Raw genomic sequence first — 115,343 nt, forward strand, 5'->3', positions numbered from 1 at the left:
CAGCCGTCGGCCACAACTTCCGCCGCATCCTAGCCTGGCTCAGAGAACTCTTGTGCCTGTTCCTGGTCCGACTATGCCGCGTGCTGGCCGGTCCAGCCCCGCTCAATTCGCCTTCTTAACGGACGACTATCCAGGCCTCTGTGGTCGATCGGAGGCGGGACGATATGCTATCCGAGCGTGAGAAGCACAATACGGAAGCCCTGCTAACGTCGGCGCACCACAAAATTTAAACTCCGGTGAGTCGGGCGAATCGATGGGCCAGTGGCATGTTGCTTCGTCTAGCTCTGTCAACGCCTTGTGATGCTCGTCGGAGGGAGCCACATTCGATGAGAGGATAACCTCGCGGATGCTTTCCAAATCACCTGACGGACCTTTTGTCCGACCGCGCAAACCGAGCCGGTGAACTTTTCCGATTACAGCGTTCCGAGTGATCCCACCCAAGTCAAGCGCGATTTGGCTGGCGCTCAATCCAGCCTCCCACAGTTCCTTAAGCCGCTCGACCCTTTCAGGAGAAAAATAGGTTTGAGGCGCGCTGCGCACTTCCGTAACACCCATTTGTTCCGCGTCCAAAGCTTCTAAAAACGGCGGGAGCGCCAGTTCGCCATTGTCAATCGCCGCTCGAATGTCCTTTGTTTTACTTATGCGGACAATGAGTTCAGCATTCTCAAGGAAGCCCGCGATCGCAAATGAGAGAAAAGGAAATCGGCTATAGCGATCGAATTCGTCATGAAGCTTTAGTTGAAGGACGAACTTCTCGTCGACAGTAAGTCGTTCATCAGCGTCTCTAAATCCGTACAGAAATGGTGTTCCAACAACAAAAGACCGATTTGACCGTAGTTCCCTGAAATTTTTCCTCCAGTTCTGACGCAACGGAAGCCTGACAAACTCGTCGATATAGCGCTCGTCAGAGGATGATTGAATAAAACAAGCGTTCTGATCCTCGCTCGTGAACACCGGCGTGCCGAACGACGGTCCTTCCACGGACATGAGAATTATCCCCGACAGCATGAACATCGCGTTCGGCACTGCACCCTCCGATTACTTAAAATATCCATTGGAAAGGGTGAAGCGCTTCGCCGCGGCGGAAACCTGGCCGAACGACAGCGCTGGATTCCAAACCTCAATATCGTAGCACTGCGCTTGAATTCCGTTCGTATCAATGAATTCACTGTAGAGCTTCGATCCTCGCAGTTGTGTCGGCAGAATGATGGCTTGCAAGGATGCTTTCGTTAAAGAGACGACGGAATCCGCATGAAGTTCGATTGTGACGCGGCGTTCGTCTGCTTCTGTCCTCACGTGTGACTCGATCATTTTGGAGTATGAGACACTTTCAAAGTCCTCCACCGCGTATTCTCTGTCGGCCCGCGTTGGATTGATATAATTCTTGGTATCTCCAAAAAAATGGAAGATCACATCCTTGATGCGGGACGTATCGGGGGCGAGTTCAAAATCGAGCACGGTATTCTTTCGATGAAAGTATCTCTTTAGCCGGTTGTGGAATAGCGCGCCGGTATCAAATGGGAATATCCGCTTAAGCGCCCCCAGCTTCTCAAGGTTCATCACGAAACACACTGGATACAGCGCTAAGTCGGTAGTGGCATCATTATCAACCGCGTATTTGAACGCTGGGCGGCCATAAAAGAAGTAGGTGATGGTCTCTCCGAACACCTCACAAACGTCGGTTGTTTGTATTTCTCGCCGCTCAACGTGCGAGCGGGCATCAAAACCGTCGCAGGTATGGTACACAGGCAGCAGATCTATCGCCTGGTTCGAGAGCGGAACCTGTTTGGAGAACCGGCTTGGCATTTTGGAGTTACTCACTTGCGCGGGCGACTCGATTGCAGGAGGAACCCTATTAGCACTTCCGGTTGATTCTCCGACTTTCAACGCTAGAGTCAATGGCTCAGCACTTTGGCGAGCGACATCGGCTTCTCGAAGCCATCATGACGGAGACTGGCGACGAGGGGTCCGCCCGTCGAGACCCCAAGACCATCCCCGATGACCTGCATAGCCAATCGTCTGGGGCTCGCTCGGATTTCATGAGCGGTAGCAACGCTCCGCGAGGACGGCGCGTCCGCCATTCAAGACAAACCCCGGACGCGCGGTGTACATCCGACCGCGCGTCCGGGATTGCATGAACCGGCAGGAAAGCGACTAACTGCCGGGGCATTCGATCAACTTTTGTCGAGAGACGCGACTGCGAGCAGGGATCGCATGTGGTCGGCGTGCAGATCATTTTTTGGTTTCGTCGCCATGCTTCGATAGCAATTCGCGCATATATTCGAGATGCGAGTTGCCAGCTTCGCGGTGATCGTTGTGGCTGAGCAGTTTCGTTGCCATGGGAACACAAGCCAGCGCATTGCGTTGCGTTCAACCCATTCTAGTCCGTGCTTTTCGTTGATCTCGCGAAGTCGGGGTTGACCATCGTCTTCAGTTTCTCGGACAGCGCCCATGTGTTCGGGCCGCGCATTCCTGCTTTGGCTTCATCAACGACATCAATAGCTTGCGCGACATTCGACCGTTGACTTTTCCGTCCAGTACAACGTCCAAGATTGCATTGTTCAGCACGTAGCCGCGCACCACTCGCGAGAGAACGCCGCCAACCCAGTTGCGACCGATGCCGGTCATATTGGCGACGAAGCACCACGCTGTTTCGACTTTCTCGCCGGGGTGTTGCAAAATATGCGCAAGCCAGCGTTCAAATAGATCGCGCTCGCTTTCGATCGGCACAAGATAGGGGAGGTGTTCGCGCCATCTGGTCAGCCGTCGTTCGCGCAGTTGATCGTCGTTAATGAAATGATCGTGCCATGTTGGCTTGATCAATCCGCGCCACGTATTGAACCCGCTTAGACCAACCTTTTCCGGAACGTCGCAAATCGATCCGCCTTCCGGCTTCCATGTAACGCTATCGACGCGCTTTCGCCTTTCGTGCGGTAGCCATTGTTCAAACGCCGGAACGAGCTTCGTCTTTGTTTCACCTGTTCGCTTAAGCCCGCTTGGCTTTGTTCTTTGATGGTGTGCGCGAGTGCCATATCTGTGATTACGTCCGGATGCATAGTTGTATCTTCCGCCCAATCTTGGAACGATGATCTAGAACCGTGTACTGTGAAGCCTTCGCGCATTCCGCGTAGCATCTCCAACATGCTCATGTCGCTAAGCGGCTTGCCACGCTTCATACCGGGAAACACGTAGGGGTTTTCATCGATCGTTGGTAAGGCCCGCAATAGCTGAACAGCGGCATCCGACAAGGGGACGCGGTGTTCAACACCCGCTTTCATGCGTTCTGCTGGGATTGTCCATGTTGCATTATCCAGATCGAATTCGGTCCGTCGCGCGTTTAGCGTTTCGTTCGTGCGCGTTGCGCAGAGAATTGTCAGCATCAATGCCTTTGCGCTGCAGTTGGGTTTCTCCCGCAGTTCGATTATAAGTGCGGGAACGTCCTTCCAATCCATTGCGTGGAAATGGCCCCTCGATTGCTTGCCATTCAGCCAATGTTCAAGGTGATCCTTCCATTGGGCGGGATTGTGATGGTTGATCCAAATCTCGCGCGTTTCAGGATTGGTTATCCCTTTCACCTTTGCAGCGCCGATCACGATTTCAATTCTCATACGCACTCGCGATGCTGTTTGCGCGCGCCTGTCCAAAGCGTGCCGTTCTTTCCGGCGCGCTCGTGATCCTGTCGCAAGAACTTCAACACGTCATCGGTCGTGATCTCGTGCGGGAGTAACTTGCCGATGATCTGATATGCATAGGTTTCCAGCGTCTTTTCCCACTGCTGAAGGTGTTTGGCGCTTTTCACCCATCCTTGTGTTGAGCGATGTAGTCGCGCGCTACTTCCTCGAACGTATCAATGGCTATTCGACTGACCGTCGTAGCGGCCGTATCGGTCGCTGCGCTGTCCGCGTCTCGTTCGGTCAAGGGTCGCGTCCTGCCTTGATCAGCTTGCGGAGTTCCGCAACCTGCCATTCGAGGGCCTTCAGTCCGGCTGCATCGATCGGTTCGTATTGCTGTAAGGTCATGGGCCGCCGCCGACCGGCTGCCGTGGAATAGCGGAGCGCCCAGAACGCTGAACCGCTTTTGGCGACCGCAAGGCACAACCCGCGTTCGTGCGCCCACAAGCCCGGCTGAGCGGCTTGGACGAGGGCTTGAATGGTTTTAAGGGTGAGACCCTTTCTAGGGCTGGTTGGCTGGGATGATCTATGGGAATTTGGTGCGTGCACTGCTGGCGACCTCGCTCGTTAATCGCCACGCTAGCCATTCACCTTTCCGAGTTCACCACTGCTCTATGCGCCTGTTAACTGCTCATGATCATCTAAACTTGGGGATACTGAAACATGCTCAATGATATAAAGTGCGTTCGTGATCGCTAGTGACCTCGCGCGACGCCACAACGCTACGGTCACCCCTTCCGCCTGCCGCCGATACACCGCAAGCAAATGAAGTCGACCAACATGCTGGAGCGGCTCACGAGGAGATCAGGCGACGCACCTATGTGGTGCGTATCTTCCCCAATGGCGAGAGCTGTCTAGGGCTCGTCCGTGCGTTGACCGTCGAGTCGCCATGAGCCTTGGCTCGACGACCGTCGCTAGCTGAACATGGATCCATTGAAGGACCACAAGAAGGAGGCGTTACGCCAGGCGGCCTGACGATGCTCGGGCCCCAACGGATGGACGCCACCCCTCTCCGCCGCCGTCGCTCGCCTGCTGCGCTTCTGGGTGAGGCGAGCGACGGCGGCTCGGAGGGGATGGCTCGGCCGGATCCAATGATCGATTTTACTGAACTTGACGCACAGAACTCTCTTCAGTCGCGGGGTTCGGCTGGAGATGTCTGCTGCGAATTTGGGTACGCCTGACCTCCTTCCTTACGGCCTTGGCTTACTGAGGGGCCTTAGTGGCAAACCCAGGCCCGCAGTTCGTGGTCTTCGTCGCCGGTCTCATTGCGTCCGACCAGCGCGCCTTGTTGCGATAGCTCCTCTTCAAATTCACCAAGTGGGTGGGACCACCACGCACGTCCCTTGCCTATGGCAACGGCAGCGCAAGCGTTGTTTTCGTAAGCTTCGATTTGGCAATCCGAGCCGCCCTTGCGGCGACAGTCGAGCAGGGCCGACCATTTAGCGTCCCTTTGTGATCTACACCCGTGCGAGACACCGACCACGTCATCTGGTTTGGAGTATGCGATGGCCCCGGAGCCGGCGAACGCAGTAGTGTTTGAAATGAACAGCGCGAGGACGCCGATTGTTAGTTTACGCATTCACTTTTCTCCATTTGGATTTGAGCATCGCACCGATTGGCGCCTATTGCCCTACGGCGAGATACAGCAAGGGCCGTGCCAGCGCTCCTCGCGCGCACTAAGGGCCTGATTGTGCTTTGAAACAGTTCGCGATACGCGAAACGGCGCACGGCGTTTTGAATCTCACAGCTTTGTGCACCGCCGTCAGAAAGCGGACAAGGATCGAGGGGCTAACGCATCCGGACCTTGCCCCACGGACTTGATCCGGGTTGAAGGCAATTCCCTTTTGGCAATGCGCGCGGCGCCCTGGGAGACTTGCGATGGGTTACCGCCAACTGCTGCAAGAGGATTTCACGGTCCACGCCGCGCTTTACACAGCAAACTAGGGTACAGACTCAATTGAGCCAATATGCGACGAGAGCGGCGAGCTGAACAGCGGCCAAGAAATTCGGGCGAGCTTGTCGTATCATGTGGCGATGCGGCGGAAGTCCTTGAGCCGGCAAAAGCAGCGTTCGATGACATTTCGGCCTCCGTAGGCGCGTTTGTTGAAACGATGAATGACGACACGGTTGGATTTATTGGGAATGACGCGCTTGGCACCGCGACCAGCGATTTCGGCGCGAAGGTTGTCCCCGTCGTACCCTTTGTCTGCGAGAAGCGCGAGCGCCAGAACATCGGGCGCGGCAGCGATGTCGGCATCCTGACTGGGGTCAAATGCAGGACGACCGGTCGGCAGAGCGGATCGCTCAGCGCATGGATTTTTGTCGTACGGCCTCCCCGCGAGCGGCCGATTGCCTGGTTATGCTCCCCTTTTTCCGCCGGAGGCACACCGATGAGCTTTAATCGAAGTCGAGTCGAACGACCGCACGACGGCATCCTTGCCAGGTTTGGCCAGTGCTTGAAAGATTGCGCACCATCGTTCGCGTTTGGCCCAGCGCTTGAAGCGATTGTAGATCATCGTGTAAGGACCGTATTCGCGCGGACAATCACGCCATCGCGCGCTTGATTGCAGCATGTGAACAATACCGCTGATGATGCGCCGATCGTCGCCCCTGATCCGGCCCCGTCAATCCCGTCCGCAGATGAGGTTCGATAAGAGCCCATTGCCTGTCATTCAACTAAAACAAACCCGCGCATTCCCTCGCCCCCGAACCAAGAACACGGAGGCAAGAGAATCACGTGGCGCTATTTAGGTACAGACCCTAGCGGCGAGAGACAGCTCAGCGCCGAATGACGTCTGCCGGCCGAGCTGATGATCCGCCGGCACGCTCGCGGACCGCATTTCCGGGTGGGAACTCTATATTCTCAAATTGCTTTATCAGTCGCTGATAAAAACCATGACAATCGATGAGGTCTAGGCCAAGTGAGCCGGTCTATCGGCAGACCGGTCAGCTCGCTCATCGCGCGAGCTGACCCTCGGACGCATGGACCTGAAACGATCAGCTGGCCCGGCGGTCGTAAGCCGCCTGGCCGGCACCATCACGCCGGTCAATTTCCGAAAATTGAACCATATCTCAGCGCTGGTGACCCAAGCCAGTCCCCAAGGTACGTGCTTTCTGTCGTAGAGACCCCTCGGATCGCTTCATCAGCTTTGAACCCTAGCTACCGGGCTGGTCACTACCGCATGGTAATCAACCCGCGGGCCCAGCCGTCCTGGGTGAGCTTGGCACCGGCAGGCGATTACGTGAGCATGAGTTGCCAGAGCGCTTGGCCAGCACAATGCCGGTGGCTCGCTGCGGATCATCTGTAATCTGTGCACACTGACCGCCACTGTCGAGCAGATGCAGGTCGAACTCTCCAACGCGGCGGAACGGACTCTGCGTCATGTCCGAGGCAGCGCAACAAATCCAGGCGAGATGTGGAAATTTCTGCCGGAGCGTGAGGCAGGGCTCAGACGCTGTATCAATAGCGGCGAGCGTCTGCTCGATGTTCGTCAATTCGCCTGCAGCGAGCACCATCTCCATAATCCCTATTGCCAGAACAAACGTTCAGGGTCGGCGTTCAGAACCGCTGTCGCCAAGCCAAGCCGTTGATGGGTAGAATGCCACTCCCAGACGCCCTTGCCGTGATCTTTGCGGAACAGCCGCCATGCCGCCGCAGTCTTATCGTGGTGTAACAGCGCGACATCGACGAGGCCTCCCTCCGGATCGATATTGCCAGAGCAGCACAGGCTCTCGACAAGATAGCCGCCAGCAACCGGTGTCACCTTTGGCGAGACATATCGGTAGTGCTCGCGCCCGGTCAGCGCGCGCACGATCCGCCACCGGTCGAGCTCGTTGGGATGCGCAGGCAATCCCGAATGATGTTGTCTGATGATGGCGGCGTTCATTGCGCGATGTCCTGGACTGCGGAGATCTCTGCCTCGAGGCAGCCAACCACCAACTGCTTGCCGAAATCGACCATATAGATGGGTAGGTTCGCTTCCGTATGGAGACCGACCTGGACGATCTCACCAATGCGTCCGACGCTGACCAGACACTCTTCCGCCGAGGCGTCGGGAAAGGAGCCGTCGTTGAGCAGATCGATTGCCGCCTCGACACGTTGGCCTGAGCGGTATTTTGGCAACCTTGGTTCGATCATCAGGGTGCTCCTCCTGACAAGCAAGGCTCCTCGCCTCCGTGGCTTCGCGTGACTAGATCAAGCTCTTTGCATTTCATGCCGACGCGATAGCCTGAAGCGAGGAATTCGACCCCATAGATATAAAATTGTTGCAGGAACGTACCGATCGAGACGACATAGCCAAGCTCGCCTTTCTTGACGAGAACCTCACCGATCTCCTTGCCCACATAGGTGCCGTCGTTTCGGATGGTGCGGTTGGCCCGCACCTTGTCGCCATAATCAAAGAAGGGCACGTCCGTCAACTCGACGATGTCACTATCACGGGCGATATTGCTCATGCTGCCGTCTCTTTCCATGCTTCAACTGTGCGGCGCTTCGCGAGCGCCCGGCGTTACGGACCGCCCTATCATGATTCTCGATCAACTCCGTCGATTCCAGCACCGCCGCGCGGCTTGCGACCACGTATTGGATGAGCCGACGGGGATGACGATGCGTCAACATCAACGCCCGGCACCCCAAAACGGATGCTTGAGATGGCGATCCGCGAGCCCATGATTGATGTTGAGGAAGCCGCCGATGCTGCACACGAGTCCGTCGTTGACGCAACGAACCTGAGCCGGCAGCAAGAAGTGCGGTTCAGCGCGACACGCGCAGCCGCAGAATCGATCTGATTGCCCCGGCAACTGAGGGCATCGTGGATGACATCGCTCATGGTCAGCCCATCCGCTCTAGCGTGCCTCACAAACCTTGGCGCCAATCTTGTGCGCGCGACTGCGGCCCAGCAGTCTCTCGGCAACCGCCGTCCCTCCCTCGAGTTGCCCGAGACGCCTCTCCAAGTGGGCAACAAGCCTTGAGCGATAATAGCAAGACCCACGCGAGGTACTCTCATAGCAGCCGAATTCGAGCTTGGTGGCACGACCGCGCCGGTCGGCAGCAAAATCATCTCCGCATCACGAACGCCTTGGCTTGGCGCAGGTTGATTTGCTGCATCTTCATCGAGGTGATAGATAACCCTGCCGCCCTGCGATGAAGCTCGGCCGGCTCGACACCGTGCGACCAACACAGGACTCGATGAGGACGCCCTCGTTTCGCTCGGATGACCGACTGAAGAAGGCCTCTGGCATGAATGTCGCCTGTTCAAAGATGGCCGCAGGTGACTGGATTGATATCGCGGAAGACGAGTCCGCTCTTGTGGACCCATCGGCGAAATCGATCCTCGACGTTCAAGACCGCAGCCTTCGGGCCGGCAGGAATAGCTTAACGCGTTACCCTCGACGTTCGCGTCGCCAGAACATGGCTTAGCAATTGGCGAAAACGTCGGCCACCAGGGCGAGCCGTCGTCTGAGAGGGCGACAGCCGCAGTCGCCACCTCGTCAAGGCGAAGCGTCATCCTCTCAAGTTTCTGAACCGTTCGTGTCGTGGTGACATCCATGTCGTGGTCCTCAGGCGGGCGCCCGATAGCGTGGCAGTGCTGGGTCGAGCACGCATGTGTTGTCAACTGGGCAAACCGCCACGCATTGCGGTTCTTCAAAGTACCCGGCGCACTCGGTGCATATCTCCGAATCAATCAGGAAAACGCCGGCTACTTCGGAAATAGCAAGATTTGGGCATTGCGTTTCGCACGCTGAACAGCCCGTGCATTGCGAGGCGATGATCTTGAACGGCATTGTCTGAACCCATTCTTCAGGCGGCGGAAATCAGCGCATTGTGGCGGGCCGGTTCGACCCGCTCAAGGTGCTTGATCTTCCGCTCATTGACTTTATCGAGATAGAGTTTGAACCAGGCGATCGCCGACGCATCGATGAACTCGCAGGCGTGCTGATCGACCGGCTCGATGCCGGCCTTGATCAATTCCGCCTTCGGGCAGCCGCCGATCTTCGACACGAATACGGCGTGGCAATCCTTGATAGCGCCGATGGCGATTTCGAGCTTGCTGTCCTCGCCATGGCCGCCCTGGCAATAGGGATGGATAGGACGATGACCAACGAATTTCGCGCCTGAAGTCGAGAGCTCGTAGATCTGGAACTCCTTGGCGTGACCGAAGTGCTGGTTGATCAATCCCGAGCCCTTGGTTGCAACCGCCACCAGTACTTTGATTTCGCTGGAAGCGCTGTCGAGCCCCGTGAGCTCCTCCTGCTTGGCCGCAAGCTTTGCGATGTGCGTTTTTTCGACTTCGGCCTGATATGCCTTTCGAGGCTGCTCGTCGTATTTGATGTCCATCGCCATGATCTTTTCCACGGTGAACTCCGAGCCCCGGTCCTCTCCGAGCAGTCCGACGGCGTCGGCCCGGCACTGACGACAATGACGCATCATGTTCATCTTGCCTTCGCAGCTATCCTGCAACGCTGTCACTTCCTGTGCGGTCGGACCGCGTTGCCCCCTGAGACCGAACACGGTGCCGTGCTCGGGCGACGATATCAGCGGCATCACGTTATGCAGGAAGGCCCCGCGCGACTTCACAGCCTTGTTCACCTCGACCAGATGTTGATCGTTAATCCCGGGAATCATCACCGAGTTGACTTTGCACAGGATGCCGCGCGCGGTGAGCATCTCCACGCCCTGGAGCTGCCGATTGCTAAGGATGCTTGCCGCTTCAACGCCGGTGTAGCGCTTGTGGCGGTAAAAGATCCAGGGATAGATCTTCGCACCAATTTCGGGATCGATCATGTTGATCGTGATCGTCACGTGATCGATCTTGAGTCTTGCGATCGTATCGACATGATCGGCTAGCGCAAGACCGTTCGTCGAGAGGCACAGCTTGATACCTGGCGCGAGCTTGTTCACAAGCTCGAACGTCTTGAATGTCTTGTCCGGATTCGCTAGCGGATCGCCAGGGCCGGCAACGCCGACCACGCTCATCTGAGGGATCGCGGAAGCGACCGCCAGCACCCTCTTGGCGGCCTGCTCCGGCGTCAACTTCTCGCTGACAATGCCGGGGCGCGATTCGTTGGCGCAATCGTATTTACGATTGCAGTAATTGCACTGGATATTGCAGGCGGGTGCGACCGCGACATGCATGCGGGCATAATGGTGGTGCGCCTCCTCGCTGTAGCAGGGATGGTTCTTCACCTTTTCCCAGATCTCATCGGGCAGATTGCTGATGCCGGTCTGAGATCCGCAGCTCGCCTTCCCGCTGGCGCCGATGGTACCGCAGCCCTTGTGCTTAGTGACCGCTTGCATGGTTTCGCTGATCTCGCCGCCGCCGCAGGATACCTGGTGTTGCGCTGAAGTACTCATTTTTCCAATTCTATTCGCAAGCCGAACCCTTCCGGCAAGCATCCACAGAGTCGTTTTCCGAAAAGCTAAGAGCAACTGGCGTGCCATGCCTGCAACAAATGACTTTTGCGGTTTGCCTCAAGTAGTTAGGTAACGCTCGCTCGAATGTCGGTTTATCAACTCATGTTGGAAAGCTGACAGAGATTGCGATCACAAGAGCGCTGGCAGCGTTGTTTTGAGACGGGTTGGCTGCTTCACCTATGCCCTTGGCAAAACGAAAGGGCGGGTGGCCGGTCACGCCAGGCCCAAGCCAGGGGAATGGTGTCGCGTTCCTCCCAGGTGCCTGAAGGCCCAGCCACGAATAGCTTCCGCATCCGCCGGTTGGCGAGGTTCTGTGGAACCGCGGCATTCATCATTCGGTTGCTTCGCCGCCGCGCTTCTTGGCGTTGACAGTGATTGGTAGGGTGGTGTCACTCGCCATCGCGGGTAGGTCGAGCACCCAGCCGTTCGCGATTCTGATCCAACCGCCCCACAGCGTCTCGTGCTCCCATTCGACGATCGGCTCCTCAAGATCCTTCTTGGGCACATAAATCGAAAGGCCCGTCTCGGGCGAACGGCGAATCATAACCTTCATGGGAGCTCCGCACGTTGTGAGCTCTCGCCCGCGCGCTCCTGATACGCACGCCACAAGGCTCTCTGTTTGGCAGTGATGTCCGGCATGACTTGCAGGACACGGTCGATCTCATCTGGCGCCGTCTCGCGCGACAGCGAGAAGCGAACCGCGCCGCGCAAAAAGGCCGGTGGTACTCTCATCGCGCGCAGGACATGGGATGGCTCCATCGAGCCGGACGCGCAGGCTGCACCGAGTGAGACGGCAATTCCGTTGTGGTTCAGGTGGTGGACGATGGCCTCGGCCTCGAGATGCTCGAAAGCAATGTTAGACGTATTTGGCAAGCGGTTCTTGACATGGCCAAGCACGATGCAACAGCCGTGAGCGAGGATGCCCTGCTCCAGCCGGTCGCGAAGGGCGCCAATCTGCATCTGGTCTTGTATGAGGTTTGCCGCAGCAAGTTCCGCCGCCTTGCCGAGTCCAACAATACCCGGAACGTTTTGGGTACCAGCGCGGCGACGCCGCTCTTGTACGCCGCCGAAAAGCAGCGGCCGGAACTTGACGTCCCTGCGCACGTACAGCGCGCCGATCCCCTTCGGACCATGGAGCTTGTGCCCGGAGAGCGACAGCATGTCGATGTCCGTAGCCTTCAGGTCAATCGGAATTCGGCCGACCGCCTGGACTGCGTCGGTGTGAAAGAGCGCGCCGACTGATCGCGCCATCTTGGCGAGGGACTTCACCGGAAAGATCGTACCGGTCTCATTATTGGCCCACATGACCGAGGCGACTGACGTGCGCCTCGACAATGCGTTGCGATAAGTCTCGATGTCAAGTCGGCCGCTGGCATCTACCGGAATGACATGGGTCTTGATTCCTCGTCGACCCAACTCCTGGGTAAGGGACAGCACGGCCGGATGCTCAACGGCCGTTGTGACGATCTCGTCGCGCCCCTCCTGCACGGCGAGCGCAGACAGAATCGCTGTGTTAATGGCTTCAGTCCCGCCCGAGGTGAAGACGATCTCATGATCGAATGCAGCGCCAATGAGGGACTGCAGGTTCCGGCGCGCCTGTTTCAATGCGGGCGCAACCTCGCTGCCGAATGCATGCGCGGAGGACGCATTGCCGAATTGTGTAGAGAAGAATGGCAGCATCGCCGCAACGACCAACGGATGTGCGCGGGTCGTCGCGTTGTTATCCAGGTAGATCGGCCGCACGGACTGTCCGCTCTGCACTTAATGTCGCCCTTTGGCAGCTCCGCGGAGCGGGATCAGGCGGACGAACTCGCCGAGCCGCTCGATCAGACGCGCCTGAATGGCCGCGAGCGTCGTGCCCGCAAGCTTGCATGACATGCAGGCGCCGGTCAGCCTGACGATGAGCTCACGATCTCCACGATCCCGCCTGAGGCTCGCCCGATTCTCATCGAGCACGGCTCCGACAATTTGCTCGCAATCGGAAGGCTCAGAAATCCGAGGCTGCTTCGTTGGTGCAATCTTGATGCCCATGTTTCGAAGCCCTTCTATTGCGGATGGTCGAGGACGGGCTCACCTGCACGGTTTGTCGCAGGAGCAGCTCGACTTGGCATTTGGATTGTCGAATCGGAACCCCGATCCTTCGGGCGACAGCACGAAATCGATCGTGGTACCGTTGAGATGCTCTTGGGTCGCGCTGTCGACGAAGAGTTTGATGCCGTCTAGCTCGACCACGGCATCATCGGAGCTCGGCCCGTGCGCGAGATCCATCTTGTACGTGAACCCTTCGCAGCCGCCGCCATCGACCATGATCCGCAGGCCGCTCGCCGGCTGCCCTGTCGTGGAGATTGCGGCCCTCAATGCGTTGATGGCGTTATCCGTTAGGTTGATCATTTTTGACTCGCTTTCAGGTCTTGTCGCAAGGCACGTTTCGCAAATCCCATGCCAGTCGAGATGCAGCTGAAATGAAGGATTTGCGTGCGGCCACTGTTCGATTCACGACTTGTGTGTCGGGTTTTCGACACGAGGCTTCCCGGCCGCCGCGTCATCCGGCCAAGACCTCGCGACGGTGCCAGCACGTATTCATGCACATAGCGCCAAGCTGCCGCCTACGCCGCGGAGATAGCGTGACGGCAAACAACTTGCATAAGCGTAGCGGACACGTCGCTTTGCGCGACGCGTGCACACCACGCATTGATGAGGAGCCTTTCCATGACGTCGATTGACAACACTGCTCTTGGCCCGTTGGACAAGGAGGGGCGGCTATTGAATGCGGTGCTTAAGAGTGAAACAACGAAGTTGGGGCGATTTGGATTCCGGGGCGACATCGCGCTGAAGTTCCAAGCTCAGCTGGCTGACGAAAAACGACCACCGGACTATTCCATCGAACAAGTTCTTGCGATCGCGCAGGAAGGCGAGCCGACCATCCCAGTCCTTGCCGGATATCTGCATTCCTTCGCGTATCTACCCGAGGCCGCAAAGGTGCTGGATAGCAGGCTGAGCCCCAAAGGCAGCTATTTCATCTTCTGCAACAACATCGATCTGCTCGCGAAGTACCGCGTCAAGATAGGCGACATCACCTTCCGCATTCTGCCTTGCGACGAATCGACAGTGTGGAAGGAGATGATGGACCTAGCCGGCGTCGACAAGAATGACATCAAGAAGTTCGGTGCGGCCGGTAGGCTCGACTACTTGCTCGACGCGGCCAAGGACATCGGTGGATCATACAGCGAGATCTCATACGAGGACGGTTTGGCCAAAATGGAGCCGGTGAAGAACAGAGGCGAAAACCGCCCGGTCTGAGGCATCGCTTCAGACCCCCTCGCCAGCTCGACGAGTCTGCCGCAGAGAGAGTCACTGCCCCCAGAGCGAGTCACTGTACCGCCTCGCCTGGGACTGGCTCTGACACCCTCGTGATGGACTTCTCGGCCTACGTTTGGGAGATCACACGACCGCTCTGCTAAGCGCGTGTTGGTCATGAGTGCTGTCGTCAATTACACCGAGGGTCGGCTGGCCGCGAGGGTCCAGCTGACTGCGTCCATCGGGATCGGAACATTCCAATGATGATCGGCTCATGATCGCGGTCATATTTCAGAGGGCTGATCGACGGTGTATGGATCAGCTTTGGCGTTGTGCTCCAGGCCTTTGCTGGCCTGAGCGGAGCTGGGATGTCGCGCGAGGAGCGATCACTGTGCTGATGTTCAAGGAAGACCGCAGGTGATCGGCACGCTCAGCGGCTGGGCGATCACCGTGCTGCGGAAAGCCGGCGCATCCGCGAGTGCGAGGAGCACGGCTGGACACAGGACCGCGCCGACCCGCATGCGCGCCAACGAGCCTGCGAACTCGCTCGGCAAGATCCGCCGCAAGGAGTGTCGGGGGACGAAGCTGTCGCTGAACTGGTCGAGGTGCTGGACTCGATCGGAGATACCTGCCCGAGTGCCCGCCGCTGTAATCCACAGCACGCGCGAGAGGTCGAGCAGGCGGGTGGATTTCTCCTTCAGCCTCGGCTTCGGCCATCCGCGGCGTCCTTAAGGATTGCTCACGAAGGTTGCTGTTTCGATGCGGAGCAGATCGAGCGCGGCAAACGGGATCAAGGCTAGCAAGCACCAGAAGAAATAGAAGGATGCGACCGCTTCGTATGGCGCTATCGAGCCGACCGTGTCGGATGACAGCTTGGCCGCAGCGCGCTTCATCTTGTAAGCAGTGAAGTCGATGATTGTTGCCGAGGTCTTTGTCATCTGCTTCGTCCACTCACTCTTGAAAGCGTCACGCCTGAGTCCATGGTTGCAGCAGAACTATTCTGCCGGCGTCCATCTTGCGAGAGCACGGGGCGGCGGCAGCGAGTCGGGTGCCACGCGTCAAGCAGTTCGCAAGAAGCGAAATCATTTGTGGTCGGCCTCGCGCCGCGCGTAGAAGCGGTTGACGCACTTCCTAGAACAAAGCGCTGTTTGCCGGCAGTGGTAGCGGATAAGCCCGAATCTTCCCACCGCATACCGAACCTCGCTGACCCGTGGGTGGAAGCAGGATAGTCATTGCGCATTCTCGCCTTCATGTCGGCGTCACCTGGGATCTCCCCCATGTATCTTCCATTTCGCGACACAGCTCGCAGTTCAACTGCGGGGTCGCCAATTGCGATGCTTGTGGCATGTACGGACCACCGGCGCAGAGTGTGACACTGGTGTGCGCCTCCGTGGCAAAAGCGGCGCGCGCTATTCCAAGCGCCGGGATTGCCTACAGTAAGGGACAATTGATCTTGATTGATGCAATCAGCAGGGCAGTGACGATGAAATCATGCGACTTTTTGCCGATCTTCGATGGACTTCAACTGACCAGGCGACGGCGAGCGTATAGCAGCCCTCACCTGCTGTCCTGCAACCCTCACTGTCATTGCGCTCCAGGCGCCCCGATCCCGTACCTTCCTCAGAACGACGCGTAGCGGACGTCAAAACGATCTCGCGTGATCACGAGGCAGGAACGTCTCAGCCGGCCCTCTCGTGAGGATCTGCTTCGGGGTGCGCTGGCCGGACGCGTGTGGGAGCGGTGTTAGCGCTTTATCATCATCGGGCGCGTGCGGTGTTCGGTACGTCGGTGGTACTGTCTCAGCTTCCGGAGCTCAATCGCGATTCGGCTCGGCGTCCGCGTTGGCGGCCATTTCGCGCAGTGCGCGCCGGTACTCGACCGGCATCACCTTGCGGAATTTGGGCAGCCAGTCCTTCCAGTTGGCCAGGATGTCGGCGGCACGCCTGGAGCCGGTCGCCTTGGCATGGCGCGTGATCAGGACGTGGAGCCGCTCGACGTCGGAGGCGAGCAGATCCTTGAACACGTCGACCCGGCCGTGCGCCTCGAGGTCACCGGAGTGGTGATAGGTGCCGGCGTTGATCAGCTCTTCCGACAGGACCGGCTCGAGCTCGACCATCGCCATGTTGCACAGCCTGTCGAAGTCGCCGGTCTCGTCCAGCACATAGGCGATGCCGCCCGACATGCCGGCCGCGAAGTTGCGCCCGGTCTTGCCGAGCACGACCACGATGCCGCCGGTCATGTATTCGCAGCAATGATCGCCCGCGCCCTCGACCACCGCCACGGCGCCGGAATTTCGCACGGCAAAACGCTCGCCGGCGATGCCGCGGAAGTAGCACTCGCCTTGAATGGCGCCGTACATCACGGTGTTTCCGACGATGATGCTCTCTTCCGGCACGATGCCGCTGTTGGCCGGCGGCTTGACGATGATCTTGCCGCCCGAGAGGCCCTTGCCGACATAGTCGTTGGCCTCGCCTTCGAGCTCGAAGGTGACGCCTTGCGCCAGCCAGGCGCCGAAGGCCTGGCCGGCGGTGCCCTTGAGGCTGACATGGATGGTTTCATGCGGCAGGCCGGCATGGCCGTAGATCTTGGCGACCGCACCCGACAGCATCGCGCCCGCGGAGCGGTTGGTGCTGTTGATCTTGGCCTCGATCTTCACCGGCGCACCGCGGTCGAGCGCAGGCGTCGCCTGCTCGATCAGCGTGCGGTCGAGCACCGCTTCCAGATGATGGTTCTGGCGCTCGGAGTGATAGATCTTCTGGCCCTTCTCTTCCTTCTGCTTGACGAAGAGCTTGGAGAAATCGAGCCCCTTGGCCTTCCAGTGCGCGACCAGCTTGGTCTGGTCGAGCAGCTGCACCTGGCCGATCATCTCGTTGAAGCTGCGGAAGCCGAGCGAGGCCATGATCTCGCGGACCTCCTCGGCAACGAAGAAGAAGTAGTTGATCACATGCTCGGGCTGGCCGGTGAAGCGCTTGCGCAGGACCGGGTCCTGGGTCGCGACGCCGACCGGGCAGGTGTTGAGATGGCACTTGCGCATCATGACGCAGCCGGCCGCGATCAAGGGCGCGGTGGCGAAGCCGAACTCGTCGGCGCCGAGCAGCGCGCCGATCACGACGTCACGGCCGGTGCGGAAGCCGCCGTCGACCTGGACCACGATGCGGCTGCGCAGCCGCTCGCGCACCAGCGTCTGGTGGGTCTCGGCGAGGCCGATCTCCCACGGTGACCCCGCGTGCTTGATCGAGGTCAGCGGCGAAGCGCCGGTGCCGCCCTCGAAGCCCGCGATGGTGACATGATCAGCGCGCGCCTTGGCGACGCCGGCGGCCACCGTGCCGACGCCGATCTCCGAGACGAGCTTGACCGAGACCGCGCCGTCCGGGTTGACGTTCTTGAGGTCGTAGATCAGCTGCGCCAGATCCTCGATCGAGTAGATGTCGTGGTGCGGCGGCGGCGAGATCAGACCGACACCCGGCGTGGAGTGACGCACCTTTGCGATGGTCGCGTCGACCTTGTGGCCGGGCAGCTGGCCGCCTTCGCCGGGCTTGGCACCCTGCGCCATCTTGATCTGCATCATGTCGGAGTTGACGAGATACTCCGTGGTGACGCCGAAGCGGCCCGAGGCGACCTGCTTGATTGCCGAGCGCATGCTGTCGCCGTTCGGCATCGGCTTGAAGCGATCGGCTTCCTCGCCGCCTTCGCCGGTGTTCGACTTGCCGCCGATCCGGTTCATGGCAATCGCGAGCGTGGTGTGCGCCTCGCGCGAGATCGAGCCGAAGCTCATCGCGCCGGTGGCGAAACGCTTGACGATGTCCTTGGCCGGCTCGACCTGGTCGAGCGGCACCGGCTTGCGCTTCTCTTCGTCCGCGCTCTTGATCCGGAACAGGCCGCGCAGCGTCAGCAGGCGCTCCGACTGCTCGTTGAGGATCTTGGCGAAGTCGCGATAGTCTTTCAGCGAATTGCCGCCCACGGCGTTCTGAAGCAGCCTCACCGACTTGGCGGTCCAGGCATGGTTTTCGCCGCGGCTGCGATAGGCATATTCGCCGCCGACATCGAGCGAGGTCTTGTAAACGAGCGCATCGCCGAACGCGTCGGCATGGCGGCGCACCGCCTCTTCGGCGATCTCGCCAAGACCGACGCCCTCGACCCGGGTATGCGTGCCGGCAAAGAATTTTCCGACGAATTCCGCCTTCAGGCCGATGGCGTCGAAGATCTGCGCGCCGCAATAGGACTGGTAGGTCGAGATGCCCATCTTGGACATCACCTTGAGCAGGCCCTTGCCGATCGACTTGATGTAGCGCTTGACGATCTCGTAGTCGTCGAGCGAGCCGGGCAGGCGGTCCTTCATCGCGATGATGGTCTCGAACGCCAGATACGGATTGATCGCTTCCGCGCCGTAGCCGGCGAGACAGGCGAAGTGATGCACTTCGCGCGGCTCGCCGGATTCGACGACGAGGCCGACCGAGGTGCGCAGGCCGGTGCGGATCAGATGGTGATGCACGGACGCACAAGCCAGCAGCGACGGGATCGGCACCCGGTCGGTGCCGACCATGCGGTCGGACAAGATGATGATGTTGACGCCTTCGCGCACCGCGCTCTCGGCGCGCGCGCAGAGCTCGTCCAGCACCTGGTCCATGCCGGCCGCGCCGAGACCGGCGTGGAAGGTTGTGTCGAGCGCGCGCGACTTGAAGTGGGTTTCGGCCACGTCCGAGATCGAGCGGATCTTTTCGAAGTCCGCGTCGGTCAGAATCGGCTGGCGTGCTTCGAGGCGCTTGGTGGTGGCAAGGCCTTGCAGGTCGAACAGGTTCGGCCGCGGTCCGATAATGGAGACGAGGCTCATCACCAGCTCCTCGCGGATCGGGTCGATCGGCGGATTGGTGACCTGCGCAAAGTTCTGCTTGAAATAGGTGAACAGCGGCTTGGCCTTGGCCGACAGCGCCGAGATCGGCGTGTCGTTGCCCATCGAGCCGACCGCTTCCTCGCCAATCGAGGCCATCGGCGTCATCAGAATGGTGATGTCTTCCTGGCTGTAGCCGAACGCCTGCTGGCGATCGAGCAACGACAGGTTGGAGCGCACGCCGGTGGTCGGCACCTTCGGCAGCTCTTCCAGCACGATCTGGGTCCGCTCCAGCCACTCGGTGTAGGGATGGCTCCTGGCGAGCTCGGCCTTGATCTCATCGTCGGGGATGAGGCGGCCCTGCTCGAGGTCGACCAGCAGCATCTTGCCCGGCTGCAAGCGCCACTTGGTGATGATCTGGTCCTCGGGAATTGTCAGCACGCCCATCTCGGACGCCATCACGATGCGGTCGTCTTTGGTGACGAGATAGCGCGCGGGCCGCAATCCGTTGCGGTCAAGCGTGGCGCCGATCTGGCGGCCGTCGGTGAACGCGATCGCGGCGGGGCCGTCCCACGGCTCCATCAGGGCTGCATGATACTCGTAGAAGGCGCGGCGCTTCTCATCCATCAAGGGATTGCCGGCCCACGCCTCCGGAATCATCATCATGACGGCGTGCGGCAGCGAGTAGCCGCCCTGCACCAGGAATTCGAGCGCGTTGTCGAAGCAGGCGGTGTCCGACTGGCCTTCGTAGGAAATGGGCCAGAGCCGGTTGATGTCCTTGCCGTAGAGTTCGGAGCTTACCGAGGCCTGACGCGCCGCCATCCAGTTGGTGTTGCCGCGCAGCGTGTTGATCTCGCCGTTATGCGCGATCATGCGGTAGGGATGCGCCAGCGACCAGGTCGGCAACGTGTTGGTCGAGAAGCGCTGGTGCACGAGTGCCAGCGCGCTCTCGAAGTCCGCCTCATGCAAATCGGGATAGTACTTGCCGAGCTGGTCGGCGAGGAACATGCCCTTGTAGATCACGGTGCGGCACGACATCGAGCAGGGGTAGTAACCGGCACGTCCGCGGTCGCGGCGCTGATAGATCGCTTGCGAAATCGACTTGCGCAGGATGTAGAGCCGGCGCTCGAAATCGTCCTCGGTCTTGGCGGTGCCGTTGCGGCCGATGAACACCTGCATGCAGGCGGGCTCGGTCGGCTTCACGGTGACGCCGAGCGAGGAATTGTCAGTCGGCACGTCGCGCCAGCCGAGCAGCGTCAGGCCCTCTTCCTTGATCTGGTCGGCGATGATGCTCTTGATGAGGTTGCGCCAGGCGGTGTCGCGCGGCATGAACAGCGCGCCGATGGCGTATTCGCCCGGATTGGGCAGCGCGAAGCCGAGCTCCTTCGCCTTGCGGCTGAAGAAAGCATGCGGAATCTGCACCAGAATGCCGGCTCCGTCACCGGCGCGCGGGTCGGCGCCGACAGCGCCGCGGTGCTCGAGGTTGCAGAGGATGCTGAGCGCGTCCGCGACGATCTCGTGCGACTTCTTGCCCCTGATGTCGGCGATGAAGCCGACGCCGCAGGAATCCTTTTCCAGGCTCGGATCGTAGAGGCCTACCGCTGGCGGCCGTGAGTTGTGCTCCTGAATCGGATCGATCGTTTTCGAGGCGACCGTCGCCGACAGTTGTTCTGCCACGATGTTTCCGCGCTCGACCTGCGACCCGTTCATGTCCTCGTCCTCTCCATGCGGCAAGCTGCCTCACCGCCATCTTCGGCGCACCTTGGGCGTTCCGCGGCACCCGCTTCCGGGTCACCGCTCGTCCGCTCGCGAGCCGCATTTTCTTAAAGTCAGGCCAAGAATTCAGACCAAGGCGTTCTTCGTCCCCGAGAACGGCTTTGCCTCCTCATCCTCGTACTTGGCCAAGGCCGCAAGCAACAGCCGCAGGTAATGCGCCTTCTGTTCAGCCGGCATTGGCTTCGGATCGTCCAGCGACTTCACCGCCGACTCAGCTAACTCGACCGCACGATCGTTGTCGCCGCATTCGAAACAATACTGGGCGACCGCCACATAGGACAGAAACTTGCGGCCGGCCCAGCCTTCTGGAGAGTCCAGCGCGAGGATGTGTTCGGCCAAGTCCTTGCCAATCGCAAAGCGATCAGAATGCGGGACATCAGAGTTCTTCTCCGCTGGATTAGAGAGTTGGCGGATCGCTTGCACCCTCCACAACTCGGATTGTTTTTCGATCGCATCGCGAGCCAATTGACGCATAACGGGTAATCCCGTCTGCATGTCATGGATTTTGTGCAGGGCTAGATCCTCATGAACTAGGTGAACGTTGATTTCGTCCGGCATGATTGCGACGCCCTCTTTAGCGGCCGAAAGCGCCGTCGACGAATCCTTCGCCTTCAGCGCCAGTCCAATTTTGCCCCAGAATGCTTGCGTCCGGGCTTTCTCGCGCATTTCAGATTCTGCTTCAGCGATTCGCTTAGCATCCGCTGCTTTGGCTTCATCGCTGGTGCGCCAGGTGCCATTTACGATTGTTGGAAACACGTCATACAGTTGCATCGGGTGACCGATAAAGGCGACGCGACCGTCACGGTCGATGACGAATGAGGTGGGGATAGTGCTGGAAAGGCTGGGCGCCATCCAAGACTTCTTCATGTTTCCGGCGTAATCGAACGCGATCCGAAAGTTCAGTTCCGAGCCGTTCTTGGTCAACCACGCGTCCAAGTGTGTTCGCGCCTCCTCGGCCGTCGAGCCTCGCTTGGAAGCTGCAACTGCAATGACCTCAATTGCGCTATCGTCGTATTTCTCTTGCAGCTGCGCGAGGTGGGAAATCTCCGCCACACATCCTCCGCACCAAGTCGCCCAAAACGCGACAATATACAGCGTGCCCAGCTTAAAGTTGGTGAGGGGCTCGCCACGTACCCAGCTTTCCACGCTGATCGGAGGAGCTGGCGACTCCATACGAAGAATCATGTTGTTCTCCAAAGATATTGCCAAACCTTCACGCGAATGTTTGCGCAAGCTCGTCTGTCTCTAAGATACGCGGCCCGAGTACGAGAGAGCGCGTCTGCATGCACTCCGCCTGACACCGTGCTCGATCTCAGCAGCAATGGCCGTGCCAACGCCAGCAACGAACATCACGCGCCTGATCCGGTCTGAGATTGCCTCGGCAGCTCAACATGACGGTACGTTTGTAGCTAAACGGTCTCGTTCGATGTCAGACATCGGACGCGGGTCGGGCGCTTCGGGCCGCGGGGTTTGTGCCTCGCCCATCATGACGATCGCTGCTGGCATTTTGAGGATCGCTGCCGTAACCGCCGGCGCGCGGCGCCGGCAAATAACAGTTAGTATGAGCCTCGCTCGCTCTGTCTGTCTGACCTGCTTCTTAAAGAAAGCGCGGCCGCGGCTGCTGGAAGATAATCCTGTCGCCGAATTGAGCGCCTGCGGAACGTACAAAAGGCAATTCGAACTTTAAATCGCGAGCTTTTGTGCGGATACATTCTAAAGGGCAAGACAAGACGCAGTCCAGTCACGGTCCTGGAAGATCACGTGCAGCACCGGGCTGAGATACAGCACGTAAGTGAGGTCATAGAGCTGGTGAAGAGCAACGGTCGTTATCAAAGTCCCGGCGAGACACTAACTCCACCATGCGTTGGTTCAAACACGCGGGATCTCGAATCGTTCGTGCGGAAGTTCTGGACGTCGGTCAGATTGCCCTCGCTCTGGTCGATATCGTACGAATGTCATCTGGCAATTGCGTTAGCTCGCTGACGCCTCCCCCTCCTGCCAGCCAATCTTGCTCTTCAGAAATTCAAAGCCCAGCGCATCGAGGCCGGCGCGCTCCTTGTTGTCCTTGCCGCGGCCGTGCCCGCCCGCCGCCTCGTAGAAGTAAGCCTCATAGCCCATCGCCTGGAGCTTTGCGGCCATTTTGCGAGCATGTCCGGGATGGACGCGGTCGTCCCGCCGCCTCGTGGCGATCAGGATTGGCGGATAGGGCTGGCCAGGTTTTGCGTTGTGATAGGCGGAATAGGTCTTCAACCATTCCCAGTCCTCACGCTTGTCGGGGTCGCCATACTCCGCGATCCAGCTCGCGCCGGCAAGCAGCTTGGTGTAGCGGCGCATGTCGGTCAGCGGGACGGTGCAGAACAGCGCGCCGAAACGTTCCGGGTATCGCGTCAGCATGTTGGTAATAAGGATGCCGCCGTTCGATCCGCCCTTGGCTGCGATCCGTTTCGCTTTCGTGACACCGCGGCGGATGAGATCGGCGGCAACAGCTGCGAAATCGTCATGCGACAGCTTCTTGCCGGCGAGCCGGCCAGCCTCGTGCCAACGCGTGCCGAACTCGCCGCCGCCGCGCAAATTCGCCTGCACAACGGTGCCGCCACGCTCCAGCCACAGCTTGCCGAGCGACGAACTGTAATATGGTTTCACCGAGCGACCGAGGCCGCCATAGGCGGTCATATAGACCGGCGCATCGCCGGTTTCGCCTGCGGGGCCGGTCTGCACATAGGGGATATGCTCGCCATCGATCGAGATCGCCTGATGTTGCGTCACCACCAGGCCATCGGCGGCGAAGGTCTTCGATGCCTGCTTCAACACGACAGGACTTTCGACGCCACGCTCGATCAACAGCAGCGAGGGCGGCGTGAGTGGGTCCTGCACTTCGGCGAGCAGGTCGCCGTTGCTCTCAGACGGATGACAATCGAGCGGCCAGACGTCGACCACGCCGATTTCGGGAAGCCCGCCGAGTATCGCGCGGCTCCAGCCCGTGGCGAATGGCGTGCAGATCTGGAATTGTGGCTTAAGTTCGTCGAGGATCGAGAGCACCAGTCTGCCGGCAGTCCAGAACAAGTCCTGCAATGCGCGCCGCGGTCCGGGCTCGAACAGGAGCGAAAAGTCGCGGCTGCCCGCAAGGAAAGCCGAAAGCGAGATGCCGAGGACGGCATCGGTGGCATAGGTTCGACCTCCCGTCGACCAGGGCTGGCGCAGCTTCATCGCAAACCAGTCGCCATGAGCCTGCATCCAGATGCCGGTCGGAAGCGCGAGTTTCGTGGTGGTGCCGGCGTGATCGCGCAGCCAGATCCGGTGGTTGAAGAAGTCGATCCGATCGATGATCCAGGTACGCGGGACCACGCTGGTATGGTCCGCGCGGCCAAAGACGCGCATGTGATCAGCCGCGGTCTCGAAGATCACTTCTGCCCGATCCACAGATTCGCCACGACACCACAGGCGAACGGTCCTCGAATATCCGGAGCTCGTGACCATGCCCTCCCCATGGGCGCTGGACAGCAGCAGCGTGTCCGTGTCGAGCCAGTCGACGTCGCCCTTGGCTTCCGGCATCGCAAAGCCGTCCGCGACGAAGCTCCTCGTGTCGGCGTCGAATTCCCGCAAGGTGACGGCATCGCTGCCGCCGCGTGACAGGCTTAAGATGTTCCGCGGGCTTCCCGGCAGTGAGCTTGTCGAGCTCAGTAGCCAATCTTCGCGCTCGCTTGCTGCAAGCTGGTCGATATCCAGCACGATCTCCCACGCCGGATCGGGTCTTCGAAACTCCGCCGTTGTTGTCCGCCGCCACAGCCCGCGCGGGTTGGTGGCATCCTTCCAGAGATTGTGAAGATGGCTGCCGCGGCGCCTGACATAGGGGATCCTGTCAGCCCGATCGTAAATCGCGGTCAACGCATCGCGATCTCGTCCCGCGGCCGCTCCGCCGAACACCCGCAGCGTTCTGCTATTCTGCCGCTCGACGAAGTTCAACGCCCGTCCGCCTTCGATCTTTTCCAACCATAGATAGGGATCATCATCTGGAGTCGAGGCCGTTGGCCTTTCAATCCGCGACTTCAACGGCACACCTTTTTTGACCATGATTCACTCCAAGCTTAGCATTGACGCGCACTCTCGACAGGGTTCAAGGCTTCGCGCCGTACATGTCGTCGGCGCGATGCCGGATCTCCCGAGCTACCTTTGTCTCTGACAGACACTTTGTCTTTGACAAACCACCCCTGTTCATAGCGAAAGAAGAGTGGGTTCAAGCAGCTGGCGCGTGGGTCTGACAGTTTGTCGGGCAGACCCGTGCGCAGGCGCCGCAGCCGATGCAAGCCCCCTCGTCCTTCATCACCATGATCTTCTTTTCGACCTCTTCGTCGTCCTCATCGAGATCGACCATCTCGCCGTCCTCGCTCAGGCCCTTCAGCGTCATGACATCGCGGCCGCAGACCTTGTAGCAGCGGCCGCAGCCGATGCACTTGTTTGGATCGATCCAAACCAGGTAGTCCGGCCTCCAATCGCGGCCGTCGCGGGTGCTGAATGACATGGCTTGAGGTCCGTTATGCTTTGTGAAGCGCCTGGAGATCTTGGCGCTTGCTTTCGAGCTCGCTGAAGGCGTCGTGGGCCTTCTGCGCCACGCTCAGGATCGCGGTCCAGTTGACGGGCAGTTCCTCGGAGAGGTCGTGGAGGTCCATCTTGGCCTGGGTCGCTTTGGCCGACAGCTTCTTTATTTCCGCTTTCAGGCTTTCAACATCGCTCATACTTGCCTCAATAGTTCGCCACTTCCGGGAACTCGCGGATCATCTCAACACCACTATTGATGATTTCGTCGCCTTGGTCGGCAAGATGACACAGACTGTTGAAACCAAAGCGATGCACGTCCCGTAGCTGCTTGCTCACGACAACGAGCCGGCCCCCGATCAGCACGATCCGACCGAACCCTTCATGATGCATCTTCAGCATTGGCGAGATCATCACGCCCGTCGCCTTCTCGATCGAGAGCGCAATGGCGTCAAAGAACAACTGCAGTCGCCATATCGTGTCGGGGTCGGGATTGCCAACGATCGGCAGCGCACGGCGCTTGCGCTTGTCCAGAATGTAGGGGTCTAGCAGGTCGAGGTCCTTCTTGCCCTCCCAGGCGCCGTGGGTGTCCTGGGCGCGCCAGATCTTGATGAGCTCTTTGAGAAATGGCCGCTCTGCCGCGGGGACGGCTGGAGTGATTTCAGACCGATCGGGCATCCTCTTTCCTTCAGGCTTCGAAATCCACCGTACGTTCCGAGCTTTTGGTGAGCAGCTTCCGCAGCCAGGGCGGCGGCGACCCCTTCAGCACGGTCACGAGTTTGACGCAAAGGTCGTCGATGGGCTCTGGTTGCAGCACCTTCATCGGATGGATGTTGCTCGCGACGACTCGCGCAGCACCCGAGCCGCCAATCGCCGCAACATAGAGGATTGCGCAGTCTCTGATCGCCTGGATCTTCGGCGCCAGCTTATCCTCATCGCCGTCTTCCGTGAGGTCACCGCCGAACTGGATCGCCTCAATAAACCGATGCCCGTCCGGGTCGACCTCGTAGATCACGATGTTCTTGGCCCAGCCGAAGTGCGCATCGACGTGCTTCAAGTCCTGAGTGGCGAATGCAACTTTCATCCGTGTTTTTTCTCTTCCTGCTCAATGCGACTGGGGCATGGACCTGCAGGTCACCGCAGGTGATGGCCAGGTGTCGGGCGTCGGCCCATGGTTGGTTTCGCGGTCGGTGATGATCAGATTGGCGATATCAAAGATCAGATCACGCGTGCCGCGATAGCCAACGGTCGTGAGGTGCGCAGCGCCAAGGCGGTCGAACATCGGAAAGCCCACCCGGCGGAACGGAACATTGAGTCGCGAAGCGGCCTGGCGACCGTGTGAATGCGACATCAAGAGGTCGCAGTCACGGGAGCTGGCAAGCTCTTCAAGATCCTCCAGATCGCCGATCAGGACGTCCTCGGTCCTGACCCGCTGGAGCACCGGTGAGTTCGTCGTCGTCACCGCAGCCGTTACCTCCGCCCCCATCTCGTGAAGGAAGCTGGAGAGATCGAATAACAAGTCCGGCTCGGCGCCGATCGCGAGCTTGCGGCCGCCGATATGGAAATGGGCATCCAGCATGGCGTCTGCCAGCTGTCCACGCTGCCGGCGATATTTCGAGGGCACCGACCGGCCGCTGATCTCGCTCAGAAACGCGATGAATTCGTCACTTGGAATAAGGCCGCAGAGCCGCTCGAACAGACGGAATGGCGTGCCTGTTCGTGCCTGCATGATCTCGGCAGCACGGCGCATTTGCGCGCCGATCGCGATCGTCCAGGCCGCCTGCCCCATCGTCGCGATCTCGTCCATCCCAATGCCGCCGATCGTGGTCGGCGTGAATTCGTCGGGGATGTGGCCATCCAGCGAACCGGCAACGTCCGGCAGGAAGGAGGGCTTGAGCCCAAAATCCTCAAAGATCGTGCGAAGCTCGTCGAGATCGCCGGGCGTGAGATGGCAGCCAGGTAGCACGTTGACGCGGGAGCCATCGCGCGATCTCGCTGCGTCGACGGGAGCCACGAGCACCTCGATCATCCGCGCCACTGTTTTGCCCCAGCCATCCTGAAAGGCATCCTTGAAATCGGGCGTCGAGACGTAGACAAGGGGAAGCGTTTCGAGCTGTGGATGCTTCTGCCGGATCAACCGGATGAAGGCCTCGACGTCATCGCCGTTGGTCTCGGTGACGCCAGTCGAATTGATACCAATGATCTCCGGCTCGACGCGATTGTAGATGTTGAGGATCGCCTGTTCGAGATTCTCGAGACCGCCGAGCACGGTGGCAACCTCGTTCATGGCGGTCGTCTGCATCGGCACGGCTTCGTTGAAATGGCGCACGAACAGCGTCAGCCCGAAGGAGGCGCAACCTTGAGGGCCGTGCAAAAGCGGCATCGCGCCGCGCAGTCCCATGAAGGCAAATGAGCCGCCGATCGGTTGGCTCATCTTGAGCGGATTGACCGAACAGGCTTTCTTCGAGGCAGTGACGATCGCCATGTCGTTCTCCTACTCCGCCGCCTGCAGCGCCGAGGGCTGGAGATCGGAAAACGTGTCCTTACAAGCAGGGCCTCTTGCGGTGGAATTGGTGCCCGGCTTGGCGGGCTCGACGAGGTTCCGGCCATGCGCCGCAATCGCGCTCTCACAATCGCCGATCTCACTTTTGTTGGAGAAACTTATCGTCTTGACGCCGTTCGTGTTCGCGCCCCGAACTGGATCAACGGCTTGCGCATCCATCTGCGCAACCGTCTTTGCCTGACGCTTCCAATCGAACTCATCCCAGGGCGCACCTTCGCGGAGCTGATCCCATATCGGATTGTAGAGCGCTTTCTCGATCTCCTCCATGAGCTTGACAATCCCGACATAGCCCATATAGGCGTGGCAGCGCTCCTGGTTGATATCGAGCCATGGCGTCGCCGCCTTTAGTGCGACGAATTGCGACTTGCCGCCCGAAAGCATGATGTCAGCTTTTGCGTCCTTGAGCATCTTGTAGATCTCGTGAGGTGACATGTCCTCGATCATGTGGGCGTGCTGGCCCATTAATTCCTTGATACGTTCCTTGTCCTCCTCGGTCGATTTCTTCACGGACGTGCCGACGATTTCGAGCCCAGCCTCCTGCAAAGCGGCCACCATCGACCAGGATTTCACGCCACCGGTGATGAGCACGACCCGCTTGCCGGCAAAGCGCGGTTTGAAACGTTCGATCGCAGTCCAGGCTTTGGTCTCTTCGCGTACGATCAGGGCTTGCGTTCGTTCCATCAGCTCAGCTGGCGCGCCACGTTCGATTAGCATGCGCGCGATCTGGCGCAGTGAATCGCTGGAATCCTCAATACCGTAGAACGAGCCTTCAAAAAACGGGATGCCGTAGCGCTGCCTCATCTTGCGTGCGACGTTGATCATTGCCTTTGAGCAGACCATCATCGCGGCTTTGGCTCGGTGTGAATAAGCGACCTCGCGGTACTTGCCGTCCCCCGAGATGCACGACAGAATCCGAATTCCGAGCTCATCGAGCAGCGGCTTGACCTGCCAGAGCTCGCCGGACAGGTTGTATTCGCCGATGATGTTGATGTCATACGGAGTGGTGTAATCGGGCTCTCCGGTACCGATGACGTGCTCCAGCAGCGCTTCGCCTGCGAGCTTGTTACCAAGGTTCTTCGACCCCACAAATCCCGGTGCATTGATGGGAATGACCGGTTTGCCGAATTTGGCGGAGGCCGCCTTGCAGACCATATCGATGTCGTCACCAATCATCGCGGGCACGCACGTCTGGTAGACGAAGATGGCCTGTGGGTCGTATTTCTCTGTGATCTCCTTGACTGCCCTGTACAGCCGTTTCTCGCCGCCGAACACAACGTCGGTCTCGCTCATGTCAGTGGTGAAGCTTCTGCGCCACAGATCGGAGCCGGAGGAGGCGGAACCGCGATTGTCCCAGGAATTGCCCTCACAGGCGATTGGACCATGCACAAGATGGGCGACATCGGTGAAGGGCTGCAGTGCGATTTTGGCGCCATCGAAGGCACACCCGCCGGGGGCGCCGCCCGGCTTCAGCTGCTTGGTGCATCCATTCTTGCGCTCGATGTTCGACTTGCTCGCGTTCCTGGCGCAGCCCGGTTCGTTAGAGACGTCCAGTATGGTCGTGCGAAGCGAAGTCATGGTGTCTCTTTCGGGGATGTCAAGACGCCGCACAGACCAAGAGGATGGCCGGCGGATAACCTGTGATCCCCGCCACACCGCCGCTGTTCCTGCGGACGATGAGGCGGGGGCGCTCGCCTAGCGTATGATGTCGAAGCTGTAGTCTGTCTTGCCAACCGAGCTGGTTTTCCTATCGATCTCATCAAAGATCTTGTCGAGAATCTTGACCAGCACATTCATGCTACCCTGATAGCCCCACACTGGATAACGATGGTGATGATGGCGATCGAAGATCGGAAATCCGATGCGGATTAGCGGTGTTCCAGTGTCACGCTCGAGATATTTGCCGTAGGTGTTACCGATCAAGAAATCGACCGGTTCTGTGAACAGGAGCGAACGCATGTGCCAGAGATCCTTGCCCGGGAAGGCGCGGCAGTTTTTACCGAACGGCGAGCTCGCGAACAGCGCCTGCATTTTCTTCTCCCAGCCCTTACCCCCGTTCGTCGAGAGCACGTGGGTGGGCTCAGCGCCGAGCTCCAACAAGAATGCGGCCAGGCCATAGCAGAGGTCGGGATCGCCGTAGATCGCGAACTTCTTGCCGTGAACATGCGCGCTAGAGTCAGCCATTGCATCTACCAGACGCCCGCGCTCCCGCTCCAGCGCGTTTGGAATTGCCTTGTTGGTGATACGCGACAGCGTCATCAGGAAATCGTCCGTGGCGCCGACGCCCAGGGGGTGATTGAAGGCGACGACCTCTTGGTCGTGCCCCTTGACGAAGGCCAACGTCTTCTCCGTACAATATTGCTGCATAGAGATGGTTGCCTTCGCGTGGACTGCGTCCGCGGCATCCTTCAGCGTGGTGCCGCCATCATACATGCGGAACTCGCCGTCAGTGGGGGTATCGAATACGTCACTGTTATCCGCGAGGATGGTGTAGCCGATCCCCATCAGCTCGAATATGCGCTTTATCTCACGCATGTTGCCGACAGTGTAGCCGTCGAAGCCGCCGATGAAGTTGATCGTGTTGTTCGCCTTGCGCTGGAGTTTTGGCGCCGTGCCGGCTTTGCCGTCCCAGAAATGCTCGAGGATGCCCTTGAGCGTGTTGTCGTAGCCGGTAACGTGGCTGCCGACGAATGCAGGAGTGTGAGCGAATGGTACGTCGTAGTCCGCGGGGACTGAACCTTTTTCCTTGGATGTTTTGATGAAGGCGTTAAGGTCGTCGCCGATGACTTCCGCCATGCAGGTCGTCGCGACCGCGATCATTTTCGGCTTGTACATGTTGTAGCTGTTGGCAAGCCCGTCGGTAAGATTGTTGAGCCCGCCGAACACGGCCGCGTCTTCCGTCATGGACGAGGAGACGCACGAGGTCGGCTCCTTGAAGTGCCGTGACAGATGGCTGCGATAGTACGCGACGCAGCCCTGTGAGCCGTGGACGAACGGCAGTGTGCGCTCGAACCCGAGCGCGGCGAACACCGCACCTAGCGGCTGGCAAGCCTTCGCCGGATTAACCGTTAGCGCCTCGCGGGCAAAGTTCTTCTCGCGGTATTCGGGCGTCTTGGACCATTCTCTGATACGGTCGACTTCGGCGGGATCATGCGGATTCTCAAACAGCGCCTTCTTATTGGCCAGCATCTGCTGGTATTCGTCTCCCCGGAAAAGCTCAGAGTGGTCGAGTATGTGTTCGGCGTTCTGCGTCATCATGGCAACCTTTAGGTTCTTGTGTTCGTTCTCCTGCCCTTCCCCTCCTCCGCGGAAGAAAGGGCAGAACGTCAGCGTTCCTATTCCGCCGCCATGAGGCTCGGCCGCGGCGCGTCCTTCCAAGGTGCCGTGGTCTTCCCCCAGATCGGGGAATTGATCGCCATGTCCATGTCGCGGGCGAAGATCGCGAAGCCGTCGTAGCCGTGGTAAGGACCCGAGTAGTCCCAGGAATGCATTTGACGGAACGGCACGCCCATTTTCTGGAAGACGTATTTTTCCTTGATACCGGAGCCTACGAGGTCTGGCCGGATGTTTTCGACGAAGCGCTCGAATTCGTATCCGGTGACATCGTCGTAGATCAGTGTGCCATCTTTGACGTAGTGCTGAGCGGTGCGCTGGTAGTCATCGTTGTGCCCGAACTCATAGCCTGTGCCGACAACATCCATGCCGAGGTCCTCGTAGGCGCCAATGACATGGCGAGGACGTAAGCCGCCGACGAACAGCATTACGGTCTTGCCTTCGAGCCGCGGCAGGTACTTCGCGGTCACCGCGTCGACAAGCGGCTGATATTTCTCGATGACGCGCTCGGCGCCTTCTTTGATCCTATCGTCGAAGAAGCTTGCAATTTTGCGCAACGACTCCGCGATTTTGGAAGGGCCGAAGAAGTTGTACTCGCACCAGGGAATTCCGAATTTTTCTTCCATGTGCCGCGAGATGTAATTCATCGAGCGATAGCAATGCAATATGTTGAGCTTCGCCTTCGGCGTCGCCTCCAATTCAGCGAGCGATCCATCCCCGGACCACTGGGCGATGACGCGCAGGCCCATTTCTTCGAGCAGGATCCGTGACGACCAGGCATCGCCGCCGATGTTGTAGTCGCCGATAATCGCAACGTCATATGGCGTCGGCTCAAATTTAGAGCTGGCCTCTGGGGCGCTCTTGTCAAAGATCCAATCTCGAACTGCATCGTTCGCGATGTGATGGCCGAGCGATTGTGACACGCCACGAAAGCCCTCGCACCGCACAGGCACGATGGTCTTGCCGCCATATTCCTTTGACTTTTCTCTGGAGACCGCCTCGATATCGTCGCCGATCAAGCCGATCGGACATTCGGACTGAATGGTAATGCCCCTGTTGAGAGGAAATAGCTCCTGGAGCTCATCGATGAGTTTCGTGACCTTTTTATCGCCGCCGAACACGATATCCTTTTCCTGGAAATCGGAGGTGAACTGCAGTGTCACGAAGGTGTCGATGCCGGTCGTGCCGACGTAGTAGTTGCGCCGTGAGCCCCATGAGTACTGACCACAGCCGACCGGACCGTGGCTAATGTGGATCATGTCCTTGATCGGGCCCCAGACCACGCCCTTGGAGCCTGCGTAGGCGCAGCCACGGATGGTCATCACGCCCGGAATGGACTTGATATTCGACTTGACGCCACAATCCGACTTCCCCGCCTCGTGAACACTGAGATGCTTGGCGCGCCTTTTGGCGGTCTTCTCTGGGTACGCCTTCAACACCTCATCGATTAGCTGCTTGTTGCGCGCCTTGATCTCAGCGACGCTCTGGGTAGTTGCTCGGCTCATAGAACTTTCCTTTGATTGTCGCCTCAGATCATGAAGCGACGCGTTTCTGGTAGACCGAGGGATTTCCGGTCCGGCATTCAGGTGTAAGGCGTGCAATCCCCGTGACCGGTCCGACTGATCGCAACTTCGCGGCCTTCTGGATCATGCGGCAGCGGTCGTTCACGATGTTGTAGTTCATCTCGGCTGAGCGCTTGCGAGCGCGGTGTGTGTGACGCTGTTGATTTATCGACGGGATCGCTGACCAAGATGCGTCTCGGTGAAGTCATGCCTACTCTCCAGCGGGTGGTCATATCGGCTTTCTTTACTCACTGCCTGCCATCAGGGGCGTGTCTCTCTGCATGTTGTTGCAAAGGGCTAACAGCCGCCTCCTGCGCAGGGGTTTGCAATGAGTGTGCCAGCGCTGGTTGAATACAAAAACCCACATCTGTAGAGCTAGATAGTTGGCAGGATGCGGATTGTTAGAAACCTGACCCTTTCAGACACCGACAGGCGTCCCCGCCAACGGCCTGTCCGAAACAAAACAATCAGTTGCGCTCTCCGGGAATCGACGCCGCCGAAGATCGGCTAACCTGCTCCAACTTGTCGACGAAGTGTTCGATCGAACGCTGCCTCCAATGCGAACCATCCGATACTTTCGCAAAGGCACCGATCGAGCAGAACGCAGAACGTGCAGTGGGCCGCGCAGCCGCGTGACGAAAGCACGGGCACAGCGCTCCGCCGTTCAAGTGAAGCGCGGATCGTGTCGCGGCTAAAGGTATGGCGTCAAGGTCCGCGACCGCTGGCCTGCGCCCGCTACGAACGATCTTGCCGCCGTGTTCGTAGCTGATCCCTGAATGTCGGAGAGGTCCAGTTTACCGAATGCGAGTGCTCGCTCAACTCGCAGACAGTTTCTTCGGCCCGCCGAGGACCACGACGTCGAACCCAGCGTTCAGTAACTCATCCAGGTGAAAGGTCGGCCCGTAGCCGCAGGCGATCGTCGGGGTTTGTAGACCACGCTGACGAAGCAGCTGCATGACTTCGATTGCCCGAGCCATATTGGATTGCTAGCAGGAAATTCCAATTCACAGCGAAACCGGCACCCGGGCTATCGAATCTACGATCTCGTCACTCGTCAGACCGCCCAGCCAACCGTCGATGACTTGGACATTCCCCCTTGACCGGGGCAGATAGGAACACTCAAGAAGCCGTTTTCCAGCACCGCGCAGAGTCGGGAAGGCAAACCTCACCCGAGTCGGCAACAATGATGCGGCACAAGTGAAAAGAAGTCGGTTCCCCTAATCCATAACCAAAACCGGGGGAACCATGAACTTACATCTCGAAGCCGGCGCCATGAGCAGCTTCATCTGTAACTATGCTCGTGCGAACACGAGCATGCTTGGGACCTAGTTCGCGGTGCGGGTTACTTCATAATCGCTTCGGCCTCTGCACGAAACGCGTAGCGCGAGCCATCTCGTGAATAGAACATGTGGCCGCCTGGAAAGACTACGAGTTTGACGCGCGGTGCTGAGGCAAATGGCGGCAATTGGTCGAGCACGATCTGTGATCCGAGATAAGGCGTGGCGAGGTCAAACAGGCCGTGCCCGACTAGCAATTTCATCTTCGGGTCCGTTGCGAGAATCTGGCGCAGCTCCGAGAGCGACTCCGGAGGCTCGCGGCCGAAATCCCAAGCCCGCCTGACCGCGCTGTTGACTAGCTCATAGGAGCCGTCTGGCCGCCAGTTTAGCTTGCGCGTAAGCAGATCGACAGTGGCGCTGGTCAGAGGTGCGAGCAGCGTGTCGCTCGACGGATCGCCGGAAAGATGGAAATCCGAGTCCGGAAACGGATCGAGGCCACGCACTGAGGCGTCATATCTGCCGATTAACATGCCGTTCTTACGGTCGAACTCACGGCGAAACTCGGCGAGGTCGAAGCGGCCCGCGAGCCTGCGACTCACCGCCTGATCGATGCCGGTCAGCGCCGCGACCTTGTCGGCCAGACGCGTGGTCGCTTCCCTGTCCGCCTGACCTTTGATGAGGTCGATCAGAAACTCTCCGCGTGCATAAGCTTCCACGTCGGCGAGATCCGCTCGCTTTACCGGACCCTCGGCTTCACGCAGGGTCGCGACATAGCTCGGCAGTGTTGCGATGTATTGCAGCAGGCCAGTGCTGGCAAATTGGCCGTAGTCGAAGAGTGGCGAGACCATTATCAGACCCTTGACTCCTATGCCCTGCCGCATCTGCAACTGGTGCACAACTTTTGGCCCGCGAATGCCCCCATAGCTTTCACCCACGATGTATTTCGGCGACAACAGCCGGTCATGCTCTTCGAGCCAGCGACGGACCACCAGCGCGAGCGCGTTGACGTCGCCGTCAACTGAAAAGAGCCGCTTGCGCACATCATCGCCGGTTCCCACGAAACGGCTATAGCCTGTGCCTACGGGGTCGATAAACACCAAATCGGTGAAATCGAGCCAAGTCTCCGCGTTTGGCCTCACCTCCGGAAAAGTGGATGGCGTGACCTCGTCTGCATTGATCGGCAGCCGCCACGGTCCGGCATTGCCGAGCTGCAGCCAGGCCGATGATGAGCCCGGTCCTCCGTTGAAGAAGAACGTTACCGGGCGCGTGCCGCGATCGGTGTCGTCAAGCTGATAGGAGGTATAGACGATGTCGGCCTCCGGCTCGCCCTTCTCGTCGAACAGGCGGATGGAGCCGGCCGTCGCGATGAAAGAGAGCGTCCGCCCAGGGAGATCAAGCGTTTGCCTGGTGCTGGAGTCCGGCGGCAGGCGATGCTGCTCGGCGGCCGACGGCGTACTCGGCGCTTGGCCGGCGCGTTCGCCGGGGCCGCCGTTCTGGCCGGCTGGCGTCGTGGCATTGGCGCGCGGCGGCGGATTGTCTGCCTGCGCGCTCCCCATGATCCCGCTGGCAAAAAGGATCAACGCAAGAGAGCTGCTGCACAGTGCGGTCGACGACATAGAGGATCTCCTGTGCAGGGCTTGCATTGTTGGTGCGCGAGGCGTGTCTGTCAAAACGGCCTAGTTACTAGCTCATGCGTGGGAACAACAAACCTACTAGAGTCAGCAGTTGTCACCGTCTGCGGGTGCAGATCATATGCGCCCACCATCGCCAATCGCCCCGATTGGCGGCTTGACCGCTGGTCAGCTCAACGCGCTGGGCCTTCACGGCATGGCCAAGGCCTTCGTCGACATCGGAAATCCCGCTCGATGTCGCGGGAACTGCTTCAGTTTTTGAGGGATCTCCGACAGCGATTTCCCAAAATTCTGGAAAACACGCGCCTCGCGGTGATGAATACTGGACAAAGTCGCGAAGTTCGAAGACCCGTGGAAGCTCCCGTCGATACACGTTTGTCCTCCGCCACACCAAAGGGCGGCGACCAAGGCGAAAATCGCGGCGCCCGCGAAACCCTTAGTGACTGCTGACGTAGGCCAGCTCTGATTGTAGGTGATTCAACAGATCGGCCAGATCGTCGGCGTCTTCCAGGGGAAGGCTATTGGGCGACGTCATTGATCAGCGCAGCAAAACCAGTGCGGATGTAGTAAACTGTCCAGCCATTCGTCTCGCACCGAATATCGTATCGTACAGTCATTCCTCATAAAACCAGATCCAGGCTCGGGCTTCCGTCATCGGCAAACGCCTCAACCGTTATCCAGCCATCGAGTTGTTGAAGTTCTTAAAAGGAAACGATGCTCCAGGCTTCGATATCGATTAACGCTCCTTGTTGTCGCGTTCAGCACTGTTCAGTTTGATACGTTTATGGCAGAGACCCGACACCGAGACTCGGTTCTACGTTGGCGCAGTGCAAAACGCATCGTTTCGTCAACGGCTCGCGCAGCATCTCTTGTGGCACGCCGATTGCCTATAAGTACCGAACAATCTGTTGCGATCACGGCCGTCGTGAATCGCTGGAGTAAATTGCGACCACCGTGGCACACGTTTCACGTCACAACTGAGAGACTGGGAAGTGATGACAACTCGTGCGCGCGCATCGGCCAGCAAGGATGGACTGCAGGATATCGTCGACGCCGGAATGCAAAAAAAGTATATCCGTGGCCTGAAGGGCGAATACACTTTTGAAGAGTACATGGCGATCTTTACCGACGTTGTCGACGTGTTTGGTCGGTTCGGAGCCGGAAGCTGCCTTCTGGCCGGAATTGAGGCTGCAGAGAACACCATTAATGGATCGGAAGAATTGGCGAAGATCGGCGTAGCACCTGCTCCGGCGGTGTTGACACCGTTCGTCGTAAAGCAAATGGGCATTCCATTCTCGTTCGATCTCGAAGAGCTGATAGATACCCATGTTCGCTTCAACAACATTGTCGCTGCCAGTCTTCTCCGGCGTATTCAGCTTGGCTTGGGGCGTGGATAGCTACAATCCATGCGGCGTTGTTGGCTCAAAACTAAGAAACCATGAGCACGCCGCCAGGTTCTTGAAGGTTCGCTATGAAACCGCGCTGTACCTGGTCTTACTGCGTCACAAAAGAAGACGCTTCGATTGCCGAATGGAACAGGGACAGCGTGAGAGGTTCCGGGCGATGGCAATGATCATTCGTCGCCGCATGGTCGAAACCGAGTTCGGGATGTGACGTTCGGGTCTTAGTGGCGGAGCCTCTGGGTCGGCAACCGTTCGAAACCGCAAGTTTCTTGAACGGCCTAGCGGAACGAGATCCCGACGGGGGAATCGTCTCCCTCGCGGAGACCAGGAATCCGTAGGACGCGATGCACAGCGTAGCGTGGTGGTGGAAGCCACGCCAAGCTCGCCCTTCGAAATATCCGAGCCCGACCTCTTGTTTGAGATCCTGATAATCACGCTCGATGCGCCATCGCAGCTTGGTTAGATCGACTAGCTTTCCGAAAGTGATCTTTTCCGGCAACGTTGAAAGTCAGTATTTAAGTGGCTCGTCCTCACCTTCTGGCCATTCGATCAAATGCCATTCCTCCGGTCGGCTTCCGGTGAGCTGGTAATCTCAATGCGCGACGCAGACGCGCGCGCGGGCGAAGCGCGACGATAGCCGCTCGGCCGCATCCTCTCGCCACTCGATCGTGCGCCAGCCCCCTGAGGAAGGCAAACAGCAAGCTCCTTGACCGAAATCGGTTGATGCTTGTGGTCGCGGCGGAGCAGCTTTGGTGGTCGCCCTTGCCCGACCATTTTTTATTGCGGCAGCGGCGCCGTGTCGGATGTCCACACCGTCGTGTTTGGCAAGATACCGGCCACATAGGTCAACCCCAACGCGCTGATGCTGGTCCGCAGGTGTGTTGCAGCCATTATCCGGCATCCATCAGCACCACGCCGCGAGTAAGCCCAGCTCTGCAGGCCGCTTCGATCTGCTCAAGTGCGATCTCTTGGTTAAAGCTGATCTCTTGGGGCACGCCCGCTTTGCGCCGACGTTTGTTATCTGCTGCCCAATCCTGCGGCAGATAGAGACGATACATCGCCGGCAGACTGGCGTGGTGATTGGCAAGCGACAGGGACGGCGCGACTTGGCAGTTATCTTGCTTGCCCAGCTGCCCGCAATATTGACGCGCCACATCGACCGAATGTGCTCCCTTCTTGGGAAAACCGGTGTCATCGATGATCCACGCTTCGATCGGTCCACGGCGCTCCATCGCCGGCAGTACCATCTCGCCCACTTTGGCCAAAACACCCTCGTCGGACCAAGGCGATTGCCGACGAAGTGCAGCAGCGACTGATGCTGCGCCGACGTCCGATCAGGTGCTGTCACCGCTGCCATCGGCTCAACGCCTTTATGCTCCCCAAGCATGTTTAAAGCCGATGCAATAATCAAACAAGGGCTGGGCCCTTCCCGCATGTCCGATCACGCTCACAAGTCCCCCGACAAAAGCCGAAAATCGCGATTCACTGCCGCCTGATGTCCGGAGATCCATATCAGCCCCCGTTGCCGATGCCTGAATCTCAACCGCTAACTGATTCTCGCAGGACAACGCCCGCGACCTTCGTAACACTAGAACGCTGTCAGCATACGCAGCAGTTTTACCACAGAAACCAGCCTGAACTGCCTCCGAAGCATCCTGGGCAGGTTGGGCTGCTTCTCGGCCACCAGCCTCGCGGCTTCGGTCTGAGTGATCTCCCGCTCCGCCATCAACCGCTTCAGTTGCACGACAAGTGCTGCCTTGAGTTGGTGCTCCTGGGCGTTCGCCAGACCGAGATCAGCAAAACTGTTGCTGGAGCCCCGGCTGTGCGCCGGCAGCTTTTTCTTCTTCATGCTCATCATCGGGCTGCGTCTGTTCCTTGTCGATAGCTTCAGTGTCGCGCAGGCGCTGCCGAAGAGATGCCCCTTCTGCGAGACCAGTTCGTCCCTGATGCTGATCAGCGCCTTAAAGAGCTGCTGATCGGCTCGGGTGAGGTGTTTTTGAAAGATCTACAGCGCTCGAGTGCCTTCGGAGTCTTAGCTTAACTTGTTGCGGCTGTGCTCGCCTCGGAGGACAGAACATAGGCGTATTTCGTGCGTCCGAGCGCCTGCGGAAAACAGCGTGAGACACGAGTTCACTTCTAGAGAAGAGATTCTGGCCAATCTGTGAACTCCAATTCGAAGCTGCGTGGGCCAGTGAGTTTGGTCGTGAATTTAAGGGTCTTCCCTGAAAGGGCTGCCAATGAGCCAGATGCGAACTTGAACACTGTCGTGCCGGAAGTTGCGACCCCAATGCCTTGCTCGCCTTCCATGATAGAGAAGCCGGTCGCCTCGGAGAGTTGTCCAATTGCAACTCCCTCCAGCGCGCAGTGAAATTCCAGGGAAGCCAAGTATGACCCTTTGTCAGCAGCCCACTCGCTGACCGACACTGCTGTGATCCCCGCGTCGCTCAAGAGAACACCCGCGTTCCGGCAGCCATATTGAACGCTGAGAATGACCCGCTCATTCCGAACTCCGACCTGCTCTCGATCGGCGGCGGTGATCGTGCACGCGTACCGCCTTGTGTCCGCAACCGCGCCCGTGCTTGGCCCGAACAACTCGAGAGCGGAACACAATACAAAAGCGAAAACGGGTCTTATCATTCGGCTGCACCTGGTCTGGAATATCGTTCGCCTGCTCTGTACAATCTGACGCTACGGCCGATTCAAGCTTCTTCGATCGCTCTGTCGGATGAAAGCTACTCCCGGTGACAGCGGTGTCGCAGAAACGAGGCGATCGGAATCCCCGGCGACGGCCCTTGGATGGGTGCCCGAACGATTTCATTATTCGCGTTCACGGCGCGCAGCGGGCCAGCACGTCGGTGAACCAAGGCTATGGACCGACCCTTTCAGCTCGGCGGCGGCCATGAGGGGCGCGACGGCCCGCGGCGCCGGAGCGCTACGTTCCTGACGCGGGCAAAGGCGTTCTGCGGTCGGATGCCATTTCCGCGCCAATGCCCCGCGGCACAGGTCCCGAAATTTTCTTCACAGTGTCAATGTAAAAGGAAACGTGGTCGCCAGGAGCCGGTCGAAGGCAGACTGCCGCTCCAGCAGACGCTCTTCGAGGACCTTACGCTCGAGATCACTCAGCTCACCTTGAAGCCTTCTGCGACAGCGCCAAATTTCATTCCGCACGTATCTGATCTCATTCAAGCGATCGTCAATCGAAGCCATCACGCATACCATATTTAACCTGAACCAACCATGGACAACTGGTCAATCACGTCGTTCCGGGGAAGACGCCGATGACATGTCACGACCTGGCCATCTGTTACGATCTCCTCCCAGCATGTCCTCTTGTATCGCAGCCGTTCAACGCAAGGGCACGAAGTGAAGGTTGCTTCTGCAGAAGTTCAGCGGCTTTTGCCATCAGCGCGCAGGACTTCAAAAGCTGCCACTCGCCCGTCAGTGGGGCGAAGTGGTTTATTCTGTTCCAACCAACACCCGGCCTGATTCGGTGTCAGGCCGGTGACTTAAGCTGGTGTCGAATGGGGGTATCCGACTGGTCGGACCGTCGCACCCGTCAAGCTCTGGGCAACGCGCCTTTCTGATTTGAGAACGGCAATTGTCATGCCAGCGAATCTCAGGTGGAAGGCAAGCCATGTTCAGGCCTGGAGCTGGCCCGCTACAAAGGAGGGGGATTTCGCGGCGGCGGCGCCTCGGAGCGGCCCGGATATGATTCGGAGAGGCCTCAGTCGGCAGGCCTCGTGAGCGATACGTACCGCCGGGCGCCTTGGCTCAGTGCCTAGCCAAACCTGCGTAGACCTTATTACCGCTGTTTCCGCGTTCGGCCCACAAGCTGGCAATTCGATCTCAATACAAAACTCTCTGTGCGATGATGTCTAGCCGGGACCGGCGCTTGTCGCATCTGTGACACTGCATGTATTCATCAAGCCAAGACATCCGACGTTGCTTGTTCGCCCGGACTCGCTCCGCAACTAAATCAGCAGCCTGCATGTCAGATCCAACTGGGCGTGGCGGTTGCTATTGTCCAGCCACACCGTGAGCGCTGAGCGCGACCAGCGGGTCAGACGTATACGATCAACTTCACCGGAGCGTATTGGCCACCCAATCGCTTGATGGAGCACCGATGCGGCCACCGGACAGCTTACACTTTGCGGCACACCCGTTGTTGTCAGATCGATCATCACGCCGAAGGTTGAGGCGCTAGTCTGATCTACAACACGAACGTCGTGATCTAGCTCAAAGCGAACTCGCGAATCAAATAAGGGCCAAGCCACCCTCGTGGGCGCACGCCGGCAGCGAGCATCTCGAAATCGCAAGTTTGATGGCGCCTCGCTTTCAGAGGATGCGGTGCATACTGCGCCGACCCATTGAAAAGAACGGGGGGTGGCCTCGGTGTCGACTGTTTCCTTGATAACAACCAGAGCTGATGAGGTGGGTTTATGAACAAATCGATCCGGAAGCTTCGGCTTGTGGCCGAAGCATCTGTTTTGGCGATCGTGCTGCTGATGTCGCCAGCAGCTAACGCGGACGATAATCTGCTGAGAACCGCCAAGCAGATCTTCCATCCGATCCCCTCAGTCATTCCTGCGGCAATTCAGTCACACATGAAAAGGTCGAGCTTGGCAAGATGCTGTTCTTCGATCCGCGGCTATCGGCAAGCGAGATCATTAGCTGCAACACGTGCCGCAATCTCGGCACCGGCGGAGTCGATCCCGGTCCGACCTCAGTCGGTCACGTCTGGAAGGTCGGCTTACGTCGGGCCCCAACCGTCTACAACGCGGTGTTCAATGTGGCGCCATTCTGGGACGGACGCGCGGCGGACCTGAAGGCGCAAGCCACCGGCCCTGTGCAGGCAAGTGCCGAAATGAGTGCGACTCCGAATCATGTGCTCGACAGCTTGAACTCAATGGCCAGCTATGTCGCCTTGGTCAAAAATGCCTTCCCGAACGATGCGAGACCGGTCACCTTTGAAAACTATGAAGGCAATCGAGGCTAATGAAGCGACTCTCATTTCACCTGCGGCGCCCATTCGATCAGTATCTGGAGGGCAATACACATGCTCTGCATGATCAGCAGAAGTTCAGGGTTGGCGCTGTTTATAGAGAACGGATGCCCCGCTTGTCACAAGGAAATCAACATCGGTGGACACGCCTACTTCCCATTCGGCGTGAAGAAAAAGCCTGACGCAAGCCTGCTTCCGAGCCGCCGATAAGGGTTGGTTCGCGGTCACCAAGGCGGCCGGTGACGAATATGTCTTCCGCGCGGCGCCCTTGCGGAACGTTGCGTTGCGAGCCCCTTACTTCCATTCGGGCCAAGTTTGGAGCGTGAAGCAAGCTGTTGCCCTGATGAGTGAAATCCAGCTCGGCGTCAAGCTTAGCGATGAGGAAGAGAACGATATCGTAGCGTCTCTGTATTCGCTGACCGGGCGGGTACCTAAGATCAAGTATCCGACACTAACCACGCGTACGAACACGAGGCCAAAGCCTTCCATAGACAGATAGGACTAACAGCACCGGCCTCATGCTTGGTGTAGCAGATGCCATGCACGTACCCGGGGTCACGCAATGACGTCAAAATGAATGATCCCGTGCCGTCACTCATAGCCAGGCCTATAAAAAAGCGCCCGGCCTACTCGGGAGGCCGGGCGAAAGTCACGCAGGAGCGACGCTGCTTTACGCATCGCACCAGCTTTCGTCGGTAGGGAGGACTACCGGCGCTCGATTTACGGCAAGGGCATTCGCCGTCAAACAACGAGAAGCGGATATCGCCTCCGCGCAAAATCTGGAGCCGCTTGCCTTCCGCTCCAGTGGGACACTTCAGGACTTGCCCACCACTCCCCGCGTCCGGTTGGCAAGGCAGTGCCTTGATCGAGCTAGGATCCTTCGCGCAAGCGGCTTGGGCGCCGCGCCCTGAAACTCAAGCGGCCGCTTGCCGTCGCGCAGCAGCATTTGCCATCCCCAAAGCACCAGCAACGCTCGATTATCTTCCCGAAGATCGTGCCAAGGCGCCAATCTCCTATGACATTCCGTAAGGGAGGTAAAATAGATTGTTGTGATGGGACGCATCCACGCGATGGATAAATGAAAAGTAGGAGCTGTGGTTAGCATCGACCGTTAATGCCTTCGATCGGCATCGCCGGCAGGCTATCGGCCGTCGGATCGAGAATCGAGCTTGTCGCCGGCTGTATGCGACCGCCTCGGCCAACGCCAGCCGGCATTCCCGTCTCTGGAACTTTGGAAAGCTCGCGAGGACATCGCAAGCCCCCAAAGCGTGTGCATCTCATTCACAAAAGCGTGGCAAAACGGTTGGCACCATCGTGGCGCAGCCCGCAACTCGCGTGCGGCCACCATATTGACGAGCGCGGGACGCACCTCCTCCCACTTTCGAGTTTTCAGCCCGCAGTCGGGATTGATCCAGAGCTGCCGATCAGACACTCGCTGCGGCGCCAACACAATAAGCTGCTTGGAGGGCTCCGCCTGTGAATGCGTTCGCGTTCGATACCCTGTTCGGGTAACCGGATGAGCTCCGCGGCCGGAACGAACCCGAGCCGCTTTCGGATATCTGTGTGATCGCGACGGGCCTGGTTTTTCCGTCAGCAGCTTCTCGAACCCGCCCCTCAGGAAGTTGCGATCATCCTCGGCTGGCGTCCGTTTGATCACACCGCCATGAGGCTCCTTAGGAATTGCCAATGCCGGATTACTCTAGAATCGTAGGGATGATCAGCTCGGACGGCTTGGTATTCGGCTGGGCCCGCGATGAGCCATGAGCTCGATCGCCTCCGTGCCGTTGGTCAAGATGATCTCCTCGGTGCGGCAGGTATTCACGTGCTGAGCGACTTTGCCGCGCGCCCTCGATGCGTCCGCTGCCGCTTGGCAAGTGGGGCCTGGACGCGGCGACATGCAGGAATAGCTCCTGACCTCAGGATGCATTCTGAGTTGCGAAACTGGAGTAAGCAGCCAGAGCGCGGGCGGCGGGATCGGGCTAGGCCCCTACACTCCATGTACTCGTGCACGGCGACCACGGGCAAGCGGAGGTCGAGCTTCTCGTCCCTCTTCAGGATCTCCGGAACGATCTCGTCGCACGAGGAGACCGGCTCCTCGGCTCCGAAGTGACGCAGTTCTAGATATTCTGCAAGCGATCTTGGGATATTCGACGCCTGTCCACCTCGCCCCGGCTCGTCAGGCAGCGACGACAAGCCTCAACGCGGCCACTGGAGCATCGAAGCGGCCTTGTCCTTATCGAGATAAATTTGAGATGCCTCCGACAGAGCCCCTTCGAGCTAGACTTCGACTACCTCGTTCACGACACGATACCTTATTGACGCGGGCTGCTTATGCTGTCTTAGACGGGACACAGGTGTCAGGCATCGGACAGACCGCCGCGCATTGCGGCGTGTCGGAATGGCCCTCGCACTCCGTACACTTTTTGGCATCGATAACGTAAATGTCGCGCTTGAGGCTGATTGCCGCGTTGGGACACTCAAACTCACATGCACCACAAACGGTGCATTGCGAAGCGACGATCTTGTAAGCCATGCCTTCCGACTCCTTAGGCGAGCGATGCCATTGGCGATCCCCTTCAAATGCCGTGCCAAACACAGACGCTCAATGGCGGGCAATTTGCGCAATTGTGTTGTCCCGGACTGCGACCATGTTGCATCTGCGACAACAACAGGCCGCTTCAATTTCAAGCTATGTTCGCCCTCGCGCACTACTCCGAGAGCCAGTCGCGACTCGAACGCTGCTAGCTTCCGTCGGTTTGTCCCAGCACGGCAGCGCGCGGCCAAGCGACACTCGATGATTCCGAAACCGGCGGCGCGACGAAACGCCGCGAGCCGACGCACGTCTACGCGAGATCTCGGCAAACCTCCGGTCACACGCCCTGACTGGAGGTTTTGTGCAAGCCTCCCTCATGGCTGCAACGTTACCTCCGCGGATAGACTCGCTGGAGGCTTGCCAAAGCGGATTTGTGCTACAATGAGCTTCTGCGTCGCTTCGGAAAGAAATGAAGTCGCGCCGGCAGGAGCGACACTGGCTTTGCAAATTCACAGGGAATTGCAGTCAGCCTCACGCCTGGTGCCGAGTAAGCATGCCGGTGTGGGCAAGCGCTGCTACGCTTTGCTTGACCGTGCTCAGCCACTCCTCATGCAACTATTTTGGCAGAAGTGGAGCAGTGCTGAAAGATGACTGTGCAAATTGCTTCCGCGGCATGGCCTTTCCGAACAGATGGCCCTGCGCAAGGTCGAAGCCGAGTTCGGTCACAGCAATCAGGTCGGCATGGCTCTCCACACCTACGGCGACGGTGCGCGCACTGTATTCTTTGGCTAGATCGACGATCTGGCGGCACACCGTTCGCTTCAGGGGCCCATTTCCGCAACCGGAGACGTACTGCCGGTCCACTTTCAATTTCCTGAACGGGAATCTCTTCACCCCCATCAGCTGCGGCCAATTGGCGCCGACATTGTCGATTGCAAGGCCAATGTTGTAAAGGCGAACCTCACGCGCGACCTCGATCAGGAGATCTAGATTCCGGATGGCTTCCTCGCTCTCGATTTCAATCGTCAAGCCGCCGAAAGCGGGGTGCGCCGGCATGCGCTGACACAGATCGCGTACCGCCTGCGGGTCAATCAGGAATGCTGCCGGGAGATTGATGGAGAGATCGATCGACGTTCTCTGCTCCAAAAGATACTGCCAATCCATGATTGCGCGGTCGATCACGAACTGCGACAACTCCCTTAAATGTGGATCGTGAGGCTCCGGGATGAAATAAGCCGGTGGAACAACGCCCCAGGTCGGGTGCCGCATTCGCACAAGCGCCTCGGCGCCGCGGCGGCTGAGGGTACACGCGTCAAACTTCGGCTCATACCAGAGCTCAAGCCATCCAGCGTGTAAGGCTTCTCCGACATGGACCGCGGGACGGGGCGCCGGCTCTCTGGGCAAGAGCATGGCGACCCGATCGCGCAGCGTCTCGGCTGCAAACGGGGTCCTCAGCGGCGGCAGCATAGCAAGTCCATATTCGCGCCCGACCTGCTGCACTGCCGTCATGATGATCGATTCGCGGGCGCCGAATGACAGCACTCTGCCTGCAAACTTTTCGCGTACGAGTATCTCGAGCAATCTTCCAGGCTCGATGCGATCCGAGCCAATGCCGAGCAGGATCAGATCAGGCAGCTCCGTGCAGAGTACGTGCGGCAGCTCGTCAGCAGTCCCGCATTCGCTGATAACAAACCCTATATCCTCCAGCACATCTCGTAGAAAGGCGCGCAGATGCTGCTTGCCGACGGCCACGCACGCTCGCGGCCGCACCTTACGCTGTCCGAAGATTACAGGTTTCCGTCCGACCAATTCGGCCTGCCAATGCTCCATCGCAACCACTCCCCTTCGGTGACGACCCTTTAAACGAGGAGAGAAGGTCCAAACAAGCTGCCCTTGCCGTTATCTATCGATTCTTCGAGGTAGTGCATGAGCGTGCAAAATCTTTCGCGATGTTGTTCTGACGATTTTGTCGGGCCCACGCGCATGACACCTCTTCGCGCAACTTTGACGAGTGACGCACGCGAGTGTGGGGAATCTCATCTTCGGACTGATGCGCCCTATGGCGCGGCGATTGTCATGATGCAAGATCTACTGCATGAATTCGCTCGTGAGTGACGATTGGCAACCACTCTTACGAATGTTTGATCGGCATGGCCGGCTTGCCCACGCGCGAATGTGCCGTCCGATTCATTTATTCTCCAATTGAAGAAAGTCCATCATGAGTTCGCAGCCGGCAAGCCGCGGTCAATTCTGAGAACGGCAGCATCTTGCACTTATCTCACCTCTGTTGCTTATAGCAGGGCGGAGGTCATATTCACTACCGAGCTTGGTAGTTGCTCTCGTTGAGTCATCTGTATCCTTTGACCATGGATTTCCTCAAGAGGGATTGACGTGACAGGTGTTCGTGTTGGCGCTGAAGCGCAAGGCCCGCCCACGGGGCAAGGCTTCGCGCACCCGATTGAGGTGTGCGTGGCGTGGCCACCTAGGTTCTGCCGGTCATATTGTGCCGCTCTGCCCTTGTTGGCTTCTCGTCCTTTGCGTTCACATCTGTTTTCTCGGTGATGATCGGGGGGGAACAGGGCGGGACCCCAGGGCTTTAAGTTGGATTTGGCATCTACCGGATCTTGTAGTGGACGCTCCATCGTCTGCATGAAACACGTAATGAACGAGCCCGGAGGCTCGTTCTTGCTCGTAATGTCTCGGGTTTGTACGCGCCCCGGCTGCGATCTCTGGTCCGGACACCAGCAGGATCGGCGTCGCTTGTCAGCGGCGCCGAGGGGACGAAAGAGGCCGGCACAAGAGAGCCTCGCCGACACGACTGAATCCGAATGGACGCGCGGCAAAGGCCATCGTCTTTGCGCGCTGACGGGAGGAGAACCACTGTTGCCGGCCGACGATCATCTCCTGCAAGCGCCTGAGACTCTCGGGTTCCTCACCGTGATCGAGACGAACGGCAGGCTGCGGGTCCCGGCCGGCGTCGACTGGATTTGCCTCAGCCGAAATCCAAGGCCGCGGTGGCGATGACTCGCGGACACGAACTCAAACTTGAATCCGCGGCCAGAGCCCTGTCGGACCGGTTCGAGGAGGGGAATTTCGGCAATTTCCCGCTTCAACGATGGACTACCCCCCGACGAGGCCGACCAGACGCGGCAGGCCGTCGCGTACTGCCTGGCTCATTCGAAATGGAAACTCAGGTGCAAGCCCACAAACATCCGGCATCAGATGAAGATACTCGCTATCTTCTTGTGCGTTGCCGTCAGCGCCTCCTCGATCTCCGCGCGCATTTCGCGCCGCCTGTCGTCTGGTCACTGACCGCTCGGGGCCTCTGCGGTTGTCGATTCCGATTATCGGCGCGCCGACTGGCGTGCTTCTGTTTCTTCAGCCCGGTGCTCATGCCGCTGTGGCAGATGCGCGGCGGTCACGCCATCATGCGCCATCTCGCGATCGCGAAAATCGATCTGAAGACGGTGGCGGCGATGTCCGACTGGGACATACTGCTTATTCCGGGTGTCGGTCACAAGAACCTAGCGCAGATCAGGACGTGGCTCGCGATGGCCATCGAAGAGGAGAAGAGGGGATGATAATAGACCGCGAGCGCCTGCTCAAGTTTCTGAGGCTCACGGAGTCCAACCACGACGGCGAGGCCATCGCCGCCCTGCGCATGGCCAACAAGCTGATACGCTCCGCAGGCAAGACGTGGGAGGATGTCGTGGCCGGCGTCGCGGCTCCGGCGCCCAAGTCCTACGGCTCCCCCGCCCCGACCGACTACCGAACTCCGCCGAGCAAGCGCGGGACGAGGCAGTACGGCAGGGCCGATCCGCGGAGGCCGAGGACCGAGGCCAAGAAGATATACGACGACAACATCGGAACCTATCTCAAGGACTTGACCAAGCGCAGACACGACCCGAGCACCGTCATGTTTCTAGCGTCGCTGTCCGAGCACTACGAGGCGAAGGGCTACCTGACCGAGCCGCAGTACGAGACTGTGATGCGAATGCACGACAGGAAGCGCGGCAAGTCAACCTAGAGGTTCTAGTCAGCGTTTTCTTAGTCTAATCATATCAGGCGGCGTCGGCGAGTTTGTAGGACCAGTTATGGACGACGGGATGGCGATCGACGTCCTCGATTCCGGCCATGATGCGCTCCTTGAGTTCATACTTTGATGTAACCCGGATATGACGCAGGACGGAACGGGCGAACTTGGAGGAGAAGCCCTCGATGAGGTTGAGCCAGGAGCCGTGCTTGGGCGAAGGTAAACTGGAAGCGGCCTGCCGGTCGTGTGTCGAGCCAGGCTCTGGTTTCTCTCGATATGTGGGCGGAATGATTATCGAGGATCAACTTGATCGCGGTCCTGGCCGGATAGGCGGCATTGAGGAATGCTATGAACTCTCGGCTGCGGTGGGGGTCTTTGACGTGCGCGTGGACCTTCCCGGTGAGCAGGTCAATCCCCGCCAACAGGCTGAGCGTGCCGTGACGTTTGTACTCATGATCGCGGGCGAAGGTCGCATGCACGCCCGGCACTGGCCGGCAGATCCGGCGCTGTCGTTGCGATGGCCTGTATCCCCGGCTTTTCATCGTAGGAGACGATCGCGACCGGTTTGTCCGACGTCTTCGACCGGGCGGCTTTTTTTCAGGATCTGGACCTCGCGATAGACATACAGAACCTCCGCCATCTTCTGCTCGAACTCGACGTCGCGGTTTTCAAGATAGTAGCGCACTTTGTGCGACTTGATTTCCTCCGGACCGAGAAGCTTGCACACCGTGCCCTGAACCAGACGGGCGAGACATTCATGTCCGGCCTCTGGTCCGTGCTCGCGGGCATGGCGGGCCAACAGCCGCGTCGTCCACAACTCGTGCGGATAACCATGCTCCTTGGCCTTGTCGCACGCCAGAGACACCAGCCAGGCCTTGGCCGCCGGCGTGATCACCGGCTCCTTGCCCAGTCGCGGGCGCTCGTCGAGCGCCGACAGCGCGCCATCGGCCGCCTAAGAAGCTCGATCGCCATTGCCTGAACGAAGTCCCGGCACTGGAAAATCCGACGGCGGAAAACAGCGCACATCTGGATCTGGGAGCGCACGAAACCGCGCCTTGCGCAACTCTCGAGCGTTAGGGTCTATGAGACGACGGATTGTTGGGCGGAGTATGACGGACACAATCGCTGAATTCAGCACTCATTTGGGAGATCGCGGTGACCCAGTCTGCAGTCGTCCTCTTTTCGGGCGGTCAGTATTCCACGACTGTGTCGCATCGGCGCCATCGCGCTAGAACCATCGCGTTACCAAGATTGTCGGACTGTGATGACAACGCTGTCCGAAAAACGGTCCGATGGAAAGCCAAAAGCAATGGGTTTTGGTCTATTTAGCATCGAACTGACGGATGAGAAATCGCGGCGCAACTCATCGGAGGCCTCTTGTTTAGCGAAGGATGAACCCGCCGTCTCAGGACACGCTGTGTTAGGCCGCCTCTGATGGCGTTTCGGAACAATCGGGCCGCGCAACTTCTGCCGCGAACTGTACAGTTTTTCTTGGATGATACGTCATAACGGAATGCAGCCCGGCATCGTAGTGTGACCGCGAACACGAGCGCCAGACCGCCTTCACCGATGGTCATGGATTTTGAGATGGATGGCTAACTCATGCGGATTCTCTTTCGAAAGAAACACAGCGCCAGAAACCACATTCAACCCTTCGCGGGGAGTTGATTGAAATCAAGGTCAGTGAATTTCTGTTAATGTAAAGCAGCCGCTGGTCGGAGAGCGATATAAACCGCTCGCGCTCCGCGCAGCGCGCGCGGCAACCACCGCTTCCTTAAAATTGCATAGCTCAAGTCGACGGGTTTGCGGACGGCCTATCAGTCGCACGCGGTCGCCTTGAGTGCGGCGATGACGTCCTCACGGGCGATGATTCCGACCAGCTTCTGGCGGCTGTTGAGCACGATGACGCTCCTGATGCGGTGCTCGACCATGATCTGGAGCACGCGCGTCAACTTGGTATCGGGACTGACATAGATGAATTCAGGTGTCATGACGTCGCCGACCTTGCGGCTCATCAGATCGTGATAGCGCGGCAGCATCTGGCGCGGCGTGAAGACGAAGCACTTCAGAATGTCGAATTTGGTGACGATGCCGACGACCTGCCTGTCATCCTCGACCGGATAGGAGTTGAAATCGTCGCGCTCGAACATCTCGCTGAGTTCGAGCAGGTCGAGATACCGGCTCTGTGGAGCTGGTCCGGAGGATATATTGGCGGTCACGCCGGCGCGTGGTTACGGCCAAAAATCCTTCAGTAATCCCTGAGGTCCCTCGGTCTATGGCGGCGGCGTCGATACTCCTGTGTTCCTGGCGGGCGGCCAGATCGGTTACAACTGGCAGAAGAATAGCTGGGTGTTTGGCCTCAAACTCACGGCCAGCAGTGCTGTCTTCAACAGCACAAATACCCGCCTCGCCGCCGCCAGCATAGTACTGAGCGCAAACTGCAAGGCGAATCCAAACGTCTTTGTTACCGGAGCCGGTCGCCTCGCCCCTTTGGCGCGCAGGGCAACACGCTGGCCTACCTCAACGGAGGCGTGGCTTGGCAAAACGACTGAAGCGCCGTCATCAATAACAACGAGTTTGGCCAATGTCGGCGACGGCGCGCTCGACTTCTACAAGTCGCTCGACGAGGTCTTTCCCCGCACACGCCACCATAATGCTGGGTGCACAAGACCGTGAACGTCCTAGAAAACGGTCCCACTCCCGGTGCAGGCCACCATGAGAAGGATTTGCGCGAGGTCTATTGGGCGCGAACCGAGCGTCCGCCGAAGCGGCGACCGACGTCTTCGCCGAGACGCATTGCGCCAAGTACGGCCGGGCGGTCGAACGCCTGGTCAAGGATCGCGACGCGCGCTGGCCTTCTACGATTTTCTTGCCGCGCATTGGGCATCACTTGCGCCTCACCAATTCCATCGAGCGCGTGTTCGCCACCAAGCGATACAGGACCGTGCGGACGAAGGGCTCCTTGTCGCCAACCACCGCCAGGCCGATGGTGTTCAAGCTGGTGATCGCCACATCGAGGACCTGGCGGCGGCTCAAAGGCACAAATCCGTTGCCGAACGTCGTCGCAATCGTCGGATTCAACGACGGCATTGAGATTGAGACATTTTTTCTCACTGGGCGATGGATGCTCGACAGTCCCCCCGATCGTGCACGCGTTTCGCTAAACGCCCCCTGACATTCGATCCAGTTCGTCCGCAACCAGCTTCTCGGCATTAAAGTTCTCGTTGGACTGACAAAATACCTCCTCGGCGGTGTAAGCCATGGACTCTAGCGGACTTTGCCGATACCCATGTTTCTCCAATCCATCGGCGTACGTCGCGAGAAACCTTTCAGGACCAAGCAATCGCCACTGTACAACATGGACTAATTCATGAAAGTGGAGCCGCTCACTCGACGCAGAGCGACGCTTTACGAAGAATGTGTCCAGGTACGTGATACCGTCGTAATCGCCGTTTTCAAATTCGGCGAACTGGCTGAGTCCTAGAGATGATAGTGGCGGCATCGGAACCCGTTCGACAACGGCAACCTTGGTCGACGATAAGAGATTTCTGCTGAAGTATTGCGACAGTCTCGGGAATCCAAGCGAACTTACGATTCTTACTTCGTTCGAATGTGCTTGTAGTGTTTGATGAATCCAACCGATTAAGGGAGGGTATAGTGCTTGGAACTGTTGCGGCGTCATGCGCGCTTTCCCCGATTTTGGAGTTTGGGAGACTCGATCAAACCTAGCATAAAGCTATACGCGCCGCCTCTTGGAGCTTCCCCTTCATTTTAAAGGTGCATTCCCCTACTGCTTATTCTTAATATAGATATAGGTCTCATTCATCGGGTCTCATTAATAGAGGAGCGGACATTTTTGTCTGCGCCAGAGCGGACCTAACGTACCTTTCTGGACCGGACATTTTTATGCGGTCTGAACCGGACATCGGAAGTCACCGTGAAATACACTTCATAGATGTTCGTCTTGCCGAGACCTCGTCTCTGGATCGTGAGCAGCCCATTTTCTTCTAGGGCCTTGAGGTTTCGACGGACACTTCGCTCCTCAATCCGTAGATCTTCGGGAAGAACGGCGTCGTCCGGGAAAGCAGTAGTCGTTCTGCCAAGCATATGAAAGCAGCATGGCGAATGCCATCTTGTCGCGGGAGTGAGCTTCTTAGATTTAAGAAGGAAGTTCGGCACCTGCGTGAAGCCCATTATCGACGCCGCATCCGCGCCATTCAGGATGATGTGAGTATGTCGTCGATCGGCCGCGAATCCATCCCTGAAATTATACGCTATGTGCGGACTGCGTTGCTGTTTTATCCCTTGCTCTGCGGTTCCTGTTCGGATGTCGCGAATGATGTCTGCGCTCGGCGCGCCCAACAACGGCGTGAGCATTTTCTGAAGCCCCGGCGATCAGGTGATTTGTCTCTCGAGCACGTTCGGTCAACTCGCCTATCTTCTTATCCTTGACTACGACCTGTCCACGCAAAAGCTCAAGTTCACCTTAAAGGCGTCCGACTAGCGCCTCGTCGGGGCTAGTTGCGACCTGTCGCGACTGGTCGTCGGTGGTTGCGCGACTAGCCTTAGGAGGATCATCTTCTCTTTGTGTGACGACAGTTGTCGCGACCTGTCGCGGCTCACGAGTCGTGACCGGTCGCACCTCTTTAATGTATGCAATGTGCTTCGCGACGGAGGTCGGGGTGATGACATACTTCTCGCCGAACTGTCTTTCCATTCGGGGCAGTCGAGATGGCCTTTCGCGCAATACCTCTCTGGATCGCACCAGTCGTAGGGGATGAGGCCCGCATTGGCGATCGTTATCCTGTCGGCTGCCCCTCCCCGGCTTTGGCTTTCGGCATTGGCGCCTGGTTCACCTTTTCCCGGCTGCCTTCTTGATCTGCGGACTTGGTCCATTTGAAGGGTTTCGCATTTCTGTTGTGCAATCGATGAAGGTACGGATCGGCCTCTAGTTATCTGACCGACGACGCTTGCACAATCCACCCTTCGGCCCTCGAGGGCACCGTCGATCGTGAACACGGCAAAGCTCCATGAGCTCGATCCGTAGGCCTACCTCGCCGACGTGCTGGAGCGCATGTGTCCGGGCGAACCAAGAGCTATCAGCTGCACGAACTGCTCGCCTGGAACTGGAAGGCGGCGCACCAGCGCACCGCACAGATCGCCCCATGAGCCCGCGTCGTCACAAGGCTTCGTCGTCGATGGCGGCCGCCGCGATGCCCCTTGCGGAGCTCGATCGGTGGCTGCAGGCTCGCGTCGATCGGCATCCTGCAGCCACCAGCATCCCCATGATCGACGGCTATGTCGCCGCGATCGTGGCCGGACCGGTGTCGATGAGTCCGCTCGACTGGATCTGTCCGCTGCTCGCCATCGATGCCGATGCTTTCAACCACGGCGACACCCCGGAGTTCGCGGCGCTCTCCGCTATCGCGCTGCGCCATTACGACATCAGCAACGTCCTTACGACCGCGCCCGACCAGTTCGAGCCGATGCACCGGCGCAAACCCAATGGCGACGTCGATCTGCGACCCTGGTGTCAGGGATTCTACGCCGCGATGCGGCTCAGGCTGCCGGCGTGGGCGCCGTTGCTGGACGCCGGCAACGTCAATCACGGCCTGGTTCTGCCCATCCTGCTGCACTGTCGCGACGATCAGGGCCATCCACTGCTCGGACTGCCACCGAGGGACCCCGAGACCGGCCACTTTCTCCGTAACGTCGATATTCCAGCAGCTGTCGAGGACGCGCCAATACTGGATGCCGATCCGCTACGCACGCCCCCTGATCGCCGCAGACGTGGGAGCTCATACCGGTTACGATTGACCATTGAGAGCCGCGGGGCCGGCTCGTTTCTTGCGAATGTGGCGATGCATTACTTCACGAGCGACGGCCTCGTCAGGTTTTCGAAAGCCTGCCCGAGTAAGGTTGCTCAGGTGATTTGTAAACGTGAGGCTGGAATGGACCCGCACAATTTTGACTCATTCAATGTGAGAGGTTGGCCGCAGGTTGAGCCTCCTGTCTCGCACGAGCCTGAAGTGAGCGACGTCGGCCAAGGGGCCTTTGAGCAGCAATTGCACCAGGCGCGCCTAGCCGGTGTCGCGATGCCCGATCGGGGGCCGCGCGGTGGCCTCCGTCCCAATGTGTCTAGCGACGGCCAGCAGTCCCCCAATGGGCTGATGGGTGCAATCGCCAGGAGCGACATCCTGCCAAGCGAGGAGCTCCTCATCAACGATGAGCGTGATGCAGCTGGGTTGAGAGCAGCGAAGAGGCCGAGGACCACAAACAATCCACAAGCGGCTGCCATTGAGCGGCAGCCGAGCGAGATCGCCAATTTAGGTGAAGATGGTGGAGCAATGCCGCCATCTTCGGCGCTGCGGCCGGCTCAGTCAACGGGGGTTGTGATACGGCACGACAGGCGGCCTCTTTATTCCGAGGATGCTCCCGCGATTTCGGGGCTTGGGGAGGCCCTCATCAAGGACGGGAGCGCCAAAGTCACTGCCGAGCGGTATGTAAGTTCTCTTGTTGGCTTTAGCCGCTGGCTCTTCGCAAAAAAGAAACTGAGCATTGTTGCTCGGCTCGACAGTAATTCGCTGAATGGCAGTGACGTGCCCGAGTACATCGGAAAGGGTGATCCCAGGCTCCTCACTAGGGCATTAGACCATCTCCGGACCTTGCGGTCAGGAGCCGCGCCGATCATACGGCGCGCCAAGCTGAATCTTCACGCCTTGAACGTGGCCCTCATCAATCCCGAAGAGGCGGCAGTGATGGAGCGGAGGCGCGTCGGCGCCACCGCTGCGAAGCACAGCGGGTCGCAGGAAGCTGACACTCGACGAGAGGAGCTTCAGGGACGGCGGGATAATCAATCCGCCCCGTCGGCTTTCGTCCAAGAGCACGTCGCGTTCTATCCACAGCAGATTGCTCCGGAGGAGCTTCGGCGAGTGCTGGATCATCTGAATGATCAATCCATCCCGTCCCCAGTCTCCGTCCCTTCAGCGGAGCTTGAGCGACTGGAAAGGGACTTGCATGACGAGCTTCGCGGACGACAGGACGATCACGCTGCCCAGTCGCTCTCCGTCGATCCAGAAGAGTTTACTTTCAATCCAGAGCAGTTCTCTCCAGGCGAGCTTCAGCGAATGCTGGATGATCGATCCATCCCGTCACCAGTCCCCGCCGGTCCAGAGTACTTCGCTCTAGATCTTGAGCAGTTCTCTCCGAAGGAGATTTGGCGGCTACTGAATGCTGATGAACCCGCGCCGTTGGGAGTGGCATCTAGTTCAAGCCCGGCAGATCGGTCGGCTTGCGAGCCGGGTCCGCTGCCGAATCTATCAATGTACCTCCCCCTGGACTTCCAGCACGGCCCCCAATGGGCGTCGGAAGACTTCATGCAAGGAATGCACTTGCATAACCTGCTGCCGAGTGCGTCTCAGCCGGAGACAAAGTTTCGTCTCAACGGCGTGAACTACGCGGCAACATTAGGGCCGGCAGGCCATGAGGATCAGGTGTTTCTGCGGCTAACATAAACGCCGGATTGCCGTACGGAAAAAATGACGTATGAAAGCGGCGCTCGATCAGCCGCTTCCCTTCCAAGTGTTGGCTTGCTTGAAGATAGTTCCTGGCAGAGGAATCAAGATCGTCTTGGCGCGCGGCATCTGGGACTCGTTCTCCCACTGACGATCGGATCGTAGCATTGGGGGAACACCAGACGAGCGCCGAGAGCACGGATGCGTTCCATCAGGTCGCGCTGGCCGGAACGCCTCACGGCCAAACGCCTCGTCGGAAGACGCGCCCTCGAAAACTTTGTTGGCGGCCTCCAAGGTTGTTTCGGTGGAAATCCAGAAAAGTGGTGATGGCCACTTCGAAGTGCCGGTTGATGATCTCGGCAACATCATCGGACCATTTGTTTCGCCCGTAAAACTAGTGACGCTCTAGCATTACAGTTGGTGCGCCGGGAGACCGGCACGGAGTAGGTGGTGGAAGGCCACTACGATGAAGGAGTAGCGATCCACGTCGGCCCCGAGCCGTGCGTAGGCATCCGTGAGGGTCGGCGAAGCGTCGGCAGGGGAGTGCATAGCCCAGCTATTGAGCCGCGAAAGAATGGGCCGGCGCCATGGCGCAGAGATCGCGGCGTTGGTCGACGCCGAGAGGTTCTGGTCCCCAGTCGTCCAGTCAGGTCGAACTCAACGTGACTCGATGATTGGGGCCTCCAGGCCATCGACGCCAATGCCCGCCACTATCTGCTCGAAATCCTCGAAGACCGCTACGGCCGTCGGTCAACACTCGTCACCAGCCGCTTCCAATTGCCAAATGGCATGAGCTTATAAATGACACGACTTACGCTGATGCCATACTTGATCGCCTGCTTCACAACGCTCATAGGCTTGAACTGAACGGTGACTCCATGCGTCGCCCGCCCGTTCTTTCTCGGCCTTGATTACGCGGTCGGTCGATGAGGACCGAGACTGCAGCCCGCGAAGCTGACCGGCCGCTACGGCACCGTTGGGGGTGCGCGTCCGGTCAGCTTAGCTCCGTCGAGCGACACCGTGATCTCTTCGACAGCCGCTTGACCACGGGCTAACGATAGGCCAATTACCCCTAACGATCGGGTGCTTCACCTGCGCGCGATCAGATCAGAACGCTGCGCGGCAGCAGATTGGAATAGCTGCGCGCGATCATTGGAATCCGCACATGCGGATTCCGATTTATTCCGGCCGGGTATTCCGATCTGAAGCCGGCCCCCGTTCCGATTTGAAGCCGGCCACGATTCCGAAATAAAACCGGCCGGCATTCCGACCTGAAGCCGGCCGGTTTTTCGGGAAGGCAGCGTTTTCGTTTGGGTCAGTCCCTCGGGCATCAAGTCCCTCGTTGATCAACGGGGGAAGCGGATGCCTGCCAAGAGAGAACTGACCATGCGACAGATACGACAAATGCTGCGGCTTGCCCGTGATGGGGTGAGCGCCCGGGAGATCGGCCGCACGCTCGGGGTGGCGCGCAGCACGATCCAGGACAATCCTCAAGCGCGCCTCAACTGCCGGGCTGACCTGGCCTTTGGCGGGCGATCTGACCGATGCCGTTCTTGAACAGCGCCTATTTGCCCACGCCGGCGTCAGGCGCGGCTTCCGTCGGCGCGTCGAGCCAGATTGGGCCTCGCTGGCCTGCGAACTGAAGCGGCCTGGCGTCAATCTGATGGTGCTTTGGGAAGAGTACCGCGCGGTTCACCCGGAAGGATATGGCTACAGCCGGTTCTGCGATTTATTCCGGGAATTCGAGCGGCGTCTGTCTCCGACGATGCGGCAGGACCATCCGGCCGGTGACAAGGTCTTTGTCGATTACTCCGGCAAAAAAATCATGATCGTCGATCGCGAAACCGGGGTTGTGCGCGACGCGGAGATCTTCGTCGCCGTGCTTGGCGCCTCGAACTACACTTACGCCGAGGCGACCTGGACGCAGACACTTCCGGACTGGATCGAGGCCCATGTCCGGATGTTCCGGTTCTTTGGCGGGGTGCCACGCCTGGTCGTTCCCGACAATCTGAAATCCGGCGTGCACAGGGCTTCGTTCTACGATCCTGAAATCAATCGCAGCTACGGGATGATGGCGTCCCATTATGGCGTCGGCATCCTTCCGGCACGGCCACGAAAACCCCGGGATAAGGCAAAAGTGGAAGCCGGGGTGCGTTTTGCCCAGACCTACATCCTGGGGCGGCTTCGCCGGCAGACCTTCTTCTCGCTGGCCGAGGCGAACGCGGCCATCGCCGCCGCGCTGGAGCGGATCAACGCGCACATCATGCGCCGGCTCGGCGTTAGTCGTCGACGATTGTTCGAGACGGTCGAGATGCCTGTCCTGGCGCCGCTGCCGGATGCCGATTATCAGTTTGCGGAATGGCGCGTGGCCCGCGTCTCGCTCGATTATCACGTCGAGATCGATGGGTTCTTTTACTCTGTTCCCCACGGGCTGATCCGGGAGCAGGTCGACGTTCGCGCCACCACCCGGACCATCGAACTGTTCCATCGGGGTTCGCGTGTTGCTGCTCACCAGCGCCGCTACGGCGGCCGCCGGCATGGCACTGATCCCGACCACATGCCCAGCGCGCATCGACGTTACGCCGAGTGGACTCCCGAGCGGTTCCGTCGCTGGGGACGATCGATCGGACTAAACACCGACGGTCTCGTCCTCGCCATCCTGGCCAATCGGCCTCATCCCGAACAGGGATTCCGGACCTGTCTGGGCGTGCTTCGGCTGTTCAAGGATCTCGATCCGGAACGCGCCGAGCTGATCGCGGCCCGAGCGGTTGCGGTTCGCGCGCTGACCTACAAGAGCATCGCCTCGATTATCGCCAACAAGCTCGACCGCAGCGCTCGCGCCACCGATGACGCCGTCGTCGACCATCCCAATCTCCGCGGCCCAGGCTACTTCCATTGAAAGGAAAATCCAGCATGCTGACCCACCCCACGCTTGACCTGCTGCAAAATCTTGGTCTCCACGGCATGGCCAAAGGCTTCAAGGAGCTTGATGCTCAGCCCGAAGCGCGCAGCCTCGAACATGCCGAATGGCTGGCCCTGCTCCTGGAGCAGGAGAAAACGCAGCGTCAGCAAAAGCGGTTTGAAAGCAGAGCTCGCGCCGCCAAGCTGCGTCATGCCGCTTGCGTCGAGGATGTCGACTACCGCGCTATCCGCGGGCTCGACCGCGCGCTCTTTCTAAAACTCGCCGCCGGCGACTGGATCCGGGCGAGGCATAATCTCCTCGTCACCGGGCCGTGCGGCGTCGGCAAAAGTTGGCTTGCTTGCGCCCTCGGCCACAAGGCTTGCCGGGATGACTTCGCCGTAGCCTACCATCGCGTGCCGCGCTTGTTCGCCGCTCTCGCACTCGGCCGCGCCGATGGACGGTATACCAGGATGCTGCGGGCGATCGCACGACTCGACCTGCTGATCCTGGACGACTGGGGACCAGAACCTCTCGACGCCGACCAGCGCCGCGATCTGCTCGAAATCGTCGAGGACCGATACGAATCGCGTTCGATCATCGTCACCAGCCAACTGCCCGTCGATCGCTGGTACGAAATCATCGGAAACCCCACCATCGCCGACGCGATCCTCGATCGGCTCGTTCACAATGCCTATCGCATCGAACTCAAAGGAGAGAGCCTCAGGAAGAAGAAGCAACCTGCTCAAGATCAACCGGTCTCTTGACCTTCCCAGCCCTCAACGACATCATGAATTTGACCCATGCGAACGACGCCACGGGTGGCCGGCATCAGATCGGAATACCCGGCCGGCTTCGAATTGGAATGCATGGCCGGCTTCGTCGGAATCCGCACGTTGACTGGCTGCAATAGTTCTCGAGCCGATTCGCCAGCGGACGGTACGACGACGACGAGCCAACCGTCTGTGAGAAGCGGTGCTGTGTGAGCGCTCTCCGTTCTGGGCAAATTGCGGCACATCCATGGTGCTCGATGCGCTCGTTGCGAGCCCCTTGTCTAAAGCGCCGCTGGGAGCACCCGCACGCTGCTCCTCGGATGCTCCGGTTCGACAGAAATGCCAGCGCGAAGCTTCTCGTGGAGCTTGTTCAGACAGATATCCGTACTCTTGTTAAGTTTCCGGTCTGTCAGGTCAATTCTGAGATCGGCTCGTCCGAAGATAGGGGCACGCTCGCGCATCAGCTCCCTCATCTTTTCTTCTCGGTTTTCGGTCTGCAGCAGCGGGCGTGTCCTGTCTTTCGCCAAGTGTCGGATGATCAGGTCGAGGTCCGTGTTGAGCCATATCGAGATCGCCTTCTCGCCGATGCACTTGCGGGTCTTCTCGTTGACGAAGGAGCCTCCCCCTGTTGCGAGCACCACGGGCCCCTGCGCAAGCAATTGCGGGATCGCCTGCTCCTCAAGCTCCCTAAAGTACTGCTCGCCATACCTTTCGAAGATCTCATTTATCGAGTTTGCGCCGGTCTTGCCGCTGACCACGTGGTCGGAATCGATGAACTTCAGTCCCAGCCGCTTGGCGAGCTTGTCACCGATATTGGATTTCCCGGCGCCGGGCATTCCGACGAGCACGACCGACTTCTCGCCCAGGGCGGCAACAATCTCGTCGGCCATTGGAGACGTCTTTGCCATATATGGCCGTGCTGCCCGTTGGATAGGCGCAGCGCTGGCCCCGGCTCTGCTGACGGATTCGGCTTTCCAATGGGGAATGTCCCAGACCCCATCGGGGACCGTGACCTGCTTGCAGATGTCGCGCGCGCGCTGCTCGAGCTGCTCGACTCTCGATTGATCGGGTGTCTCTCTGCTGCCTCGCTGCAGCATCTTGTAAGTGTCGTGATTGGCAAGTTTGGCCTTGTAGCTGCCTGGCGTATGGAATTCCACCTCGAAGCGGTAATCTTCCGGCGTGGCGAATATGGTTTTGATTCCGACAAAGCTCGGATTGAGTGTCCTGAACCGGTTGATTGTGCTGACCTCGGTGTAGCCATGCTCCTCGAAGGCCAGCACTGCTTTCCTGAAACCAGCTGTGAAATGTCTCTCAGGGATTTCGAAGATATGGCGCACGGCGTTGCTGATCAGCTGTGAAGCGTCCCCTGAGAGACGGCTGATGCCGGTGAGCTGGTCTTGCATCGAGGCTTCCGATCTCAAGCGTCGATCGTAATGGGGCAAGTTCATCCGAATGTCGTGTTGTCCAAGATGTTCGATTACCTCACGTACGGTTGCCGTAATTGTCACCTCTTGTATTGTCGCGCGATCGGCCTCACTTTTGGCGCGGGCGGTGGCCTCTTCGCGGGTCAGTGTGATCGACGTGTCGGAATCAGCGCTGGCAAGCCGTCGGTCGGACGGTTCGGGCAAAATGCCTCGTTCCACAGCGAGCTTGAGCGCGGCTTCCATAACTGATGCCGCCAGCGTGGGATTGCCCTTCAGATTCGCCAAGGTCGCATCGACATCAAGCCTGCCCTGGTTGATGGCTGCGGCAAGACCTTTGGTGTAAGGGACCGCGTTCAGCCCCGGCGTCTGCTGCAGCAGCCGCTGAAGCTGCTGGCTTTTCTTCGCAAAAAGGCGGGCGCCAGTATCGGATTTATAAGCGTCGGTCCCGACCTTGATGCCGAGGCTCAGGAGATTGTTGGCGCTTTGCACGAGGTCATCGGCAACGTACCCATCCGGCCGCGGCTCGATGCGCGCCGGGTAGTGATCGATGATCAGCTCGATGCGTTCTCGTGGCTGAGCCGTGGCTGGATAGGCCGCCGCGAGGTCGGGGAACAGTTCGCAGAGTTCCTCGCTCACCGTCGGCCTCCCGTGGTTTCCGCGCTCGCCGGCTGCGGGCAGGACCTCCTCGTGGGTCGCCCACGCCTCAAGATCGGCCATGAGCAGATCGGCGATTTCACGGGCGACCGGATGATCTGCGACCTCGATCTCGCGGCCCACCTTCTCGAGCCTGTCCTCGATGTCCTCCCGGCTCACCTCGTCCTGGGTTAGCAGCACTCGAATCTCGCGCCTGAGCTCGTGGTGGATGCCCTCGTAGATCCCGAAGATAGCCCGCTCGGCAAACCAGCGCCGTGCCTCTGGGGATTGCGCCAGAAAGTCTCGCTGCAGGCCAGTATAGGTCCCCAAGACATTTTGCGTCGCGGCCAGGATCTGGCTTGCGCGGCTGAACTGGTATTGCTCGCCTTCAATCGCCGGAGTGTGCGATTTGGGCGGCTTGAGCGAGTGCACGCCGCGCGTCTGCTCGGTCTGGTCGAACTGCCGGACATGCTGATAAAGCTGAGGCCGGTCGCCGACAATAATGACTGCGTCACCGTCGAAGTCGCCATCGAGCTTTTTCTGTTCCGCGGGCGGGACTGCAACCAACGAACCCGGAGCGAATACCTCGGTCGCCTGCAAGATGCCGACGCAGTCGAGCAAGCTGTCCGCCTTGGCGCGGTCCTTGACCGTCGTCCAGTGCGAATGACATTTGATGTCCTCGGCAGACAGCACCAACCCTCGATCGGCGAAGGTGGCCGGCCACATCTCGTCGGGCACCACGATCAAAATACCCTTGGCAAACAATATCGGATCGTCGGCGGCCAGTTCGCCGCTGGATTTTTCAGCGACATTGAAGCTGTACTGGATAGCGACGCACCAATCGAGGAATATTGCGGTCGGGTCGCCATCAGCGCTCGAGCCGACCAGTGCCGCCGCGAATGGGCGGAGGTTGGGCTTGTCATATGGCGACCGCCCGATCAGCACGCCTTGCGTCCCTGTCATGGTCTCGCTCTTGAGCGTCGGCACGTGAAGGCGGCCATCACTAGAGGGCACTGCGACCGCGCTGGGGCCATCGATGTGTCCACAAGTCACTGTGCGGTAGACGTCTTCAGAGTTCAGCTCTTGTCCTTCTCGGCCCGCGAGCCAGCTCATGGCCAACTTGCGCGCCTCATCGGCCACCGCTTCGCTGCGCGGGTAGTGTTGCAGTGCCGAGGCGGGCAGCGACGCTCTGCGTCCCTCACCATGGGCCGGCACTCGCTCCAGACTGTCCTGGTCGCAGACGCGCCGAACCGCCGGCATGCGCTGGGCGAGTGAGGTCTTGATGAAGCCGCAGCCATCATGCGGGCGCAACGCGATTTCGCCGTGCGCTCCGCTGAGCCTGAATGGATGCGCCTCGTCGGCTGGGCGATCCGGCAGCAGCGCTAGGCTGAACGAACCCTCAAGCGCAGAGTCGCGGGGACCGAGACCGTCGATTGCCGGTGGTGCTGCAAAGCCTCGGCGCTGCGTATAGAAGTAAGCTTCCTTGAACGGAGCCCAGGCGCGCGAAAGCCGCTCGAAGTCGGTGCCGGCGGCGGTGTCGGCGTAGGGGATGGCCAACAGCTTTCCCCCGGACGGCTCAACTCTGGGGTCGTCTGGCCCGCGCGCCGCGATTTGCGCCAGCGTCACTCTCGGTGGCTTCAACTTGCTGCCGCCGAACAAGTCCATGCGGTAGGGCACGCCGTCGACGGTGAGCGTCCGCGCCAGCATGAACGCGCTCGGCTTTGCCGGTAGCTGCACCGCGACCACCGGGACCTGCCCCTGCGTCATGCGATGGAACACCGAATATCGAGTCTTGGGCTTTGTCGAATCTCGAGTCTCGGGCTCCGTCGCTACGAGTCGCCCCTGCAGGTCGACGACCGGCAGCAGCCGCATCTGTCCCGCCATCCCCTGCGGCGGTCTTGGCTCGTGGTCCATCTCCTGCAACACCTGATGCACGTTGAACTGGGACGCTGGACGGTTGGCCTGGACTGTTGCCGCATTCTCCGCCAGAAACGAATCCAGCGCATCAAGCGGGCTGTCGGCCTCGATCTGCGCGATCAGATTCCAGCTCATGTTGGACAGGTCGCGTTCGATCAGCTCGCGCGTGCGGTGCAGGATATCCTTCGTGCCGGCCTGCAGCTCCTGCTGTCTTGTCTTGAGATCAGACTTGTTGCCCTCGACATAGGGCCGTCTGTACAACCGCTCGAGGACCGCACGGGTCTTTAGCACCTGATAGATCGACAAGGCGGGGCAGCGGCTCGCAAGCGGGCCACGGGTCCGCTCCGCATCGCTTGCGCCAAGATGCGCCGTGATCTTGTCTATCACCACACCCTGGATGTTGTTCAGCAGGTTGAGCGCCGGCCTACGGTGCCAGCGCAGTTCTTTCTGCGAACTGCGCGCCAGCGGCAGCACGGCGACACAGAGATTGCCCATGGTTTCGAGATTGTTCTCCGCATCAAAAGTAGGTTGATGGCACAATTCCTCGAGCCGATTTAGTCCTGGCCGGGCGAGCAGACCGAGATCGTCCACCAGGCGGGTCTTATCCAGGGCCTTGAGGATGTTGGAAATGCTCAGAACGTCAGCAGTTTTGAGGCGATCATCTGCATAGTGGAGATGGTGGGCCAGCTTCTGCAACCGATCCTTCAGCAGCGCGGTCTCGATCATCTCGGCGCTGTCCTCTGCCGCCATGACGCTTCGGGCCAAAGCATGAGCGAGCATGCTCAGCTGAGGCGTGGTGAAGGCACCGAACCGGTGCTTGCCCCGACCGAGTCCCCGCGCGATGTCCACCAGCGCCTGGCGACATGTCTCCTCGTCCAGCCACTTGCTGAAGCCGTTCGCCAGGTTGGCCAGAGCCGGCGGAGTAAAGTCAGCGAGCTGGCGTCGAAGAACTTCACCGGCGATGGCGGCCGCGGCTTGCCCCATGCGCTCCTCTGCCGGCCACTTACTGAACCCGTTCACCAGGCCTTGCGCGTGTTCTCCTGTTCCGGCCACTTGCTGAAAGCGTTCACCAGGTTTGCCAAATCCTGCGGAGTAGAATCAGAGCGTGCGCGCCGAGATATTTCACCGGCGATCACTTCTGTGGCTCGGCTCGTGTGCTCCGCTGTCGGCCACTTGCTGAAACCGTTCACCAGCATTGCCAGACCCTGCTGAGTAAAATCGGAGTGTTGGCGGCGCAGGACTTCACCAGCCATCAGCTCTGTGGCTTGACCCGTGTACTCCTCTGTCGGCCACTTGCCGAAACCGTTCACCAGCTGCACCAGGTCCTGCTGAGTAAAATCAGAGAGTCGGCGCCGAAGGACTTCACCGGCGATCTCCACTGAGGCTCGGCTGGTAACCTCCCCTGTCGGCCACTTGCTGAACCCGTTCACCAGGTTTGCCAACCCCTGCTGAGTAAAATCAGAGAGCCGGCGCCGAAGGACTTCACCGGCGATCTCCACTGAGGCTCGGCTGGTAACCTCCCCTGTCGGCCACTTGCTGAACCCGTTCACCAGGGTTGCCAACCCCTGCTGAGTAAAATCAGAGAGCCGGCGCCGAAGGACTTCACCGGCGATCTCCACTGTTGCTCGGCTGGTAACCTTCCCTGTCGGCCACTTGCTGAACCCGTTCACCAGGTTTGCCAACCCCTGCTGAGTAAAATCAGAGAGCCGGCGCCGAAGGACTTCACGGGCGATCGCTTCTGTGGCTCGGCTCGCGTCCTGCCCTGTCAGCCACTTGCTGAAACCGTTCACCAGGTTGGCCAGCTCCTGCGGGTTAAAGTCAGGAAGTCGGCGACGAAGGACTTCACGGGCGATCGCTTCTGTCGCTCGGCTCGCGACCTGCCCTGTCGGCCACTTGATGAAACCGTTCACCAGGCTTGCCAGCTCCTGCGGATTAAAGTCAGGAAGTCGGCGAAGGACCGCACCGGCGAGCATTTCTGCCGCTCGGCTTGCGTCCTCTCCTATCGGCCACTTGCTGAAACCGTTCACCAGGCTTACCAGCTCCTGCGGATTAAAGTCAGGAAGTCGGCGAAGGACTTCACCGGCGAGCATTTCTGCGGCTCGGCTTGTGTCCTCTCCTATCGGCCATTTGCTGAAACCGTTCACCAGGCTCGCCACCTCCTGCGGATTAAAGTCAGGAAGTCGGCGAAGGACTTCACCGGCGAGCATTTCTGCGGCTCGGCTTGTGTCCTCTCCTATCGGCCACTTGCTGAAACCGTTCACCAGGCTCGCCACCTCCTGGGGATTAAAGTCAGGAAGTCGGCGAAGGACATCATCGACGAGCATTTCTGCGGCTCGGCTTGTGTCCTCTCCTATCGGCCATTTGCTGAAACCGTTCACCAGGCTCGCCACCTCCTGCGGATTAAAGTCAGGAAGTCGGCGAAGGACATCACCGACGAGCATTTCTGCGGCTCGGCTTGTGTCCTCTCCTATCGGCCATTTGCTGAAACCGTTCACCAGGCTCGCCAGCTGTTGCTCGTTAAAGCGTGAGGATCGGGATCGGCGCTCAATGACTTCACCGGCGATGGCTTCTGTGGCTCGGCTCGTGTTCTCCTGTTCCGGCCACTTGCTGAAACCGTTCACCAGGTTTGCCAGTTGCTGCAGATCAAACTCAGGAAGTTGGCGCAGAAGGACTTCACGTGCGATCTCCACCGCGGCTCCCCCCGTTTCCTCGCCTCCCGGCCACTTGCTGAAACAGTTCACAAAGCTCGCCAGGTGCTGCGAACTATAATCAGATAGGTGGCCGCGGGTGCAAACCTCGCGGGCGATCGCGGTCGTGGCTTGAAAACACGCCTTCTCTGCCGGCCACTTGCTGAAGCCGGTGGCCAGCAATGCCAGACTTTGAATCTCGACGTCTTGGACTGCCCGCTCTCCATCGGAACAATATTTTGCGATGCTCAGAATTCCATCGCGGCATTTTGGTTGCCGTCGGTGGCGACCGAAGGACAACGCGAGGAGAGAAAGGGCGCGGGAGTCGCCCATTCGGTTCATGAGCGCCTTGTCGAGCCGTGACACCTGAGCCGCCACGGCTTTGCAAGCGTCTATACCGGCCTCGCCTGCGGCATCCTTGCTCACCTCGTTGCACGTCCTCGCGTAGTCCCACAATGACTGGACATTTTCTCTCAGCTGCGGGACAAAACGAGCAACGAAATCGGTGGCCGCCCTTTGCAGGAACTCTGCGGCGTCTGGTCCTTGCAGCTGATTGCTGCGATGCACCGCTACATCAGAAAAAGCAGAGATGTCGCACGCGCGAGCGATCTCCCTAAGGGCCGCGTTAAGCTCATCTGCACGTCTGGAATGCGCTCTCGAGATTGCACCTTGAGCGTTCTGCGCAGCCGCATTGTCGATCCGCGGCCCTCCTCCTCGGCGACTGACGCCGGAGACGGATTGCCTATCCGGCGGGAGCCCGCCCCTTCGCGAGTTCCCCGCCACTGCGGCGCCAAACGCATGTGGCGGGAGCGCACCTCCTTGCGAGGTTTCGCCACTTCGGTCGCCGCGCCAGGGCTGACCTCCCGAACGCAAGGGGCGCGCGTCCCCACTTGGGGCGCCACCGCAGGATTGAAAAGGTCGCTGCGAGCTTGGGCCATGGACCGTCTGCGTGGATACATCATCGATCCGCCACCTTGCAGGTCCACAGTCGGACTCCGATTGCGTGCGCGGCTCGAGTGAGCCTGTTTGTGCACTTTCAGCCTCTCGATTATCGTGCCGCAGTTCCTCAGAATGCGACGAGTCAGAATCGGGCAAGGAGCGGACTCGACGAGGGCCCGCACCGATTGCGCCCCGCAGCGCAGCTCCGAAAATTCGATTTGCGCCGAGGGAAGGACCAACTGACCTTTCCGATAAGACACCCGAATTGCCTGGCACGATGCGCGAGGAGCAAGCTGCCGAGCCTTGACGCGCCCGCTCCAGGGCAGAACTGAATGACGGTTCAGCGCGAGACTCTTCGGCGTCTTCGCCTTGGTTGGTGCCAGATTCCGAGACGGGCGACTTTCCGCTGGCGTCAATGCCCCTCATACTCATCTCCGATGCAAACGGGACAGTGCTTCCCGGGCCTACAAGTTTCACTTCTGCCGTAAGACGAGAGGCGATCGCGCGCTCGATGCTACCGTTCTGACCTGATTTGAAGCTGACCTCTTGAGTGATTTCCCGCAGAAAAGTGGACAGGGTTAGGCTGCTTTTTCGCTCCATTTCGATCGGGGCGACATATCCGATGACGGAATGGAGACGGTTTCGACTGTTGAAGCCCTCGATGAAGGCGAAGGGCGCCGTCAACTAATCGGCCGCTGAGCCTACGAAGGCACTTCTCAGAGGTTCGAGAGTGGGCGATAGCGCCTGTCGTGGAGATCTCGCGCAAAGTCGCAAAGGCCCGCTCGCGCGAAGCACGACGGAGGTCGGCAGACGGCTCCGGATAGGGGATATGGAGAAGGTTCGGAGCTTGAACTGACAGAAACCGCTGAGCCTGATGGGCTGCATGGAACGGGACTGGCCAGCCTGGAAATTGCCGTCAGCTGCGATTATCGCTGTCGAGCGCAGACGACTTCGTGGCGAAGCTGCCGCGCCGGCTGAAAGCGTCACCCGACTGCCTATGTTGTCTTGCCGAATTGAGGCGCCCGCCCGAGATCTCACGTAAATAGCTATTTGCGATGGTGATCGTCTGCGGGACACTAAGAAATAAGAGATTCCAATGGTGCACCCCGTTACAATAAGAGGAATAGGTATCGCTGCGGTCGAAGTCGTTCCACGAATCGTAATATTCGTCATAGGGCCAAAGCCGCTGGAAATCATCTGCCGCCCGACATTATGAGCTCGGCTGTGATCGATCCAAGCGCGGCTTTCCGTCGGGCTGCCGGGGACCTTCGCCGATGGACACGCCGCCTTCCTTCCAATTTGTCGATATCGCCGACCTTCATCAGAAAATGCGCGAGGCACGCTCGGCGACACTGATCACCGCTACTCACGAAGGGCTTGTTGGAACCATGCAGCTCGTTGTACTCGACGAGAATAAGGGCTCCCTTGGCACGATTTACGCGCACGTGGCGCGTGCGAATCCGCACTGGAAGCTGACATCGACTGGTGAGGCTATGGCCATTTTCGCGAGGGCGCAGGCCTATGTCGGCCCCTCCAGGTACGGGACCAAGCAGGAGAGAGGCGAGGCCGTCCCGACTTGCGGTTGAATTCTTCGATGATACCGATCGCCTCCGGGAGGTGGTCACGCGGTTGACCGATGTGCATGCTCGGGCAAGACCGCTGGGCGGTCTCGGACGCGCCTGCCGATTTCATCAACACGGAACTAAGGGGATTGTCGGTCTGCGATTGCAAATTACGCGGCTCGATGGCACACGGAAGATGAGCCAAAACCCCAATGCAGTGGATCGCGCCGGCGTCATCGAAGGATTGTCGGAGAGCGAACGCGACGAAGATCGTCATTTGGCTCACCTCATTCCGAATGGATGACGAACCCGAACGACGTCATGTGAACAAGCATGTACGAAATAGATTTCTTCGAGTCTCCTGTCATTGTGACAGGCCGCTGGCGCTGACCTCGCCTCCCGTCGGGTGCCATTACGCAGCACAGAACGCCTGAACTATTTGCTGAGCTATCTCGGCGACGGCTCCTCGGCCTTGTGCTCACGCCTCCAGCTGAAACCAACACCAAACTTCTGGCATGAAGTTCATATGCCTTTCGGGGCGTACCAACTTGCCCGGTGCCGTGATCGTAATCGGCTCGGCTGAATTCCGGATATCAGCGCTGCGGCCTTCGGGAGAACGACTATGCGTCGACGTCACAAGCTCGTTTGTGGGGTCTGAGGTCGCTACTACCATTTGTCAGGCGTTCGGCACGCCGCCTTTCCCGCCCAATTTGCCGGCTTAGCCGGCCTCCCCGGCGAAGCCATGCATGAGACGCCACAGTTCAGGCTGCAATTATCAACCCGCGCATTAGAGCTCGATGACGAGGCTCGCAATGTCGCCTCAGCCCACCCGCAATCAGCTCTATCGCGATCCTCGACCGCTCGAGTTCCATTTCGCATGCTTCGAACACATCGGAGCACCGGTCAGCCCGACCTACATTTGTTGCTTCTGATGTGCGAGGTTCGCAAATGTCTTTGAAGCAGTCGGCTCATGTTTATGCATCGCTCGTGATAACCCTCAGCATGCGCCGATGCGCCGCTCCATGATCTATTCAGCAGTTGGATGCGGTCCATAAAAACAATGGATTTGTCGATTTTACCTGAAGGCCGATAGTGCAATCGCTGCTGGAAGGAGCATTCAGGAATATCGTGCGCAGGGTTCGCCAGTCCGTCGCTGGCCAACTCAAGGACGATTTGGCGGCATGCAAGACGTGGATACACAACGGGCTGCAGATTGGCTGTTAACTGCGACGTCCGAGCCGAATCGATCTATCGCACTATCGAGCACGTAATGGCTTGCCCAAAACGCAAAGAAAGATTGCCTGATTGCTCGTGCGCGGGACGTCGTTTTGGCACATGAGCTCACTAGGTCGACCACCGTGTGCCAGTCGATGGCCTCGCCCGGGTTAGCTCGTCGCAGTTCGGAGCCCCCGCAAGGGAGTTGGTATTCGTTCAATCACTGTCAAAGCCACTTGAATCGCACCTAACGTCAGAGTGTAGGCTTTGCGACAAGTCGCGGCATCTGTCGCTTCAACACTTGCTGAGAGTTAGGCAACAATAGCGAATGTCTGAAGGCTATAACATCACGCCGCGCGACTGCGTGACGCTTTGCGAGATCCCTCCTGCCGAAGGCCTATCGGAAAGATCTCTTGTGCAACAGGGCGTACGATTCGGCGCTGCCCAGTAGCAGCCGGAAAACTGCGAGCGGACCGAGAGCAAGGCGGACTGTCTCCGTCCGCCCCCTGCCGCTCCTAGACCAACTTCGATACCACGCCGTTTGCGCCGAGAGATGAATTGCACGCGGCGCAACCGCTCAAACCAGATGGATGACGACGCCAACATGCGGCCTAATCGATTGCTGATTCACTTCCTATTGTTTCCGCGGCCACATTTCTGGACAACACTGCAGCATCGGGGACGTCAGACATGACTGAATATAGCGACTGCTGGAACTCGCTAGTTTATCTCACCGGGGAGGGAGCCTTCCTCCCGTCTGAGCCAGATCGGTCGTTCGTCACCGGTAGCTATTGGCTCATTGGCCTGCAGAGGCGCAATCTGCCTTCTGGCAACTTGCATTGAGGGTCACTTGGCGAGCCATCAGATCGACAGCACAGCAAGACCGACGCAGACCAATCGATTTGGGAGCTTCAAACGTCGAATCCTCGTGTCTATTCAGGCAGAAATCCGGCCGTTGTCTCGTGCGTTTTGCTTCAGGCTCGGAGAGCGGCAGTATCGATACCGTCCTCAGCGGGTCAATGACCGCAGTAACTGCAGGCATACGGATGCGCCAGCGTTCTGCTATGGCCCTCGATGTCCAGAAACGATTCAGGCACTCTTCCAGCCGGAAGTGGCATCTTGAGCGTCGCCGACAATGCGTGCGATTCCGGGCGAGGCGCCAACAGGCTGAACAAGCTCGGGTGACGCTGGTCGGCGGCGACCATGATCTCCGCCATTGGTCCGGGCTTCGGACAGTCAGACGAAACGGGAGCTTGAGATCGGCCAGACCTCATTTACGGCCGTAATGCGCTGGGCTTTTGGGACAGATGTGCGAAGGGCGATAGAATGCGAATTCTCGTGGTTGATCGTGATGCGGATTTTGCGCGCGCTGTAAAGGAAGCGCTGTTGGTTTGCGGTTTTGCCGTGGATGTAGTCCGCATTCTTGACGAGGCGGAGACCGCCCTCGCTTGCGCCAGCTATCACATTGTTTTGCTCGAACTGGTTTTGCCCGATGGAGATGGCTTGGACTGGCTGAAGCAGTTGAGACGCGAGGGATGTTCGATTCCCGCCATAATAGTGAGCAAGTTGAACGATCTGGGCAGGCGAATCGCGATCTTCAACGGCGGCGCGGACGATTTCCTGCCCAAGCCAATATCTATCGATGAACTCGTCGCTCGTATGCGAGCCATTTTGCGACGATCGCCGCAAATGACAGCGCCCGTCCTTACATTCGGAAATCTACATTTCGATTCTATCGGCCGGCAAGTTTCAATTGATGATCGGAAATTAAGTGTCGCCCGGCGCGAACTGTGCATTCTTGAACATTTGCTCAGCCGCGCTGGCCGCACCGTATCACGAGCGTCACTGGAGGAGAGCCTCTATGCGTTCGACGACGAGGTCTCGACCAACGCCCTAGAAGTTGGGATCTACCGCTTACGCACACATTTGAGCCGGTCCGCCGCGACGCTACGGATCACAACTGTGCGCGGCGTCGGCTATGCACTTGAACTGGCGCAGGTGCCCGCTGCGCAATCGATTGAACCTGAAAGCGAAGGCTCCCTTGAAGTTCGCTCCTAACACTCATCATGGCAGCCGCGGAGGGCCGAGCGCCGTCACATCTGCCGCTCTTCCCTGCATTTTTTGTGCGCTATGTATGGTCGCTCTACTATCTCCTTTTGCCGCCACAGCTCAGGTAAAGCGGGTTGGTACTGTGGGGACGCCACGCGCGACTGCTGATAGCCTTCAGGGAACTCTGAATCTTTCCTCCTCGCAGGGCAAAACAATTCATCTCCCAGCGCCAGCTGCGAGCATCTTTGTTGCCGACCCGACGATCGCGGACTATCAGGCGCCGTCGAACACGACCATCTTCGTCTTTGGAAAACACTCGGGGCGGACCAGCTTGTTCGCCTTGAACGATAATGGCGAGGCGCTAGCCGAGCTTCGCGTTGTCGTCACCCAACCTATAGAGGATCTGCGTGCCGCGCTGAAGGCGCAGCTCGGGGACTATCCGATCCAAGTTAGCTATACGCCGCGCGGCGCGATTCTTAGCGGAACGGCACCAAATCCCGATCTCGTCGACAGCGCCAAGAAGATCACGGAGCAGTTTCTCGGTGAGGATGCGCTGATCGTCAACAAGATCCAGGTGGCCGGTTCACTTCAGGTCAATCTTAGCGTGCGCGTCGCCGAAGTTTCGCGCACCGCCTTGAAGGAGCTTGGCATTAACCTCTCTGCCTCGGGTCAAACCGGCCCTTTCGTTTTCGGCTTTAAAAGTGGCAAAGCCGGTGGTGCCAGCGCCACCCGCGGAGCCGGCTCGGCAAGCGCCGGGTACGGCATTGGCGGTGCGAACGTCAGTGCTGTTCTAGACGTACTCGCTAACGAGAACCTCGCGTATTTACTGGCTGAACCGAACCTTACCGCCATGTCCGGCGAATCAGCAAGTTTCCTGGCAGGCGGCGAATTTCCGATTCCGGTCATGCAGGACAATCGGCAGGTCTCAGTCCAATTCCGTCAATTTGGGATTAGCCTAGAGTTCGTCCCGACGGTTCTCAGCAACAACCAGATCAATCTTCACGTGAAGCCTGAGGTCAGCGAGCTGTCGAAAGTAGGTGAAGTCAGCGTCAATGGAATGTCTATACCCGGTCTTTCCACGCGGCGTGCCAATACGGTCGTCGAGCTTGCCAGCGGTCAAAGCTTTGCAATCGGAGGGCTTATCCGGCGCAATTTCAGCACGGACATTGGCCGTTTTCCTTGGTTGAGCGATATGCCGATCCTGGGTGCGCTGTTTCGTTCTTCCTCGTTTCAGAAGGACGAGACGGAGCTGGTAATTATTGTCACGCCCTACATCGTGCGACCCGGATCGAGTCCTGGCAAGATGAGCGCGCCCACTGACCGCATCGGTCCACCCTCGGATGCAGGGCGCACTTTAACAAACACGTTGGCAAGTTCGCCGCGAGGCCGTGATGCTCCCAAGGCACAACCAGGCGCTAACGGCGGCGCCAACTTTATCATCGAATGAGGACAGCGCATGAGCTTGCGAAATCTGTATTGCTTGATCGCTATTTCGGCGAGCGTAGGTGGATGCACAAACGGTTCTGCGATCTATTCTGGGCAGGCTGAACGAGCGATCCGGATAGAGCAGAAGACAAGCGTCTTGCTGCTACAGGGCGTTCGTCGCGTCGAGAGATCTCGTCTGCGGGACTTCGTTGCGAGCGCCAGTCGCGGTCGGCGGGATGCACTCCATCTCGATGTCACGGGCTCACCCAGGCTGATTGCGCAAGTGGCCCATGATGCCCGCGCGATGGGTGTTACCCCTTGGAATATCCGCCTGTCCGATTCCGCCATCAGTCTGCCCGCCCATTTCGGGGTAAGGATCGAGGCGACTATCTACGAAGCACATCCTGCCATCTGCCCACCGCGTTCGATCGTTGGCCCTTCGGTAGACGACAATTCTTTCAATCCAACGCTTGGCTGCTCCATCCAGAACAACCTGGGAGTCATGGTCAACGATCCCGGCGACTTGCTGGGCAATGAAGCTGTCGTGCCAACCAGTGGCGATCGTGCGGTGCTTCCCTCTCCGGCCCGCAGGACCATCACGCCGACTGACCACGGCAACTTGGAGCATGGAACTCAGAACTGAGTTCTATCGGAAGTTCATGAGCAGCTCATCAATTCTAAGCAGCATACGGCGCTATGTTGGCTGATATTCTGGTCAGTCGGTCAGCGATAAGCAGACGATCCTACAAACAATGTTCGCTTTCCTTCGTGATCGCGCCGTTTGCAGATCAGGTTGTGCAATTTGTGGCGTGCGCGCGGAGCTAGACCATGCCTGCGGCAAAGAGCGCTTTTGCAACCCTCTCGAAGCAGTCGATCGGAACGGCCTTCCCCAATGCTGCCTTTTGGATCAGCTGACGCGTCAACATATCGTCCAGGACAATGCTGAGATGCAGTGCCCGCGCCTGACCAAGCAAACGTGAAGCAAGTTCGCCCTCACCGCGACAGACCAAGACCGGAACACCAGTCTCACCACGAACATAGCGCAGCCCAATCAACATTGCGGGGCCGGTCAGGATCAATGTGGCCCGATGAATACCGAGCGGCGACTCGTTCGCCGACTCGCGCCGGTGCCGACGGTGTTCATTCTTTATGTGAGGATTGCCCTCCTGTTCCTTGGACTCGCGCTTCGCTTCGCTCTGCGTCATGCGCATATCGCGCAAGAACAGCCAGCGCTGAAGTAGTAGATCAATCAAACCGCCGATCAGAAAAGCGCCGGACGTAATCTCGATCAGAACTTTGAGCTGGTTAAAGACAAACCCGAAGCACGCCAAACCGCAGACGGGCAAGTACACAAGCGCTTTCCAACTTGCGGCCACAACAAGAAGAAGGGTTCCACCGAGAAGCAATACTTTGATTAGTGACTTGCCGAGCTCCACAAGTGATCGCTGAGAGACAATCTTTTTCAGCCCTTTGACGGGATCCAACTTCTCAAGGCCTGGTTTCAGCGGCTCTATAGAAAATGTCGGCCCGCCGCTAGCCAGGACACTGGCCAAGATAGCCGCAATCACCACCGCTCCGATGATTGGGGCAACTGCCGCAATAGAAATTTCCATCAATCCGACCAGCGCCTGCCGGACCGCACTATCCAAGGGCTGCGCCTGCAGCTTATTGACTAGCCGCAACGCTTGTTGCCAGCCGTTTTCAATCTGGCCCGCTCTAACGTATAGGCAGCCGAAACCTGCGCAAACGCTGACGCCGGTGACAAAGTCGGCGCTGCGCGGACTCTGTCCTTTCTTACGCGCGTCCCGTAGCTTCTTGGGGGTTGGTGGAAGGTTCTTCTCTTCGCTCGCGCCGTTCATTTCAAGAACTTCGCAAGCCACTCCAGCACGCCGTTGAACTGGATGATCTCCGCGCCCATGTATTCGATGAGATAGACGGTGTAACTGATCATGATGATGCCAAAAGCGACATTCTTGATGGTTAGGCAGTGATCGTTGAGCTTGATTTGTGGCGCAAAGCGCCCGAGCAACATGAGGGATATCTCGATCAGGAGCAGTAGGGCCGTGACAGGCCCCGAAACCAGCAGGGTCGTATGCATGATATGGTCGAGGAGCGCTACAAATTCCGTTGCCCCTTGCGGCGTCAGGGTAGGAAGTAGCTGATATATGGGCCAGATCAGATAACTGTCATAGAGGCATCTGACCATCGTCTGCAGACCTCCAGACACAACGAAAATCGTAACCGCAGCGGTCCCGAGAAAGAGACCTGTCGCCGAGACTTGGCTGTGGGTCGCAGGATCGTCCACCTGGCTCGAAACACCTCGCTGCGTATCTATGATCTCACCAACCGCCTGGATGCTCCATAGTGGTATACCGAGCAAGATGCCGATCAGCAGGCCGATGAATATCTCCTTGAGGCCAATGAACGCGACGACGATCATACGGGTGCCTGGATCTAGCGTCTGCAGGCCATCCTTGATATGCGCCAAGCATGGCAGTCCGATCACGAGCGCCAAGCTACCGCGGATCATCCCGCTAATGTGCAGTCGCGTAAATACGGGAAGCACTAACGTGATGCCTAGACTGCGGGCTGCACCTAGGCCGGCCGCAACAACGAAGTCCATAGCAGTCTGGATCAGTGTTTGCGTCTCGGTGGGTGACAAACCAGGCATTTGAAATCTGCTAGTCGCTTGCTTCGGCCAATGGAACAGGCCCCGCTCGCCCTGCCCTGATGTTAGAAGTCGAGAATGCCGCAAATAATCGGCTGGGTTCGCCCCCATCGACGGCAGATGGCGGTACTATCGCAGAGACTTTGCCCTGCCTTCCACTCGCTAATACTTCGCTGTAAGAGTGGGGAACTCAGCGAAAATATGCTGGGCTTGTTCAATAAGCGGGGCGCTCAGCACTGGAGAAAATAGAACTAGAACGGCGACGACGACGGCGAGCTTCACGGTGAGGGGTAAGGTTTGATCCTGGACCTGCGTTGCCGCCTGGATGATGCCAACGCCCAGTCCGGCCACGAGGGCTGAGAGGAGCGGTGGCAGAACCCAGATCATGAATAGGACAAGCGATCGGCTGAGGTGAGTGAGTATGTTGGCTTCGTCCACCTTAAGCTCCTGGCGTTGCGTAACTTAAGACTAATCCGTGCATGAGCAGCGACCAGCCATCGATCGTGACGAATAGAAAGAGCTTGAAAGGAACAGATATTAGTGTTGGTGAGACCATGGACATGCCCATGGCCATCAAGATCGTCGTTACAATCAGATCGATCGTGATGAATGGAAGATACAGAAGGAAGCCGATTTCAAACGCACGCTTTAACTCCGAGATCAGAAACGAGGGTACAAGAATAGCAAAATCATTAGCCGTAACGTTGCCGCGCATCTCCTCAGACCAGACCCGTTCTGTCGACGACAGGAAGAATGTACGCTGCTCCTCGTTGGTGAATTTCTTCAGATGAGCGCGTAGTGGTTCGCTGCCTTCCTTGGCGGCGGTCACCCAGTCATCGAGCGTTTCGTAGCGAAGTTGCCGCTCGGTGACGCGGTTGTAGGTCTGCTCAAACACTGGCGCGCTAATGAATACGGTTAGGATCAATGCAGCGCCGTACAGAACGATGTTCGGGGGTATGGATTGGGTGCCGAGCGCGTTGCGGACCAGGAAGAGAACGACGGAAACCTTTATGAACGCCGTTGTTGTGACGACTGCCAAAGCCAGAAGGCCGAGGCCCACCGTGACCGCAAGAAGCGCAACGATACTTGGTGGGAAGTCAATCATTGACCGCCAACCTGCCACGCAACCTGATGGCCAGTTCTTCACAGACCCGAACGACGTCGCCGCAGCCGATCAATTGGCCATTGGCAAGAATGTCGACCGGGCTGTCAAAGCGGCGACCAAGTTCGAACACATGCCCTTCGTTGATGCTTCTCAACGTGCCCAACGGGATAGACCAGCGGCCGCATTCGAACACAAGCGTGATCTCAACGCTGTCGATGTCGGCTTCTGAGGGAGGGATCAGTTGCTGCGCTTGGCGTTTTGTCATCATATGTGCACGCTTTAGAGGGTGGGGTTGCAGGCGGAACGGCCCCCGCAGGACCAGTGTGTCACCGGTGACCTGTGCCGGAGCCCATAACCTGTCCGCTGTGAGGATGACCTCGCCGCCGGCAAGAGGAATGACGTCCGGCAACAGTGCGTCGCCCGCCTGTGCTTGACGAATCAGTGCGATGGACACGCGCACCGAGCCAATCTCCGTTGCAATAACGACAGGCAATTCCGGAGAAAGCACGCGCGTCTCGCGCGGCAATTGGCGGACCAGCTCGCCTAAGATTCGGAACGCGGACGGAACCGGACCGTCCAGGGACGGGAATAGGAATAGGCGAGCCTTGCCCGCGAGCGGCCCGTGGGCGATCTCGAGTTCCAGATAAGGGCCGTGCGCGCTTGCTTCGTCGATGCGGGCAAGTTGCAGATCCCGCGCTAGCAGCGCCTCCAGTGGACAGAGCAAGGATTCGAGCGCAAGTTCGAGAAGGAGCGAACGGGTAGGCTCGGAAGGTAAAGTGAGGCCAGGCTGCACCGTCGAAATCAGGGTCTCCAAAAGCGGGCGGGGCAAGGATAGTACAGCCGTTTCAGCTCCGACGCGAAATACGCAGTCAAGCATGGCCAGGGCAGACGGCTCCGCCTGCCACACAAGCCGGTTCATACGGATGGATAGCGGCTTTTCGCCAAGGCGGCTCCGCAGAACGATGCGCGGCGCGGCGATCTCATTAAGCCACAAGACCACGCCATGGGACAGGAGTAGAGACGGCTCGAACTCTGCAAGTCCACCCGGGGTATTTGCCGAAGTGATTTCTATACGACCACATTGTCGCGCCAGAGAGCCAGCCATCAAATTGAAACGCCTACCGCTTGGCCATGCGAAGCACCCTGATACCGGACCAGCTGATCATCGTCCGTTTCGATTTCGGTTACGAACTCCAGACGAGCATCGGTCGTGCGCTGAACATCGCCCTCGATCTGTCGCCATTTGTGGCTCGCCGCCGCACGCTTGGCCCAGAGAGCGCGGGCCTCAACAACCGCCGTCTGGGCCTGCTCTTGAGCGATGCGCGCCTGCTCAAGCGCCTCCCGCCTCGATGCGATCTCGGCTGTGAGCCGTCCAATGACCCGATGGCAGCGACGGTCGAGTTCCGTGACGGACATCGCACTGAGAGATGCCATTTCCTGGTAGAGTTGATCTTCGACGCTTACGCGGTGTTTCTCGGCGCTTGCAAGATCGCTGGAAGCTCGCTCCACGGCTTCAAACGCAATGCGGCGCTTGTCTTCAATCTTGGACAGCTCACGAAGCACGCTTCGCTCTCTTATGTCCTTTACGAATCGTAATTTCGACGCTTCGACCGGTTTCAGGCCGTCAAACGCGACATCCATGTCACGGTCTCCTCAAAATTGGAAGGCTCGTCCTGGCCCTGGCACAAGAATTTCCGCAACTGCTCGATCGAGGCGATTGCCCGGTCAGTTAGCGGATCGCTACCCGGCTTGTATTCACCGATCTTGATCAAGAACTCCGCCTCATTGTAGCGCGAGAGCAGTTCACGGAAGAAGGATGCCGCCTTTCGATGTGCCTCAGAGACGACCGCATCCATAACGCGACTTCGACTCGACAGCACGTCGATGGCAGGAAAATGTTCACGCGACGCGAGCGCGCGTGAAAGAATGATATGACCATCGAGAATACCGCGAGATTCTTCGGCGATTGGATCGCCCGTGCCATCACCTTCGACAAGCACGGTATAGAACGCCGTGATCGAGCCGTGCTCGCCCATACCGGCGCGCTCCAATAGACCAGGCAGAAGCGCAAATACGGAGGGAGGAAATCCGCGCCGCGTCGGAGGTTCTCCTGCGGCAAGGCCTATTTCGCGCATTGCGCGGCTAAAGCGCGTCAATGAATCCATGATCAGTACGACGCGCAGGCCTTGATCACGAAAGTACTCCGCGAGTGTAGTCGCCATATGAGCACATTGCACCCGCTCCATTGCCGAGCGGTCGGAGGTCTCGACGACCACGATCGTACGAACGAGAGCCTCTCCGATATGACGCTCGATGAATTCACGTACCTCACGTCCACGCTCTCCCACAAGCGCAACGACGGTCACGTCGGCGGCCGCGCCCCTTACAATTTGCGACATCAGGGTCGACTTGCCGCAACCGGCATCTCCATAGATTCCGATCCGCTGGCCTTCGCCGCACGTCAGAAGTCCATCCAGCACGCGAACGCTGAGCGGAAACGGCCGCTCGATGCCACGCCGCCTCATTGGATTGGGCGCCCTGCCGCGGAGCGGGCGAGTGTGGGCCGCCTTTATTGGCCCCTTGCCGTCGAGCGGACGGCCGGCACTGTCAATCACGCGGCCAAGCAAATCGGGTCCAACTGAAACTTCACGGATTCGCCCGGTCGGAACCACTTCCGCGCGGTTAGACAGGCCTGTCGTTTCGCCGATAGGCGTCAGCAACACCCCGTTCGGCAGCAGACCGATGACCTCAGCCTCAAGTGACCATCCAGTGCCATGATCCTGCAACACACAAAGTTCCCCAACACGTGCCCCTGGCAATACGGCATGAAGCAACGTGCCGATCGCCCGTGTGATCCGTCCGCGCACCGCGCGCGTATCGATCTGCTTTGCTGTAGATTTCACAGATGACAACTCGGCGCGCACAGCCGCTTCGACAAGCCCATCATCATAGGATCGTCGTAGCGTGGTCACGGCTCGCGTTCCTGAGAAGACGGGGCAAGGCCAACACGTAAGATACGCAGCTGCGCGGCAAGCCCTAGATCGACATTGCCAAACTCGCTCCACAAAACGCATTGATCCGGCATCAGAGCCGGGTCCGGGTCAATTGTAAGTTTCGGCCGACCATTCCTTCCGTCAAACGCTGCGAACTCGCGGATCAGTGCATCGCCGTTCACAGGCGACACATGAAGACATACTTCCGCACTGCCATATGTTCGATCGATCGCATGACGAACCGTCCTCACCAAGATCTCGCCGGGATCGAAGGAGCCCAGCACGTCGTCCATGATATCGAGGACGAGCTGCGGCAACTCATGTTCTAGAACAGCTTTTCGGCGTGCCAGCTCGCAAGTAGCCCGGGCAATCAGCTGCGCCATTTCGTCCGAACCTGTCTTCAGACCCTCGGAGTGGCCACGCGCCCGCTCGCGCTCATAGGCTTTTCTCGCCCAGCTGCGAACCTGGCGCAGATACCGCTCCGCCAGCGCCCGGGTCTTTAGCGCATCGGACCAGATCCCAAGTTCCGCGGCTGGTATAAGTGGGCCGACCGGACGAATCTGCGGGTCTGTTGGCAATGCTTGATCGTTGTCGGTCATGCCGTTGGTGCCTCCGTGGCCAGATGGGCCATCACCAAAGACAGCAATTGGCCTGCCGCCCTGTGGTGTTCGGTGGCTGGAGCTTCCGCGGCCGTCCCCACAGGTAAGCGGAGAAGAACGCGAGTACGGTCAAGCTCTGAAGCTTCATCGAGCCAAGCACCAAGACAGGCATATCCGTCACGTTCAATTCCTTGCGAAAGTCGTTCCGGATCGAGAATCGATGTAGTTGCGACTGCGCTGGACAAGTTTCGGATAGCGAAAGCATGTGCTTCCGCACCGACATTTCCGATCAGAGTTTCCAGATCACGCCTTGACACCAGCTTCAGCAATGAACGGGCATGCCAAACACTGCCAGCGAGCAGCGCGGCGCGATGCGGATCATGGCCGAGCAGAACGTCCCTGCCCCAGTTGCTTCCGTTCCAGGCCCCTTCATTGCCCACCGCCAATTCGGCCAGTCTTTCCTGAAGCCTGACACTCCTCTGCAACCGCAGCACCGTGGGCGTTGACAGCAGCGCATCAAGACGGGCGGCGAAACGGCTCGGATGCATCGCCGCAGCAAGCTCGCGCAGGCGATCGGAATGCGGACGAGTTGAATGATTTGGCTCGTTGGATGGCATCGACACCGACGCTGCATTCCGTCCATTTGGCATCAGAGCTCAATTCTTTGCCGACGGCTTAGGCCGCGGGTACATGGTCGAAGATCCGCCGAGATTTCCAAGTTTCCGCGATGATCGACCGAACTGACGCATCCGTGTGCTCAGCAACATGTAAGATAGAACACCCAGTGCGGCACCCGCACCTCCGACCCCGATCGCAAACAAGAGGGTCGACATCAACTTGGCCGGTTGAGCCGAAGCAGCTGCTGACGCTGACGACAGCTCATGCTGAGCCCGCTCAACCGACACGAACACGACCGCCACCTTGTCATACGATAGCCCTTCGATGCTGTTGGCGACGAGCATCTTGATCTGCGGTAGCAAGGCTGACAGCCTCACATTGGAGCCATGTCGGATGAAAACCGACGCCGAGGACGGGGTTGCATCTTGTCGCAAAAGGTCATTCTTCGGCAGAACAACATGGACACGGGCGGAGAGTACCCCATCGATATCGTTGATCGTGCGCGACAACTCTTCACTTAGGGCGTAAACGTACCGGGCGCGCTCTTCAACCGGAGAGGCAACAAGACCAGATCCCTTGAACACTTCCCCGAGGTTCTTGAAAGTCTGGCGCGGAAAGCCCTCGCCATTCAGCAGGTCGATCGAGAAGGCTAGCTGCTTTTCTTCCACCTGAATCACGCTGGTCCCATCCTTGGCGACAATGCGGACGGCATCGACACCCTTTCTGAGGAGAAGCGCAAGCATTTCGTTGGCTTCACGCTCTTGCACCTTGGTGTAGACATCTACCTTGCAACCCGCCAGGGAGAGCAAAACCGGCAACGCCACAAGAATGCGAAACCGCCTTCCCGCGCTCGCGCGGCGACCGATCTTCCTATGCGGTAAAACGCTCATCGATGTCTGTCAGCCTGCCGAGAGCAGCTTGTTCAGAGACGAGCTGGCAGCGCCAGTGCACTTGGAGATGAGCGAAACCAGGGTGACGCTATTGTAAACATCCCGCAGATTCGCCAATGTCGATTCGAAATGGTCTGCACCTTCCAGGTTTCCGACCGGGTGCACCTCGAATTCGTGGGAGCGCAAGATGGGCTGCGCTGCCGGTCCAAGCTGGAGGCTATTCACAGGAGTCGGCTCGCCGCCGACCGCCGAAGGAACCGAAGGAACTATGCCTCGATGCGTTGCAGCAAGATTTCGAAGGATGCGATCGCCAAGGGGGCTTACCTGCGTGGCTGCCCGCTGAACCTCCGACACTGGCGGAGCCAACGCGCTATCGATCATCGAAGAGGCGGCATCTCGATTTGAACCCACCTGCGCGAGACTCTCGTGAAACTGAGCGCGCGTCGATGAACAAGCCTCGGATAGACATTCGAGCGGACTGGCGGAGATCGGCGTAACGCCAAGCATCATGGACGACATCGTTGCTCTCGCGTCATGAGATAGATTAGCCGTTCGACACCGTGAACGGCTCAGCACCCCTAGCGAAGCGAGCTGACCAGAAGCTGACGAGTATCAGGAGCGCCGTCATCTAAAGATCACGCCTGGCCTCGCATTTGGGACGAATTCTCCGCCTCCACCTTTGTGACGAATTTCGGTGCTTGTTCGCTGGCGCAAGACTACTAGGAGTGCTCATCAGAGTCAGGAGGCTGCCCATCTTGAAGAACCTCTTATGTATCGGAGCTTTTATTCTCCTGGGGCTCGTTAGAGCGCTCGGCGCTCCCCTGCCGCTGCCATCGACGCCTTATAGCTACACGGTTCTGGACCAGGACCTTGCGGCCGCACTGCAGGAGTTTGGAAACAATTTAGATATCCGAATCAATGTTAGCACAGAGGTAAAGGGGCGGATTCGTGGGCGAATGCCGGATCTCGCGCCGCGAGAATTCCTCGAACGCTTAAGCAAGCTCTACAATCTTCAATGGTACTACGATGGACTGGTGCTTTATGTGTCTGATGCGCACGAGGCGCAAAGCCGCTTGCTCGTCCTGACTCCAATCACCTTCGAAGCATTCAAGGCGGCACTCGATGCTCTCAACATCTCGGATGAGCGCTATTTTGTGAGACCTGCAGCAGGAGATGGCCCAGTCTTCGTTTCTGGTCCGCCTCGGTTTATCGCGCTTGTGGACCAAACGCTCAAAAGCCTGCTGGCAGAGGCACAGGCGCAGCTAAGCCCTACGATTGTCGAAAGGCCGCCGCAGCAATCGGTTTTGATGTTGTTTCGGGGGTCGTCGAGCATGGTCATTCGTGATGGACGAGCGGACAGCGCTCTTTTGCCCGAGGCGTCGCATTAACACAGCGCGGTTCACGCGCCTGGTCCAGCCCGGAGATGAGTTGATGCAGCGAGTGGCTTCCAGCAACTCAAGACGGTCTCTGTGTGCGCGCTATCAGCTTTCGAGAGGCAATGCCGCCAGCTTGAATGCGACTTGCTGGACCGGGATTCCGCGGAGCGTCGCGATCGACGTACAGGTCAGGCCACGGACGCACGAAGCCGAGGCGGACCCGAGTCGTTAATTGGAACGCGGTCGAACGCAAGAAGCTAGCGCCAAACATGTCTTGAGAATGCACCACAGCTTTCGGAAGGGCGTCTTTCATGACTCATCCCGAGTTCTTGCGGACCGTCAGCTTCTCGACAGCCAATCCCTTGTACCATAGGAGCGTAAAAATCTAGCCGGCGATGCGCCGATAGATTTGTTGCGGAACTGAGCGCTGGGGACGCACTAAGCAACCGGACGCACCTGACAGGAGCCGTTGAGCTCCGCGTAGCATTGCGTCTTGCTCGTTGTGTCACGCACTCGGCTGCGCCACATGATCAACTTGTGGCGCAATCTCACACCAATGGATGTATATCAGTGAACAACCTATTGCTAAATGCCAATCCAACCGGGGCCTTGTCCGGGCTTGCTCCGGGGCTCTCGTCGCTGCCGGAGCATTCAAGCTTCGAGGCGGTGCTGGCCAGCTACTCCTTGAAGGACGCGATAGGCCATCATTCGGAGCCGCCAGATTCCGACAAGCAACTGATGGAGGAGCTCGTGCAGGAGGCGCTGCATATCCTGCCTCCGACTCTCACCGTTGCATTGGACGCACCTGCGCAGACCACGGAGTCATCCTCTGTTGCGAGCCCCAGTGTTGCAACGGCGCCTGTACCCAGCTCAAGGATCACGTGGAACGGCGGCACCTTGACCAACGCCGATTTGCAGATTGTGTCGGTGCTGAACCGTCACAAAGACAAATGCCCGCTCGATTGGGAGTCCCTTTCAGATTTGGCCAACGATCCCTCCACGCCGCCGGATCTGAAGACGGCGATCGGGGCATTGCAGCAGGATCCGGAGCTCTTCTATGCAATAGGCTCGCAAGGCGACGGCCACTGCGGCGGAAAGATCAAGGCAGGTGATCTCTCGGACTTTTCACACCATCATGCACAGGTTGCCACATTCCAGGAGCAGCAGGCGCACAGCTACCAGCAAAACTACATTCCATCCGACGGCACCGGGGACGGCCAGCCGTCAAATATGACCGAGAGTGATGCATTGCGCGAGCTCTATCGGTATTCCGACAGTCTGCCCAAGAACCTCAGCCTCGCCGATTTTAAGCAGATTGTCGATGGCGAGGCAAAAGCCGGAAAATGCCCGCCGCAGGTTCTCGCGGCCGCTCAATACTTTCTCAGCTACCCTGATGAATGGAAACAGTTGTACGGTGGCTCGATAGATAAGGTCCACAAAGAGGACTTCCTGCAGGTTGCGTCATCATCGATGAATCTCACGCAAATCGAGCTGGATACGCTGGACACGATCAATACAAATCAAGGCGCTTTTTTCGGGATGGGCGACCTGACTCAGGACAAGCTAGCGAGCATGGCCGATGACGACAGTCTAGCCCCCGACGTGCGACAGGCTGCCTCCCAGTTGCTCCCGGATCCCCTGTTGTTCGGGTTGATGAATAATTCGATCACAGGCTACAAGGTCCACCATCAATTCTTCGACTTCGGCGGAGGCCATACGGTCGATTCCGGCAATATCAGCAATAACGACTTCACTCACTTCTTCGACAACATGTCGACTGCGAACCGCACCGCGCATCAATTGAAGACGCACATCGCCCAAACGGCCGGCGAGCAGTCCGCTGCCGCGGACATGATGATGGGCGTCGCTGATCAGCCCGAAATCAAGTCTCCTAAGAAAAACGGCGGCGCTTTCATGCATGTCGTTGACGACGTGCTCAAGATTGTCCCGAAGGTGCTCGACTGGGCTGCAACCGGAGTTGGTTTACTCAGCTTTATTCCAGGCCTTGGCGAATTGGCCGATCTCGCGTCAATGGTGCTCGAGAGCGAGGCGCAAGCAGCAACTCTTCTTCACACTGCCATTACCGGTGGCAACATCAAGCTAGCGTTGGAAGAAGCGGGCATCAGTCTTGCGTCGCAGGCGGTGGGCTGCCTCGGCGGCCCCGAGGTCAAGCTAGCCATGCGCGAAGGCTTAATGAAGCAGGCAATTCAAGAAGCCACGACGGCTGGCATCAATCTGCCGGTTTCGATCGCACAGTCCCACGCGGAAAATTACTTGAACCAGCTGAAGGAACGGATTGAGTCCGAGCGCATGCAAGCTGTGGGCGCCAACAGCTAGTTGGAACGACGCGCCGCCTCAGACCGTGCTGTAAGCTATGCGCACTTGTGGGCCCTCCGATTGGCCGGCCGCCACCTACCGATCATCAGTAGGACCAGCAAGCTTTGCCTGCACGTTCGAATCCGCCGCCCGCACGCAGACACTTTGTCGTGTCGAACTTCGGCCCACGATGTGGGCAGAAGGGTCCGATACACGATCAGCCTCAGTTTCATTTCGCGGTTGCGAAAGTTGCATAGGCCGGCATCTGGCTCCAATCGGACAGGCCGAAGTTATCGACGCTTTATCTCCCACGAGAAAGCCGGATCGACATCGACGAGAATGGCAGGCTTACAAATGGGAGCCGGGGGCACATTAGGTCGCTAGTGCAGAGCTGGGAGGCGCCGAGCGCCGCCGCGCGAGGCGTAGGCGTCCGCCCGCGCCGCGAAGTGGGATTGACCGCGTCGCCCTAAGGCGTAGCAGGGCTGAGGGATCGCTGTTCGTGGCCGGCTCGTCTGAGCACTGAATACTTTAGGGTCGTATCTGATGGGATCGAGGCATCACCGCCGCCCGAGGAGAAGCAATCGCCAAAGAAGTGACGTGTCGCAGGCGAGCTATTCCAGCGCCTCGGTCTCAGCGCGTTGGCTTCTTCGGTCCCGGTGCTGCGAGTCCGCTCGTTGAAGCTCTACCTTATGAAGAAACAGAGCGCGGGATCGATCGCTACCCGGAAAGCATGGCTTTCCTTCACAAGTCATCTGGCCCCGAGTGTCCGCCAGGGCACTGCTCAGATACGATTGTTGATACGGAGCACCCAAGGAGACGAATTCCCATCGACTTATTGCATCCTCCAAGTCTCGTCAGGTTATCGAAAGCTACTGCTGGCACAATGACGATGTGGAGATTGCCTTCATCGGCATGATCGAAATTAAGATAGGAGAACGCGATGCGCATTCCGTCAAGCGCCGCTGTGCACGTTGATACCAATCTCCGTGCGGCCCGCGGCGACAAAAGCAACTCGCGCATGCCCGGCACGCATGAGAATGATGGTGCGCCACGTGCACATGATGATGGTCGATCGTCTGGTACAACCAGCCCTGCAAATGGCGCGTCCAGTCCGGACGATAACTCGCAAGATGCGCGTTTGCAGCAAGCGTTCACAGCTGCTCTCGGATCCGTCGGTCTCCAACTTGTAAATAGTGCGTCAGCGAACTTCGACGAAGCCATCGCGGAGACAGAGCAGGATTCCTGATGTTGGACTTACGGCGTCAGGATATAGGAGCCGCTAAAGTGGCAATATTCGAAAACTAGGAGAAATAGTATGACTGGCAAGACAAGTGCGACTAACACCTCGACCGCAGGCGGCGCGGCTGGTGCGGCTCTCGCTGGAGGAGCTGACGCGATCACTCAGGTCGGGGCACAGGCAGCGTTCGACAAGCAACTCGCCGCTCTGACTGCCGTTAGCACCCAGGCGGCCGAGAGGGATGTTCAGCTTCGCACGCTTACAACGTCGCTTTCGACGATCAAGAAGGTGGCTGATGAGCGGGTGCAGTAACGGACAAGTTGGACGACATCGTCGCCCCACTTTTCGGGTGTGAATTGTCATCGAACTCGAAATCAGCCGTACGGCATTGCCGTACGGCTGCTCTCGCTGTTAAGGAGACCGATTGTGCATGAACCGGACTGCCTGCATTTCGAAGTGCTATCGGGTCTTTATTCCGGGCTGACTGGCAAGGCAGGGCCTGGATCGAGCCTTATTGGCAGTGGCTTCGATGCCGATTTCGTCTTCATCGAACAAGGTCTCGAACGGCAACACCTTCGCATCACCCCACATTGCGATTCGATTCAGATCGAGGCCCTAGCCAGTCAAATCCGCGTCGAAGGTCACGAGACAATTTCCTCAAACGAGCGCGTTGTTGTTGCCCTCCCAGCCGTTATTCATGCGGGCACAATGTCCATTCGCTGGTCGATCGAGGGCTCCAAACAAGCTGGCTTTCTCGACGGCTGGCGTGTATCGATTGCCGCACTTGCGATTGTCCTCATAAGCTCTGTGGCGATCGGCACAGCCTCAACTCTTTTCGTCCACGCCGACACCGCTGCGGTCCTCAGCACCGATTCGCCCCCGGCCGTAGAGGTTGCGCCCAAACCGGCGCTCAGCGCTCCTGATGCTCTAACGACCGATGCAGCTGCCAAACGGCTGCAAGAGGAGGTTGATAGAGCGGGTCTTCTCAACATCAAAGTCGGTTCTGGGCCGGATGTTGTCACCGTTCACGGCACCATTACGCCCGCCTCTGTTGCAAAATGGCAGGACGTCCAGCAACGGTTCGATCACCATAGTAGTGGTGGCGCTTATACGCTCCTCAACACAGTAGCGGTCAAGGAAGAGAAGATGCCCTCCTCAATTGCCGTTCAGGCTGTATGGCGCGGAACGGATCCTTATCTCGTCATTGGCGACCAAAAGTACTTCTTGGGCGCGCTGTTGAATAATGGATGGACCGTCGTTCGGATCGAGGAGGGACGCGTGCTGCTGAGCCGGAATGGCCGGCTTGCTGCCCTCCCCTACTAGAGTTTCACCCTCGCAGGTCAGAAGGAATTTATCATGACTAGGCTGCCCCGGCATTCTGTAGAGCCTCGCACCTCCTTTCAGAGGATCGACCTCGGCGATCATACACCTACCGTTCAGCCGACCATCTCTCAAGCCGATGGCATCGCGATCGAGGCGGCGCAAGTAGATGATGGCAAGAGGCACGCGCCACCTTTTCGGGATAGGCCGTCGCAGGAACTGCCGGTTGGGGCCACAATCGAGGCTGCGGTGGAGATCGACTCTGTCGATCCAGTCTCGCGCGTCACTTTCGACAAGACGCGCAGCCAAGTAGGTGAGACCGCGCCATGTTCAGAACTGGCTCGGTTGAATGGCCCCAATCTCGCAGGCAACCTGCTCTCGTTCGTCACGCCGCACTTACGTCATTGGGACGTTCTGCGTGCAGACAAACATGGCCGTCTTCTCGAAACTCTGGCTGTTGCGCTGTCGGCGGCGCCAGAGGATTCGGTGTCACGTGAAGGGATCGGTGTGCTGCAGCACGAGCTGCGGCGGCTAGTTCTGCTCCGGCAGAATCAGAACGGCTTAATCAAAGGCTAGCAATGGCCGACGTTGACCGAGGGCAACACCTCACGCGCATTCCACTGCCAAACGTGTCCAAAGACCGTGAGGTGCCGCTGATCTCTGAACAGGCGCTTGAGTTGCTCTGCGCGCTTTCCTATGTCCACCTTGCTTGCGGGAACAGCGCAGAAAGCTTGGCTCTGCTGCGATTCGTAGCTCACGAACGCTCTCAGAACGTCGACCTGCTGCGCATTCTGGCCTACGCTCTGGTCGCAGAGGGCAGCGGCCATGAAGCACTGGCGGTATTGGATAGGCTGGACACTTTTGACGGCCAGCCGTTTTCGCGCCTGCCTCTGATGCTCTTGCGCAGTCACGCCCTGCGCAAGAGTGGCAACATTGCTGAGGCCCGAGCCACCTTTGCGCGCTATGTTTCGTTGCGGGGCAGCGCAGCCCGGTTCGAACAACAATAGGGGCTGCTCATGGCCAACGTCCTACGCAACCTTATTGCGCGCGCGCCGGCCCATCCGGACTTGATGGTCGCGTTGATTCTGCTTCTAGCGATCGCCCTGATGATCATACCGATCCCGATCGTAGCGATCGACACGCTGATCGGCTTCAACCTTGGCTTGGCCATATTGCTGCTGATGGTCGCCCTGCATCTCAACACGCCAGTCGACTTTTCGTCCTTGCCGGGCGTGATCCTTATCTCTACCGTCTTTCGTCTGGCGCTTACGGTCGCAACGACGCGGCTGATTCTCGCTGAGGGTGATGCCGGTAGCATCATTCACACTTTCGGCGACTTCGTCATATCGGGCAACATCGCCGTCGGAATTGTCATATTCCTAATCGTGACGATGGTGCAGTTCATGGTTCTCGCCAAGGGCGCCGAACGGGTCGCAGAGGTGTCGGCGCGCTTCACACTTGATGCGCTTCCCGGCAAGCAGATGGCGATCGACGCGGAGCTGCGCAACGGCCACATCGATCAGCACGAAGCCCGCAGCCGGCGCGCCGTGCTTGAGCAAGAAAGCCAGCTTCACGGCGCCATGGACGGCGCTATGAAATTCGTCAAAGGCGACGCCATCGCCGGGCTGATAGTCATCTGCATCAATATGCTAGGTGGGATCAGCATCGGCCTGCTTTCCAGGGGAATGTCGCTCGATGAGGCGCTGCATCAATATACGCTGCTGACCATAGGTGATGCGCTAATCTCGCAAATTCCGGCGCTGCTGCTGTCGATCACAGCCGCAACTATCGTCACCCGCGTCAACGGGCCCACCAGGCTCAAACTCGGTGCCGATATCGTCAACCAACTTACAGCGAGCACACAAGCACTACGGCTGGCAGCCTGCGTGTTGCTTGTGATGGGACTCGTGCCCGGTTTCCCCCTGCCTCCATTTGTTATCCTGGCCGCATTCTTTGCCGGCGCGAGCTATTTCAAGGTTGGTACGCAAAGTGGGAAGATAGCCGCCAAAACGGACGCCGGTGTCACCGGTTCGAGCCCGGGCCCAACACAAGCCGAGAAGCAAACCGTCCCTACGGAGGCACTTCCGATCGCCCTATTCCTCGCACCCAATCTGACACATGCAATCGGCAAAGGGGAGCTCGAGCAATGCATCGGACGCGTTTCGGCGCTGGTCTCAGCCGATCTTGGCATCACAATTCCACGCATCCCCGCCCAACTCGATCAGCGCTTAGCTGAGTCGCAATTTAGGGTGGATGTCGAGGGAGTCCCCGTTGAAGCGGATTTCGTTGATCCGGCGCAGCTCATGCTTAACGATGACGTGGCGAACATTGAATTGAGCGGTATCCCGTTTCGGCAGGAGACGGACACAAACCGGATCTGGATCGAACAAGAGCATGCGCCGGCTCTCAAAGCCGCCGGAATAGGGTATCATAGTCCGAGCGAACTCGTCGGCTTACGCGTCCATTCGACATTGACACGGTACGCACAGCGCTTGCTGGGCATTCAGGAAACGCGTCAATTGCTCAACCGGATGGAGCAGGAGTACGCCGATCTGGTGAAGGAGGTGCTACGCACGACGCCGGTTCCCCGGATCGCCGACGTCCTGCGCCGCTTACTGGACGAGGGCATCCCCATTCGCAACACCCGCCTGGTGCTGGAGACGCTGGCCGAATGGAGCGAACGCGAGAAAAGTGTCGTGCTGCTCACCGAATATGTTCGCTCCGGTCTGAGTCGGCAGATCTGCCATCGCTATGCCAATGCCCAGCGTGTCGTGGCCGCCTTTATCATCGAGCGGGAAACTGAGGAGATCGTGCGTGGTGGGCTGCGTGATACCGCTGTCGGCCCCTACCTCGTCTTAGAGGATTCGCAAACAGAGAAGCTGCTTTCCCAATTCCGTCGGATCCATGCAAGCATCGCATCGGGTCAAAGCCGGCCGGTCATTCTGGGTTCAATGGATATCCGGCGTTTCGTCCGCGGTTTTCTCACCCGCAACAGTATTGATCTACCTGTTCTGTCCTACCAGGATCTCGCCTCCGATTTCACGATCCAGCCGGTTGGATCCGTCACACTCACGGAAACCAAGGAGACGGTTCCGTCAGCGGAGCGTCGCGGCCCGGTCGCCGCGGCCGGTCGATGGAGCAGCAGTTGATCGTGGGATGGACCTGATGAGACAACCACAAGCAGGGCAGCAGCTGCGCTCCATTGGCGCGGGCTCGTGCTCTAGGCTCCTCGCAGTGCTCGCTGTTCTGCTGGTCGGCGGTTGCACTAGCTTGAATAAATCAGCTATTGGAGTCGCCGAGGCGCCAGGACCAGAGTTATCAGCTACCAAGGATGTCGATCCTGCCGTGCGTGCGCGCGTTGTGCACGCATTTCACCAGGATGCTGGTGAGGACACTCTGCGCGCTGCTTTGAGCCAACGGCCTGGCAACGTTGATGTTGCGATCCCTCTTGCGCGGGCCTTACTGGCGCGAAAGCACGCGGATGAGGCGCTTCAGATACTGGACAGCGTTTTGATTGCCACACCCGGTGATCTGCGTGCACTGAACGCGAAAGCCGTGGTCCTCGACACCGAGGGACGCCACTCTGAGGCCCAAGCGCTGTATCAACGTGCACTTGCAATGGAGCCAGACAACGAGATGTTGCGCAACAATCTGAACCTTTCGCTCGCACTCAACGGCAAAGCCGGCAGCGGAAACGCCAGTTTGCTTGCGCCGTCCGACGAGGCTCATCCCCAGATAGACTGGAAATAACCAGCGCCTCAGACATGCGCGGGCATCGCTAACCGCCGTGAGCAGGACGTCGGCTGCATCGTCTCCATCCTATTTGCCGAGCACGCGCTGCAGTGCCCTTAGTACGGATCGTCTGTTTTTCAGATGCGGAGGCATTTGAGATTGCAGGATTTGGGGTCGAGAACCCCAAACTTGCAATGTCCTTTTATGGATTCATTTTCGGGGCGGAGCATAATTCTGTGCCGCGTCGGACGGGACGATGCGGCCGAAGAAGCGCAAGACGACGTGATCGAACGATCTGTTCCGGGCTCGGCTCAACCAGATCATCAATCCGAAGCACGAGCTGGTTCTGCTTGCAAGATCGATTCCGGCGAAGAGTTCTTCCAGCACGCGTTCCCGCGCGAGCGCTCGGATCTGCGGCTCCGCGACAATCGGGAGTTGCTGCTGGCCGAGAGCCTGCGGGCGGCGCACGAGGCCGGCACGTTGCGCAGCCAAGACCTCAAGCGGGTCACGGTCGACACCACGGTGCAGCCGAAGGCCATTAGCTTTCGGACTGCGTACGCGGCCGATACTCGAGAGGATCATTGCGCCTGCCAGCAGCTCAAGCGTCCAGCGGGCACGGCCCTCGGGCAGGCTGGCACAGGCGGCCGCCACCAGCAGGGCTTCCTCCTTGCCCGTGAGTTTGCGTTCCGCCCCGGGACGCGGCTCTTCGCTCTGCGCCCGCTCCAGATTGCCCTCCACGAAGCGGCGCTTGGTGCGGTACACGGTCGAGCCGCTCACGCCGACGCCCCTTGCGATCTCCCCGTCGCTGGTCCCGGCAGCGGCGGCGAGTAAAATCTGCGCTCGCTTGAGCTTGCGGGACGCATGCTTGCCGCCGCTGAGCAGCGCCCTCAGCTCGCTGCGCTCGATTTGGCTGAGTTCGACCCGATAGCGTACATTCATGGCGCGCCTCCTCGTTCGAGGCACGAACAAACAACTGAATCGGATGGCTGGCGTGAGTCCTTCCACAAAACCCTTCACGCCCACGCAGGGGCAGTATCTGGCTTTTATCCATCTCTATACTCGACTGCATCGCAGGCCCCCGGCCGAAACCGACATGCAAGAATATTTCCGCGTCAGCCCGCCTTCGGTCCACCAGATGGTGCTGACGCTGGAACGCCTGCCTCATCAGACGGCAGTCTCGCGGTATTCTCGTCGACACCGTCGATATAAACGCCGTGCTCGCTATGAAATGCAGATCCCTCGCCATAGAGAGCGTTGATTTCCTCTGAGGCCTCCGGATCGTCATCCGGATCCAGCGCCTTTTGCTCATCAGCTGCTTGCGCCGATGGTTAGATGAGCAGCAGAACGCTATGCGACCTCAAGGACCACAGGTCGGCGATCGCGAGGAATGCCCTGCACAGGCTGCCTGCGTCGGCCACTGCTGAAAGCGTTCACCAAGTGGGACATCCTCCTGGCGCGGGACCTTCGTCGGGACGACAGCGCTTCGTGTCCCTGCTGTCAAGCTTCGTCAGCTGATCGTCAGCCAAGCGGCCTATCTGGACCAACCGGGGCCTACGCAGCCTGAACTCAATGCGAAACAAGGAGTACAACCTCATGTATGGTCGTGTTGGTGACAGCACGTTGGGACCGCGCAGTTCGGACTCCCCTGGGGAAGGCAGCCAACTGTTCGATTCCGCCGTGGAGCGGATGCGCTCTAGGCCTCAGGATAGAGGGATGTCCTCTGCTAGCAGTGGGCGCGGTGCCGCCGATGACGTTGCCGATAAGTCTTCCGACGCCTGCGTTAGCGCAGATCACCTTGACACTGCGCTACACGCAGTCCCTGCGCCAGGCGCAGTCACTGTGCGGCGGCGCGGTTTTCCTTCAGTGGCGGAGCGTAGAGCCACGGCGCTGGTCGCGAGCCAGTCGCCAAGTTCGAGTCTGACGGTTTCCATTTCGCCGGCAGGCGACGAAATCATCTCAAGAATGGGCGACCTCCTTAATGAGCTCAACGCTTCTCGTTATGCGGCCAAGCAAGATTGTAACTCGTCTGAGGATTGGAAAGAGCGGATGGACCGTCTCGTCAATGCAGGCTCAGCAGTTCTCGCGGGTTACGCGAGCCTGACCCCGGCTGTGGCCCGTACGTTTCTGTCCGACAATGAGGCGCGTGAACTCCGCGAGCAGACGCTTTGGGCGGCGCAGCAATACAATGAGCTGGCCACTCCGACAATCTACAAATTGGAAACGCGCAGGAAGTACGCTTCCGACGTGTTCCACGGCATGCGATCAACCGCTAGCCCCGACCAGCTGAGCAAAGCGGCTTCTAGTGTGCGGAAACACAAAGTAGCCTGCATGGAGTGGTGGGACAAGAAGACTCAGCGCTACGAACAGACGCGGTCCGTCTGCGCCGCCACTATCAACTTACCAGGTACAACGGCTCAGATGCAGCAGGGCCAAACCGCACTGCGGCTGCATGCCGGCTGGACACTGAATTTGAAGATCATGCAGGTGCAATCGCGGATCGATATCGCGAAGTTCGACCTTGAGCCGCTGGCGAGCACGTGCGAAGCAGCGGCGCGCGAGATCCTCACGGGTGAGAACGGGGGACTGCGTCTGCTGGGAACCTTCATAGGCGACGTTTTTCCGGCATTCATCTCAACAAAAGACGCTGTTACAAAAGGGCGGCCGCTCGACGCAGAGCACTGCGCCGTTCTGGAAGGAGTCGTCGAACGGCTTTCGGAATTTGGATTGGCGTTGCACGACATCGTTGCCAAGCTGAGGGATGAGCGAACAGGTGCCGACCTCCCATTGGAATCGTTGGACCAGATCGTGGAGGAGGCATGGATCACTGCGCAGGAGGTTATGAACTTCCTGGCACTGCAGCCGAAGCCATCAGCCAGCATTGCATCGCCGGCCGACACTGGCGCTGCGATACCGGCCGCCGCTGCCCGCAACGCTGCATGGGCCGAAGGCACTGCAGGGCGCAGGAAAGGAAAAGGCAAGCACAAACCGGCCGCTGCGGCCGAGAGTTCGGCCAGGCTGCCGGAGCCGCAAGTCTCTGCGGTCGACAGCGACACGAGACCAGCAGCCAAGGTTCTGGTGCGCTCGGATCTAGGTACGAAGACGCTTGTGAGTGCGGAGGCGGCGAATGCGGTGGCCTCGGCGGCGGCGGCACACTTGGCGATCTGGCAGGCTCCAGACTCGAAGGAAGCGCTGAGGCCACTGCTCAACCGGTTGGACGAACTTTTGCAGTTCGATCTGGCTGGTCAGCAAAGGATCGCCTCAGAAGCGCGTAATATGAAACCCGAGGACGCCGAACACGCCGTCGAGACCATCGTCAAGCTCCTGCAGACCCAAGCTGCCGAGATGGACGTCTGTCTGCGGACGTTGGCAGAGCCTCGTCTACTCCTCCTACTCACGCCTGCGCAAATGCGCGAAGTGCACGACCAGGCAGTCCGGCTCAAGAAGAAGTTGTCCGAGGCGCGGGGAGTGGCCAATTCTTTGAACGACCGAAAGGGCACTATTATGATGGATTGCATGAAGACCTCCTCCTTTCCGTCGCAGAAGTACCTTGAACACTTGCGGGATGCCAACGAGTTGACGCTTCGGCATGTACACTCGTTGAGGGGCGGGCAAGGGAAGCTGTTCGAAATTGAGCTGCAGCCCAAGGCGCTGAGCAATACTGCAAAGTCGTCTCCGATGTGGGTGCACATCCATACGAACAGGCCCGTAGATGTGCGGCAGTTGGCAACGCTGGATGACGCCGAGTTCGCCGCATGCCACGTAAAGTCCGATGAACAGCGCGGCTACAATCGGCAGTGGCTGGATGCCCGGGCTGCGGAGGGTCACAGGAACTTCGTAATCCACCGTGGCGAGCTCAGCGCTGCGTTCTGTAAGTCCTTGTTAAACGGTAGCCGCCATACATGGCAGGCAGCGTCGACACGTTCGACGCCGTAGCTTTCGATCAGCCACAGCATGCCCGGATACCGGATCGTCCACCACGATGCGGTTGTCGCGAGATGAAGCAACCCGATCTGTCCAAGCCGCTCCGCGGCCACTTCAAGCTGGTTCAGTGGGAGAGCTGCTGCGCATGCTGACGGCGTTCGACCGGGACGTAGAATTCACGGTAAAGCCACGTCGGAAGCGCGGCGAAGCCAGCCGAATCACGTTTATTCCGGCCTGGTATTGACCACGGAGAGGGAGGGATCATGACGTAAAAGCGACCGCGGCGGCCGGCGCGCATGAACCCACTCTTCATGCCCGAACTGTCATTCGGCCCTTTAATTGCAGATTGTTGTCAATCACCTTTTAAACTTTCCGACGGCACGACGGTAGCGCTCGCGCCGTCGGAGTTGGTCAGGGTTGCGGAGACGGCGCGAGCGCGGCTGATACGTAGTTTGCCGGCCAGGCATTGTATCGCTCGGGCTGGTTGATGTCTTCGCTGGGGTCACGGTCCTTTCCGAGGTCGCCAGCGCCTCATGATGATGTCCGGGCCGGGCGCCTCAACGTTTGCAGCGGAGTATGGCCGAGCCGCCACCAGGCCGCTGAGTGCTGCCGGAACCTGAGCGGCCAAGATCGTCGTCAATGACCGTCACCGACAGAAATACGGCGGTTTCCGCGGCCTGCGCCAGGTCATATTGCCGCCGCTGGCTTTCGAGATTTCCCATGACTTGGGACAGCGTCGATTGGCGAACATAGACGACGGCGGCGCGGCTGAGGTGATCAGGCGTGATCTTGACGCTCATGGTCACCTCCCGACATCTGAACGGTCTCTCTAGCGGTGCTCTCAGCTCGGCTTCGGCCGGCGGGATGTTTCCGATGGGCTCCAGGAGCCTTCGGTTATTGAACCAGTCGACCCATTCGAAGAGTCACCTTCTGCAAGGGTGCTCACAATGGACGACCATTCGGACGACATAAGACGACCGTTGTCACCGCGTATCGAAGTGTACTCAGGCGCAGGACGAAAGCGCTGGTCGGACGACTTGAAGGCACAGATTGCCGCGGAAAGCCTCGAGCCGGGGCGATTGTCACAGATGTCGCGCGTCGCCATGGGGGCCGGCCCCAGCAGGTGCACGACTGGCGGCGCCGGGCGCGTTTGGGCCAGTTGGTACTGCCGGCTTCGGCGGACACGCTGTCGTTCGTGCCGGTGGTATCGGAATCGGCGCTGCCGGCGGCCGCAGAGCCCACCGGGGTCGCCGGAAGCAGCCGTTGTGACGGTTGAGCTCCAGGGGGCACGAGTTGAGGTGCGAGGGACGCCTGGCCTTGCTGTGTTGATGGTTTCGGCGAGAATTGGGCGGCCCCTGTCGCTGTGGTGCACGAGCCCGCCACGATAGACCGGCCGTCGATCATGTAGTGCCTGCTCCAGCGCAGTAAGCCTCCGAGGGGAGACGCCTTGCGGCGGGCTGGCCTGATGGTTGAGAACTGCACGTATGGACCGCGAGGGGCTCAACGAACTTGCCGTTGTTCTGAAGCTTCTCGGAACGAATCAGGCGTCGGCCGCACGATTCCGTCCTTCGATGAAGAGGGAGAGAGGACGTGCGGAGAAAAAGCCAATATTGCGAGCCGATGCAACTGGGTCTGGATCTGGGCCATTCAACGGCCTCTACAAGGCCGAGGTGATCCATCGGCGCGGGCCATGGCGCAGCTTCGAGACCGTCGAGTTCGTCACTCTCGGAGCGACCACCTCACCGGCAGAGGCGGACATACGGTCTGACGATTCAGCCAGGAATCCCCAAGGATCAGCTCACAGAAGTCTTGCGCAACGGGCCACGTGCCCTTCTCGCCAAGGCGGTCGAAGCCGAGGTTGCAGACTTTCTCGGCCAGCATGCCGATTTGAAGACCGCGGACGGCCACCGGCGCGGCGATCCGCCACGGCCCTGCCGGAGCGCGAGGTGATGACCGGTATCGGTCCGGTCGCCGTCCGCCAGCCGCGTGTACGCGATCGCAAGGCCGGCGCTGCCGATCCTGTCACCGCTCGCGGCGCGTTCAATCGATCCCGCAATACGTTGCGCGCGCGAAGGCACTGAAGATCGTCTATTTTTCATTATTTAGCGGCGGAGTTCTTCGTTCATTCGCCGCCGGTGACGCGTCGTCCCCGACTGCCGAGATTTCCGTGCAAATCGACGAACTCCCGTTCGTCTTGAATGGGATCAATATCCCTGGCTCGCGAACCTTCTCGAGCGTTCACGCTAAGTCCTCCAACGTCCACTGCGTCGTGCCGGGCGGCGGCCTCTCGCCCGATAGCGCGCGCTGGATCGCCAGCCGACCAAACTTCTTCCTGGCCGCCAAACCGCTCGCCCGGCTAACATTTACCATCCCGGCGTGTACGGCGCTTCCGCGCCCGATAATGGAAGAGTTGAGTTTCGGGCTCTTGCAGACCATTCGCTATCAACGTAATTCATTGCTCTCCTATCTGATTGCTTCCCCAAGAAACAGCGACGGTGCCATTCGCCATCGGAAGCAAAGAACTACTGCCGCTTCACAGCATAATGGATGATCAGCCGTCGCAGTTTTCAGTTTCCGCGCGCTGCGGTTGAACCAATACCTCGCTCAGACAGTTGCTTGATCCTTCGATCTGGATGAAGGACCGCGTTGTGAAGCAGCAGACGCCGCTTCACAGACCAAGGCCGCGTTTGTTGAGCACCGTGTCCCTCAGAGCACCCTTGATCTCGCGAGCGATGTCCTTGCTGACCTGGGGACCGAACTCCCGCTCGGCATCCGCAACGACATCGGCTTCAGCGCCGATCAGTCCGGCTTCAACGAGCTTTTGCTTCAGTCGGCCCGGGAACTCCTCCTCCAAGGCATCGGCGAGCTGTTTCTCCATCGTGGCATGGTGTTCGGGTTCAATGCGGAGCACCACATCGTCCCAAGGTTTCCAGTCCGTCGCCAAATAATCGGCGAACCCCGTCGCCTCCTTGCTCCGCACAGACGTCTCAGCCCTGTTAATGTCATCCTCGGTGACGTAAGAGACGTTGAAATAGTTCATGTCCGGGGCGATGTGCTGCAGCCCCAGCCGCTCGCGCAGCTTGGCCTGATAGGCAAGGTAGACCTCGATTTCGTCGACGTCGTCGATGGTGTCGTCCGTGAGGAGCGATTGGACCTTCTCGCGCGCGATCCCCCCCAGTGCGTCCAAGCGGAACATGACACGGCCTAGATCAACGAGGGCCGCGACCCCCTCGTTATTGTCATAGAGCCCGCTCTCGACGTTGGCGATCAGGCCTGCTGTTTGCATGCCGTTCCAGGTCAAAGTTCTGCGATCCTCGCAGCTCTCGTTGGCGTCAAGAGCAAGCTGGAAGTACTGCGCGCGCAATTGCGGGTTGGCCGCCGCCTGCCGCAGATCATTGGCCACCGCCTGCTGGAATCCTTCGTTCCCAGAGTTCACGGTAGCCCGCAGCCCGTTGAGGAAGTCTGCGTATTCCTGGGCGCCGGGTTCTTCCGCAAAGCTCTGCCACTTGGCCACCACCTCCGGATCGCCCTCCTTCGGATCCCGGTTGAGCCAGTCCGCTACCGTCTCTGGAAGAAACTGCACAGCGGCGTCTTCCTCCGACTGACCTTGGTCCGTTTCGGACAACTCACTTCCTTCGTTGGGCAGAAAGAGGACCCTCGGGCCGGCATACCCATCGGTACTTTGGATTGTGTCCAGGTTCGTCAGCACCTGCTCGGGCAGCGGATTGCCAGACAGAATTATCTCGGCATCAGCACCCAACTGCGTCAGCAAGCCCGTAGGTAGGCTGGTTAGCTGGTTTTGGCTAAGGTCTAGCCCCTCGAGCACGGCCGGGAGGGTCTCGGGCAGACGCGTCAACTGGTTTTCACTAACGTCAAGTATTTCAAGCCTGGCCGGGAGGGTCTCGGGCAGGCTCGTCAATTGGTTGTGGCCGACGTTGAGGCCCTCGAGCGCGGCTGGGAGGGTCTCAGGCAGGCTGGTGAGCCGATTGTGGTACACGTCCAGCAAGGCGAGCTCGGCCGGAAGCGCGGGCAAGCTGGCCAGCTGATTCCCCCTAACATTGAGCGAAACGAGCGCGTCAGGGAGGGTCTCGGGCAGACTGGTCAGCCGGTTGAAGGACGCGTCGAGCAAGTAGAGCCCGGCCGGAAGTGGAGGCAGGCTGGTGAGGCGCAACATTCTAAGATCCAGCTCGCCCTGATTCCAAGCATTCACTCGCCTTACAGCCTCTTGCCGATCCTCGAGCGGGTTCCGCCCCTCTTCGGCAGCCCACTCCTCCAGCATCTGGTCGTGCCCCCCCTCCGCAGGAGCAGAGTCCCCGAGGGATGCCGGATCGCCAGCGGCGAGCACCGCGTGGGTCAAGACTCCAACCCACTGCGCCTCCTCACCTTCCCGTCCCTCGCGTTCGGAAGATTCGGGAGTGCTGCCGTCACCGCGCTGAGCCTGCCCTGCGTCGAAGGGATCCATTTCCTACTCCATGTCGGACTGAGCAAATCAAGGCGACCTCTCAGCCCAATCGAATGGTTGCAGCAACTAAGACATTCAGCTTTCGACAAGCTGACGAGCGTTGAACTATGTTGAGAGAACAGTCAGAGTGCCTTGCGGCATTCTCAGTCGTCGAAGCGACACGGGACAGATCTCCTGGGGTAATCGTTGAGAGCGTCTTGCTCCTGGATGCACTCGACGAAGTTGGACGCTACCCCGACATCCTGATTTTTGTTGAAGAGCAAGCTGTCGCCTCGACGCGAGTGAGGCCACCAGAATCCGATCTGATCGACACGCGGGAGTATTCGTTCGCTAATCAAGTGGCTGCTTATCTCTCTCGCCGTTCACCGGCTGATCGCGCCGACTTCAAACTAAAACGCTTCTAACGGTCAAAACCATCGCCGCCGCTGGCGCATGCCAATATATGGTTCAACGATGGAGTCAAACCGCTTGTAGAAGGCGTTTATTTCGTCGAAGTATTTTCGCCGTTTCTTGATTGCCTCCCCGCGTTCTTCGCCCTTCATTTGATCACCCCAGCCGCTGGAAATCTGAATCGAACAAATTGCAAAGCCAAATGCCAAGACGTGTAGACGGCTTGCTGATTTCATATTCACCTGGGCCAACCAATCGGACAATTTGAACGGCCGAAATACCGTCATTTTTTTGTGGTGCTTGTAACGTCATTTGTAGAACCTTTAAGCCTTCTCTTAGCTATCGGCGTTGGCTTGGTTCTGGCTCTGATAAGCAATACGAAGTTGCTTTGGCTGCTTGTCATCGGAGAAGGTATCGGCCTGTACGTCCTCTTGCATCTGCCGTTCGGATTTCGCCCCGGTATCTCGTTGACGCTTGATGCCGGCCCTGACGGCCGGTGAGGCTCGCGACAATCGGCTTGTCGACAAACTTCTGTCTTCGCCTGAAGTCCGGATCGATGCTGCCTGCCGATCGACTATGGCGCCGACTGGATCAGAGAACTCGCCGTCAAGTCCGTACAGGGCGACGTCTCTATTGCTGCTCTTTGGGAAGCGATACCGTTGGCTCAGCGGGCAGCGGCTTTGGGGGTGCGTCGTCGCTGGTAGTGGTTGATCTTAGCTCGGCCGCCGCCGTGCAGTCGCCTGCCCAGAGCTTGGTCCCCTTGATCGTACCGACGAACTTGCAGCCCGTCGGCGCGCTCGGCTTCGCTTGAACAAGCGGCTTTCCTCCAACGCTTGGTCTCTTCGTCGGAGTGACGCCTGAGCGAGCGCGCCCCCGACGCTAAGGTTACGGCGAACACCAAGGCAGCTGTTGCGCCAATAGCACTACGAATACTCATCTATTTTTCCCTCTCGGAAACCGGCCCCGATTGTGGTCGCGGGGCAAGCTGTTGTCGAGCGGCAACACCCGCCCGTGGTCGTCGGCCCACGGTCTAAGGGCGGGATGGTCTGCGTCGATACACCAGCCCAGTCGGTGCTCCAGCTCCGGCACAAGTCCGTGAAGCACGTCCTCCACACCGCACGGAAAATGCGAGATCTGCAGCATGAACCCGTCGCAGGCGCCCTGCCCCGAACCACTGCTGGACGCGGTCAGCCCACCTAGGCGGGCGTTCCGGTGAATTCGCTGATGGTTCGCGGTCGACACGGCAAATGTGTGTTGTGCACAAAGCGGACTTGCTGAAGGCCAGCCCGAATGTCCGCTTCTGGGCGGAACTCCGATATCGCAGGTCCTTACGGTGAGACCTTGGCCGCGTCGTCGCCTCCGTTGTGCCCGCCATGCCAACCACAGCAATCTGTAGCGGCTTGCCTGTCCATCGTGGCCGGGCGGAGCAGTTGCCATTTCTGCTCCCCGCCATACCATACTCTGACGGCGGCTGGGGGGCCTGTAGAATGTTCGATGTGTATCTGCACACCAAGCGTGATCTGTTGGTTGTGCGCAATGGCTTGCCAATTCCTTTTCCTGACGCGTCAGGCAGATGGCGTAGGAAGAAAAAGTGGCGAGCGTCAGCGAGGACATTAACCCGTCCTATTCGTGAGAGTGCGGTTGTTTGATGCGATTGATGCGGTTGCAACACCTCCGTTAACGAGGCGCACAGGATTGCCTTCGGCTTTTCACCGCCTGACGACCCGTACTTTGCAACGCGCTTGAGGGATGCGTTGGGCGAATGGGGGCGGAGGCCCCGCCGGTCAAGGACCGAGCGGCAGCAGCGCGCTGGACAAGCAGCGGATCAGGTCGGCTTCCGGGCATGCCGCGGCGAACGCGAGCCGAATGCGGCTTGCGGTTTCGACGACCCGGGCGGCGATTTTCAGGAGACGAAGACGCAGCGTCGCGAACTCGGCGGTGGCCAATTCCCGGACTTTGGGAATGGCGTCGCGCACGGTCAGCATCAGCCAATAAGCGGCGGTATGGAGGACGAGACGGACCTTGTTGGCGAGCGCCGAACGGCAACTGGTGCGATCAGAGGCAAGCTGCGTCTTTGCAGCTTGATCAGATTTCGGCCTGGCCGCGCGCGCAATACAGGCTGTCGTAGATCCACTCGGCTGAGCCGGCATCGAGGCTGGTGACGACGAAGTGGATGTCGAGACCGAGCATCGTCGCCTCAAGACGGGCGACGGTGCGCCGTTCGCGATCCCAGGACTTTGCCTTGTGGCGCGTCTCGGTATAGCCGCGCAGAACAGGCAGGTTCTCGATGGCGCGTCGGGTACGGATGTCGTCGGCGACCTCGTCGACTTTTCTGGCGAGCGGCTTGGTACGGGACAGACCGAAGATGTAGTCGATCCCATTGTTCTCGCACCAAATCATCGCCTCCGGCCGCGCATAGTGCCCGTCGCCACGGAGGAATTTGAGATAGTCCATCAGGCGGACTTAAGCTGAAACACAAGAGTTAAATTGGCTGCACCACTGGTGGGGACACAAGGTGGGGAGCCCGTCTCGGCCGTTGAAGGCGCGGCCCGATGGACACCCGTACAGGCGTGGCCATGCCCTCAAGCACCTCCAGGACCCGCGCGAGGGCATGCATGTCGATCAGCGCAGTTCCGCGCTCCTCGCTCGCGAGTCGCGACCGCTACATTAGGACGGACATAGTTCAACTGGGCATCGGAGCTCCGGTCGTTCCGTCGTCATCAGCAACGAGCTGGTTTTTGCCAAGACGAATTCTTTCGACCGCCCGTGCATTCCTGCCGATTAGCACGCAGCAGGCGGTTCGAACTGAGACGTCCGCCCCTTGTCCATGTGATCCGGTGCCCCTTGTGGAACCTACGCGGCGGACGCCGGATCTTGTTTCTCGCCGCTTGCTACGATCCTTGGCGCACGCGGCACAAATGCGCCCCGAAATGCCACCAGCGGCAGATCCCAGATCTGAGTTGACACGGTTAACAGGTCGACGGCCGACGAGGAGCTTTCAAGCGGCCGCATCGGCACTGGTGAGATGGAATTTGCGCTTAGGATCTGTTGAGAGGCGTTCTTCCTAAGGGGGAACGTCCGTCACTGTTTGGCATCGGTCTCCCGCTTCATCTATGATTGATCCTGATTTGAATGACCGTCAGCGCCTCGAACTCTTCGTTCGGCGCAGGCGCGTCTTCGCGGGCAAGGTCGTTTGCGAACAACTGTCCCTGATATCCATTTTCTCTTGCAAAGACACGCGATGCAGGGGAGCTACCCGCGATCAGAGGCTTAAATCCCGAACCTAGGTCGCATAAAATGTCGCGACACACGTTATGGATGTGCTTATGATTAGTCACGTGGGTGCAGATGCCTCACCTAGATTTTGTCCGGTTCTTATTTCGTATTTCACCAACCACGTAGTGTCGGGAACTGAACTCCATGCCGCTCTGTGACATTCCTGGATCACTTTCATCCTACTGGCTCGTCAGCTTCGATAAAGATGGTGACGAGCTCAAAGACCCAACTGCGGGCACGCATACTTTCTTGAGTGCGCGCATCTTATCCGAAATACGCGACCATCGGCCCACGGATATTTTCCTGTCCAGTCATGGCTGGAAGGGCGATCTTCCGGGGGCAAAGGCGCAATACGACCGCTGGTTCGGCGCCATGCTGGCGCGGCAAGACGACCTGCGCGCCATGGGTACGGATTTCCGGCCGCTATGGATCGGATTGCATTGGCCAAGCCTTCCATTCGGCGAGGAAACGTTCGGCACGACGTCGTTCTCGGCGGAGCATCCGTCGCAAGAAGAAATCCTGGAAAAATACATCGAGTTCTTCGACAACGGCTCGCACGACATTCGTCAATTGCTGGGTACCATATTTCGCGAACACCAGGAAAACGCCGGTGCCGTGCAAATGCCCGAGCATGTGGCACGTGCCTATCGGGAACTAAGCCAGCTGATCGGCTACGAGAGCGGAGGGCTTGACGCTCCTCCTGACAGCGATGGCGTGGATTTCGACCCGGTTGCGGCCTTTGAGGTATCCGAAGAACTAGGCGACGACTTCGCCGAGTCAGCAGTGCTTTCAGGCTTGCTCTCGCCGCTGCGCCAATTGTCATTCTGGACCATGAAAAAGAGGGCTAGGAGACTTGGAGAGAACGCAATGCATGCCTTCTGCAGGGCGCTCCAGGGAGAATGTCCGGCCGCTCGCATTCATCTTATTGGACACAGCTTTGGCTGCATCGTCGTTTCATCCATTCTAGGCGGTCCCGGAGGGACCGCAAGGTTGGCGCGTCCTGTGGAATCCGTGGTCTTGATCCAAGGCGCCGTGTCGCTATGGGCTTTCGCGGACTTCATCGACGTGGTCGCTAAACCGGGATATTTCAACTCCATGCTACGCGGCCCGGCCGTGCGCGGGCCGATCGTCATAACGCGCTCCAAGCACGATGGAGCTGTCGGAACGCTGTATCCATTGGCGGTCGGGATTACCCTGCAAGTGGCTTTCGATGGGCAGCAGCTCCCGATATTTGGTGGAATCGGGACTTGGGGAATGCAAGGCGTGCGAGAAGCCGAGGATATCGTGATGCTCCCCGCCTCAGAACCATACGCGTTCCGGTCCGGCGGCATCTATAATTTGGAATCAACCGAATATGTCGGAGGACACTCGGCGATTGATGGGCCCGAAGTAGCGCACGCCATATGGGAAGCGGTACGAACGGGCGCGGGAAAATAACCTTGATGGCATAACCATGGATGATGAGAGCGAAACCGACAGAAGCGACGAATTGCCCCTGCCCATAGGCATCTGGGAAAGCGGACAGTCACTGGCGCCGCTCGATCGACGCGTTCTGTCAGGCATAGAAGCGCCGCCGAGGGAAGTCATCCAACGCGCGGCCGATGGAGTATCCGAGAAGCTCGCCGTATCGGACATCGATGCCAACAATCTTACCGAGGCAGGTTGGGGCATTATCTTCGCCGAGAAAACAGATTCGGCGGTGCGGGCTGCGCTGCAGCCATTGATCGAGCATCGTTCGCGCCAGGTCCGGACTGCCCATCTCTTGCGGATTTTCGAGGGCGACAAGGGATACCGGCAAGGCGATACGGCGCGCTCTTGGCTTACCAAGAACAATGTTGGTTTTTCCGTAGTCGATCCCAATCTAGGGGTGCCGTTTTACCTGACGATTGTTGGGCCTCCGTCGGTTATTCCCTTCGAATTCCAGTACCAGCTCGATACATATTGGGGTGTAGGTCGTCTTCACTTCGAGGATGCCGAAGGCTACCGCAAGTATTCTCAACACGTCATCGATTATGAGCAAGCCCCGGCTGTTCAACAACGCCGCGAGGTCGCGATTTTCGCACCAAAAAACCTGGGCGATCGTGCAACTGGCTTGCTACATGACCTGGTTGCACAGCCGTTGGTGAACGGCAACGCGTACGTCAAGCCGCTCGGTACTCGACAGAGATTCGAGATGAAGCCGCTGCTTGGCGAAGACGCGACGAAGGCTAATCTGAAGTCGTTGTTGCGCGGCGATCAGGGCGGCCCGCCGGCACTGCTTTTCACTGGCTCCCATGGGCTGGCGATACCGTGCGATGCTCCCGGTCAGCTGGAACGGCAGGGAGCGATCATCTGCCAGGACTGGAAAGGAGGCCCGGTCAGCGCGAATATGATGTATTCGGCGGCCGACGTGGATGAAAAGACCACGCTCGGCGGTTTGATCCACTTCTTTTTCGCCTGCTACAGTGGCGGTTGCCCTGTCTTCGACGACTACGGACGGGACGTTTTAGGTCGCCCCATCAAGATTGCGAGTACGCCTTTTACGGCCCGGTTGCCACAACGTCTGCTGCTTTCGGGTGCCCTTGCGGTATTGGCGCATGTCGACCGCGCTTGGTCCTATTCGTTTCGGGGCGGCCGCAGCGTGCCGCTAGTGCAGGAATTCCGCGACGTTATGGTCCGGATCCTAAAAGGAGAACGGCTCGGCCAAGCTACGGATCAATTCAACCTGCGCTGGTCAGTCCTCTCCGGGGAACTAGCCGACATGGAGCGCGCGCGGGATCTCGATCCATTGCAGGTGTCTGAGGGGGTCCTCGCCAATCGCTGGGTTGCGCGGAATGATGCGCGGAACTATGTCTTGTTCGGCGACCCGGCTGTGCGTCTCCGAGTAAATGACATGCCGCCGCAAGGCCAATAAGATACCGGCCCGTATCAAATGTCTGCAAACAAAATCGCTGCGAGACGATCGACTGCAGCAGAGTCCTGCGCATCGTCCATATCAGGTAGCGCTGGCGTAGCTCCTGCCACACCGCCAGGTCGTGTCGTGACATGATGGTCACGAAGTTTTTGCCAGACGCTTGGCAGCGATGCATTCGGGGGCGGCTTTTGCAAGAGCAGGCGGGCTGCAGCGACATAGGTGCGGGCCGGCTTTGGTTCGTGAGCAGGCAGCCCACCGCCTTGCCGGTAGACATTAGCCATGATGATGGCAACGTCCCGCATTGGGCGTCGGAAGGCCTTAAATTGCGGCTGCCTTGGATCGAACACTTCGCAGAAGCTGTTCACGACCGCTTCAAAGTCCCGACTGAACTCTTCCAGAGGATTCTCTGGATAGGCCTGCGACCAGCACGCGGAAATGCTGCTCGCGTCGGTTTCAAACCCCATGACCCGCAGACTATGACAGCAGAACAAGACTCGTACTGTTGCGGTGGGGTATGGCGTCCAACTGCCATTCTCATGTGGTCGCGTTTGCCGGCGGATTTGTCCTTGGTCACTTGCGAGATATTCGGCCAGGGACCAGACAAAGGCCGGCCCACCCATCGCGCAGCCGTACCAGTCTGCAAACACTTCCTTGCGCCAGGCCTTCCAGCCTGCCCGACGCTGCTCCGTCTCGCATGCGGCGTCTTCGATCGCCTGATCCAGTCGAGCTGTGAGTCCGGCGCCGCGTTCGAGGGCGTGGCCAAGCTCATGCGCAAGCAGTGCCATGTGTGGCAAATAGGTAAGATAGGACCAGGGCACTCCAACCAGCGTAAGCGGTAGCTGGTCGAGCGCGTCTTGGAACTGTGTCGCGGTTAAAAGCCCGGTTACCTCTTGGTCAGGCTGCGGGGTGTCGCCGTCAGGCTTCATCCACGGGGAAACCTGCTGATCGAACGTAACCAAGGGGGCGGGACATAGCTGATCGGGAGCAATATTGCGTAACTGCCGATAGGCCGGCTCGTAGCATTCCCGGGCATATGCATCGGCGAGGGCGAGGTAAGTATCGAACGGAGAAACCAAACGAAGCGACAAGCGGCTCCGAAATTGATCCCATACGCTATGGACGATCAACGTCTTCTTTTCAAGGCTGGTCGCCCGAAGCCACAGTTCACCGCGGCCGACGGCTTGGTTAAACTCGGCCTTGACCACCGCATGGAGCCTTTCGATACGAAGCGAAAGCAGGCTGATCTGACTGTGATTTTTTTGCAGGGAGTGTTCGATCGCTGCGCGCTGGCGCCATTCGTTCAATTCCTCCGGAAGACTGGTGAGCTTCCATCGCAACTCTGCTTCCTTGCGCTGCAGAAGGCTCCCTAGAGCGGCATTCATCCCGGCGGCCTCACTCAGTACGCAAGAAAAGAGCGGTTGCCGGTAGCCCCAGCATCTCTTCGAGCCCGGAAATATTCTTCGGAAACAACTCTGATTTTCTAAGCCTACGCATGACGTCCAGCTCATTTCTTGCGTTTCGCAACGACTCGAGCAATCCATCCTGTTGATCCGGCCCCCTCGACGTCAAGCTCGTCGCCAGCACGCCAGAAACGTTGCCCGCGTTCACAAGAGCTTGCGCCAGCTGGTTCCTGGCAAATATCTGATCAAGCGCCCGCGAAAGCCCGTGACTTATTGGCGCGTGCAAGACGACGAACGGTCGCGATCTGGATTTCCACCTAAGCTGCAGATCACGACCCAGCATTTCACCCGTCATTCCCCCGGGAAGGCAGGGTTCCGGTAGCGATGGTGAGTCTTCAATATCGGTCATGATATAGATAATGTCTGCCGCGGCAGAAACATCGCCGCCAAACAAATGACTGGCAAGCAGCCGCTCATCCAATACACTGATCTGCGAAATCAGCTCTGATGAGGGTGTGTAAGGAATAGGATATTTGGCGATTGTTGGTTGCGACCAAGACCGCTGGTCTAGATGAGAGAGAAGTTGCGCCAGACGGCGCGATTTCTCAGGGTGCCGGATTTCTTCCGCCAAAGGTCCTTCAGCGCGACCGTTGCCGATGCGGATCGGCACGAGCGATCCCGGGATGCTCAGTTCCCACGGTACCGCAACGAGCGGTGCGCCGGCGAGTGCAAGCAACAAGACATCGTCAATTTTTGCTTGCTGCAGCAACCCGGCAAAGGGCTCCTGCATCTCTTCAAATGGACCGGGCCACGTAGCCACGAAATGCCGACCCAAGCGCCTCGGGGTACGTTCTCGGGTGTATCGGGAGATATAGCTTAGCGATTCATTTTCATGGGTCGAGAGAAGTTGGCGGGCATGTCCCGCTGCCTCAATCGAAATTCGCTCGGCATCAACGGAGAGAAGTACACAGCGGAAGTCCGCCAGCGTCGACGCATTTCCTTCGATTACGCCCTTGAAGCCTTCATGATCGGCCGATTGCGGCCTTGCCGCGTCCTCGAATGCAGTTTGCGCGGCGCGGTGGCGTTCCGCGAGAACCGGATGGAGGGAATTCGTGCTTAGCACCTCGCCGGCGGCAGTCAGACATTGCTCCGCCAAGTTCCGTTCCGATCGACGTAGGGCGCGCTCCGCATTTTCCACCACTGCCGCCACGTAAAGCGCCGGTTCAGAGGCAAGCCCGTTCCAGAACTCAAGCGGCTGAGCCGGCGCCTCAGGGTCGCCGAGACAGCGTTGCCGGTAGATAGCCAGTTCGGCGGCCCCCGCGCCGGGCCCGACTTTGATGTTGGCAAAAGCCGCACTGGCTCTCTTGTGATCTCCCATTGCGATAAGAGTTCGGCCGTAGCGAACCCAATCCATCATTTCGGTTTGCTCGCCAAGCGTTGATCCCAACCTGTTCCGCAGCTCCCATCGCTTGAACCAGCCAATTCGCCATGGATTGACTTGTCCAAGAAGGACCGGAGGCTCCATGAGCCGAAGCCGCCTTGCCGCATCGATTGTGCCTAGCAATTCAATGAATCGGTTGTTCAGAACCGCAGGCAGAAGCATTCCCCAAGTGACGCCTGCAATCGTAGCCCGAAGCCGCGTGGACACCGAATGCCGGTCGGAAAGCTGTTCGTTAATGATTTTTTCGCACGCTGCCGCGTTGCCGCGGGTCTGAAATGCCCGGATTAGTTCCACTTCGGTTGCCGCTGCGATCGGCGATGACGACGGGCTGGCCGGTTCCGTCGCAAGTCCCGCTTCGAACAACCGGAACGCCAAGTCATCGCCGCGGACCTCATTCAGTAATGCCTGGGTTTCGTTCTTCAAAACCGCCTGCGTCGCATCGGCAAAAGCAGCTGCCGCGTCGTCAATTCGTAGTAGCTGTCCTAGGGCTCGCCCCCGCAGCTGATGAAACCGGAAATGCGTTCTGTCCGCGATGCTCTCAATCTGCGCAAGCGCCGCCCATGCGTCGCGGCGGAGCAAGGAGATCTCTATGCTGAGGAACAGCAACTCCTGACTTGGTCGGGTGGTCGCGATGATTGCCGGGGCCATCTCCTCTTCAGCGTCTCGCAACCGGCTGCTTTCAACAAGCAACCCGACCAGGCTGAGGTGGATGCGCTCAAAGTGTTTTCGGTTGGGCAGCGCCTTCCGGCTGCTCCGTCGCAGATAGTCCTCGGCGCGTCGATACAACCCTCGCTTTTTGTACGCATAGGCCACTCGTTCTGTAATCGCCCACTCTGGAATGCGTGTAGACCGAACGCGTCCGTCGGCGAGTCCGAAGATCGCCGCCCCTATCGTAAACGCCAGTGTCGAGAGCTTGCCTTGCCCATACATTTCCGCCAGCAGCAGACAATAGCGGGCCCTGCTCTCGCCTGATTTTATCACTAGCCACAGGTCTGCCAATATACCCAAGTCGCTTGGAAAATTACGATCGAGAAAATCACGCCACTTAAAGGCAAATGCGGGTAACTCAACGTCGGAATCCCGGTTCAGCTCAAAAGCTTTTTCCAGATTTCTGCGAATATCCTCGCGCCGCCCATCTCGCGGCAAATAGTCGAAATTTGCATCAACGGCGATCGCGTCTGCGATCTCGTAATGGGCGCGCGCGAGTGCCGCCGGTGGCGCGCCGGAAAAATCTCCATCGGGTTTGATGATTTCTCGGAGGATCTCCAGGCGGTCGGCGGCATCGTCCGGCGATGGGCGCTCATCCAAGGCCTTCACCAACACCGCGTGAACGTCGTCCTCACCGAGCTGGACCCGATGGTAAAACTCCGCGAGTGTTAGTTCAACCCATCGATCCGGATTCTCCGACTTCAGCTTTACGAAATGATTCACTGCCTCGCGATGAATCCGGCTGAAGATCGGCTGCTGCTTGAGCAATCGTCGCATCGGCTGGACGACATCCGGATGTAGTGTCGCAGTATTGGGATCCTTGCTCTGCAGCGAGATCCAGCTATGATCGCTCGCATATCGTGACAAACGCTCCCACAGATGCTCTGGATCGAGCATTGTATCCGCGTTCTTCAGCCACGCCTCTCGTTCCTTGGGCGATGGTATGTCCTCCTTCGCTTCCTCTATCTTTCCACTCAGGGCGTCGATCAGTAACGGGTAAAGGACGTCTTGCAGAAACGACCGCGTTAGCCGGCGGGGGACGGCTCCGTACCTCAATACCCAGCGCAGGCCGAGCTCATCCGCCACCGGGATGCGCTCGATGACACGTTTGATGAGATAGGCCACGTCGACGTCAGGCCCGTACTCTTTCAGTTGTTCTGCCGTCATTCCCGGATTCTTGCTGACGGTCTCGCAAAGCATAAACAGTTTGAACGGGTTGCCCGCGGCGGCAGCAACCATTATGTCTATCAGCTTGCCGCCCACGTTCGGCAACTGGTTGCGAATGAAGGCGATGGCCTCGAAAGGAGCCAGCGGCTCAAGACGAACGAAACTGGTTTGCGTCTTTAATCTGTCGTCGTACTGATAGAAATGGCCCTTTTTATCCGGATATCGTGGGTCATTTTCAAGGGATGGCGCGTAACGACCTGACAAGATCAGCCGCAACTGCGGCAGTGCGGCACGAAGATCCTCGAAGCGCTCCAATACCTTCCGGAATTCGGCGGGCCAGTGCAGTGAAGCCTCTTCGATCGTATCGATGAAGACCACCAGCGGACGATCCCGTGGCAATTCCATGCAGCGGCTGATAAATCCGTCCCAACGAAAAAACTGCTCGGACGCGAGAGCTCTCAGGTTGTAGCGCTGAACATCGGTGAGGGTTTGGCCGCGATTGGTTTCGCGCCGATAGAGCAACGGACTGAATGATCTTACGTCCGACAAAAAGCCTTCACCTTCGGAAAACATCCGCATGGTGAGCTGCTCGTCGAGTTCCTCAGCGATTTCAATCGCGACGAGCCAGGGCGTTTTGGCGATCTCCGACACTTGAACGTCGTCGAGGTCGATGCGCGCAACGAAAGGAAATGGATGCTTTTTAAGCAAGTCACGTGCGATCATGTGCTGCACGAACATAGTCTTGCCCATACCACCCGGCGCCGAGAGATAAAGAATCCATTTGGAGCCGTCACTCTCGATCAGTCTTTTGAATTCGGCCTCAAGAACGCGGCGGGGAAAATAGCCAACAGTTCGGTGGAATTCCCGCAGGAACCAAGCTCGGCCACGATATCGTGCGACGATCGCAGCAAACTCGGGTTGAAGAGACGGTTCGATTTTCGTCAAATTTGCCTCAACCTGTTGCGTCAGCGCATGGCACAGGGTGAGGTCGTCGCGATCATTTGCCTTTTCGAACTCGGCCTTTAGGAGACGCAAGGCCTTGGTTACGTCGAAGCGCAATAGCAAGGCCAGCCGCTCGGCCGGATCCTCGTTGTTTTTCTCGAGCCACGCCACAAACTCCCTTGCCCATCGCACGTATTCTTCGGGATGATCGCTCCAATAAGAGCGTGCGTAATTCTGGACAGCTTCGCGGATCCAGAATTTTCCATCCGCCCTCGGTACGCGTTGCACGTCCGGGCTCTTAATCAAATCGTCGAATGCAGGCAAGCCGCTATCGGACTGCCCGCACACGGTCTCGTACATCGGGCAATCAAACGCACGCGTGATACTCAGAATGCGGAGCGCTCGGTCCTCCCCACTCTCTCGTGGCGACAGAATTTGATCTCGCAGCGCTGCATTATCCTTGAGTAATTCCTCAAGGCGTTGCCGCTGCTCGCTATCAAGATTCAGCTGGTAGAGGTTCATGGAACCACCTCCTTTTCGACCAACTGGCCCCAGAGCCGAAATTCGGACGCGTCCCACGGCTCGTTTTTGATGCGGATGAGCGCGACTTGACGGATCGTGTCGAGATCGGGCTTGCGGTAGAAACGGCAAAGTTCCTGGAACAACATCGGCACGTCATTCTGATTAAACAGTTGAAGTTCGATAGGCTCTCCAGGAAGTCTAGCGAGCTCGTATTGTTCAAACAGGTCCTGCCGCAACGCGATGATAAGGCGCAAATTTTTGATTGAGCCTTGCGCGATCTTCATCCAAAGCGGCAACAAGATGGTCGTGAATTCTTTGGCCGGCAAAGTCTCTACTGCTGCCGCTTCCCGCTGGAATTCGTCCAAGACGATTGTGAGCTCCTGTTCCCTCGTGACTTGTCGTAGGCCTCGTTCAAAGGCATCCATAATGCGTTCGACTGAACTGTTCGCGTCGCGCTCGGCAACAAATTCCTTGAAAGCGTCGCCATCCAGCGCAGCGTGCACTTCCGACCCAACTTGCGTAGTATCGGCGTCCACGATCGCGGACAGGACGTCGAGATAATTGACAGAAATAGTCCTGCCGCCACAGACCTCGACATATTTTACGCGGTGGCCGATTTGGATCGCATCGCGCAACGTTCGCATCACAAGCCAGGATTTTCCGCCGTTATGCGGTCCTTTAATGACGAGGCAGTTCGAGGTCCGCAACCATTCAAGGGCCTTCCATCGCTGGTCCGCCCAACCTAGTCCGACAAACGGTGCTGGTAGACGATCGCTTCGCATGAAGCGCTTGAGCACGGCGCAACGGTGCAGGACCGCGATCGGATCGTGTTGTTGCGTAGGCTCGGGAAATAGCTCTTCGGGTGGAATCGAAACGCATAAGACAGGGAGACCCCAATCGCGCGATTCCCAACCCGCTCCGTTGCTCCGTTGGCCTATCTGAACGCGCGCCTTCATTAACGCTACGTCGACTGTCTTGCGGGCAAGTAACTCCTGATAGAAGATTTGCGAAAGCTCTGACGTCACCGCTTGTTGAATCGGTGCCTGCGCAGCGACCACGGCCGGAATGCCGCTTGTCATCAGCATTTCAAGAAGAGAATAAAGACTGCCGGACGGCTGCGCACTGTCACACGCGTTCAGTACCACCAGGCGCGGTTTGTGCACCCTATCGAAAAAAAACTGGTAGATTCCGGCGGTATCCCACCACCATGCCTGGCCGATTCCAGGCGTATTAATTTTTAATGCCGGCCTCCCTGTCGTGGGAGACAGTTCTCCATGGCCGGTGAAGTGGACAATTTCCGGATTGAGCCTATCGAACACTGCACCCAGCGCCGGGAGCGACGGGGTCTGCAGCAACTCCGCATGGGCGAATATTTCTGAGCGCTGAAACTCTCGCAATACCGCGCCCGCGTCGTCTCCAGGGAAACCTCCGATTTTCCAGTCGATCGCCTCACCGGTAATGACGATGGTATTAAGTT

The 115,343-nt window shown here is 58.8% G+C and carries 79 protein-coding genes and 19 pseudogenes (1 of these 98 running past the window's edge); 36 read left to right on the top strand and 62 right to left on the bottom strand.

All coding sequences use genetic code 11. The features are described 5' to 3' along the window. Positions 1–126 precede the first annotated feature (126 nt). The 6 genes from GWG67_RS32860 to GWG67_RS38985 form a co-directional block, all read right to left on the bottom strand. On the bottom strand, positions 127–555 hold the full coding sequence (locus GWG67_RS32860; RefSeq protein ID WP_275173741.1) for a GcrA family cell cycle regulator: 429 nt from the start codon (positions 553–555) through the stop codon (positions 127–129). A gap of 483 nt (positions 556–1,038) precedes the next feature. Beyond that, positions 1,039–1,821, bottom strand: a complete 783-nt coding sequence (locus tag GWG67_RS32865) for a hypothetical protein (RefSeq protein WP_275173666.1) — start codon at positions 1,819–1,821, stop codon at positions 1,039–1,041. Positions 1,822–2,430: 609 nt separating this feature from the next. Next, the gene (locus GWG67_RS32870) at positions 2,431–2,823 is read right to left on the bottom strand and encodes a hypothetical protein (RefSeq protein WP_275173667.1); all 393 of its coding nucleotides are present in this window, start codon (positions 2,821–2,823) and stop codon (positions 2,431–2,433) included. 23 nt (positions 2,824–2,846) lie between these two features. Continuing rightward, positions 2,847–3,608 carry a tyrosine-type recombinase/integrase gene (locus GWG67_RS32875; protein ID WP_275173668.1) on the bottom strand — a complete coding sequence of 254 codons (762 nt, stop codon included), beginning with the start codon at positions 3,606–3,608 and terminating at the stop codon, positions 2,847–2,849. Next, the gene (locus tag GWG67_RS32880; RefSeq protein ID WP_275173669.1) at positions 3,605–3,799 is read right to left on the bottom strand and encodes a hypothetical protein; all 195 of its coding nucleotides are present in this window, start codon (positions 3,797–3,799) and stop codon (positions 3,605–3,607) included. Before GWG67_RS32880 ends, GWG67_RS32875 begins: the two co-directional genes overlap by 4 nt. A 115-nt stretch (positions 3,800–3,914) precedes the next feature. Beyond that, positions 3,915–4,220, bottom strand: a complete 306-nt coding sequence (locus GWG67_RS38985) for an Arm DNA-binding domain-containing protein (RefSeq protein WP_342761072.1) — start codon at positions 4,218–4,220, stop codon at positions 3,915–3,917. Between the two features lie 186 nt (positions 4,221–4,406). Here GWG67_RS38985 and GWG67_RS32885 point away from each other — a divergent pair. Continuing rightward, positions 4,407–4,589 (top strand): annotated as a pseudogene (locus GWG67_RS32885) (transposase); the annotation flags it as partial. Between the two features lie 298 nt (positions 4,590–4,887). Here GWG67_RS32885 and GWG67_RS32890 read toward each other — a convergent pair. From GWG67_RS32890 to GWG67_RS32915, 5 genes and pseudogenes are all read right to left on the bottom strand, one after another. Continuing rightward, positions 4,888–5,250, bottom strand: coding sequence for a DUF4189 domain-containing protein (locus tag GWG67_RS32890; RefSeq protein WP_275173670.1), 363 nt, complete (start codon positions 5,248–5,250; stop codon positions 4,888–4,890). Positions 5,251–5,624: 374 nt separating this feature from the next. Then, a pseudogene (locus GWG67_RS32895) lies at positions 5,625–6,385 on the bottom strand (IS5 family transposase). 813 nt (positions 6,386–7,198) lie between these two features. Then, positions 7,199–7,558: a hypothetical protein gene (locus tag GWG67_RS32905; protein WP_275173672.1), complete on the bottom strand. Its 360-nt coding sequence runs from the start codon at positions 7,556–7,558 to the stop codon at positions 7,199–7,201. Beyond that, positions 7,555–7,809, bottom strand: a complete 255-nt coding sequence (locus GWG67_RS32910; RefSeq protein WP_275173673.1) for a nitrogen fixation protein NifZ — start codon at positions 7,807–7,809, stop codon at positions 7,555–7,557. Before GWG67_RS32910 ends, GWG67_RS32905 begins: the two co-directional genes overlap by 4 nt. Continuing rightward, entirely contained in the window at positions 7,809–8,126 is a 318-nt protein-coding gene (locus GWG67_RS32915; RefSeq protein ID WP_275173674.1) for a nitrogen fixation protein NifZ, read from the bottom strand. Before GWG67_RS32915 ends, GWG67_RS32910 begins: the two co-directional genes overlap by 1 nt. Positions 8,127–8,321: 195 nt before the next feature. Here GWG67_RS32915 and GWG67_RS32920 point away from each other — a divergent pair, with 195 nt between their 5' ends. Further along, positions 8,322–8,459, top strand: a complete 138-nt coding sequence (locus GWG67_RS32920; protein ID WP_275173675.1) for a hypothetical protein — start codon at positions 8,322–8,324, stop codon at positions 8,457–8,459. 771 nt (positions 8,460–9,230) lie between these two features. Here the strand turns inward: GWG67_RS32920 and GWG67_RS32925 are convergent. The 6 genes from GWG67_RS32925 to GWG67_RS32950 all read right to left on the bottom strand — a co-directional run bounded on the left by GWG67_RS32925 (position 9,231) and on the right by GWG67_RS32950 (position 13,476). After that, the gene (locus GWG67_RS32925) at positions 9,231–9,455 is read right to left on the bottom strand and encodes a 4Fe-4S binding protein (protein ID WP_275173676.1); all 225 of its coding nucleotides are present in this window, start codon (positions 9,453–9,455) and stop codon (positions 9,231–9,233) included. A 16-nt stretch (positions 9,456–9,471) separates the two neighbouring features. Continuing rightward, entirely contained in the window at positions 9,472–11,025 is a 1,554-nt protein-coding gene (gene nifB / locus GWG67_RS32930; protein ID WP_275173677.1) for a nitrogenase cofactor biosynthesis protein NifB, read from the bottom strand. 391 nt (positions 11,026–11,416) lie between these two features. Continuing rightward, positions 11,417–11,638 (bottom strand): putative nitrogen fixation protein NifT, encoded by a 222-nt coding sequence (gene nifT, locus GWG67_RS32935; RefSeq protein ID WP_085399342.1) that lies wholly within the window; start codon positions 11,636–11,638, stop codon positions 11,417–11,419. Continuing rightward, positions 11,635–12,828: a cysteine desulfurase NifS gene (nifS, locus tag GWG67_RS32940; protein WP_275173678.1), complete on the bottom strand. Its 1,194-nt coding sequence runs from the start codon at positions 12,826–12,828 to the stop codon at positions 11,635–11,637. The genes nifT and nifS overlap by 4 nt, the downstream gene beginning before the upstream one ends. Positions 12,829–12,846: 18 nt before the next feature. Continuing rightward, entirely contained in the window at positions 12,847–13,116 is a 270-nt protein-coding gene (locus tag GWG67_RS32945; protein ID WP_275173679.1) for a NifU family protein, read from the bottom strand. A gap of 39 nt (positions 13,117–13,155) precedes the next feature. Then, the gene (locus GWG67_RS32950; protein WP_275173680.1) at positions 13,156–13,476 is read right to left on the bottom strand and encodes an iron-sulfur cluster assembly accessory protein; all 321 of its coding nucleotides are present in this window, start codon (positions 13,474–13,476) and stop codon (positions 13,156–13,158) included. A 318-nt stretch (positions 13,477–13,794) separates the two neighbouring features. Between GWG67_RS32950 and GWG67_RS32955 the strand changes: the two genes are divergently transcribed. Continuing rightward, entirely contained in the window at positions 13,795–14,385 is a 591-nt protein-coding gene (locus GWG67_RS32955) for a hypothetical protein (protein WP_275173681.1), read from the top strand. Between the two features lie 414 nt (positions 14,386–14,799). Then, positions 14,800–15,017, top strand: a pseudogene (locus tag GWG67_RS32960) (hypothetical protein); the annotation flags it as partial. A gap of 93 nt (positions 15,018–15,110) precedes the next feature. Here GWG67_RS32960 and GWG67_RS32965 read toward each other — a convergent pair. The 13 genes from GWG67_RS32965 to GWG67_RS33025 form a co-directional block, all read right to left on the bottom strand. Next, positions 15,111–15,320: a hypothetical protein gene (locus GWG67_RS32965; protein ID WP_275173747.1), complete on the bottom strand. Its 210-nt coding sequence runs from the start codon at positions 15,318–15,320 to the stop codon at positions 15,111–15,113. 875 nt (positions 15,321–16,195) lie between these two features. Next, positions 16,196–20,920, bottom strand: coding sequence for a glutamate synthase large subunit (gene gltB / locus GWG67_RS32970; protein ID WP_275173682.1), 4,725 nt, complete (start codon positions 20,918–20,920; stop codon positions 16,196–16,198). 132 nt (positions 20,921–21,052) lie between these two features. Further along, positions 21,053–22,171: a TlpA disulfide reductase family protein gene (locus GWG67_RS32975; RefSeq protein WP_275173683.1), complete on the bottom strand. Its 1,119-nt coding sequence runs from the start codon at positions 22,169–22,171 to the stop codon at positions 21,053–21,055. A 786-nt stretch (positions 22,172–22,957) separates the two neighbouring features. Then, on the bottom strand, positions 22,958–25,057 hold the full coding sequence (locus GWG67_RS32980; RefSeq protein WP_275173684.1) for a prolyl oligopeptidase family protein: 2,100 nt from the start codon (positions 25,055–25,057) through the stop codon (positions 22,958–22,960). Positions 25,058–25,220: 163 nt separating this feature from the next. After that, complete coding sequence (gene fdxB / locus GWG67_RS32985; protein ID WP_275173685.1) at positions 25,221–25,505, bottom strand: ferredoxin III, nif-specific; 285 nt, start codon at positions 25,503–25,505, stop codon at positions 25,221–25,223. A gap of 13 nt (positions 25,506–25,518) precedes the next feature. Next, positions 25,519–25,719, bottom strand: coding sequence for a CCE_0567 family metalloprotein (locus GWG67_RS32990; RefSeq protein WP_148740541.1), 201 nt, complete (start codon positions 25,717–25,719; stop codon positions 25,519–25,521). Between the two features lie 7 nt (positions 25,720–25,726). Further along, on the bottom strand, positions 25,727–26,197 hold the full coding sequence (locus GWG67_RS32995; protein ID WP_275173686.1) for a NifX-associated nitrogen fixation protein: 471 nt from the start codon (positions 26,195–26,197) through the stop codon (positions 25,727–25,729). 10 nt (positions 26,198–26,207) lie between these two features. Beyond that, positions 26,208–26,603 (bottom strand): nitrogen fixation protein NifX, encoded by a 396-nt coding sequence (nifX, locus tag GWG67_RS33000; protein ID WP_275173687.1) that lies wholly within the window; start codon positions 26,601–26,603, stop codon positions 26,208–26,210. A 21-nt stretch (positions 26,604–26,624) separates the two neighbouring features. Then, complete coding sequence (gene nifN, locus GWG67_RS33005; protein WP_275173688.1) at positions 26,625–28,004, bottom strand: nitrogenase iron-molybdenum cofactor biosynthesis protein NifN; 1,380 nt, start codon at positions 28,002–28,004, stop codon at positions 26,625–26,627. A gap of 9 nt (positions 28,005–28,013) precedes the next feature. Next, a complete protein-coding gene (gene nifE, locus GWG67_RS33010) occupies positions 28,014–29,657 on the bottom strand; it encodes a nitrogenase iron-molybdenum cofactor biosynthesis protein NifE (protein ID WP_275173742.1) in 1,644 nt (547 codons plus the stop codon). Between the two features lie 117 nt (positions 29,658–29,774). Continuing rightward, a complete protein-coding gene (nifK, locus tag GWG67_RS33015; protein ID WP_275173743.1) occupies positions 29,775–31,334 on the bottom strand; it encodes a nitrogenase molybdenum-iron protein subunit beta in 1,560 nt (519 codons plus the stop codon). An 80-nt stretch (positions 31,335–31,414) separates the two neighbouring features. Continuing rightward, entirely contained in the window at positions 31,415–32,917 is a 1,503-nt protein-coding gene (nifD, locus tag GWG67_RS33020; RefSeq protein ID WP_275173689.1) for a nitrogenase molybdenum-iron protein alpha chain, read from the bottom strand. 1,399 nt (positions 32,918–34,316) lie between these two features. Continuing rightward, positions 34,317–35,867, bottom strand: a complete 1,551-nt coding sequence (locus tag GWG67_RS33025; protein WP_275173690.1) for a S10 family peptidase — start codon at positions 35,865–35,867, stop codon at positions 34,317–34,319. Between the two features lie 1,007 nt (positions 35,868–36,874). On the opposite strand from GWG67_RS33025, the gene GWG67_RS33030 reads away from it, so the two are divergent. Next, positions 36,875–37,279 (top strand): hypothetical protein, encoded by a 405-nt coding sequence (locus tag GWG67_RS33030; RefSeq protein ID WP_275173691.1) that lies wholly within the window; start codon positions 36,875–36,877, stop codon positions 37,277–37,279. A 232-nt stretch (positions 37,280–37,511) separates the two neighbouring features. On the opposite strand, the pseudogene GWG67_RS33035 reads toward GWG67_RS33030, so the two are convergent. The 3 genes and pseudogenes from GWG67_RS33035 to GWG67_RS33045 form a co-directional block, all read right to left on the bottom strand. Further along, a pseudogene (locus tag GWG67_RS33035) lies at positions 37,512–38,796 on the bottom strand (IS701 family transposase); the annotation flags it as partial. 77 nt (positions 38,797–38,873) lie between these two features. Next, positions 38,874–39,134, bottom strand: coding sequence for a helix-turn-helix domain-containing protein (locus GWG67_RS33040; protein WP_275173692.1), 261 nt, complete (start codon positions 39,132–39,134; stop codon positions 38,874–38,876). A gap of 287 nt (positions 39,135–39,421) precedes the next feature. Then, positions 39,422–39,709: a hypothetical protein gene (locus GWG67_RS33045; RefSeq protein WP_275173693.1), complete on the bottom strand. Its 288-nt coding sequence runs from the start codon at positions 39,707–39,709 to the stop codon at positions 39,422–39,424. Between the two features lie 2,015 nt (positions 39,710–41,724). Between GWG67_RS33045 and GWG67_RS33050 the strand changes: the two are divergent. Beyond that, positions 41,725–42,786, top strand: a pseudogene (locus tag GWG67_RS33050) (cytochrome-c peroxidase). An 819-nt stretch (positions 42,787–43,605) separates the two neighbouring features. Here the strand turns inward: GWG67_RS33050 and GWG67_RS33055 are convergent. The 3 genes and pseudogenes from GWG67_RS33055 to GWG67_RS33065 all read right to left on the bottom strand — a co-directional run. Continuing rightward, a pseudogene (locus GWG67_RS33055) lies at positions 43,606–43,749 on the bottom strand (hypothetical protein); the annotation flags it as partial. An 867-nt stretch (positions 43,750–44,616) separates the two neighbouring features. Beyond that, positions 44,617–44,820 (bottom strand): 4Fe-4S binding protein, encoded by a 204-nt coding sequence (locus GWG67_RS33060; RefSeq protein WP_085399650.1) that lies wholly within the window; start codon positions 44,818–44,820, stop codon positions 44,617–44,619. A 615-nt stretch (positions 44,821–45,435) separates the two neighbouring features. Next, positions 45,436–46,650, bottom strand: a complete 1,215-nt coding sequence (locus GWG67_RS33065) for an EAL domain-containing protein (protein WP_275173695.1) — start codon at positions 46,648–46,650, stop codon at positions 45,436–45,438. A 1,364-nt stretch (positions 46,651–48,014) separates the two neighbouring features. On the opposite strand from GWG67_RS33065, the gene GWG67_RS33070 reads away from it, so the two are divergent. Further along, positions 48,015–48,401 (top strand): hypothetical protein, encoded by a 387-nt coding sequence (locus GWG67_RS33070; RefSeq protein WP_275173696.1) that lies wholly within the window; start codon positions 48,015–48,017, stop codon positions 48,399–48,401. Beyond that, positions 48,398–48,847 carry a hypothetical protein gene (locus tag GWG67_RS33075; RefSeq protein WP_275173697.1) on the top strand — a complete coding sequence of 150 codons (450 nt, stop codon included), beginning with the start codon at positions 48,398–48,400 and terminating at the stop codon, positions 48,845–48,847. The genes GWG67_RS33070 and GWG67_RS33075 overlap by 4 nt, the downstream gene beginning before the upstream one ends. A gap of 544 nt (positions 48,848–49,391) precedes the next feature. On the opposite strand, the gene GWG67_RS33080 is transcribed toward GWG67_RS33075, so the two are convergent. Then, the gene (locus GWG67_RS33080; protein ID WP_275173698.1) at positions 49,392–49,748 is read right to left on the bottom strand and encodes a hypothetical protein; all 357 of its coding nucleotides are present in this window, start codon (positions 49,746–49,748) and stop codon (positions 49,392–49,394) included. A gap of 59 nt (positions 49,749–49,807) precedes the next feature. On the opposite strand from GWG67_RS33080, the pseudogene GWG67_RS33085 reads away from it, so the two are divergent. Continuing rightward, a pseudogene (locus GWG67_RS33085) lies at positions 49,808–49,982 on the top strand (6-pyruvoyl tetrahydropterin synthase family protein); the annotation flags it as partial. A gap of 688 nt (positions 49,983–50,670) precedes the next feature. On the opposite strand, the gene GWG67_RS33090 reads toward GWG67_RS33085, so the two are convergent. Then, a complete protein-coding gene (locus tag GWG67_RS33090; RefSeq protein ID WP_275173699.1) occupies positions 50,671–51,072 on the bottom strand; it encodes an HPP family protein in 402 nt (133 codons plus the stop codon). Between the two features lie 358 nt (positions 51,073–51,430). Here GWG67_RS33090 and GWG67_RS33095 point away from each other — a divergent pair. Then, a pseudogene (locus tag GWG67_RS33095) lies at positions 51,431–52,028 on the top strand (transposase); the annotation flags it as partial. On the opposite strand, the gene GWG67_RS33100 reads toward GWG67_RS33095, so the two are convergent. Further along, positions 52,014–52,535 carry a hypothetical protein gene (locus tag GWG67_RS33100; RefSeq protein WP_275173700.1) on the bottom strand — a complete coding sequence of 174 codons (522 nt, stop codon included), beginning with the start codon at positions 52,533–52,535 and terminating at the stop codon, positions 52,014–52,016. The pseudogene GWG67_RS33095 and the gene GWG67_RS33100 overlap by 15 nt on opposite strands. A gap of 194 nt (positions 52,536–52,729) precedes the next feature. Beyond that, positions 52,730–53,230 (bottom strand): hypothetical protein, encoded by a 501-nt coding sequence (locus GWG67_RS33105; RefSeq protein WP_275173701.1) that lies wholly within the window; start codon positions 53,228–53,230, stop codon positions 52,730–52,732. A gap of 788 nt (positions 53,231–54,018) precedes the next feature. Here GWG67_RS33105 and GWG67_RS33110 point away from each other — a divergent pair. From GWG67_RS33110 to istB, 5 genes and pseudogenes are all read left to right on the top strand, one after another. After that, entirely contained in the window at positions 54,019–56,367 is a 2,349-nt protein-coding gene (locus GWG67_RS33110) for a UPF0149 family protein (RefSeq protein WP_275173702.1), read from the top strand. A 280-nt stretch (positions 56,368–56,647) separates the two neighbouring features. Then, the gene (locus tag GWG67_RS33115; RefSeq protein ID WP_275173703.1) at positions 56,648–56,776 is read left to right on the top strand and encodes a hypothetical protein; all 129 of its coding nucleotides are present in this window, start codon (positions 56,648–56,650) and stop codon (positions 56,774–56,776) included. A gap of 257 nt (positions 56,777–57,033) precedes the next feature. Beyond that, positions 57,034–57,278: pseudogene (locus tag GWG67_RS33120) on the top strand (ATP-binding protein); the annotation flags it as partial. A gap of 475 nt (positions 57,279–57,753) precedes the next feature. Then, a pseudogene (istA, locus tag GWG67_RS33125) lies at positions 57,754–59,266 on the top strand (IS21 family transposase). A gap of 14 nt (positions 59,267–59,280) precedes the next feature. After that, positions 59,281–60,033, top strand: coding sequence for an IS21-like element helper ATPase IstB (istB, locus tag GWG67_RS33130; RefSeq protein WP_275173704.1), 753 nt, complete (start codon positions 59,281–59,283; stop codon positions 60,031–60,033). Between the two features lie 287 nt (positions 60,034–60,320). On the opposite strand, the gene GWG67_RS33135 is transcribed toward istB, so the two are convergent. The 3 genes and pseudogenes from GWG67_RS33135 to GWG67_RS33145 all read right to left on the bottom strand — a co-directional run. After that, positions 60,321–64,997, bottom strand: a complete 4,677-nt coding sequence (locus GWG67_RS33135) for a shikimate kinase (RefSeq protein WP_275173705.1) — start codon at positions 64,995–64,997, stop codon at positions 60,321–60,323. Positions 64,998–65,029: 32 nt separating this feature from the next. Continuing rightward, a complete protein-coding gene (locus GWG67_RS33140) occupies positions 65,030–67,126 on the bottom strand; it encodes a DUF1601 domain-containing protein (RefSeq protein ID WP_275173706.1) in 2,097 nt (698 codons plus the stop codon). Positions 67,127–68,323: 1,197 nt separating this feature from the next. Beyond that, a pseudogene (locus GWG67_RS33145) lies at positions 68,324–68,528 on the bottom strand (IS6 family transposase); the annotation flags it as partial. A 385-nt stretch (positions 68,529–68,913) separates the two neighbouring features. Here GWG67_RS33145 and GWG67_RS33150 point away from each other — a divergent pair. The 4 genes and pseudogenes from GWG67_RS33150 to GWG67_RS33165 all read left to right on the top strand — a co-directional run bounded on the left by GWG67_RS33150 (position 68,914) and on the right by GWG67_RS33165 (position 74,533). Continuing rightward, positions 68,914–69,505 (top strand): annotated as a pseudogene (locus GWG67_RS33150) (FMN-binding negative transcriptional regulator). A 2,237-nt stretch (positions 69,506–71,742) separates the two neighbouring features. After that, the gene (locus tag GWG67_RS33155; RefSeq protein ID WP_275173707.1) at positions 71,743–72,474 is read left to right on the top strand and encodes a response regulator transcription factor; all 732 of its coding nucleotides are present in this window, start codon (positions 71,743–71,745) and stop codon (positions 72,472–72,474) included. 76 nt (positions 72,475–72,550) lie between these two features. Next, the gene (locus GWG67_RS33160) at positions 72,551–73,912 is read left to right on the top strand and encodes a type II and III secretion system protein family protein (protein WP_275173708.1); all 1,362 of its coding nucleotides are present in this window, start codon (positions 72,551–72,553) and stop codon (positions 73,910–73,912) included. A 9-nt stretch (positions 73,913–73,921) separates the two neighbouring features. Continuing rightward, positions 73,922–74,533, top strand: a complete 612-nt coding sequence (locus GWG67_RS33165; protein WP_275173709.1) for a CpaD family pilus assembly lipoprotein — start codon at positions 73,922–73,924, stop codon at positions 74,531–74,533. A 178-nt stretch (positions 74,534–74,711) separates the two neighbouring features. Here GWG67_RS33165 and GWG67_RS33170 read toward each other — a convergent pair whose 3' ends face one another. The 11 genes from GWG67_RS33170 to GWG67_RS33220 all read right to left on the bottom strand — a co-directional run bounded on the left by GWG67_RS33170 (position 74,712) and on the right by GWG67_RS33220 (position 83,282). Beyond that, positions 74,712–75,749, bottom strand: a complete 1,038-nt coding sequence (locus GWG67_RS33170; protein ID WP_275173710.1) for an EscU/YscU/HrcU family type III secretion system export apparatus switch protein — start codon at positions 75,747–75,749, stop codon at positions 74,712–74,714. Continuing rightward, positions 75,746–76,561, bottom strand: coding sequence for a type III secretion system export apparatus subunit SctT (gene sctT, locus GWG67_RS33175; RefSeq protein WP_275173711.1), 816 nt, complete (start codon positions 76,559–76,561; stop codon positions 75,746–75,748). Before sctT ends, GWG67_RS33170 begins: the two co-directional genes overlap by 4 nt. A gap of 159 nt (positions 76,562–76,720) precedes the next feature. Then, positions 76,721–76,996: an EscS/YscS/HrcS family type III secretion system export apparatus protein gene (locus GWG67_RS33180; RefSeq protein ID WP_275173712.1), complete on the bottom strand. Its 276-nt coding sequence runs from the start codon at positions 76,994–76,996 to the stop codon at positions 76,721–76,723. A 1-nt stretch (position 76,997) separates the two neighbouring features. Next, the gene (gene sctR / locus GWG67_RS33185) at positions 76,998–77,663 is read right to left on the bottom strand and encodes a type III secretion system export apparatus subunit SctR (protein ID WP_275173713.1); all 666 of its coding nucleotides are present in this window, start codon (positions 77,661–77,663) and stop codon (positions 76,998–77,000) included. Further along, positions 77,656–78,768, bottom strand: a complete 1,113-nt coding sequence (gene sctQ / locus GWG67_RS33190; protein ID WP_275173714.1) for a type III secretion system cytoplasmic ring protein SctQ — start codon at positions 78,766–78,768, stop codon at positions 77,656–77,658. The genes sctR and sctQ overlap by 8 nt, the downstream gene beginning before the upstream one ends. Continuing rightward, positions 78,768–79,304, bottom strand: coding sequence for a hypothetical protein (locus GWG67_RS33195; protein WP_275173715.1), 537 nt, complete (start codon positions 79,302–79,304; stop codon positions 78,768–78,770). The genes sctQ and GWG67_RS33195 overlap by 1 nt, the downstream gene beginning before the upstream one ends. Continuing rightward, positions 79,280–80,635 (bottom strand): type III secretion system ATPase SctN, encoded by a 1,356-nt coding sequence (sctN, locus tag GWG67_RS33200; RefSeq protein WP_275173716.1) that lies wholly within the window; start codon positions 80,633–80,635, stop codon positions 79,280–79,282. The genes GWG67_RS33195 and sctN overlap by 25 nt, the downstream gene beginning before the upstream one ends. Beyond that, complete coding sequence (sctL, locus tag GWG67_RS33205) at positions 80,632–81,255, bottom strand: type III secretion system stator protein SctL (protein WP_275173717.1); 624 nt, start codon at positions 81,253–81,255, stop codon at positions 80,632–80,634. Before sctL ends, sctN begins: the two co-directional genes overlap by 4 nt. After that, on the bottom strand, positions 81,252–81,872 hold the full coding sequence (locus tag GWG67_RS33210; RefSeq protein WP_275173744.1) for a nodulation protein NolU: 621 nt from the start codon (positions 81,870–81,872) through the stop codon (positions 81,252–81,254). The genes sctL and GWG67_RS33210 overlap by 4 nt, the downstream gene beginning before the upstream one ends. 39 nt (positions 81,873–81,911) lie before the next feature. Further along, positions 81,912–82,763, bottom strand: coding sequence for a type III secretion system inner membrane ring lipoprotein SctJ (gene sctJ / locus GWG67_RS33215; RefSeq protein WP_275173718.1), 852 nt, complete (start codon positions 82,761–82,763; stop codon positions 81,912–81,914). Between the two features lie 9 nt (positions 82,764–82,772). Then, positions 82,773–83,282 (bottom strand): nodulation protein NolB, encoded by a 510-nt coding sequence (locus GWG67_RS33220; protein ID WP_275173719.1) that lies wholly within the window; start codon positions 83,280–83,282, stop codon positions 82,773–82,775. A 236-nt stretch (positions 83,283–83,518) separates the two neighbouring features. Between GWG67_RS33220 and GWG67_RS33225 the strand changes: the two genes are divergently transcribed. The 9 genes and pseudogenes from GWG67_RS33225 to GWG67_RS33265 all read left to right on the top strand — a co-directional run. Next, complete coding sequence (locus GWG67_RS33225; RefSeq protein WP_275173720.1) at positions 83,519–84,151, top strand: nodulation protein NolW; 633 nt, start codon at positions 83,519–83,521, stop codon at positions 84,149–84,151. A gap of 552 nt (positions 84,152–84,703) precedes the next feature. Continuing rightward, on the top strand, positions 84,704–86,476 hold the full coding sequence (locus GWG67_RS33230; protein ID WP_275173745.1) for an HrpF/NolX family T3SS translocon protein: 1,773 nt from the start codon (positions 84,704–84,706) through the stop codon (positions 86,474–86,476). A 1,294-nt stretch (positions 86,477–87,770) separates the two neighbouring features. Then, complete coding sequence (locus tag GWG67_RS33235; RefSeq protein ID WP_275173721.1) at positions 87,771–88,004, top strand: hypothetical protein; 234 nt, start codon at positions 87,771–87,773, stop codon at positions 88,002–88,004. A 114-nt stretch (positions 88,005–88,118) separates the two neighbouring features. Beyond that, the gene (locus GWG67_RS33240; protein ID WP_275173722.1) at positions 88,119–89,015 is read left to right on the top strand and encodes an EscD/YscD/HrpQ family type III secretion system periplasmic domain-containing protein; all 897 of its coding nucleotides are present in this window, start codon (positions 88,119–88,121) and stop codon (positions 89,013–89,015) included. Positions 89,016–89,048: 33 nt separating this feature from the next. After that, positions 89,049–89,588: a hypothetical protein gene (locus tag GWG67_RS33245; RefSeq protein ID WP_275173723.1), complete on the top strand. Its 540-nt coding sequence runs from the start codon at positions 89,049–89,051 to the stop codon at positions 89,586–89,588. A gap of 2 nt (positions 89,589–89,590) precedes the next feature. Continuing rightward, positions 89,591–90,019, top strand: coding sequence for a histidine kinase (locus tag GWG67_RS33250; protein ID WP_275173724.1), 429 nt, complete (start codon positions 89,591–89,593; stop codon positions 90,017–90,019). A 9-nt stretch (positions 90,020–90,028) separates the two neighbouring features. Beyond that, positions 90,029–92,161 carry a type III secretion system export apparatus subunit SctV gene (gene sctV / locus GWG67_RS33255; protein WP_275173725.1) on the top strand — a complete coding sequence of 711 codons (2,133 nt, stop codon included), beginning with the start codon at positions 90,029–90,031 and terminating at the stop codon, positions 92,159–92,161. Between the two features lie 85 nt (positions 92,162–92,246). Continuing rightward, positions 92,247–92,762: a tetratricopeptide repeat protein gene (locus tag GWG67_RS33260; RefSeq protein WP_275173726.1), complete on the top strand. Its 516-nt coding sequence runs from the start codon at positions 92,247–92,249 to the stop codon at positions 92,760–92,762. 277 nt (positions 92,763–93,039) lie between these two features. Continuing rightward, a pseudogene (locus tag GWG67_RS33265) lies at positions 93,040–93,296 on the top strand (IS5/IS1182 family transposase); the annotation flags it as partial. Between the two features lie 24 nt (positions 93,297–93,320). On the opposite strand, the pseudogene GWG67_RS33270 reads toward GWG67_RS33265, so the two are convergent. After that, a pseudogene (locus tag GWG67_RS33270) lies at positions 93,321–93,683 on the bottom strand (helix-turn-helix domain-containing protein); the annotation flags it as partial. A gap of 43 nt (positions 93,684–93,726) precedes the next feature. Between GWG67_RS33270 and GWG67_RS33275 the strand changes: the two are divergent. Together GWG67_RS33275 and GWG67_RS33280 are read left to right on the top strand one after the other, a co-directional pair. Next, a pseudogene (locus GWG67_RS33275) lies at positions 93,727–93,900 on the top strand (SOS response transcriptional repressor); the annotation flags it as partial. Between the two features lie 890 nt (positions 93,901–94,790). Next, positions 94,791–96,677, top strand: coding sequence for a hypothetical protein (locus GWG67_RS33280; protein ID WP_275173727.1), 1,887 nt, complete (start codon positions 94,791–94,793; stop codon positions 96,675–96,677). Between the two features lie 578 nt (positions 96,678–97,255). Here the strand turns inward: GWG67_RS33280 and GWG67_RS33285 are convergent. Further along, positions 97,256–97,465 (bottom strand): annotated as a pseudogene (locus tag GWG67_RS33285) (serine recombinase); the annotation flags it as partial. Between the two features lie 278 nt (positions 97,466–97,743). Between GWG67_RS33285 and GWG67_RS33290 the strand changes: the two are divergent. The 3 genes and pseudogenes from GWG67_RS33290 to GWG67_RS33300 form a co-directional block, all read left to right on the top strand. Beyond that, positions 97,744–97,941 carry a transposase gene (locus tag GWG67_RS33290; RefSeq protein ID WP_275173746.1) on the top strand — a complete coding sequence of 66 codons (198 nt, stop codon included), beginning with the start codon at positions 97,744–97,746 and terminating at the stop codon, positions 97,939–97,941. Between the two features lie 488 nt (positions 97,942–98,429). Next, positions 98,430–98,754: pseudogene (locus tag GWG67_RS33295) on the top strand (IS256 family transposase); the annotation flags it as partial. A gap of 165 nt (positions 98,755–98,919) precedes the next feature. After that, positions 98,920–99,024: pseudogene (locus GWG67_RS33300) on the top strand (transposase); the annotation flags it as partial. Positions 99,025–99,333: 309 nt separating this feature from the next. Here the strand turns inward: GWG67_RS33300 and GWG67_RS33305 are convergent. Continuing rightward, a complete protein-coding gene (locus GWG67_RS33305) occupies positions 99,334–101,127 on the bottom strand; it encodes an NEL-type E3 ubiquitin ligase domain-containing protein (RefSeq protein WP_275173728.1) in 1,794 nt (597 codons plus the stop codon). 197 nt (positions 101,128–101,324) lie between these two features. On the opposite strand from GWG67_RS33305, the gene GWG67_RS33310 reads away from it, so the two are divergent. Beyond that, complete coding sequence (locus GWG67_RS33310; RefSeq protein ID WP_275173729.1) at positions 101,325–101,531, top strand: hypothetical protein; 207 nt, start codon at positions 101,325–101,327, stop codon at positions 101,529–101,531. A 3-nt stretch (positions 101,532–101,534) separates the two neighbouring features. On the opposite strand, the gene GWG67_RS33315 is transcribed toward GWG67_RS33310, so the two are convergent. Further along, positions 101,535–101,804, bottom strand: coding sequence for a hypothetical protein (locus GWG67_RS33315; RefSeq protein ID WP_275173730.1), 270 nt, complete (start codon positions 101,802–101,804; stop codon positions 101,535–101,537). Positions 101,805–103,301: 1,497 nt separating this feature from the next. Continuing rightward, a pseudogene (locus tag GWG67_RS33320) lies at positions 103,302–103,953 on the bottom strand (transposase); the annotation flags it as partial. 984 nt (positions 103,954–104,937) lie between these two features. Between GWG67_RS33320 and GWG67_RS33325 the strand changes: the two are divergent. Together GWG67_RS33325 and GWG67_RS33330 are read left to right on the top strand one after the other, a co-directional pair. Beyond that, complete coding sequence (locus GWG67_RS33325) at positions 104,938–106,230, top strand: hypothetical protein (protein ID WP_275173731.1); 1,293 nt, start codon at positions 104,938–104,940, stop codon at positions 106,228–106,230. Positions 106,231–106,246: 16 nt separating this feature from the next. Further along, positions 106,247–107,686, top strand: a complete 1,440-nt coding sequence (locus GWG67_RS33330) for a hypothetical protein (RefSeq protein ID WP_275173732.1) — start codon at positions 106,247–106,249, stop codon at positions 107,684–107,686. A 14-nt stretch (positions 107,687–107,700) separates the two neighbouring features. Here GWG67_RS33330 and GWG67_RS33335 read toward each other — a convergent pair whose 3' ends face one another. The 3 genes in view from GWG67_RS33335 to GWG67_RS33345 are tightly spaced (at most 10 nt apart) and all read right to left on the bottom strand, a layout consistent with a single transcriptional unit that may run on beyond the window. After that, positions 107,701–109,068: a hypothetical protein gene (locus GWG67_RS33335; RefSeq protein WP_275173733.1), complete on the bottom strand. Its 1,368-nt coding sequence runs from the start codon at positions 109,066–109,068 to the stop codon at positions 107,701–107,703. Between the two features lie 10 nt (positions 109,069–109,078). After that, a complete protein-coding gene (locus GWG67_RS33340; RefSeq protein WP_275173734.1) occupies positions 109,079–113,866 on the bottom strand; it encodes a hypothetical protein in 4,788 nt (1,595 codons plus the stop codon). After that, positions 113,863–115,343, bottom strand: the 3' portion of a protein-coding gene (locus GWG67_RS33345; protein ID WP_275173735.1) for a CHAT domain-containing protein. The gene runs 475 nt beyond the window's last position; the window shows 1,481 of its 1,956 coding nt (coding positions 476–1,956); its start codon lies beyond the right edge, outside the window; the stop codon is at positions 113,863–113,865. Before GWG67_RS33345 ends, GWG67_RS33340 begins: the two co-directional genes overlap by 4 nt.

Source organism: Bradyrhizobium sp. CSS354 (genome assembly GCF_029051725.1).
Taxonomy (GTDB): Bacteria; Pseudomonadota; Alphaproteobacteria; order Rhizobiales; family Xanthobacteraceae; genus Bradyrhizobium.

Bases quoted from the DNA above. Each gene is read 5' to 3' on its own strand.
- GWG67_RS32890 (WP_275173670.1), bottom strand. From the start codon at position 5,250: ATGCGTAAACTAACAATCGGCGTCCTCGCGCTGTTCATTTCAAACACT.
- GWG67_RS33195 (WP_275173715.1), bottom strand. From the start codon at position 79,304: ATGGATGTCGCGTTTGACGGCCTGAAACCGGTCGAAGCGTCGAAATTA.
- GWG67_RS33170 (WP_275173710.1), bottom strand. From the start codon at position 75,749: ATGAACGGCGCGAGCGAAGAGAAGAACCTTCCACCAACCCCCAAGAAG.
- gltB (WP_275173682.1), bottom strand. From the start codon at position 20,920: ATGAACGGGTCGCAGGTCGAGCGCGGAAACATCGTGGCAGAACAACTG.
- GWG67_RS33340 (WP_275173734.1), bottom strand. From the start codon at position 113,866: ATGAACCTCTACCAGCTGAATCTTGATAGCGAGCAGCGGCAACGCCTT.
- GWG67_RS33305 (WP_275173728.1), bottom strand. From the start codon at position 101,127: ATGGATCCCTTCGACGCAGGGCAGGCTCAGCGCGGTGACGGCAGCACT.
- GWG67_RS33325 (WP_275173731.1), top strand. From the start codon at position 104,938: ATGCCGCTCTGTGACATTCCTGGATCACTTTCATCCTACTGGCTCGTC.
- GWG67_RS33250 (WP_275173724.1), top strand. From the start codon at position 89,591: ATGGCCGACGTTGACCGAGGGCAACACCTCACGCGCATTCCACTGCCA.
- GWG67_RS32945 (WP_275173679.1), bottom strand. From the start codon at position 13,116: ATGGGCATCAAGATTGCACCAACGAAGCAGCCTCGGATTTCTGAGCCT.
- GWG67_RS33315 (WP_275173730.1), bottom strand. From the start codon at position 101,804: ATGACGGTATTTCGGCCGTTCAAATTGTCCGATTGGTTGGCCCAGGTG.
- nifN (WP_275173688.1), bottom strand. From the start codon at position 28,004: ATGGCGATCGTCACTGCCTCGAAGAAAGCCTGTTCGGTCAATCCGCTC.
- GWG67_RS33220 (WP_275173719.1), bottom strand. From the start codon at position 83,282: ATGTCGTCCATGATGCTTGGCGTTACGCCGATCTCCGCCAGTCCGCTC.
- fdxB (WP_275173685.1), bottom strand. From the start codon at position 25,505: ATGTCATTCAGCACCCGCGACGGCCGCGATTGGAGGCCGGACTACCTG.
- GWG67_RS33210 (WP_275173744.1), bottom strand. From the start codon at position 81,872: ATGCCATCCAACGAGCCAAATCATTCAACTCGTCCGCATTCCGATCGC.
- nifE (WP_275173742.1), bottom strand. From the start codon at position 29,657: ATGACTTCGCTTCGCACGACCATACTGGACGTCTCTAACGAACCGGGC.
- GWG67_RS32965 (WP_275173747.1), bottom strand. From the start codon at position 15,320: ATGACAAAGACCTCGGCAACAATCATCGACTTCACTGCTTACAAGATG.
- GWG67_RS32925 (WP_275173676.1), bottom strand. From the start codon at position 9,455: ATGCCGTTCAAGATCATCGCCTCGCAATGCACGGGCTGTTCAGCGTGC.
- nifK (WP_275173743.1), bottom strand. From the start codon at position 31,334: ATGACGCAGAACGCCGAACACATACTCGACCACTCTGAGCTTTTCCGG.
- GWG67_RS32955 (WP_275173681.1), top strand. From the start codon at position 13,795: ATGACGTCGATTGACAACACTGCTCTTGGCCCGTTGGACAAGGAGGGG.
- GWG67_RS32995 (WP_275173686.1), bottom strand. From the start codon at position 26,197: ATGCCCGATCGGTCTGAAATCACTCCAGCCGTCCCCGCGGCAGAGCGG.
- GWG67_RS33025 (WP_275173690.1), bottom strand. From the start codon at position 35,867: ATGTCGTCGACCGCACTGTGCAGCAGCTCTCTTGCGTTGATCCTTTTT.
- GWG67_RS33065 (WP_275173695.1), bottom strand. From the start codon at position 46,650: ATGGAGCATTGGCAGGCCGAATTGGTCGGACGGAAACCTGTAATCTTC.
- GWG67_RS33135 (WP_275173705.1), bottom strand. From the start codon at position 64,997: ATGGGGCAAGCCGCGGCCGCCATCGCCGGTGAAGTTCTTCGACGCCAG.
- GWG67_RS33110 (WP_275173702.1), top strand. From the start codon at position 54,019: ATGAGCCCGCGTCGTCACAAGGCTTCGTCGTCGATGGCGGCCGCCGCG.
- GWG67_RS33330 (WP_275173732.1), top strand. From the start codon at position 106,247: ATGGATGATGAGAGCGAAACCGACAGAAGCGACGAATTGCCCCTGCCC.
- GWG67_RS32990 (WP_148740541.1), bottom strand. From the start codon at position 25,719: ATGAGCGATGTTGAAAGCCTGAAAGCGGAAATAAAGAAGCTGTCGGCC.
- GWG67_RS33040 (WP_275173692.1), bottom strand. From the start codon at position 39,134: ATGAAGAAGAAAAAGCTGCCGGCGCACAGCCGGGGCTCCAGCAACAGT.
- sctT (WP_275173711.1), bottom strand. From the start codon at position 76,561: ATGCCTGGTTTGTCACCCACCGAGACGCAAACACTGATCCAGACTGCT.
- nifD (WP_275173689.1), bottom strand. From the start codon at position 32,917: ATGAGCCGAGCAACTACCCAGAGCGTCGCTGAGATCAAGGCGCGCAAC.
- GWG67_RS33235 (WP_275173721.1), top strand. From the start codon at position 87,771: ATGACTGGCAAGACAAGTGCGACTAACACCTCGACCGCAGGCGGCGCG.
- GWG67_RS33280 (WP_275173727.1), top strand. From the start codon at position 94,791: ATGGACCGTCTCGTCAATGCAGGCTCAGCAGTTCTCGCGGGTTACGCG.
- GWG67_RS32915 (WP_275173674.1), bottom strand. From the start codon at position 8,126: ATGAGCAATATCGCCCGTGATAGTGACATCGTCGAGTTGACGGACGTG.
- GWG67_RS33160 (WP_275173708.1), top strand. From the start codon at position 72,551: ATGGTCGCTCTACTATCTCCTTTTGCCGCCACAGCTCAGGTAAAGCGG.
- GWG67_RS32905 (WP_275173672.1), bottom strand. From the start codon at position 7,558: ATGAACGCCGCCATCATCAGACAACATCATTCGGGATTGCCTGCGCAT.
- sctQ (WP_275173714.1), bottom strand. From the start codon at position 78,768: ATGGCTGGCTCTCTGGCGCGACAATGTGGTCGTATAGAAATCACTTCG.
- GWG67_RS32920 (WP_275173675.1), top strand. From the start codon at position 8,322: ATGGCGATCCGCGAGCCCATGATTGATGTTGAGGAAGCCGCCGATGCT.
- istB (WP_275173704.1), top strand. From the start codon at position 59,281: ATGCTGACCCACCCCACGCTTGACCTGCTGCAAAATCTTGGTCTCCAC.
- GWG67_RS33245 (WP_275173723.1), top strand. From the start codon at position 89,049: ATGACTAGGCTGCCCCGGCATTCTGTAGAGCCTCGCACCTCCTTTCAG.
- sctV (WP_275173725.1), top strand. From the start codon at position 90,029: ATGGCCAACGTCCTACGCAACCTTATTGCGCGCGCGCCGGCCCATCCG.
- GWG67_RS32950 (WP_275173680.1), bottom strand. From the start codon at position 13,476: ATGATCAACCTAACGGATAACGCCATCAACGCATTGAGGGCCGCAATC.
- GWG67_RS33165 (WP_275173709.1), top strand. From the start codon at position 73,922: ATGAGCTTGCGAAATCTGTATTGCTTGATCGCTATTTCGGCGAGCGTA.
- GWG67_RS33060 (WP_085399650.1), bottom strand. From the start codon at position 44,820: ATGGCTTACAAGATCGTCGCTTCGCAATGCACCGTTTGTGGTGCATGT.
- nifB (WP_275173677.1), bottom strand. From the start codon at position 11,025: ATGAGTACTTCAGCGCAACACCAGGTATCCTGCGGCGGCGGCGAGATC.
- GWG67_RS33335 (WP_275173733.1), bottom strand. From the start codon at position 109,068: ATGAATGCCGCTCTAGGGAGCCTTCTGCAGCGCAAGGAAGCAGAGTTG.
- sctL (WP_275173717.1), bottom strand. From the start codon at position 81,255: ATGACCGACAACGATCAAGCATTGCCAACAGACCCGCAGATTCGTCCG.
- nifX (WP_275173687.1), bottom strand. From the start codon at position 26,603: ATGAAAGTTGCATTCGCCACTCAGGACTTGAAGCACGTCGATGCGCAC.
- sctR (WP_275173713.1), bottom strand. From the start codon at position 77,663: ATGATTGACTTCCCACCAAGTATCGTTGCGCTTCTTGCGGTCACGGTG.
- GWG67_RS32875 (WP_275173668.1), bottom strand. From the start codon at position 3,608: ATGAGAATTGAAATCGTGATCGGCGCTGCAAAGGTGAAAGGGATAACC.
- GWG67_RS32910 (WP_275173673.1), bottom strand. From the start codon at position 7,809: ATGATCGAACCAAGGTTGCCAAAATACCGCTCAGGCCAACGTGTCGAG.
- GWG67_RS33100 (WP_275173700.1), bottom strand. From the start codon at position 52,535: ATGACGCCGCAACAGTTCCAAGCACTATACCCTCCCTTAATCGGTTGG.
- GWG67_RS33075 (WP_275173697.1), top strand. From the start codon at position 48,398: ATGATAATAGACCGCGAGCGCCTGCTCAAGTTTCTGAGGCTCACGGAG.
- GWG67_RS33105 (WP_275173701.1), bottom strand. From the start codon at position 53,230: ATGCTCACGCCGTTGTTGGGCGCGCCGAGCGCAGACATCATTCGCGAC.
- sctJ (WP_275173718.1), bottom strand. From the start codon at position 82,763: ATGAGCGTTTTACCGCATAGGAAGATCGGTCGCCGCGCGAGCGCGGGA.
- GWG67_RS32860 (WP_275173741.1), bottom strand. From the start codon at position 555: ATGGGTGTTACGGAAGTGCGCAGCGCGCCTCAAACCTATTTTTCTCCT.
- GWG67_RS32975 (WP_275173683.1), bottom strand. From the start codon at position 22,171: ATGATTCTTCGTATGGAGTCGCCAGCTCCTCCGATCAGCGTGGAAAGC.
- nifT (WP_085399342.1), bottom strand. From the start codon at position 11,638: ATGAAGGTTATGATTCGCCGTTCGCCCGAGACGGGCCTTTCGATTTAT.
- GWG67_RS32980 (WP_275173684.1), bottom strand. From the start codon at position 25,057: ATGGTCAAAAAAGGTGTGCCGTTGAAGTCGCGGATTGAAAGGCCAACG.
- GWG67_RS33155 (WP_275173707.1), top strand. From the start codon at position 71,743: ATGCGAATTCTCGTGGTTGATCGTGATGCGGATTTTGCGCGCGCTGTA.